Below are 111,933 nucleotides of genomic sequence, written 5' to 3'. Positions count from 1 at the left end.
GCGCCAGAAATTGCGCAGCCCCATGAGCATGGCAAAGATCGAGAACAAGAATACGGGGCCAAACAGCCCCACCATCGCGTTATGCGACATCAGCGCATAAAACCCCTCGGGCGAGGTATGGGCCGAAAACAGCGCGCCGGGCGCGTTCCACGCGATCATGCCTGCCAGAAAACCCGTGACCGACAAGGCCGCGATCACCGCGATGATCAAACCGTTGCGCGCAAAGACCGGGGCAAGCGCTGCGGGCCATGCGTAGTGGCCATAGCTTTCTTGCCGCACAGCCGCCAAAGTCTTGGGCAGGTTGATCGCAAACTCATGCGGCGGCGAGAATTGGCAGTCGTGATAGCACGCCCCGCAATCATGGCAGAGATTGGCGAAGTAATCGATGTCGCCCGCCGCGAAACTGCGCTGCATCTGAAGCGCGGGAAACACCGCGCAAATCCCCTCGCAATAGCGGCAGGCGTTGCAGATGGTGATCTGGCGCTCAGCCTCTTGTTGTAGTTCAGTTCCCAACATGGCGCGCCGCCCCCTCTCCTGCGAGGCGCCCGAAAACAGCGCCGATTGTCATGCCGATACCGGCCAGATAGCCGCGCCCCAGCACATTGCCCGCCATGATCTCGCCCGCAGCATAGATATTGGCGCTTGGCCGCCCGCCCTGCATCAAGACGCGCGCCTCGCGGTTCACCCGCGTGCCGAGATAGGTGAAGGTGATGCCGGGGCGCACCGGGTAGGCGTGGAAGGGCGCTTGATCGATGCGGCGCGCCCAATGCGATTTGGGCGGCGTGATGCCTTCGGTCCGGCAATCATCATGGATTTCGGTGTTGAATTCGCCATCGACCACAGCGGCGTTAAAGCGCCCGATCTCGGCGGCAAAGGCTGATGGATCAAGCCCCAGCTTCTCGGCCAGCTCTTCCAGCGAAGGCGCGGAAATCGCGGGATAGACCGAGGGCATGAAACGGCCCGCAGCCTTTTCGTCGAACACGATCCAGGCGATCTGGTCGGGCTGATCGGCGACCAAGCGGCCCCAGATCGCATAGCGCTTGGGCCAGAAATCCTCGCCCTCGTCATAAAACCGCTCGCAGCGGTTGTTCAGCACCACACCGAAGATGATGCAATCAAGCCGGGTGACGATGCCACCGTCGAACTGCGGCGAGCGCGCATCGATGGCCACCGCATGGCATTGGGTGGGGTCGCCCACAGGCTCCACCCCCGCATCAAGCAGCATGCGTAAAATCGTGCCGCGGTTGTTGGGCGTGCCGCGGATCAAGAAATTCTCGGCCCGCTCGCCCCAATATTCCTTGAGCCATTCGATATTCGCCTCGAACCCGCCTGCCGCCGTGACAAGCGCGCGGGCATGGACGGTTTGCTGCCCATCGGGGCCTTCGATCACGGCGGATTTGAAAAACCCATCCTCGATATCAAGCGCTGTGGCGCTGGTGTCATAGCGGATTTCCACGCCCATCTTTTCGGCGGTGTCGTAAAGCGCGTTCAGCATCGCCCGCCCGCCGCCAAGGAAAAAGGCGTTGGTCCGCCCAAGGTTCAGCGTGCCACCCAAGGGTTGCTGGAAGCGCACGCCCACGCCGTTCATCCAATCCCACAGATCCTTGGATTCCGCGATGGTCAGCCGCGCCAGTTCCGGGTCGGTCTCACCGCCTGTGACGCGCATGAGATCATCCCAAAACTCATCCTCGGGGTATGGGCCGGTCAAGATCTCGTTGCCCTCGTCATGGGCGCAGCGCAGGTTGCGGGTGTGGCGCGTATTGCCGCCGCGATAGAACTTGGGGGCGGCCTCGACCACCAAAACCGTGGCGCCTTGGCGGCGCGCCTCGATGGCGGCGCAAAGCGCGGCGTTGCCCCCCCCGATCACAAGGACATCGACACGCGGATCGGTTTGCACGGCTTGCGGTTGGGCGGTCATGGGCTTTGATCCTGACGTTGGGGGCGCGGCGTGGTCTGGATGCAAACTATCCGGCCCGGCCGCGTTTCACGCGAATGTTATACGGCTGTATACATGCGGATACGCGGTGGTCAAGCACCACCCCGGATCATGCCCAAGGGCAAACACGGCGCGCTCAACGCCGCGCGGCACATCCCATGCGCGGGCAAAGATGACACCCCGGCCCTGCGGCAATCGCGGGCGGTTGGTGATCTGTGGCCGGTGCCTCCGCGACAGGCGTCAGCAACATCACCGCCTGCATCACAGGCGCCTCGCCAAAGCCCATCGGGGCGGCGGGTTGGCTCACCGCCCAAGCGCGAAACCGCGCGCCTTGGGGCATTTCGATCAGCGACATCTCGGGTTGGCCGGGGCGACCCAGCGCGCGGTATAGCGGCCAAAGCGGGCAACCCGCGCCAAAACGTGGGATCGAAAAGGCCGCAAGACGGCGGCGAAAGATCAAGGCCCCCGAACCATCGCAGACCGCAAGGCCAAAGGGCGGCGCACCCGCTGCGGCCTCGGTCTGGCGCGGCAGGGTGGCAAGCCTGCGCAAAACCAGCGCCACATCGCCCTGCCCTAACCCCAAAAGCAGCGCCGGGTCATAGCCTGCCGCCTCGGCCGCGGGGCGCATCACCGGCAGGGGCAGCCGTGCGGCATCCATGGCATAGGCCAAAAGCCATCGCTCGCCCAAGGCGCGGGTGGCCAGATCTTCCATCCCTGCCGCGCGTGATAGCACCAGCGGGATCGCCGCGCGCCCATGGGTTTCGATCTCGGGGAAATGATGGCCTGCGGCCTCGAACATCGCCTCAACGGTTTCGGTGGGGGTGGAGGCGGCGCGCGCATCGGCCTTTGCCGCGTCCGGCTCGAAATGACGGATCAAGGCGGTGGCGCGTGTCGATAGGCGCTCGGCCTCTTCATGCAGGTTGCGGTGAAACCGCCCGCGCCAAACGGCGTCAATATCGGCCTCACGTACCAAGATATCGGCGGTGGAGCGGATAGCCGCGACACTCGACAAGACCTCGTGCATCGCCTCGGCCAAAAGCGGGTCATGCCCGATCCGGTCGCGCAACCCCTCGACCATGGCATCAAGGGCCGCGATGCGTTTTTGCTGGGCAGCGATCAGCGCCGCCCATCCGGGGAAGCGGCCCGCCATCTCGTCGATCCGCTCGGTCTCGGGCGGCGCGTCAAGGTTGCCCGCATGATCGCGCGCCACCGATTGCAGCGCGTCGTAAAGCGTCGCATCGGCCCCCTCGCTCAACTGCGCAGGCTCGACGGCCAGCACACGGGCCAGTGCGACCAACAGCTTACCGCCGATCCGTCGGCGGTTATGCTCGATCAGGTTGAGGTACGAGGCAGAAATACCCACCGCCTCGGCCAGATCGGCCTGTTTCATGCCCAGCACCAAACGGCGCTCGCGGATGCGATTGCCGGTCAATTGCGTGCGCCGCGCAAGGGGTAAGCTGGAAGCCATCAAATACCTGCGAATATTGCTGGCCACAGCTTAACAGAAAAGCATCCCTTTATGAATGGGTTATCGGTGGATTTACAAATCCGTTCCGTGATGTGACCCGCCGTGTCAAAGCCGCAGAATACGGTGGATTTTAGCGATCCTCTGGCGCAACCCCGGCCCATGATCCAAGATGGGCGCGGGCTGGGGGCTTTCGTTTGACGGAGGCCAAGACATGGTCTTGCCCATTCTTTCGCGATCACCCCCCCAATCCGGCGGCACATCCATCGCGCCGCGGTCCGATCCGCTGATCACCCGCCAAGATGTTGATACGACCGCCCCGCTTTTGGGGCAGCGAGCTGTGCAGCCCACCGATGCCACACAGACCACGCGCAATGATACATGGCCACAACTGCCGCCGGACCCCGCACCGATCAAGGGCTTGGGTATCCCGCCCCTGAACACGCGGCAGGTCGGTGATTTCGACCGGTTGGATGCCCCCGAGCCGCCCGCACCGCGCTATGAGATGGCCCCCATCCAAGGGAGGGCCGAACATCTGAACCGCAAGGCATGAAACGACAACAGCCCCGGATTGCGCCGGGGCTGTCGATCAGATCAAGCGTGGCGATCAGTTGGCCAGCGCCGCGTTGGTCACCGCATGGGTCCATGCGCCGGCGGGCTCGGCGGTGATGACGGCATCACCCCCTTCGAGCAGCGTGCGCACCGTGCGGGCATAGGATGCCTCGTCCAAGGTGCCATCGCCGCCGGCTACCAAAAGCGCGATCTCGCCCATCATCCGCTTTTGATGGGTTTCGGTCTGCGCGCCGGTCTCGTCGTAATCGAGCACGATCATCGCCGCATCATCGGGGTTTTCCGCCGCCCATGCCCAGCCCTTCATCGAGGCGCGCACAAAGCGGGTCATCTTGTCGAAGAAGGCAGGGTCGTTAAGGTTATCTTCAAGCACATAGATGCCATCTTCCAGCGTATCCATGCCGTAGTCAGAATAGCGGAAGGTCACCAACTCATCCGGGCTGACGCCCGCATCGATGATCTGCCAATATTCATTATAGGTCATGGTCGAGATGCAATCGGCCTGACGCTGCAACAGCGGATCGACGTTAAAGCCCGCCTGCAACAGCGTCACGCCATTCGCGGACCCATCGACCGGAATGCCCAGCTGGTTCATCCAGCCCATGAAAGGGTATTCATTGCCAAAGAACCAATGTGCCACGGTGTGGCCCGCCAGATCGGCAGGTTCAGCAATGCCGCTGTCTTTCCAGCAAGTGAGCTGGAGGCCCGAGCGCACGAAAGGCTGGGCAATATTGACCACCGGCAGGCCACGCTCGCGCGCCGCCAAGGCCGAGGGCATCCAGTTCAGCATGGCATCGGCACCACCACCGGCCAAGACCTGCGGGGGGGCGATATCCGGCCCGCCGGGCAGGATGGTGACATCAAGGCCCTCTTCTTCGTAATAGCCGTTCTCAAGCGCCACATAGTAGCCCGCGAACTGCGATTGGGTGACCCACTGCAATTGCAGCGACACCGCGTCTTGCGCCTGTGCCGCGCCTGCGGCCATGGTCAGGGCAAGTGTTGGGATCAGTAGCTTATTCATTCTCTTCCCTCCAGGTTGGACCCATCGTGATGGGTGTGTCAGCCCCGTCTTTGCGACGGGTGCCAAAATGTTGTTTTGCGCTCGATCAACGCCACAATTCCGTAAAACAGCGAACCGGCCAATGCGGCCACGGCAATCTCGGCCCAGACCATATCCATGGCCAGACGCCCCATCTCGATCTTGATGCGAAAGCCCATCCCAACCGTGGGTGAGCCGAAAAATTCAGCGACAATCGCCCCGATCAGCGCAAGAGTCGTGCAGATCTTCAACCCGTTAAAGATGAAGGGCAGCGCCGTGGGCAGGCGCAGCTTGATCAGGGTTTGGGGATAGCTTGCCGCATAGGTGCGCATCAAATCGCGCTGCATCGCGTCCGACGCCTTGAGCCCTTGGACGCAATTGACCAGCATCGGGAAAAACACCATCGCAACAACGACGGCTGATTTCGACTGCCAGCCAAAGCCGAACCACATCACAAAGATGGGGGCCGTGCCCACAATGGGCAGTGCGGCGATGAAATTGCCAATCGGCAACAGCCCGCGCTGCAAAAACGGCGAGCGGTCAACGGCAAGGGCCGCAAGAAAGGCCGCGCCGCAACCCATCGCATAGCCCGCCAGCGCACCCTTGAGGATGGTTTGCTGGAAATCGGCCCATAGCGTGGCGGTTTCCGTCACGATCCGCGCCCAGATCGCCGAGGGTGCAGGCAGAATGACGAAAGAGATATCGTAAAGCTGCACCGCCATTTCCCATAGCGCCAGAAGCGTCACGCCAAAGATCAGCGGCACAACCAGCCGCGCGCCGCGGCGATGCGCGCGGTCCGATAGCCAAGCATTCAGCGCCCAAGCCCCGAACCAGACGCCCAAGATCAGCGCAAGGCGCGTGTCGTTGAGGGCGGCCCAAACAATCAGCGCCACGCCCAGCACGGGCAAGCCCCAAGGCACAAGACCAACCGCCCTCATGGCCGCGCCCCCATGCGCTTGAGCACCACCCGTTCCAGCGCGCCCAAGATCATGACCAAAGCCGCCGCACAGATCGCTGCCATGAAGAGTGCCGACCAAATCTGGATCGTCTGGCCGTAATAGCTGCCGGTCAAAAGCCGCGCGCCAAGGCCGAAACGCGCACCCGTGGGCAGTTCGGCCACGATCGTGCCCACCAAAGCTGCGGCAATCGATACCTTGAGCGAGGTGAACAAGAACGGCACCGATGCGGGCAGGCGCAGCTTCCAAAAGGTTTGGGCAGGGCTGGCCGAATAGGTGCGCATCAGGTCAAGATCACTGGTCTGCGGGCTGCGCAGCCCCGCCACCATGCCGACCACGACGGGGAAAAAGCTCAAATAAGACGAAATCAGCGCCTTGGGTACCAACAGCTTGGTGTCATCGCTGATCCACCCTTGATCGACCGCAGCATTCAGCACAGGCAGGTTCGAGACCACCACCACGATGATCGGCGCGATGGCAAGGATCGGGATGGTCTGGCTGGCAATCGCCCATGGCATCACGCTCATATCCATCGCGCGGCTATGCACGATGCCCACGGCCAAAAGGATGCCCAAAAATCCGCCAATCCCAAAGCCAAGGATCGTGGGCCAAAGCGTATGATAGGCATGAAAGATCAAATTGCGCGGATTGCCCTGCATCTGGCCGCGGCGTTCGCGCATGATCGGCTCGCCCACCGTCGTGTTCCAGATCTCGGCTGCGACCTGATGGGGCGGCGGCAGCACGGGGCGTTCTTGCGTCATGGCGGCCGCAATGATCTCAAAGGGCGTCATCTCGATATTCTGGCGCTGCATCTGGTCAAGCGTCCAAGCGCGGTTCATCATCACGCTGGCGCCATACCAGATGGCAATGATCGCCATGAGCACGGTCATAACCGGCAGAACCCCTGCCGCCAGACCGCCCAGCGCCCAAGATGCGCGCGCGGGCCTCTGTGTCAGCGCAGCACTCATGCCCACCACCCTGACCAGCCGCGCGTAAGTCCGACCATGCGATCATGCTGGGCTGCGCGCTCAATCCTCATAGGCATGACCCGCCCGCAGCCCCTCGCGGACACGATGGGCGATGGCCAAAAATTCCGGCGTGTCGCGAATATCAAGCGGGCGCTCGCGCGGCAGGTCGCTGTCGATGATATCGGTGATCCGGCCCGGTCGCGGGCTCATTACGACGATCTTGGTCGAGAGATAGACCGCCTCGGGGATCGAATGGGTGACAAAGCCGATGGTTTTCTCGGTGCGTGCCCAAAGCGTCAAAAGCTGTTCGTTCAGATGGTCGCGCACGATCTCATCCAGCGCGCCGAAGGGTTCGTCCATCAGCAAGATATCGGCATCGAAGGCCAGCGCGCGGGCGATGCTTGCGCGTTGCTGCATGCCGCCTGACAACTGCCAAGGGAATTTCTTCCCAAACCCCTCTAGATCGACCAAGGCCAGCACATCGCGCACGCGCCTGTCTTGCTCGGCGCGGTCAAAGCCCATGATCTCGAGCGGTAGCTTGATGTTCTTCTCGATGCTCCGCCACGGGTAAAGGCCAGCGGCCTGAAACACATAGCCATAGGCACGGCGCATCCGCGCCTCATCAGGGGTCATGCCATTGACCGTGATCGTGCCGCCCGTCGGATGCTCCAGCGCCGCGATCACGCGCAAAAACGTGGTCTTGCCGCAACCCGAGGGGCCAATGAAGCTGACGAATTCGCCCTTATTGATGGTCAGGTTCACATCGCGCAGCGCATGGACCGGGCCATCATTGGTCTGAAAGGTCAGATCAAGGTTTTTGGCTGCGATAACTGGGCCGGTCGCATCAGGCGCAATCGCGGTGGTGGGTTGCACCATCACACCCCCGTCGCGGGAATGCCCGTGCGTTCCACTGGGCGTGGGGCTGTCAGCTCTTTCCATGTGCTAAGCGCGCGGTTGACCGTGCCATTGCCGGGGCGCTTGACGAATTGGCCATGCCCCTCTTGCGTGCGGATCTCGCCATCATGCACGGCCACATGCCCGCGCGTCAGCGTGAAACGCGGCAGACCCTTGACCTTGTGCCCCTCGAACACGTTGTAATCGATGGCCGATTGCTGGGCGCTGGCCATGATGGTCTTTTCCTTTGCGGGATCCCAGACCACGATATCGGCATCCGCCCCCACCAAGATCGCGCCCTTTTTCGGGTAGCAATTCAAGATCTTGGCGATATTGGTCGAGGTGATGGCCACAAACTCATTTGGCGTCAGCCGCCCCGTCGCCACACCATGCGTCCACAGCATCGGCATGCGGTCCTCAAGCCCGCCCGTGCCGTTGGGGATTTTCGAGAAATCGCCGACACCAAAGCGCTTTTGCGCGGTCGTAAAGGCGCAGTGATCCGTCGCCACGACCGACAGCGAGCCCGACATCAGGCCGGCCCACAGGCTGTCTTGATGTTTCTTGTTGCGGAAAGGGGGCGACATCACGCGGCGCGCGGCATGGTCCCAATCGGGGTGGAAATACTCGCTTTCATCCAGTGTCAAATGCTGGATCAAGGGCTCGCCCCAGACCCGCTTGCCAAGCGCGCGCGCGCGCCGGATCGCCTCATGCGCATCCTCGGACGAGACATGGACGACGTAAAGCGGCACACCCGCCATATCGGCGATCATGATGGCGCGGTTCGTGGCTTCCCCCTCGACCTGCGCGGGGCGGGAATAGGCGTGCGCCTCTGGGCCGGTATTGCCCTCAGCCAAAAGCTTCGCGGTCAACTCGGCCACCACATCGCCGTTCTCGGCATGGACCATCGCGATGCCGCCAAGCTCGGCCAGACGGTTGAAGGACGCAAAAAGCTCATCGTCATTGACCATGAGCGCGCCCTTGTAGGCCATGAAATGCTTGAAGGTGTTGATCCCGCGATCTTCGATCACGGTCTGCATCTCATTGAAAACCTGCTCACCCCACCATGTCACGGCCATGTGGTAAGAATAATCGCAATTGGCGCGACCGGCCTTGTTGTCCCACATCTGGAGCGCGTCGATCAGCCCTTGACCGGGCGAGGGCAGCGCGAAATCGACCACCATCGTGGTGCCACCCGACAGCGCGGCGCGCGTGCCGCTTTCAAAATCATCGGCCGAATAGGTGCCCATAAAGGGCATTTCCAAATGCGTATGCGGATCGATCCCGCCCGGCATGACGTAACAGCCCGTGGCATCAAGCACGCTGTCACCCTTGAGATCGGGGCCGATTTCGATGATCCGGCCTGCTTCGATCCGTAGATCGGCGGCATAGCTCAGATCGGCCGTCACGATGGTTCCGCCTTTGATCACAGTGCTCATCGCATCTTCCCCCGGTTGTGTTTCGATCAGCTCGCAGGCGCGCGCACGCAGATCATGCGGTCATCGCGCGTCAGAAGTGGCAGAAATGTCGTCTCGACCGGCCCCTCATAGCGGTACCAATAGCAGCCATCACTCTCGAGGCGGACTTGCATCAAATCTTGGCCCGGTGCCGCCAGTTCGCGCACCTGTTCGCTAACCTGTTCGGTTTCGCCCTCGGGCGTCGGGGTGACACAGGCCGAGAGGGCGAAAACCATGGCAAGGGTCAGGCCATAAACACATCTCATTCAACGATCTCCGCGGTCGCCACGACGGCATGAAACAACACATTGGTGCCCGCCGCCGCCCAAGCGGGGCTGATCTCTTCGGCCTCATTATGGCTCAGCCCGCCGACACAGGGGCACATCACCATCGCCGTGGGGGCCACATCGTTGATCCAGCACGCGTCATGGCCCGCGCCCGAGACGATATCCATATGGCTATAGCCCAGCCGGACGGCCGCATCGCGAATGGCACCGACGCAATCGGGGTCAAAGGCTGGCGGGTCGAACTGGCCAACGATCTGGGCCGAGAACCCGACACCGATCTCGGCACAGATTGCAGGCGCGCGCGCCATCAATTCATCCACCATGCCGTTGAGCTTTTCCAAGATATGGCTACGGAAATCCACGGTGCAGACGACCTTGCCCGGAATGATGTTGCGCGAGTTCGGATAGACATCGACATGCCCAATCGCGCCCACAGCGCCGGGCTGGTTCTTCATGGCGATCTCATGCACCAATTCGGTGATCAGCGCCAAACCCCGCCCCGCATTGCGCCGCATCGCCATGGGCGTCGATCCCGTGTGGCTTTCCACGCCCGTGATCGTGCATTCAACCCAGCGCAGCCCTTGGCCATGGGTGACAACGCCGATCTCGACCCCTTCGGCCTCAAGGATCGGGCCTTGCTCGATATGCAATTCGAAAAACGCCTTCATCGGGCGTTGGCCGACAGGTTCCGCGCCCTTCCAACCGATCCGCTCAAGCTCATCGCCAAAGCGCTTGCCCTGCGCATCGATACGGTCATAAGCCCAGTCTTGCGTGTGCCGCCCCGCAAAAACACCCGAGGCAAGCATGGCCGGGGCAAAGCGCGTCCCCTCCTCATTGGTCCAGTTCACCACGACGATGGGGTGGCGCGTCTTGATGTTCAGATCGTTGAGCGTGCGGATCACCTCCAGCCCGCCCAAAACGCCCAGCACCCCGTCATACTTGCCGCCCGTAGGCTGGGTGTCGAGATGGCTTCCGACATAGACCGGAAGGGCGTCAGGATCGGTGCCTTCACGACGGGCGAACATATTGCCCATCTGGTCCACCCCCATGCGCATACCCGCAGCCATGCACCAAGATTGAAACAGCGCGCGGCCTTCGGCATCCGCATCGGTCAGGGTTTGGCGGTTGTTGCCCCCCGCGATACCGGGGCCGATCTTGGCCATTTCCATCAGCGTATCCCATAGCCGCTCGCCATTGATCGTCATATTCTCGCCGGGCGCAGCCATGGGATTTGCCTTTCGCTTCGTTGCAGTCGGATCGGGTCAGTGCAGCCGCTTTAGAACGTCCGCCACGGTCCCGATCAGCGTGTCGATATGCGATTTCTCGATGATCAGGGGCGGCGACATGGCGATGATGTCGCCCGTGGTGCGGATCATCACATTGTTCTCATAAGCATCGAGGAAGGCCGCGAAGGCCCGCTTGGTCGGCTCGCCCGCGATGGGGTCCAACTCCACCCCGGCGATCAGGCCAAGGTTGCGGATGTCGATCACATGCGGCAGGCCTTTCAGGCTATGAACCGCATCCTCCCAATAGGGGGCGATCTCGGCGGCGCGCTCAAACAGCCCCTCTTCGCGATAGGTCTCCAGCGTGGCCAGACCGGCGGCCGAGGCGATAGGATTGCCCGAATAGGTGTAGCCGTGGAACAGCTCGATCACATGCTCGGGGCCATTCATGAAGGCATCATGGATCTCCTTGGTGGCCAGAACCGCCCCCATCGGGATCACGCCATTGGTCAGCCCCTTGGCGCAGGTGATCATGTCGGGCATGACATCGAAATAATCGGCGGCAAAAGGCGCGCCCAAACGGCCAAAGCCGGTGATGACCTCGTCGAAAATCAACAAGATGCCATGCTTGCGCGTCAACTCGCGCAGCCGCTTGAGATAGCCCTTGGGCGGGATCAACACGCCGGTGGACCCTGCCACGGGCTCAACGATCACGGCGGCGACCGTTTCCGGGCCATGCAGCGCCACGATCCGCTCCAGCTCATCGGCCAGATTGGCGCCATGCTCGGGCTCACCGCGACTAAAGGCGTTCAGCGCCGGCTGATGGGTATGGGGCAGATGATCAACGCCGTTCAGAAGCGTGCCAAAAAACTTGCGGTTGTTGACGATGCCACCGACCGAGATGCCGCCGAAATTGACCCCGTGATAGCCGCGCTCGCGCCCGATCAGGCGGGTGCGGGTGCCTTGGCCGATGGCGCGCTGATAGGCGATGGCGATTTTCAGCGCGGTCTCGACCGCCTCTGAGCCGGAATTGGTGAAAAACACATGCTCCATCGCGCTCGGCGCCATGTCGCGCAGCCGGTTGGCCAACTCGAACGCCTTAGGATGGCCCATCTGGAAGGCGGGCGCATAGTCCAACTCGCCTGCCTGTTGGCGGATCGCCTCAACGATCTTGGGGCGGTTGTGGCCCGCATTACAGCACCAAAGCCCCGCTACCCCGTCCAGCACCTCGCGCCCATCGGCGGTGCGGTAATGCATCCGGTCGGCCGAGACCAACATCCGCGGTGCCTTTTTGAACTGGCGGTTCGCAGTGAAGGGCATCCAGAACGCGGAAAGGTCATTCGGAACGGGGTTGGAACGGTCAAGCGCCATAGCGGCATTCCCTATTTTGCCGGTCCGGTCGCGCGCCGCCGAACCGCATGTTGGTTTTTGACCAAATGGTCAATCGGACGCTAGCAGAGACGCAGTGCCAGTCAACAACCCGACGCTAAATTTTGGGCGAGCGCGCGCATAAAGACAAGGCAAATGATGCGCGCGCAAGCATCCCCGCCCAAAGACAGGGCAGACCGTGAAACAGGGCTTGTGCCAAGAGGGGCCAAAGCCTCAGATACCGCCATGGCACAGCATAATCCACGCACCCGTATCCAAGCCAAGAACCGCGAAACCATCCTGGACGCGGCGCTCGAGGTGTTCTCCCTCCATGGCTTTCGCGGCGCGACCCTCGATATGATCGCGACCGAGGCCGGGTTGTCCAAGCCGAACCTGCTTTATTATTTCCCCTCCAAAGAGGCGATCCATGTCACGCTTCTCAGCCAGTTGATGGATACATGGCTCGATCCGCTGCGTGATCTTGATGCCGATGGCGACCCAATCGCCGAGCTGCGCGCCTATGTGCGCCGCAAGCTCGAACTTAGCCGGCACTATCCGCGCCAATCGCGCCTTTTCGCCAATGAAATCGTCCAAGGTGCGCCGCGCATGCAAGCGGCGCTGGCCAGCGATCTCAAGACCCTTGTCGATGAAAAATCCGCCGTGATTCAGGACTGGGCCAAAGCCGGACGTATCGCCGATGTTGATCCGCACCATTTGATCTTTTCGATCTGGGCGCTGACCCAACATTACGCCGATTTCGACGTTCAAATCCGCGCTGTGCTGGGTGATGCGCGCGATCCCTTGGCCGAGGCCGAAGGCTTCCTCGACACGCTCTTTACCCGCCTTCTGGCCCCCTGACCCTCTTTGCTTCAAAAATACTCTCGGGGGAGCGCGAGGGGGCAGAAAGCCCCCTCGCTTCTTCAATTGCGCGATCCAAGCGCGGGGGGGCAGAAAGCCCCCTCGATCGCCTCACTCCGCCGCCGGGCGCGCGGCGGGGTTGTTCGGGTGGGTCGTCCAATTGGCGTAATCATCCGAAACGGTTGCACCTGTGCGCGGATCGACGCTACCTGCGGGCATCCGCTCCATGGTGATGCAGTTCTCGACCGGGCAGACATTGACGCACAGGTTGCAGGCCACGCATTCATCATCCATCACCTCGAACACGCGCTCGGGCGACATGGAAATCGCTTGATGGCTGGTATCCTCACAGGCCGCATAGCAGCGCCCGCATTTGATGCAGGCATCTTGGTCGATCCGCGCCTTGGTGACGTAGTTAAGGTTGAGATACTGCCAATCCGTGACATTGGGCGTGGCCCGCCCGATCAAATCGGAGAGCGACATCTCCTTCTCATCCAGATACTGCGACAGCCCCGAGATCATCTCTTGCACGATCTTGAACCCATAGGTCATCGCCGCCGTGCAGACCTGCACATTGCCCGCACCAAGGGCCAAGAATTCCGCCGCATCGCGCCATGTGGTGACGCCCCCGATGCCCGAAATGGGCATGCCGCGGGTCTCGGCGTCGCGCGCAATCTCGGCCACCATATTGAGCGCGATGGGCTTCACCGCCGGGCCACAATAGCCGCCATGGCTGCCCTTGCCGTCGATCGAGGGCTCTGGGCTGAAGCTGTCGAGATTGACGGAAGTGATCGAGGACACGGTGTTGATCAGCGAAACGGCATCCGCCCCGCCCTTTTTGGCCGCGCGCGCCGGATAGCGGATATCGGTGATATTGGGTGTCAGCTTCACGATCACGGGCATGCGGGTGTTTTGCTTGCACCAGCGCGCAACCATCTCGATATATTCAGGCACTTGGCCAACGGCCGCGCCCATCCCGCGCTCGCTCATGCCGTGCGGGCAGCCAAAGTTCAGCTCGATCCCATCGGCACCCGTCTCTTCCACAAGCGGCAAGATCGCTTTCCACGCCTGTTCTTCGCAGGGCACCATAAGCGATACGATCATCGCGCGATCAGGCCAATCGCGCTTGACCTGCTTGATCTCGCGCAGGTTCACCTCAAGCGGGCGATCGGTGATCAATTCGATATTGTTAAGCCCCAAAAGCCGCCGGTCCGCGCCCCAGATCGCACCGTAGCGCGGCCCGTTGACATTGACGATGGGTGGGCCCGCCTCGCCCAAGGTTTTCCACACCACACCGCCCCAGCCCGCCTCGAAGGCGCGCACGACATTATAGGCCTTGTCGGTCGGCGGCGCGGAGGCCAGCCAAAACGGGTTGGGCGATTTGATGCCCAGAAAATCGCTGGAAAGGTCTGCCATGGTCCCGGTCTCCCCTTTTTGCGTTTTGGCCGAATTTTCGTACGAAAATTCGCATCTTGCGATTATTCGTACGAATAATCGCGCTACCCCATCAGGCTGTCATGAATATCTTCCGCCGCATCGCGCCCTTCGGCCACGGCGGTCACGGTCAAATCTTCGCCCCCCGCCGCGCAATCGCCACCAGCCCAAACACCTTTGCGCGTGGTGCGCCCCGGCCCCGTCACGGCGATCTTGCCCCCGGCAATGGTCAGCACATCGGGCGCATCCTCCAGCGTTTGACCAATCGCCTTGAGGACTTGATCGGCGGGCATATCAAAGGTCTCGCCTGTGCCGATCAATGATCTGCCCTCTGCGCGCGTGTATTCCACCCGCACGCCTGTGACCGCGCCATTGCCCAAGATCGCGACGGGCATGGCGTTGAAGACAAAGCGCACCCCTTTTGAGGCCGCCAAATCCTGCTCATAGCGGCTGGCGGGCATCGCCCCACGGTCGCGCCGATAAAGAACGGTCACATTCTCCGCCCCCAAAAGCTTGGATTGCACGGCTGCATCGATGGCTGTCATGCCGCCACCGATCACCACAACATTGCGCCCTACGGGCAGGCGGGCCAGATCATCGGCTTGGCGCAGGTCGGCGATGAAATCGACCGCGTCGCGCACGCCTGCGCGATCTTCGCCATCGGCGCGCAGCGCGTTCACGCCACCAAGCCCCATACCCAGAAATACCGCGTCATATTCGGCACAAAGCCCATCGAGCGTGACATCGCGCCCAAGTGCGCGGCCTGTATGCAGCGTGATCCCCCCGATCTGCATCAGCCAGTCAAGCTCCGCCCCCGCAAAACCATCGGTCGCCTTATAAGTGGCGATCCCGTATTCGTTCAGGCCGCCGCCTTTGGGCCGGGCATCGAAAAGATCAACATCATGGCCCTTCATCGCTAAGCGATGCGCGCAGGCCAGCCCCGCCGGCCCCGCGCCCACCACGGCCACGCGCTTGCCCGTCTGGGCCGCGCGGGCAAAGGGATGCAGACCCGACGCCATCAGCCTATCGGTGGCGTAGCGCTGCAATCGACCGATCTCGACCGGCTTGCCCTCGGCCGCCTCGCGCACACAGGCCTGTTCGCAAAGCGTTTCGGTGGGGCAAACACGGGCGCACATGCCGCCCAGAATATTCTGGTCGAAGATCGTCTTGGCCGCCGCCTCGGGCGTGCCCGTGGCGATCTGGCGAATGAACAGCGGGATGTCGATTGTCGTGGGACAGGCGGTGATGCATGGCGCATCATGGCAGAAATAGCAGCGATCAGCGGCAACCAGCGCCTCATGGGCATCGAGTGGCGCATGCAGATCGGAAAAATTTTCTTGCAATACCCGCCCATCGAGCCGCGCAGGCACGATCCCGGGGGTAAATGGGCTGTTCGTCATCGGGCATATCTCCCTGCGAGCGAATGGCGATCGGATGGATTCACGCTGGCATGGGATATTTTTTTTATCAAATGGTAAATTTATGGCGCATCACCCAAACGGCGGAATTCTTGCCTCCAACTGCGGCATTGCCGAAAAAATGGGCGGCGGATGTTTGAAACAAGCAATCAGCCGGAGCGCTCTTTGCTTACGCAACGGGTTTTCCCGGCGTAAAGCCTGCGCTATAGGCGGTGCGCAGGGGCCGATCAAACAGGACCCAGGGCGGAGGGTGCGATCTAAAAGTTGGATCGCCCCAGTTTGCGAGGACGAACATGAGCGACAAGACAGACGCGACACGCGCCAGTGACGTAGCCTTCATCGAGGCTTTGGCCGAGCTTTTGCGCAAGAACGAGCTGAGCGAAGTCGAGGTGAAGCGCGAGTATGGCGAGCATAACTGGCTCAATGTCCGCGTCGCGCGTCAGACAACAGTAGTAGCCGCCGCACCCGCGATTGTGCATGCGCCCCAGCCGGTCAGCGCGCCCGTGCCCAGCCCGGCAGCGGCCCCTGTCGCGATCGAAGATCCCGCGCAAGCGCCCGGCGCTGTGACTTCGCCCATGGTTGGCACCATCTATCTGGCACCCGAGCCCGACGCCAAACCCTTCGTGGCCGTAGGCGACCGGGTGAACGCCGGTCAGACCTTGCTCATCGTCGAGGCGATGAAGACCATGAACCAGATCCCCGCGCCGCGCGCAGGCGTTGTGAAGCGAATCCTCATCGAGGATGGCGCGCCCGTCGAATACGGCGCGCCGCTGATGATCATCGAGTAGACGGGGCGCCCCATGTTCAAAAAGATCCTCATCGCCAACCGGGGCGAAATCGCATTGCGCGTCGTCCGGGCAGCGCGCGAGATGGGGGTGGCCACCGTCGCGGTCCATTCCACGGCCGATAGTGACGCGATGCATGTGCGCATGGCGGATGAGGCGATCTGCATCGGCCCGCCGCCGTCGGGCCAATCCTATCTGTCGATGGCCGCGATCATCTCGGCCTGCGAGATTACCGGGGCCGAGGCGATCCACCCCGGCTATGGTTTTTTGTCCGAAAACGCCAGTTTCGTGCAGGCGGTCGAGGATCACGGGATCAAGTTCATCGGCCCATCGGCCGCCCATATCCGCCTGATGGGCGACAAGATCACCGCCAAGGACACGATGAAAAAGCTGGGCGTGCCTTGTGTGCCGGGCTCTGACGGCGGTGTGGCCACGCTCGATGCGGCCTATGCCGTGGGCGATGCGGCGGGCTATCCGGTGATCGTCAAGGCAACCGCAGGCGGCGGTGGGCGCGGCATGAAGCTTGCGCGCAGCAAAGACGAGATGGAAACCGCCTTTCGCACCGCGCGCGCCGAGGCCAAGGCCGCTTTCGGCAATGACGAGGTCTATATCGAGAAATATCTCGGACGGCCCCGCCATATCGAAGTGCAGATTTTCGGCGATGGGCGTGGGCGCGCGGTCCATCTGGGCGAGCGCGACTGTTCGCTGCAGCGGCGCCACCAAAAGGTGTTCGAGGAGGCCCCCGGCCCCGCCATTGATGCCGCCACCCGCGCACGCATCGGCGCGACCTGTGCCAAGGCCGTGGCCGATCTTGGCTATGAAGGCGCGGGCACCATCGAGTTCTTGTATGAGGATGGTGAGTTTTTCTTCATCGAGATGAACACCCGCCTGCAGGTTGAACACCCCGTCACCGAGGCGATCATGGGTGTCGATCTGGTGCGCGAACAGATCCGCGTCGCGGCTGGGTTGCCGATGTCTTTCCAACAAGAGGATCTGGCCGTCAACGGCCATGCCATCGAGGTGCGCATCAACGCCGAAAAGCTGCCCAATTTCGCGCCAAGCCCCGGAAAGATCACGCAATATCATGCACCCGGCGGCTTGGGTGTGCGCATGGATAGCGCGATCTATGATGGCTATCGCATCCCACCCTATTACGACAGTTTGATCGGCAAGCTGATCGTGCATGGCCGCGACCGCCCCGAGGCTTTGGCGCGGCTCAGCCGGGCCTTGGGCGAATTGATCATCGACGGCATCGACACGACCGTGCCGCTGTTTCACGCGCTGTTGAAAACACCCGAGGTGCAATCGGGCGATTACACGATCCAATGGCTTGAGGGTTGGCTTGCCGAAAACCTCGGCTGATCGGATACGCCCAGGTCAACCGATTGATCCGGGCGATATTCCGCCCCTGCCCTATGGCGGCGAAATGATCGCGTTGGGGCCAAAGCTGCCGCGCGCACGTATTTTTCAATTTCCGCAGGACTTTCCCGGGCCGCAGACTATGTCGCCTCTCATGGCGCATGATATGCTCAGCCCGGTTCGCCCGGCGCTGTCACCCGAACTGATGATCAGGGCTTACGCGGCAGGGATTTTTCCCATGTCCGATGGTGCAGATCATGCTGGCATTTTCTGGGTCGATCCGCAGCGGCGTGGCGTGTTTCCGCTTGACGCTTTTCATGTCTCGCGGTCGCTCAAGCGCCGCATCGCGCGCGGTGGCTTCACGGTCACGATAAACCGCGATTTCCCCGGCGTGATCGCGGCCTGCGCCGACCGGTCCGAGACATGGATCAACGCCGATATCAACGCGACCTATCTATCGCTGCATACCCAAGGCTTTGCCCATTCCGTCGAGGTGTGGATGGATGGCGTGCTGGCGGGCGGCATTTTTGGCGTGGTGCTCGGGGCGGCTTATTTCGGCGAATCGATGTTCTCGCGCCGCACGGATGGGTCCAAGATCGCGCTTGCGCATCTGGTCACACGGCTCAGGGCGGGCGGGTTTCAGCTTTTCGATACGCAATTCACCACCGAACATCTGGAAAGTCTTGGCGCGGTGGAAATTTCGCGCGCCGAATATCGCCGGCAACTGCAACTTGCCGTGACGAGCCCCGCGGATTTCTTCGCCATCGACCGCGCGCAGGGATTGGATACCCGCGCGCCATAGCCCGGCTCAATTCGCTGTGCAGCGCAGCACCCAGACATCATAGCGGGGATGTTCCAAGGCGCTCAGCGCCGGGGCCGAGGCGATCATCCAGCCCGCGAAAAGCGGCGCGCCTTGCTGGTCGAGGATCTCGATAAAGCCGAAAGCGTCCGAGGCGGGATCATCGGTCGGATAGCGGCATTCGCGCACATGGATGACGATGCGCCCATAGATCACCGTCTCGCCCACGCTCATCTCAATATCCGTGGGCTGGCCCAGCATCCGGTCCAGCGCCCGCAATGTCACCCGCTGTGCCTGTGCGGTCTGGGGTTGGCTGATCGAGGTGATCGCACCACCCACACCGGGAAAAATCTCGAGCGAGACGCCTGATTGGCCCTCGGTGATCTGCAAGCCAATCGCGGGGCCGCCAAGGCCAAGGGTGCCATTCTCGCCCAGAGAGGGAAGCGAGGGATCAAGCGATCCTTCCGGCAAGGGCGCGAAACCTTCAATCGGGCCATCGCCGAAGCTGTCGAATTGTTGCGCGGCCCCCGGCGACAGCCCAAGCGCAAGCACGAGCGCCGCGATCGCGACTGGCCGACGCATCACTGCGTTCCGTCCCCCGACACGAAGCGCATCAGCAAGGTGATCAAGCTGACGGCACCTTGGGTATCGGTGATCATATCGCCCGGGCCGTAGTTGAAGGGCGAGCCGCCGGGAATAATCTCGACGAAATTGCCACCCAATAGCCCTTCGGAGGCGATGGCAATGGCGCTGTCATCGGGCAGCACGATATCGTCGCGCAGGCTAAAAGTGGTCTCAGCGCGGAAACTCACCGGGTCAAGCGTCATGTCGGTCACGGTGCCGACGCGCACACCGGCCAAGCGCACCTCTGTGCCCACCGCGATCCCTTCGGCCGAACGGAAGGAGGCCGCCATTTCATATGTCTGCCCACCCGCGCCCGCACCCGTCGTGCCGGAGGCATAGAAGAAAAATCCAGTCGCCACGGCCAGCACGGCTGCGCCGACGAGAACTTCGGTGATGGTGTTATCTTGCGTCGCCATGCCAACCCCCCGTCATCCCACGCTTATGGCGCGAAGCGGGCTGTGATCCAAGGGGGGTTTGTTGCAAACCAGCGCATCGCCGCCACTTACTCGGGGCGCCACGCCTCGTAGTCGGCGCGCACCAAGGGCTCAGCGCGCCGGATCGATCCAGCAGGCACATGCGCGGCGGGCGTTCCGGTGAGGTTCGGCAGATGCGGCTTTTCCCATGCTTTATGCGCGACGGGCGTCTCGCTTGGGGGCGTATCCCATGTGTGGTGCAGCCAGCCATGCCATTCAGCATCAACGCGGCTTGCCTCAACCTCGCCGTTGAAGATCACCCAGCGCTTTTTGTCGTCCTTGGAGCGATAGAAAATATTGCCCTGCGCATCGCTGCCGACCTTTTCGCCGTAGCGGGCGGTAAAGATCTGGGTGCCGATGGTCTGGCCGTTCCACCATGTGACGAGGCGCTTGAGAAAGGTGATCATGGGCTGCCCTTTCGGGGTTGCAGGTCCGATGGCCGAGTTTTGCCCCAACTGGTGCGGCCCGTCCAGTGCCATGCGGTCGCGCTTTTTGGTTTGGATCGTCCCGCCCTTGGCGGGCCGATCCGCGCGGGGGGCTGTCTGCCCCCCGCGACCCCCCGAGAGTATTTGTGAAGCAAAGATGGAAAGGCGGGATCGAACGCTGCGCGATTGCCGCGTCGCGGGCTTTGGCCTATTGCTGCGTGAAATATCGTTTCTTGAGGGGAGATACCGATGACCGATGGTCCAAGCTATGGCTTCGATACGCTGCAAATCCATGCAGGCGCACGCCCTGACCCGGCGACGGGCGCACGCCAAGTGCCGATCTACCAGACCACGGCTTATGTGTTTCGCGATGCCGAGCATGCGGCGGCACTCTTCAACCTGCAAGAAGTGGGCTATATCTACTCGCGCCTGACCAACCCGACAGTCGCCGCCTTGCAAGAGCGCATCGCCACGCTGGAGGGCGGGGTGGGAGCCGTGTGCTGTTCATCGGGACATGCAGCACAGATCATGGCGCTGTTTCCCTTGATGGCACCGGGGCGCAATGTCGTGGCCTCCACCCGGCTATACGGCGGCACGGTCACGCAGTTTTCCCAGACGATCAAGCGCTTTGGCTGGTCCGCGAAATTCGTCGATTTCGACGATCTTGACGCGCTGAAAGCGGCGATTGACGATGATACCCGCGCCGTTTTCTGCGAGGCGATCGCCAATCCCGGCGGCTATATCACCGATCTGCGCGCCGTCGCCGATGTGGCCGATGCGGCCGGTGTGCCGCTGATCGTCGATAATACCACCGCCACACCCTATCTGTGTCGCCCTATTGCGCATGGCGCGACGTTGGTGGTGCATTCGACCACCAAGTATCTGACCGGCAACGGCACAGTGACGGGTGGTTGTGTGGTCGATAGCGGGACATTTGACTGGTCTGCCAGCGACAAGTTTCCCTCGCTTTCCGCGCCCGAGCCCGCCTATCACGGCTTGCGCTTTCACGAGACCTTTGGCCCCTTGGCCTATACTTTCCACGGCATTGCCATCGGCCTGCGCGATTTGGGCATGACGATGAACCCGCAAGCCGCCCATTACACGCTGATGGGGATCGAGACGCTCTCCTTGCGGATGGATCGCCATGTGGAGAATGCGGTCAAGATCGCCAAATGGCTCGAGGCCGATCCGCGCATTGACTTCGTCACCTATGCAGGGCTTGAAAGCTCGCCCTATTTCGACCGGGTCAAGACGGTCTGCCCCAAAGGGGCCGGGGCGCTTTTCACCTTTGCGGTCAAGGGTGGGTATGATGCCTGTATCAAGCTGGTCGATTCGCTGGAGATTTTCAGCCATGTAGCCAATCTGGGCGATACGCGGTCGCTGATCATCCATTCGGCCTCGACCACGCATCGCCAACTGACACCCGAACAGCAAAAGGCGGCTGGTGCCGCGCCCAATGTGGTGCGTGTCTCGATCGGGATCGAGGATGCCGATGATCTGATCGCCGATCTTGATCAGGCTTTGGCGCGGGCCACGCAGTAGGGCCAAGGGATTGGATCGCCAAGAGGGGCGCAATCCGCGCGCCTTTTGGCGGTATCTTCGCTTGCCCATGGGTTTTTTTCCGCCGAAGATCGCGGCGCGCCTTGGGCAAGTGTTTTCCCCGGCGCATTTGTGATGTAGAGCAAGGGCGGCGAAAGTTTGAGCTGAGCCACTTGGGGACGACGACTAGGATCGGATGTGACGGTGAATTTCGCGCTGTTCTTGTCGCCGGAAGGCATCGCGCTGGCCCATCGCCAGGACGCGGGCCATTGGGCGCTGATCGGCGAGGTGCCATTCGCGGTGGCGGATCTGGCCGCGCAGATGGCTGGACTAAAGGCAATGGTCGGCGCGCGCGGAGATGCTGAGGCGCAGGTTTTGCTGGTCTTGCCCGATGACCAGATCCTTTACACCTCGTTCACGGCACCCACCCATGACGCGGGCTTGGTCACGGACCGGATCATCGCGGGGTTGGATGGGCTGACACCTTACCCGGTGGCTGATCTTGTCTATGATTGGCGCGCGGTCGAGCAAGACCGTATCAAAGTGGCCGTTGTCGCCCGCGAGACGCTTGATGAAGCGAAAGAATTTGCGACCGCGCATGGGTTCGTCGCCGCCGGTTTTGCCGCGATGCCGCCGGTCGAGCGCTACCCCGGCATGCCGGTCTTTGGCGATGCCAATGCGGCGGTCGATGCGGCCACCACCGATCTACGCTTTGGCCCCGATCTTTGGGTCGCCCCAGAAATCATTCCTGAGATCGCGCTTGCAACAAGCCCTAAGGCCGAGACATCCGACGCGGCGGCCACTGGTGCAGACCCCGTCCCGCCCCAAGTGGCAGAGAGTGGCGATGCAACGGGCGATGCCGCAACAAAACCCGTCGAGCCCACGGCCAAGACGGCGCAAGATCCCGCTCCAAAACCGCCGAAAAAGCCGAAGGCAAACATTGATAAAGCCGCAACGCTTTCGCCTGTCGCTGAGCCAATGCCAGCGCCAACGCCAGAGTCTCGGCTAGTTGTGACAGATGGTGCGATACCGGCAGCGGCGGACGTTGCACCAGATCGCAGCGCGCCGGTCCCCACCGCCCCCGAGGCTGAACTTGTCGCGCCTATAGCCGATCAGATTGCACCTAAGCCCGAGCCCAAGACAAAATCGGCTGCGATGCCAGAACCAACGCCGCCCGCGCCAGAGGCGGTGATCGAGGCCGATCTGCCCGAACAGCCCAGCGCAAGCGCAGAGCCCGACCAAGCCAACGACCAGCCTTTGGACAGGGACATGAAGGCTGAGGCTGAGCCAGAAGAGGTGGTTGCGCTCGCGGACCTTCTCGATCCGATGTTTGACCGCATGATCACCCCTATCGGGGATGCGGCGGTCGCGGACGATGATCTTCTATCACAAGCACCAAATCGGGCCGCCTCCGTGGTGACGACCGAAGCCTCCACGGCGCAGCCAAGCGGTCCAGATGATGCACCGTCCGATCAGGCGACCGACAAGGCCACCGCCCCCACCCAGCCGATCTTTGGCTTCAGCGCCAAGCGCCGCCCGGGCGCCAAGCCCACCAAATCCACCGCAGCCGAGCTTGGTGCTGCGACGAGCAAACTGATGGCGGAGACGCGCAGCAGGTTGGGCTTTGGTGGCCCATCGGCAGAAGCAAGCAAACAGCGCCACCCTGATGTGACCCTTGCCCCGCCACGCCGCGTGGAACCCACCCCCGACCGCCCGGGAAGTGCTTTCGTGGCGCAACTCGCACGCGTGCGCGATGCCAGCAAATCACGCCCAAAACCGCAAGGCGAACCGCCCTCTCTTGCGCCACAGGCTGAGGCGTCAGCCGCAGCGCCCACCGAAGTGGCGCGCAAAAGCACAGGCGCGATTGCCGCTGGCATCAAGAACCTCAGTGCGGGGAAAACCACCGCGCCCGCTACCAGCAGGCCAGATGCAGCACTTGCAGCCGGGCTTTTGGCGCGCAAATCCAGCCAACCGCCCGGGCCATCGCTACGTACAGGTCTGGTGCTGACGCTGGCATTGCTGATCTTGCTGATCATCATTGCGGTCTGGTCAGTGCTGTTTTTGCCCGACAGCCCAATGGCGCGGCTATTTGGCGGCGGGAATACGACCCAGACAGCACAATCCGACATTGCCGATCCACCCCCGATGGCCAGCGTGCCGGCGATACCAAGTGGGGTCGCAGAACTAGCACCGACACTTGGCACGATCAGCCCGCCCGACGCCTTGGCAGATGCGCAAGCAAGCGAAGAGATCGCATTGACGCCCGTCGCGCCCCCAATCGCCCCGGCCCCTGCTCCAAGCCCGGTCGCCACACTTCCGGGCATTGATGCCGATCTTGACCTGGCACCCTTGCCGCCCATGCCCGACGCGCTTTTGCCAACCATCGCAGAGGCCGAGGCGCTTTATGCGTCCCAACAGATCTGGCCGCGCCCACCCGAGCGGCCTTTTTTCAGCCCCTTCACCCTGACCGATGACATCTACATCGCCTCCATCGACCCCGAGGTCTCGGCCTTCGATGCCGTGGCGCTTTCCGATCCGCAGATCGATCTGCGCGAGGTGCTACGCCGTGTCCCAGCCCCGCCAGCCTTCGGCGTCAGGATCGACCGCGATGCACGCGGCTTGGTGGCCCCGACGGCTGAGGGTGTGCTGACGCCGGAGGGGGCTTTCGTGATCTTGGGTCAGCCCGAGGTCGCGGCCATTCCGCGCCCGCGTGAGATCGCGCCAGCGCCGCCAACGCCGCCCGTAAGTTTGAATGTGCAAGATGCGATCTTGAGCACGATCCAGCCGCGCCCGCGCCCCATCAATCTGGATGAAACGCGTGAGCGGCAACTGCTGGGTGGTCTAAGCCGGACCGAGCTTGCCGCGATGCGCCCGACACTGCGCCCTGTATCAGCCCAAGAGAATGCAGCGCGCGCCTCGCTCTTTCCGCAAGCCGGCGAAACCGCCACTGATGCCACGACGCCGGTTGCACCCGTGACAGGCGGCACCGCGCGCGCGGTCACGACCTCACGCGTGCCAAGCGCGCGCCCCGCCGATTTCGCCACGACCGTTGCCGCCGCGACCAGCCGACCGACAGCCCCCGCCACGGTCAGCGCCGCTGCCTTTGCGCCTGCACCCGCCATCCCGTCCAATGCCGATGTGGCACGCGCCGCTACTAGTCGCAACGAGATCCGCCTGCGCGACATCAACCTCATCGGGATTACCGGCACATCGTCAAACCGGAGCGCGCTGGTGCGCCTGTCATCGGGCCGCTTCGTGCGGGTGGCGGTGGGCGACCGCCTTGATGGTGGGCGCGTCGCCGCCATTGGCACGACATCGCTGCAATACGTGGTCAATGGGCGCAATATCACCCTCGAAATTCCGGGCTAGACCGCACCCTACAGCAAGAACACCACTGCAAGCCCCAAAAAGGCAAGAAAACCCACCACATCGGTGACAGTGGTCACAAAAGCCCCCGAGGCCAAGGCCGGATCGATATTCAGCCGGTCCAGCAAAACCGGGATCAAGATACCCGCCAGCCCCGCCACCAACAAGTTGATCACCATCGCCGCAGCAATCACCCCGCCCAAGGCGAGGCTGCCGAACCAGATCAACCCCACAAGCCCCATCATGGCGGCAAAGACCATCCCGTTGATCAAACCAACAGCCGCCTCGCGCAGCACAACCCGCATCAGGTTTGACCTTGTCAGATCGCGCGTGGCAATCGCGCGCACCGCCACGGTCAGCGATTGTGTCCCCGCATTGCCCCCCATCGAGGCCACGATCGGCATCAAGACCGCCAAGGCCACGATCTGCGCGATTGCTGCCTCGAACTGCGCGATCACCAGCGAGGCAAGGATGGCCGTGATCAGGTTTACGAAAAGCCAAGGAAAGCGTTGCTTGGTCGTCTCGATCACCCGGTCCGACAGGCTTGATTCCTCACCCACACCGGCAAGCTTCAGAAAATCCTCCTGCGCGCCCTCATCAAGCACGATCATCGCGTCGTCGATGGTGATGACACCGACCAGCCGCCCATCCTCATCGACAACAGGCGCCGAAATCAGGTGGTATTGGTTAAAGGCATAAGCGACGTCATCCTCATGCTGGGTGGCGGGGATGGTGCGAAAACTATCCTCGGTCACATCCTTTAGTGCGGTATCGCGCGGCGATGACAAAAGCCGCCCCAGCGTGACATAGCCCATGGGCTTCATCCGCGGATCGGTCAGGACCACATGATAGAATTGCTCAGGCAGCTCCAGCTTGCGCGCGCGCAGATAATCGATCATCTCGCCCACGGTCCAATGCTCGGGCGCATGAACCACTTCGCGCTGCATCAAGCGGCCCGCCGATTCCTCGGGGTAAGCCAGCGCTTGTTCCACCGCGACACGGTCGGATGGTTCCAGCACATCAAGAATGGCCTCGATCTGGTCATCTTCCAGATCCTCGACCAGATCGACGACATCGTCGCTGTCGAGCTCGCGCACCGCATCGGCCAGCACATCTTGCGGCAACAGGCCGATGACCTCTTCGCGCAAGCCCAAATCAAGCTCGGAGAGCACCTCACCATCGATGCCGCGCGACCAAAGCGCCAGCCACGCGGCGCGCTCCGCGTCCGAGACCTGCTCCAAAAGATCGGCGATATCGGCCGCATGCAATGGCGCCATCAGCGCATCGATGGCCGCATCATCGCCTGCGGCGACCAGTTGCTTCAGCTGCCCGCGCAAGCTTTCGTCAAGCGCATAGGCATCGCGCATCTCGTCTTCGTCACGATGCAGGAGTTGCTCTTCTTGGCGCGCCATCTCAACCCCCTCACCATTGCTCGACACTCTTCGCTTTGCCCCTAACATAGGACGCAGCGTACGGCTATCACGGCAAATAAGGATTTTCATTGCAAAGGGACCGACATGTCAGACCGGTTAATCCTTGGCCAAACACTCACCTTCGCGGGCGACCCTGCCGCAGTTGGGCTGGGCGCGGCCCAGCATGAAGCCAATGGCGCGGTGCTGATCCGCGCGGGCCACATCGCCCAGATCGGCCCGGCACGCGCGCTGCGCGCCGCCTATCCCGACGCCGCAATCACCGATCATGGTGAGGGGCTCATCCTACCCGGTTTCGTCGATGCCCATGCCCATTACCCGCAGACAGCCATTATCGCCAGCTGGGGCAAACGCCTGATCGATTGGCTCAATACCTATACCTTCCCCGAAGAGGCCCGATTTGCCGATCCTGCCTATGCCGCCCTGATCGCCGCACGCTACCTTGATCTCCTGCTCAGCAATGGCACCACGACAGTGGCCAGCTATTGCACAATCCATCCGCAAAGCGTCGATGCCTTCTTCAGCGAAGCCCAAGCCCGTGGCATGCGGGTGCTTGCAGGCAAAACCTGCATGGATCGCGACACGGCACCCGCTTTCTTGCGCGACACGGCCCAATCGGCCTATGACGACAGCCGCGCGCTTTTGTCCCGATGGCATGGTGTTGATCGGCTCTCCTATATCATCACACCGCGTTTCTCGCCCACCTCGACACCGGCGCAGCTTTCGGCCCTTGGCGCGCTTTGGGCCGAACACCCCGATTGCCTGATGCAGACCCATCTGAGCGAACAAACAGACGAGATCGCTTGGGTGCAATCCCTCTACCCGCAAGCGCGCGACTATCTCGACACCTATGAGGCGCATGGGCTTTTGGGTCCGAACGGTCTTTACGGCCATGCCATCCATCTCGAGGCGCGCGAGATCGACCGTCTGGCCGAGGTTGGCGCGGCCCTTGTCCATTGCCCCACCTCCAATAGCTTTATCGGCTCTGGGCTTTTCGATATGGGCCTGCGTGACCGGCTTCGGGTGGGGCTTGCCACCGATACCGGCGGCGGGTCGTCCTTTTCGATGCTGCGCACCATGGCCGCCGCTTATGAGATCGCCCAGCTGCGCGGCACGGCGCTCCATCCGGCCGAACTGTTGTGGCTGGCCACGGGCGGCAGTGCAAAATCCCTGCGCCTTGAGACCAAGATCGGCCGCCTTGCCCCCGGCTATGAGGCCGATCTGGTCGTGCTCGACCTTGCCTCTACTTCCGCAATCGCACAGGCCAGCGCGCGCGCAGACGATATCTGGCAGGCCATCTTTCCCACCATCATGATGGGCGACGACCGCGCAATCGCACAGGTCTATGTCGCGGGCCACGCGCGCAAACCCTGACCCACCAGCGCCATCTTTGCTTTCCAAATACTCCGGGGGGCCGCCTGTGGCGGCGGGGGCAGAGCCCCCCGAATTTTCGTACGAAAATTCGCACCACCCCGCGCCGCTTAACTCTCGAGCGAATAGGCGGGCAAACCGTCAAAAGCGGCGCGCAAGGCCTCGCCCCAACCCGATGAGATCATCTCGTAAAAGGGATCATCGCGCGCGATCCGCCGCACTGCACCCGTGCAAAGGCTATCGGCTGCATACAGATGAAGATCGAGCGGTAAGCCTACGGAAAGATTTGCTTTAATCGTGCTGTCAAAGCTCAGCATCAACAGCTTCACCGCATCTTCAAAGCTCATCGCCGGATCATAGGCGCGCACCAAGATGGGCTTGCCGTATTTTGTCTCGCCGATCTGGAAGAACGGCGTGTCCTCGGCCGCTTCGACGAAGTTCCCCTCGGGGTAGATCATGAACAGGCGCGGCTCGCCCCCCTTGACCTGACCGCCAAGGATCATCGTGGCCGAAAACGGGCTATCGGCCTGTAGCCCTTCGCGGCGGGTTTGTTCCGCGATCACCTCGCGCAGGGTTTCACCGACCAGCTTGGCCACCTGAAACATCGAGGGCGCTTCAAAGATCGATGGGTGGCCGCGCTCCTCCGCCGGTTTCGCGCGCTCGTGCAAAAGCGACACCACCGCCTGCGTGGTCGCCAGATTGCCCGCCGTCATCAAGGTGATCGCCCGTTCACCGGGGCGTTCCCACAAAAACATCTTCTTGAAAACGCTGATATTATCGACACCCGCATTGGTGCGTGTGTCCGACATGAACACCACGCCACGGTTCAGCTTTAGCCCCACGCAATAGGTCATTTTCCCACCCCCAAGCCCCGTGCTTGTCCTACTGCTGCTGCACTTGGATGTCGATGGACATCGCCTCGCCCCCTGCGCCGAAACGCAGCCCGCTGATGGGTGCGGCCTCGCGGTAATCAAGGCCCGTGGCGACGCGCACATAGCGCGGATCGGGTGATATCCCGTTCGAGATGTCAAAGCCGACCCAGCCCAGCACATCCACATAGGCCTCTGCCCAGGCGTGGCTGGCATCTTGATGCACCCGGTCATCCATCATCAAATAGCCCGAGACATAGCGCGCCGGATATCCCATCGCCCGTGCAGCGGCGACAAAGACATGGGCATGATCTTGGCACACCCCGCCGCCATGCTCCAATGCTTCTTCGGCGGTCGTCTCGGCTTGGGTCAGCCCGATCTCATAGGGCATCGCGGCCCTGATACGCGCCGAAAGCGCATGCAGCCGTGGCAGGTCTTGGGGCTCTTCTTCCTTGAGCCCACGCAGCAAGGCGCGCAACCTTGCGCCGGGCCGGGTGAGATCGGTAATGCTTTCGAAGTACCATAAGGGCGCAAAGCCGCCATGCCGCCCAGTGATGCCCGCAGTATCGGTGGTGTCCACCTCGCCCTCGCAGCGAAGCACGATGGCCTTGGCGCGCGCGTCGAAAGAGACAAGCGTGACGCGGTTTTGGTGATGATCGGTAAACTCTGTCTCGACCTGCCCGCCGTCGATCTCCATCGTCCAGCGCAACACATTCTGCCCGGTCCGGCTTTGGGGCACCAAGCGCAGCTGTTGCAGCCCGTAGGCGACGGGGTTCTCGAAGTGATAGGTCGTGGTGTGCAGGATCTTCAGCTGCATCGCGGTCATCCTAAAAACCGGTAATCGGCTTCGACCTGCTGGCCAAGTTTTGCCACATCGGCCAGAAAATCGGTGATAAACTCATGCAAACCATCCTCGAAAACACGCTCGATCTTGCCGTGGCGTAGCCTTCCGGCCAGCCCGTCAATCGCTGCGTGGCAGGGGTGGCGCGTGCCGTAAGCTTGTTCCAGATAGGCGAGGTTCGTCGCGATCTTGCCCACCGAAAACGCAAGGCTGCGCGGCATGCGCGTGTCGAAAATCAAGAAATCCGCGATGCCGATGGGGCTGGTTTCGCCTTGGGTGATCCAGCGATAGGCGCGCATGCCCGCGACCGAGCGCAGGATGGTCTCCCATTGCACATTATCAAGGCTTGAGCCGATCTGGCTGATCGAGGGTAAAAGCACGTAATACTTCACATCCAAGATCCGCGCGGTGTTGTCCGCGCGTTCCAAGAATGTGCCTAAGCGGCAGAAATCGAAAATATCATTGCGCAGCATCGTGCCATGCATCGCACCGCGCACCAGTGCCGATTGCTGGCGGATCAGCGCCAAGACCTCGGGCAGATCGCGGGCAGAGACGGGGCGGGCAAGTGCTTGTTTCAGAACCATATAGGTGTCGTTCACCGCCTCCCACACCTCGCGCGTGATGGCGGTGCGCACAAGGCGGGCATTTTGGCGCGCCGCCGAGATGGCCGACAGGACCGAGGAGGGGTTCGCCATATCGCGCAGCATGAAATCGATGGCTTTGGCCGCCTCGATCTGGCCATGTTTTTCAAAATAAAGATGCGCCACGGACGCCGTCTGCAGCACGCTGGTCCATTCGTCGTCATCGCCATCGGCACGCGTCAGCGCGATACGAAACCCCGTCTCGATCAACCGCGCGGTGTTTTCCGACCGCTCGAGATAGCGAAACATCCAAAACAGGCCACCTGCGGTTTTGCCCAGCATTGCCCTATTCCTCCAGCACCCAAGTATCCTTGGTGCCCCCACCTTGGCTGGAGTTCACCACGAGGGAACCTTTTTTCAGCGCCACCCGCGTCAACCCGCCGGGCGTGATGGTGATCTTATCGGGGGCCACCAGCACGTAAGGGCGCAGATCGACATGGCGCGGGGCCAAGCCTGCTTGCGTCAAGATCGGCACGGTCGACAGCGCAAGCGTGGGCTGGGCGATGTAATTGGCGGGTTTCGCCGTCAGCTTGGCCCGAAACGCCGCCAGCTCTTTCTTTGACGCCGCAGGCCCGACCAGCATGCCATAGCCGCCCGAGCCATGCACCTCTTTGACCACCAACTCGCTCAGGTGATCGAGCACATAGGCCAGCGCATCTGCCTCGGAACAGCGCCAAGTGGGCACGTTTTGCAAAATCGCCTTTTCGCCGGTATAGAACTCAACAATATCAGGCATGTAGGAATAGATCGCCTTGTCATCCGCGATGCCCGTTCCCGGCGCATTGGCAATGGTGATGCCGCCCGCGCGGTAGACATCCATCACGCCCGGCACACCCAACAGGCTGTCAGGGCGGAAATTCAGCGGATCGAGGAAATCATCATCCACCCGGCGATAAAGCACATCGATGGGCTTATAGCCTTGGGTCGTGCGCATCTGCACCTTGCCACCCGTGATGCGGATATCATGCCCCTCGACCAGTTCGACACCCATTTGGTCGGCCAGAAATGCATGTTCGAAATAGGCGGAATTATGGATGCCCGGCGTCAACACCGCCACCGTGCAATCAGGCGAGCAATCGCGCGGCGCGGATGCGGCCAGCGAGCGGTGCAGATTGACCGGGTAATCTTGCACCGGCTGCACCTTGATGCGGGTGAAAAGCTCGGGAAACATCTGCAACATGGTTTCGCGGTTTTCGAGCATATAGGACACGCCCGATGGGGTGCGGGCGTTATCCTCCAGCACGAAGAACTCATCCTCGCCCGTGCGCACCAGATCGACGCCGACGATATGGGTATAAACACCACCCGGCGGTGCCATCCCGATCATCTGGGGCAGAAAGGCGGCGTTCTTGGCGATCAGGTCGACCGGCACGCGGCCTGCGCGCAAGATCTCTTGGCGGTGGTAGATGTCGTGCAAAAACGCGTTGATCGCGCGCACGCGCTGCTCAATCCCGCGGGTTAGCCGCGCCCATTCGCGCCCCGAGATGATACGCGGCACCAGATCAAAGGGGATCAGCCGTTCATCGGCCTCGGCCTGTCCATAGACGTTGAAGGTGATACCGGTGCGCCGAAAGAACCGCTCGGCATCGGCGGATTTCTTGCGCAGATCGCGCAAGTCTTCGCCCCGGAACCAGCCATCATAGCCCGCATAGGGCGCGCGGGGGGCGCCGCCCCCTTGGTACATCTCGTCGAAAAAGATTGGCGTGTCGCTCATTGCAACCATTGTGAAAAGCTTGGACCCATCGGTGCAGACCCCGAATGTAAGGGCCAGACAAAGGCATCTGCATCAGCCCATGAAGAGGTCATTATGCATATTATTTGGGCGAAGTGCTTAATTTTCTAGCCATATCGTGACGGGCCCATCATTGACAAGTTGCACGGCCATATCCGCACCGAATTGCCCGGTCTCTACCTTTGGGCCAAGTGCGGCCAGGGCGGTGGCAAAGCGCAGATACAACGCCTCGCCCTGATCCGGGGGGGCGGCGGTGGAAAAACCGGGGCGGTTGCCCGAGCGCGTGTCAGCGGCCAAGGTGAACTGGCTGACCACCAGTGCGCCGCCCCCGGTATCGAGAAGCGCGCGGTTCATCTTGCCCGCCGCGTCTTTGAAAATGCGCAGCTTGGCGATCTTGGCGGCCAGCGCGTCGGCTTGGTCTTGCGTGTCGCCCTGCATCGCGCAAACCAAGATCAACAGACCCGGCCCGGTCTGGCCGATCAACTGGCCCGCTACGCGCACCTGTGCCTCGGTCACGCGCTGTACCAATGCCCGCATGGTTTTGCCCCCATCATGCGGCGCTATCTGAATGCGCCGCCGTCTTCCATCACCCCATAAAGGTAGCCCGCCAGCGCGATGATCACCAGTGCGGCCAAAACCGCGAGCGTGATCTTGATCCACGACCAAGGCCGCTCACCCTGTACGCGGCCCGTCTGGCCATTGACGACAAAGCGGTAAGACTGGCCGCGATACTTGTAGGCCGCGACCCAGATGGGCAAGAGGATATGCTTGAAGGTGACATCATCAATGCGCAGCGTCATCTGGTCGATCCGCTGGGCGTCACCCCCGATATCGCGGCGGATATCCTCGCGAATTTGCGCCTCCATCACGGCCTTGGCCTCCTCAAAGCCTTCGTCAAGCGCGACTTGATAGCCTTCGGCGCGAAAACCCGACAGAAATTCGGGGCGATAGCCGCGCAAGCCCGTAAAATCCCAAGGCGCAAGCCTGTCGGTGAACCGCTTGGGCAGGGAGCGCGAGGCAAGGATCAAGATATCGTCAAAGGCGCGCGCAACCCGCCCCGAGGCGCGCCGCCAGCGGATGCGCCGCTCTTGGCGGGATTTGCCATCGGGGCCGCGCACGGTGACGTAATAGGCATCACCGCGCTGGCCGCGATATTGCGTCGCTGTTTCGGCGTCATAGGTCCAATAGGGGACATAAACGCCCTGCATCCGCCGCCCCTTGCGGGCATAGGCCTGTAGCCCGTTGGGCGCGAACCAGAGCCGCCCCAACCAATCATTCATCGCCTGATGCGCCTGCCGTTCGGTCAGTTGAAAGGGGATCACGCCCTTGGGCTTGATATGGCGATGGGTGCCGGTATCGGCCACGACCGGCGTGGCGCAAAAAGGACATTCCTTGGCATGGATATCGGGTTGAAACGCCACCTGCGCGCCACAGCCGGGGCAATCTGTGACGCGCGTCTCCTCCATCTCTTCGCGGGGCAGTTTGGCGGCAATCGCAGTCTCGTAATCCAGCTCGATCAGCGCGGGCGCTTCGCGCGCCCATGGGCCGTGGGTGCCTGTATCGATTGGCGCGGCATGGCCGCAATGATCGCAGATCAGCCGCCCCTCGCTTGGTGCAAAGCGCAGGTCCGAGCCGCATTTGGGGCAGGGAAAGCGCGCCTCCTCCAAAAGGGGTGTCTCACTCTTGGCCATTTCGCGCTGATCGATCATTGCCACTCGTCCCTGACCATCCGCGCGGGCGCGCCTGATGGAACCTTCATCTTTCCAAAAATACGCATGCGACCAAGCCGCAAAAACCCATGCTTCAGTTGGGGGGCGGCGGTGGCGGCAGCACGGTGAAAAGCTGGGCCAGCTCGGTTACATCGCCCGCGTGTTTCCAGCCATCTTGGCCTGCGGTCCAGACATGGCTTTGGCGGGTCAATTCACCATTGGCGGCCATGCGCCCCAGCGCTGCCTTGGAAAACGGCCCCCGCGTCTGGCCGTTCTCGGCGATATGCCAGACATGCTCGACCGGCGGCGGCGGGGGGGCAGCGGCCGGGGAGGGGGCCATGGATTGCGCCAGCCCTTGGGCCATCGCCATACCCATCCCCATGCCAAGACCCGCCCCCATGCCACCGTCGCCACCGGGGTTGGCGGCTGCCAGCCGCATCGCCTCGGCGGTTTGGAACTGGGTGTATTTCGACAAATCACCCACCACCCCCATGGAGGTGCGCCGATCAAGCGCCTCTTCCACGGCGGCAGGCAGCGAGATATTCTCGATATAAAGCTCGGGCAACTCCAGCCCATAGGCCGCAATCGTGCCCGCGATGCGGGCGGCCACCAGCTTGGCGAATTCGGCTGTATTGGCCGCCATATCCAGCACCGGAATACCCGCCGAGGCGACAGTCTGGCTGAATTGCTGGACAATGATATTGCGGATCTGGTCGCTGACCTCATCTGTTGTGAACTCGCCATCCGTGCCGACGATCTCGGTCATAAAACGGCCTGCATCGGCCACCTTGACGCTATAGGTGCCAAAGGCGCGCAGCCGCGTTGGCCCAAACTCGGGATCGCGCAGCATAATGGGGTTTTTCGTGCCCCATTTGAGATTGGTAAAGCGCGCGGTCGAAACGAAATAGATCTCGGATTTGAAGGGCGAGGCAAAGCCGTGATCCCAGTGCTGCAGGCTGGTCATGATCGGCATATTGTTGGTCTCGAGCATGTAGAGACCGGGGGTGAAGACATCGGCCAGCCGCCCCTCATGGACGAAAACGGCCATCTGGCCTTCGCGCACCGTCAGCTTGGCGCCGTATTTGATCTCATGGCCAAAACGCTCGAACCGCCAAACCATCGTGTCGCGGGTATCATCGGTCCATGCGATGACATCGATGAACTGGCCCTTGAGAAAATCCATGAATGGCACGGTCTGGCACTCCTTATTTCGGTCGTAATGCTACACGGGGCGATCAGCTTGATCCGCCCATCAATTCCTCGGCGATGATACGCACCATCGGGCGCGCGGCCTCGGGCGTCAGGCCCGGTGTTAGGCGCGGGTCATAAAGAATGCGCAACAGCGCCTCGTCATGGGGCGTCAGTAGCGAAAACTCTTCGTCGTCATTGAAGATCGAGGGGCGCGCGCGCGGACTGTCATTGGGCAGGCCCAGACCTTGGGCCACCTCTTCATGCACGCAAGAGCGGCGCAAAAGGCTGGGATGCTCGCTGCGAATGATCGCGATGGCCGTCCGATAGACGGGGCGCGCACCATGTTCTGAAAAGGCAAAGACCGCGCAAAAGGTCGATCGCGGCATATTCTGGATCTCGTTGATGGTTTCTTGCCCGATCCCCGGCAAAAGGCGGCGCAATAGATCACCCGCCGCGCGTTGCTCGTCGCGATCAAGGTAGAGGACATGGAAATTGCCCCCCTCCGGCACGGTGATCACGGGATGGCCGCTGGCCCGCGAGAGCCTGCGCGCATAGGTCGATAGGATCGATAAATCCTCGGCCTGTTGAAGCGCATCGACCGATGCACCGAAATGGGCCTGTAGCTGTACAGGCACCTCCCAGCGGCGGAGCTGGGCGGGTGTTTCGCGCTGGATAAAGCGCCCCCCCGACAGGATATACTCGTCGTAAAGCGCGATCCGCTCGAAATTCGCCGCCAGCGTCTCTGCGGTGTAGGGGGCATCCGTCACCCCACCATCGCTGCGCAGCAGCCCATCGGCCACCAGTCGCGCCTCGATCGTCGTGTAATAGCGCGCAAGTGCCGCGCTTTCGGGCGATTGGACATAGCCCGCCCCATCGCCCGGATCGGCGGTGGGCGGGGTTTGCGGCCCGGTCTGCACCATGCAGGCCGACAGCCCAAAGGCTGCGGCACAGATGATCAGAGAGCGGGCCGCTTGGCGCATGCTCGCTTAGCCCACCGGCGTGATGTCGGCAGCAGGCGGGGTGGCACGCGCCGAGGCGGCGCTGAGCGTGTCGCGCAATTCGGTTTCCATTTTCTTCATCTCCTCTTCGGCGGCGGCACGGCGGCGTTTGCCTTCATCGGCGATCTGCAAGGATTCCTCGATGGTGGCGATCAATTCCGCATTGGCGGTTTTGACCGCTTCAATGTCGAACACCCCGCGCTCCATCTCTTCGCGCACGATGCGGTTGCTGTCGCGCAGGTTTGCGGCATTGCGGGTCAACAGATCGTTGGTGAGATCGGAGGCCTCGCGCACCGCTTTTGCCGCTTCGGTCGAGCGTTGGATCGTGACCGCTTGGGCCAGCTGGGTTTCCCATAGCGGCACGGTGTTGACCAAGGTCGAGTTGATCTTGGTGACAAGCGATTTGTCGTTTTCCTGCACCAGCCGGATCGAGGGCAGCGATTGCATCGTCACCTGCCGCGTCAGCTTGAGGTCATGGACGCGGCGTTCCAGATCGTCGCGCGCGGCGCGCAGATCGCGTAATTCTTGCGCCTTGAGGATTTGGTCGGCCTCAGGTGCGGCATCAACCTCGGCCGCTTTGGTGGGGATTGCCTCTTCATCCAACTCGCGCAGCTTCTCTTCGCCCGCCGCGATGAAGAGCGCCAGCTCATGGTAGAAATCGAGCGTCTTTTCATAAAGCAGGTCGAGGGATTTGATGTCCTTCATCAGCGCATGCTCGTGGCGGAGCAGGTTCTCGGTGATGCGGTCGATCTGGTCTTGGACCTGTTCGTATTTGGCGATGAAATTATGGAGGGGTTTGGCGCGGCCAAAAAGGCGCTCCCACCAGCTTTGCTTGCGGTTTGGGTCAAGCTCATCGACCGAAAAGCCCCGGATGGTGCCCACGATCTCGCGTAGGCTATCGCCCGCCGGGCCCACATCCTTGTTCTTGACGCCTTGCAGCATGGCTTGGCTGATCTGTTGCAATTCGGCCTGTGCGGACGAGCCAAAGCTGACGATGGAGTTTGTATCGCCCATGTCGATTTGCGCCATGCGCGCGCGGATTTGTTCGGCGGTCGGCGCGTCGGCCTGTGGCAGCGGGATCAAATCAGCCGATGGATCGGGCAGCACCACGGCATTGATTTCGTCGATCATCTTTGCGGTTGCCTCGGCCTGTTGGCGAATTTCGGTGGTCATGGTCGGTCCTTATCCCTCGTTATGCAAGTTTTCACGGTTAAGACGGTCGCGCAGCACCTCGGTTTCGATGTCGAAATTGGTGCGGTCATCGCGCAAAAGCGCGGTGGTCCGGCTGGCGAAATTCGTGTCGAGATCATCGAGAAAGGCGATGTAATCGGCGCGCACCTCCGCGTCGCGGCTGCGGGCGTAGAGATCGGCAAATTGCATGGTCGCATCGCGCGCGCCTTGGAGATAGACGCCCAGATAACGCCGCGCGGCGGCCAGATCGCGCGGATCGGCCTCGACCTGACGGAAAAGGCCGCGCACGGTTTCGGAAAATCCCGCGACCCGGTCCTCAAGCTGGTTGTCGCGCGCGCGGCGGATGGCATCGCGCATCTGCGCAAGCAGCTTTTCGGCCTCGTCGATCTTGCGCGCGATCCGGTCGCTTTGCATGCGGTCGACACCCTCCATCCCCTTGTCGCGGAGGGGATCAAGCCCAAAAGCGCCCAGATGCAGCGCCCCTGCGATCAGCGCGCTGAGCAACGCGGGCAGCACGGCCCATTGCCCGCCGAACACCAATAGCCCGACACCCGCGGCCATGGAGACGGCACCGAAAATCTTGCGCGGGATGGCCGGGCGGCGCGCCACTTTGCGCTCTGCAAACGCATCCTCGGCCCGCACCCCGTCGCGGGTCAGCCATGCCGATAGCAACAGCGCGCCCATTCCCACCAGATCGGTGGCCATCGCGATGAGCGGCTGAAAGAAGACGCTCAACAAAGGCAAAAGCGCCAGCGCGAAAAGAAGGTTTAGCTTGGCACCGTGGCGCATCGGCTTGCGGCCACGAAAACTGACCGGTTCGGGGCGTGGTGAGCCGGCTTTTGCGCTGCGTGCCTCTGGGCTGAACTCTCCGCCAAACCGCTGTGCCATGTCAAAGCGTCCCAAAGCCGCCGAAGACGGCCATGACAACGACCACCATCAACGCGAAAAACGACACACCTTGAAGAAAACCAGAACGCATACTCACCCCATCCCCCGCATCATCGCGATCATCCTCAGGTTAGAAAACTTTCGCGCGGAAAAAAAGATGGCGCGCACCGCTTGGGTCAGATTGCCCTTATCGCAGATCGGGATCACCCGGCCCGATCACAAGGGCGAGAGGCCCCAGCGCGGGCGTTTTTCGTCCAGATGGCGCGTTTCTTGGGCAAGCGCATGATCAAGCCTGTCCAAGATATCAGCAGCGGTCGGGTCGAACACTGCACGGTAAAGCCGAAACAGCCCCGGTCGCAAATAGGTTGACCAATGACAGATCGGGCCTTGCGGTGGACGAATACGGATGCCCAAGCGCTGCAAGGCCGCCCGACTATGGGCGCGGTCGATGAAAAGATCGCTCCAGCCCGCTTGATCGGCCATGCCAGCCGAGAGCGCCCAATCCGTCACGCGTGGCGCGGGGACGGATAGGCGAAAAATCAGATCGAACAGCGCATTCTCACCGCTGGCGACGTTAAGCACCCGCGCGCTGCGCCCTGCGGGGCTGGCCATCGCTGCGCGCGCATGGCTGCAATATTCAGCCCCCGATAACAGGACGAGGCGTGCAACATCGCCGGCGCGCAGATTGTGCAGTGCGCACAGTGCTACCCGCGCGCCCAGCGAATGTGCAATCAGGTTGACGGCCAGATCGCGGCGATGGCTGCGGATATGGGCGATCAGATCGGCCAGAATCCGCCCCATCGCAAAAGCGCGTGCCGCGACCCGTCCCAAAGCGCCGCGTGCATTCCAGCCAAAGCCGATGCCCAGACCGGTTTTATCGCGGTGCAGATGCAGATGGCGCGGCCAGCTGATCGCCTTCCAACAGCCCGGATCGGGGGTATGCGACAAGATATGGCCATGCGGGTCATGGCCGCTGACGCCCGGTGCGAAACGGTAGCCATGCACCATGATCGTAACCGTGCCGCCCTTGGGCAGCGCGACCAATGCCGCCGTCAACCCGCCCTCATCGCGCCATCCGTTTTCGGATGCGGTGATGGAAATCAGCCCCATGCCCGTCGTCCTTGCCAGACCTTGCGGGCCAGATATGGCTGTGCCGCAACATTTGGATGAAGGCTGCGCGACATTTCCGTGACGGGTGCGCGCAATCAACCCCGCTTGACGCCGCCGTGGCCAAGGCGTAGCCACTCGCGCGTGGCGATTTGTGAACCGGATTGCGGGCCACGTTAAACATTCCGCTAAAGAGGTCGCGGATGTTCGGCTTGCCCGCACCACCCCGACCCTCAGCTTAACCGAGGTGTTGCGCCTCGAAACGATGCGAAAGGAAACGGGTATGACGCGCGTGAATAATCCCAATTGGAAACCCCGCACCCGCGCCGTGCATGGCGGCACCAAGCGCAGCCAATATGGCGAGGTGAGCGAGGCGATCTTTCTCACCCAAGGCTTTGTCTATGACACAGCCGAAGCCGCCGAGGCGCGCTTTGTTGCAACCGGCCCCGATGAATATATCTATGCCCGCTACGGCAATCCCACGGTCGCTATGTTCGAGGAACGCATCGCCGGGCTAGAAGGGGCCGAGGCCGCCTTTGCCACGGCAAGCGGCATGGCGGCGGTCAATGGCGCGCTTGTGTCGATGCTACGCGCGGGCGATCATGTCGTCTCGGCGCGCGCGCTCTTTGGCTCATGTCTTTATATCCTCGAAGAGGTGCTGACCCGCTACGGCGTCACCGTCAGCTTTGTTGATGGCACCGATCTGGCCGCCTGGCAGGCCGCAATCCGGCCCGACACGAAAGCGGTGTTTTTCGAGTCGATCTCGAACCCCACGCTCGAGGTCATCGATATCGCCGCCGTGTCAAAGCTTGCCCATGCGGTTGGTGCGCTGGTGATCGTGGACAATGTCTTTGCCACGCCCGTGTTCCAAGACACGCTGGGCTTGGGCGCGGATGTCGTGATCTATTCGGCCACCAAGCATATCGATGGCCAAGGGCGCTGTTTGGGTGGCGTGATCTTGGGCAGCCATGACTACATCAACAAAACCGTCATTCCCTATATGAAGCATACGGGCGGCGCGATGTCGCCCTTTACCGCTTGGGTCATGGTCAAGGCGCTTGAGACGATGGATTTGCGCTGTCGCGCACAGGCCGAAGGCGCGCTGCGCATTGCCACAGCGCTTGAGGGGCAGGCGGGGTTGACGCGGGTCATCTATCCCGGTCTGGCCAGCCATCCCCAGCATGGCCTTGCCATGTCGCAGATGGAAAAGGGCGGCACGATGATCGCGATGGAGATCGCAGGCGGGCAAGCGGCGGCGTTTCGGTGTCTCAACGCACTTGAGACGATCATCATCTCGAACAATCTGGGCGATGCGAAATCGATTATCACCCATCCTGCCACCACCACCCACCAGCGGTTGTCCGATGCGCAAAAGGCGACGCTTGGCATCACCCCCGGTTTGGTCCGCCTATCGGTCGGGTTGGAAGACCCCGATGATCTGATCGCCGATTTGCTGGCGGGTCTCGCCGCGGCGGCCCGTACATGAACGGGCTGACCTTTCGGCCCTGCCGCGTGACCGATGCGCCGGGGCTTGCCAAGATTTATCACCGCGCGGTCCATGAAGGGGCAGGGCGGCATTATTCGGCGGAACAATGCAACGCCTGGTCGCCTAGCCCCCCGATGGACGAAGGCTGGTGTCGCCGCTTGATCGAGGCGCAGACCATCGTGGCCGAACGCGGCGACGCACTTTTGGGCTTTATGACGCTTGATATCGCCACGGGTTGGGTGGATTTCGCCTATGTTGTCCCTGAGGTGATGGGCCAAGGCGTGGCCGATACGCTTTACGCCATGCTTGAAGGGCGTGCCCGTTCCGCTGGTCTGCGCGATCTGGAAACAGAGGCAAGCCTTTTGGGCGAACGCTTTTTTCGCAGGCAAGGCTGGCGCGTCATCACGCGCACCCAGATCACGCGGGACGGTGTCACCATGCCAAGCGCGCTGATGCGCAAGCCCTTGGCGCGCGCACGCTTCGCTGCGGCATGAGCGCGCCGCCGACCTGTGGTGTCGTGCAAAGGGGATGCAATTTGCACCGCGCGGCGTTACGTTACCCCAAGGATCATCCCGCGTGAAAGCCACGGACATGACGGCGCTGGCCAAGACTGATGATTGGATCGACCGTTTCGATGGCCTCAGCAGGCTTGAGCCAGCCCTGCGCAATGTGCTGACCACGCGCAGCCATGTTGTGCGCCTGCCCGCCGACAGCGTCATCTTTGGCCCCGGCAAATCGCCCGACAACCTGTTGTTGCTCTTGCAAGGCACGGTGCGCGTGCAGCAATTGGCCGAAAGCGGCCGCGAGGTCGTGCTTTACCGCGTCACCGCAGGCGAAAGCTGCGTGCTGACCACGGCCTGCATGCTGGCCTATGAGGATCACGCCGCCGAAGGCATCGCCGAGACCGAGATTGTCGCCGCCGCCATTCCGCGCGGCGTCTTTGACGAGCTTGTCGCCTCCTCCAAGGAATTTCGCAATTTCGTCTTCCGCGCCTATTCGCGGCGCATCACCGATCTGTTCCATGTGATCGAGGATATCGCCTTTCGGCGCATGGATATCCGGCTGGCGCAAAAGATCATTGAACGCGCCGATACCGGGGTGCTCAAGGCCACCCATGCGCAATTGGCCGCCGAACTTGGTACAGCGCGCGAGGTGATCTCGCGGCAATTGGCCGAGTTTCAGCGCCGTGGCTGGATCGCGCAATCGCGCGGCGTCATCGAGATTCGCGATTGCGATGGGTTGCGCGGCTTGGCCGAAACCTGACATCGACGGCCGGTCTGGAAAATCTCGAGATTTTCCGCGCGGAAAACCCGGGTTTTCCGCTCTGTTTCCACGCTCGAGAGGGGCTTGTGTGACTAGGTCACTGATCGCGCCCACACGAATCGCTATGCATGATCTTGCGAACAGGAAGGAGCCAGTCAAAATGACTGCAATGAACAAGCTATGCTTGCCCGTCACCCATGGGGTGCGCGCATGATCGAAACAGCATTCACACCACTCACCTCGGCCTTCGGCGGCGCCCTGATCGGGCTGTCTGCGGTTTTGCTGATGCTGACCATTGGTCGCGTCATGGGGGCCACGGGCGTTTTGGCGGGCATTTTCGCGCCCTCGTCTTGGCAAGATGCCAGCTGGCGTATCGCGCTCTTGCTGGGCATGGTCACCGGCCCCACGGTCTATTGGCTGGTTGCAGGCCAGATGCCCGAAATCACGGTCCCCGTCTCCACCCCCATGCTGCTGATTGGCGGCTTTATCGTGGGCATCGGCGTGACCTATGGGTCGGGCTGCACCTCGGGGCATGGCGTGTGCGGCATGGCGCGGCTTTCGCCCCGCTCGATCGCGGCCACGCTGACCTTCATGGCGACGACCGCCGTGACCGTCTATCTCGTCCGTCACGTTTTCGCAGGGTGATCTTGATGCAGCTGATTATCATTTATCTCGTCGGTGTGGTCTTTGGCACCGGTATCGTGGTCTCGGGCATGGCAAACCCTGCCAAGGTCATCAATTTCTTCGATATCGCGGGCACATGGGACCCCTCGCTTGCCTTTGTCATGGGCGGCGCGCTGATCGTGACCGCTGTGGGCTACCGCATGGTCTTTGGCCGCGCGCGTCCCTTGTTCGAGGGGCGCTTCGTGCTTCCCACCGCGCGCAATCTTGACGCGCGGCTGATCGGTGGCTCGGCGGTCTTTGGCGTGGGCTGGGGCATTGCGGGCTTTTGCCCCGGTGGTGCGCTGCCGGCGCTCGGCACGGGCCGGATCGAAGTGATCTTGTTTGTCGCAGCCCTTCTTGGCGGCATCTTTGCCGCGAAATTCTTGCAAAACCTGTCTCGGCCCAAAGCTGAGGCAACATCGTAAACCACCAAGCCGGAGGGCCTGATATGTCCGATTTTCCCGTGAACATGAATGTCCGTCCCGAGGTCGAGCCGTTTTTCGACCCCGCGACCAACACGATCTCTTATGTCGTGAAGGACCCAAACTCCAACAGCTGCGCTATTGTCGACAGCGTGATGGATATCGATTACGCGGCCGGTCGGATCACCTATGACAATGCCGATGAGATCATCGCCTATGTCGAGGAAAAGGGCCTGAAGGTCGAGTGGCTGATCGAGACCCATGTCCATGCCGATCACCTGTCGGCCGCGCCCTATATCCAAGCCAAGCTCGGCGGCAAGATCGGCATCGGGCGCAACATCACCGTGGTGCAAGATACCTTTGGCAAGGTCTTCAACGAAGGCACCGAGTTTCAGCGCGACGGCAGCCAATTCGACAAGCTGTTCGATGATGGCGACAGCTACGAGATCGGGGGCTTGCGCGCTTTTGCGATCTACACCCCCGGCCATACGCCCGCTTGCATGACCCATGTGATGGGCGATGCGGCTTTCGTGGGTGACACGCTGTTCATGCCCGATGGTGGATCGGCGCGCGCCGATTTCCCCGGCGGTGATGCAGGCACGCTTTATGACAGCATCCAAACGGTGCTGAGCCTGCCTGACGAGATGCGGCTGTTCATGTGCCACGACTACGGCCCCAATGGCCGTGATATTCAGTGGGAAACCACCGTGGGCGATGAAAAGGCGCATAACATCCATGTGGGCAGCGGCAAGACCAAGGATGACTTTGTCAAGTTCCGCACCGAACGCGACGCGCAGCTTGATATGCCCAAGCTGATCATCCCGTCTTTGCAGGTGAATATGCGCGCAGGCGACATTCCCAAGGACAAGGACGGCCGCCCCGTTCTCAAGGTTCCGCTGAACGCGCTCTGATCGGGCAGGGGCGGGGGCCATGCCCTCGCCCACCCATCCCTTACGGTTTTCTACTCAAAAGGAGGTGTTGTGATGGATATCCGCACCCTAACGGCTGATCTGTCCGTCACGGGCCAGATCACCCAAGACCAGCTTGCCCAGATCGCTGCCCAAGGCTTTCGCGCGATCATCTGCAACCGCCCTGATGGCGAAGAGCCGGGACAACCCAGCTTTGCCCAGATCGAAGAGGCGGCGCGCGCCGCAGGGATTGCAGCGCGTTACCTGCCGGTGACAGGTGCCGATCTGACCGATGACAAGGCCGCAGGTTTTGCCAGTCTGTTGAACACGCTGCCCGGCCCGGTGCTGGCCTATTGCCGCTCGGGCATGCGCTCATCCACGCTGTGGTCCTTGGCGCAGGCACGCCAGGATCATTCCGCGGCCTAGCCCCACCTCACGCCACCAAACCCCGGCGGCCTGACCCAGACCGCCCCAGATAAAAAGACCACCGGCCATGATCGAGACCTTGCGCAAATATGTTCCCGTCCTTGAATGGGGCCGCCATTACACGCGCGACGCGCTGCAAAATGACATGATGGCCGCCGTGATCGTGACGATCATGCTGATCCCGCAATCGCTGGCCTATGCGATGCTGGCCGGTCTGCCACCCGAGGCGGGGCTTTATGCCTCGATCCTGCCGATCATCCTTTATGCGATTTTCGGCACTTCGCGCGCGCTGGCCGTGGGGCCAGTTGCGGTGGTGTCGCTGATGACGGCGGCGGCGGTGGGGCAGGTGGCCGAACAGGGAACGGCGGGCTATGCCATAGCAGCTTTGACGCTTGCGGTGATGTCGGGCGCGATCTTGCTGGCGATGGGGCTGTTGAAGCTAGGCTTTTTGGCCAACTTCCTGAGCCATCCAGTGATTGCGGGTTTCATCACGGCGGCGGGTATCTTGATCGCGGCAAGCCAACTCAAGCATGTTCTGGGCGTGTCCGGCTCGGGCCACACGCTGCCCGAGATGCTGACGTCGCTCTTTGGCAATTTGGGTGAGGTGAACTGGATCACGCTGATCATTGGGGCCAGCGCGACGGGGGTTTTGTTCTGGGTGCGCAAGGGTCTGAAGCCCCTGCTTCTGCGTCGGGGGCTACGGCCGAAACTTGCCGATATCTTGCAAAAGGCGGGGCCTGTCGGTGTGGTGGTGGTCAGCACGCTGGCGGTCTGGGCCTTGGGCTTGGCAGATCGTGGCGTGTCGATCGTGGGCGATGTGCCGCAATCGCTGCCGCCGCTAACAATGCCCGGTTTCAATTTCGATCTGCTGGTCGCGCTGTTCGTGCCCGCGCTGCTCATTTCGGTGATCGGATTTGTCGAATCCGTCTCTGTCGCGCAAACGCTTGCCGCCAAGAAGCGCCAACGCATTGACCCCAATCAGGAGTTGATCGGGCTGGGGGCCGCCAATATCGGCGCGGGTTTTACCGGCGGCTATCCGGTGACGGGCGGGTTTGCACGGTCCGTGGTGAATTACGACGCGGGTGCCGAAACCCCGGCCGCCGGGGCCTATACGGCGGTGGGGCTGATGATTGCAGCTGTGGCGCTGACGCCCCTGATCTATTTCCTGCCGACCGCGACCCTCGCTGCCACGATCATCGTTGCGGTCTTGTCGCTGGTGGATTTCTCGATCCTGAAAACTGCTTGGGCTTACTCCAAGGCCGATTTTGCCGCGGTCGCCGCCACGATTTTGCTCACCTTGGGCTTTGGGGTGGAGACGGGTGTGTCAGCGGGGGTGATCTTGTCGATCCTGTTGCATCTGTACAAAACCTCCAAACCCCATGTGGCCGAGGTGGGGCTTGTGCCCGGCACCCAGCATTTCCGCAACATCCACCGCCACAAGGTCGAGACTGACCCGGCCATCCTGACCATCCGCATCGATGAAAGCCTGTATTTCCCCAATGCGCGGTTCTTGGAGGATTACGTGCTGGACCGCGTGGGCAAGGATGGGCCGATCCGGCATGTGGTGCTGATGTGTTCGGCGGTCAATGTGATCGATTTCTCAGCGCTCGAGGCGCTTGAGGCGTTGAACCACCGGCTGAAGGATATGGGCATTACCTTGCACATGTCCGAGGTGAAGGGGCCGGTCACGGATCGGTTGAAGAAAAGCCATTTCCTCGATGATCTGAGCGGGCGGGTGTTCCTGTCGCAATATGATGCATGGGTCGCACTGACCACGCCGCCGTCGAAAACGGCGGAGTAGGGGGCGAAAAACATGCGTTTTTCGCGCGGGAAAACTGGTGTTTTCCCGCCTTTACTCGACGACGCTCAGGGCTGGGGCATTGGCCCGCGCCAAGGTGCGCCCTGCGGCATCGAAAAACACCACCGCCTCGCCCTCGGCATCGAGGCAAAGCGTTTGGCCCAGTTTCAGGCGGCTGCCATGCCCATCGCGCAAGATCAGCCGTTCCGGACCTATGGCGCAATGGACCAGCGTTTCAGCCCCCAGCGCCTCGATCAAGATGACTTGGGCCGCGACCCCTTCGCGCGCGATGCGTAGCTGTTCGGGGCGCACGCCCACCGCCTGTGCGCCTTGCGGCGGCACTTTGGCCAAACCCGCGATGGCTTGCCCTGCGGCCGTGTCGAGGTCAAAGACATTCATCGGCGGCGCGCCGATGAATTCGGCCACAAAGCGGCTTGCGGGCTGCTCATAAAGCGCCATCGGCGTGCCGATCTGCTCGATCTTGCCTTGCGACATAATCACGATCCGGTCAGCCAAGCTCATCGCTTCAACCTGATCATGGGTCACAAAGACAAAGGTCGCGCCCAAGCGGCGGTGCAGGTCTTTCAACTCCGCGCGCAGCTGCGTGCGCAGTTTCGCGTCAAGGTTCGACAGCGGCTCGTCGAACAAGAAAACCGCCGGTTCGCGCACGATGGCGCGGCCCATGGCGACGCGCTGGCGCTGCCCGCCTGACAGCGCGCGCGGCTTGCGGTCGAGGTATTCGGTGATTTGCAGGGTGGCCGCCGCCGCCGTGATCCGGCGGTCGATTTCATCGCGCGGCGTGCCACGGTTGCGCAGCCCGTATTCCATGTTCCGGCGCACGCTCATATGCGGATAAAGCGCGTAGTTCTGAAACACCATCGCGATGTCACGCTCAGCCGGTTCGAGCTTGTTCACCACGCGGCCCGCGATCTCGACCTCGCCCGTGGTGATGGTCTCAAGCCCTGCGATCATCCGCAAGATCGTGGATTTGCCACAGCCCGAGGGGCCGACCAGCACGATAAATTCGCCATCCGCGATATCGACCGAGGCACCAGCGACCGCTTGGATGCCGCCGCCATAGCTTTTGCCCAGATTGCGCAGTTTCAGTTCAGCCATGGTTATTTCTCGCTATCCACAAGGCCTTTGACGAAAAGCCGCTGCATGAAGATCACCACCGCCACGGGCGGCAGCATGGCCAGCACCGTCACGGCCATGATGTAGTTCCACAAAGGTTCGCTATCGACGACATCAGCCATGCGCTTGATGCCCGCGACAATGGTGTAATAGCCGCTATCGGTCGTGATCAGCAGCGGCCAGAGATATTGGTTCCAGCCATAGATGAACAAGATCACGAAGAGCGCCGCGATATTGGTCTGCGACAAGGGCAGCAAGATATCGCGAAAGAACTTCATCGGCCCCGCCCCGTCGATGCGCGCGGCCTCCATCATCTCGTCTGGGATGGTCAAGAACACCTGTCGGAACAAAAACGTCGCCGTGGCCGAGGCCATCAGCGGCACGGTCAGCCCCGCATAGCTGTTGAGCATGCCCAGATCGGCGATCACCGCGAATGTCGGCACGATCCGCACCTCGACCGGCAGCATCAGGGTGATGAAGATGATCCAAAAGGCCAGCACCCGGAACGGAAAGCGGAAATAGACGATGGCAAAGGCCGAGATGATCGAGATCACGATTTTGCCCGTGGCGATCAAAAGGGCCATCACCATGGAGTTGAACAGCATCAAGCTGATCGGGACCGACATCTGTGCCGCCACACCCCCGGCTAGAACATCGCCATAGCTTGCCGGTGCATGGGTGCTGGGCAACAGCGGGATGGTGCCGGACATGAAAGCCGCAGGCGTATGGGTCGAGGCGATGACCGCGACATAGACCGGGAACGCCACGGTTGCCACGCCAAGGATCAAGATCACATGCGCGAAAATATCAAGCCAACGTTGGTTCTCGACCATGTCCTGTGCCCCCTTAGTAAGTGACCTTGCGTTCCACATAGCGGAACTGGATGAAGGTCAGCACCATCACGATCATCATCAAGATCACCGATTGCGCCGCTGATGAGCCGAGGTTCAGACCGACGAAACCATCGTCATAAACCTTGTAGACCAAGATATTGGTCGCCTGCGCTGGGCCGCCGCCGGTTGTGGCGTCGATGATGGCGAAGGTGTCAAACAGCGTGAACACGACATTGACCACCAAAAGGAAAAAGGTCGTGGGCGACAAGAGCGGCAAGGTGATTGTCCAAAAGCGCTTGAATGGCCCCGCGCCATCGATGGCGGCGGCCTCGCGCAGGCTGGTGGGGATGGATTGCAGCCCCGCCAAGAAGAACAAGAAATTATAGCTGATCTGCTTCCACACGGCAGCAATGATGACCAAGATCATCGCGTCGCGCCCGTTCAGGTTGTGGTTCCAATCATAGCCCATCGTCTGTTCCAGCACGAAGGGCAGGATGCCGATGGCGGGGTTGAAGATGAACCACCACAAGATGCCCGCCACAGCGGGTGCCACCGCATAGGGCCAGATCAACAGCGTGGTATAGGTGCCGGCGCTGCGCAGCATCCGGTCAACGGCCAGCGCCAGCACAAGCGCGATGCTAAGCGACAAAACGACCGTGGCAATCGAAAACACGACCGTCACCTGCAACGCGTCGAGATATTCGGGATTGTCAAACAGCGCGCGGTAGTTGCGCAGGCCCACGAAGGTCGTCGACAGGCCAAAGGCATCTTCGCGCAAAAAGGATTGGCGCACCGCTTGCCCTGCGGGCCAAAGAAAGAAGATCGCGGTAATGACAAGCTGGGGGGCCAGCAAAAGATAGGGCAGCCCTTTGTTGCCGAAAATCGTCCGTTTGGTCTGCATGCCGCCCCCGTGGCAAGAAAGGCCCGCGCCACCGTGAGGGCGGCGCGGGCCAAGATGTGTTACCGATCAGTTGGCTGCTTCGAATTCGCGGATCAGCGCGTTGCCGCGTGCCACGACCGCATCAAGCGCGCCTTGTGCATCGACGCTCCCTGCCAAAAGGCGCTGGAACTCTTCGTCGATCACACCACGGATCTGCACGTAGTTGCCAAAACGCAGACCCTTGGAGTTGGAGGTCGGCGCGTTCAGCGTCATTTGCATGATCGAGGTGTCGGCGCCGGGGTTGGCGGCATAATAGCCCTGCGCTTCGCTCAGCTCATAGGCGGCCTGCGTGATCGGCAGATAGCCGGTGTCCTGGTGCCACTGGGCCTGAACTTCGGGCGAGGAGAGGAAGTTGAAGAAGGCGGCCACGCCGCGCTGTTCTTCGGCACTGCCGCCAGCGAGAACCCACAAGGTCGCGCCACCGATGATCGAGTTCTGCGGTGCACCTGCAACATCATCGTAATAGGGCAGCATGCCGATGCCGACTTCGAAATCGGGGGTGTTGTTCAGAACGCCGGCGCGCGAGGCAGAGGAGTTCATATACATGCCGCACTTTTGCGAATAGAACATCGGGGGGGCATCAGCACCGCCGCCGGGGCCGCCATACTGGAACACGCCCTCTTGCTGCCAGCGGGCGAGGTTTTCCCAATGACGCACCTGCACCGGGCCGTTGAAGGTCAGCTCGGTCTCAAGACCGCCAAAGCCGTTCTCCAGCGTGCCGATCTGCTGATTGTGCCAAGCCGAGAAATTCTCGAGCTGCACCCAGCTCACCCAACCGGTGGTGAAGCCACATTCAGCCGCACCCGACGCCATGATCTGGCGCGAGAACGCTTCCACATCCGCCCAAGTGCGCGGTGCCTGCTCGGGGTCGAGGCCAGCGGCAGCAAAGACGTTCTTGTTGTAGTACATGATCGGCGTCGATGAGTTAAAGGGCATCGACAACATGTTGCCTTCGGGGTCGGTGTAGTAACCGACGACGGCGGGCAGGAAGGCCGAGGGGTCGAATTCCGCGCCGGCATCAGCCATCAGCTGGTAGACGGGAACGATGGCGCCTTCGGCGGCCATCATGGTGCCGGTGCCAACTTCAAACACCTGCACGATATCGGGCTGCTCGCCTGCGCGGAAGGCCGCGATCGCGCCGGTCATCGTCTCGGTGTAGGAGCCACGATAGCTGGGAACTACGACGAATTCGCTTTGGGCCGCGTTGAAGGCGGTGGCCAGCGCTTCGGTCTTTTCGCCAAGCTCGCCACCCATGGCGTGCCACCAATCGATCTGGGTCTGGGCCTGTGCGGCGCTGACCAAGGCGAGCAAGCTGACGGTGCCTGCTGCTGCAATCTTGCTGAATGTCATCTAAATCTCCTCCGCCCGGTCGCCCGGCGCGTGTATCGGTCAGGAAATGAAAAGCTGGCCCTCGCGACCAGCCCGTGGGTGGCAATTAACCCGCATATGTGACGGTGATGTTACGTGAGCAGGCCCGTTGCGGCGAGGTCAAAAAAATATTGGCGTCATCCGGCGTGATGCAATGCCCGCGCCGCAAGGTCGCGATGATGGGAAGGGGGCGAAATACTCTCGTTTTTCGCAGGGGAAAACACCAGTTTCCCCGAGGCGCGGCGTATGCTGTCGCAGAGCACACCGCCGCGCGACCAAAGCTGATTGCACGGACCGTTGATGGTTCAGGCGTCGAGCTCGATCCAGACGGGCACGTGATCGGAGGGTTTTTCGCCCGCACGCACGGCCTTGTCGATGCCGCAATCAATGAGCAAATCTGCGGCCTGTGGGCTGAGCAGCAGATGATCGATGCGGATGCCGTTGTTCTTTTCCCAAGCACCCGCCTGATAATCCCAAAAGCTGTAAAGCCCGGGCTGGGGCATGCGCGCGCGGATCGCATCGGTAAAGCCAAGGTTGAGCAACCGGCGAAAGGCCGCGCGGCTTTGCGGCAAGGCGAGTGCATCCTCGCGCCAAACCTCGGGGCGGGCGGCGTCGGCGTCTTGTGGGATAACATTGTAATCGCCCGCAAGGACTAAGGGCATCTCTTGCGCCAAAAGGCTGCGCGCATGCGCCTCCATCCGGGCCATCCATGCAAGCTTATAGTCGTATTTCGGCCCCGGCGCCGGGTTGCCATTGGGCAGGTAGAGGCCACAGATGCGCACCGCGCGCGCGCCAATCACGGTCGCTTCGATCCAGCGGGCCTGTTCGTCGCTTGCATCACCCGGCAGGCCGCGGGTCACATCCTCTAGGGGCAAGCGCGACAAGATCGCTACCCCGTTGAAGCCCTTTTGGCCGTGGGTTTCGACGCGGTAGCCCATATCCTCAAAATGTTCTCGGGGAAAACCCTCATCGACGGATTTGATTTCTTGCAAAAGCGCGACGTCAGGCTTGAATTCATCCAGCCATGCGCTGAGCGCTTCAAAGCGCGCCTTGATCCCGTTGATGTTGAAACTCGCGATCTTCATGGCATGCCCCGTCAGTTTCGTCTGTCGCGCCGGGTCTCCCATGCGGGCGCATGGGGTGCAAGCTTACATCGAAAACGATGTGCCACAGCCGCAAGACGAGGTGGCGTTGGGGTTGGCGATGGTGAAGCGCGCACCTATCAACTCTTCGGTGAAGTCGATCACGGCATCGGCCAGAAACGGCAGCGAAACGCTGTCGACCACCACCTTTTGGCCGTCACTTTCCAAAACCAAATCATCGGCTGACGGGTCGTCGAGGCGTATATCATATTGAAAACCCGAGCATCCCCCCCCATCGACCGCGATACGCAGCGCTTTGGCCGCGCCTGTCGTGGCGTTGATTTCAGCCAGCCGCGCGAAAGCGCGTGGCGTGACCTTGGGCGGAAGGGTCAGTGTCAGGGTCATGGGCGAAGTCCTTTGCGGCGCTGTCGCATTTCCGATGCTTAGCATATATGAAACAAGCCAAGGCCTACAAGAAGCGGAATATCCAGATGCGCGCGCCCTATGCCTGCGATCCAAGCCTGACCCGGGGTCGCCGGGTGGTGGAAGATGAAAGCACCTTTCGCTCACCCTTTCAGCGTGACCGCGACCGGATCATCCATGCCTCGGCCTTTCGCCGGCTCAAACACAAGACACAAGTTTTCGTGGAACATGAGGGCGATTATTTCCGCACGCGGCTGACCCATTCGATCGAGGTGGCGCAGGTGGCGCGCACCATCGCACGCGCCTTGGGGCTGGATGAGGATCTGACCGAGGCCGTGGCGCTGGCCCATGATCTGGGCCATCCGCCTTTCGGCCATACGGGCGAGGATGCCTTGCAAGATTTGATGGCGCCTTTCGGCGGCTTTGATCACAATGCGCAAGCGATCCGCATTGTGACCCATCTGGAGCGGCACTACGCCGATTTCGATGGCTTGAACCTGAGTTGGGAAACGCTTGAGGGGATTGCCAAACATAATGGCCCGGTGGGCGCGCCGATCCCTTGGGCGCTGGCTTCGGCCTGCGAACAGGTTGATCTGGAACTCTCTACCCATGCCAGCGCCGAGGCGCAGGTGGCCGCCATTGCCGATGATATCGCTTATAACCATCACGATCTGCATGATGGGCTGAGGGCCGAGCTCTTCTCGAGCGATGAATTGGCGCAGCTGCCCATTCTGGACCGCTGCTTTGCTGCCGTTGATGCGGCCTATCCCGATCTCAACTATTACCGCCGCCGCCACGAGGCGCTGCGCCGCTTCTTCGGTGTCTTGGTCGAGGATGTGATCGGCTATGCGCGGGCGGAACTGGCGGCGCTTGACCCCCATAGCCCCCATGATATCCGCGCCGCCGGTCGCCCGATCATCCGCTTTTCGCAAGGCGTGTTCACGGATCTGAAAGTCATCCGCGCCTTTTTGTTCGAGCGCATGTATCGCGCGCCATCGGTCGTGGTGATGCGCGCCGAGGTCACGGGCGTGGTGCGCGATCTGTTTCCCCATTTCATGGCCCATCCCGACCTGCTGCCCAAGCAGTGGCGCCATGATGTGGCGGCGATCATGGGCGATGAGACAGCGCTTGCGCGGATCGTGTGCGATTATATCGCGGGCATGACCGACCGTTTCGCGCTTTTGACCCATAGCCAGTTCTGCGGTGGCGCGGCCGTGGGGCAGGGCGGTTATGGCTGAGCAAGCGGGCTTTGCGGTCCACGCCTGATTGACCTTGGGCGTTGCCGTGATACTAGGCTGGCACACCACCCGAGGATGTAGAAATGACGATGTTTGCCGATATTCATGCCACGGTTCTCGCCGCGCTGAACGAGATGTGTGCCGAGGGCCGCTTGCCTGCGGGCCTTGATATGCGCGCGGTCGCGGTCGAGCCGCCGCGCGATGCGGCGCATGGCGATATGGCGACCAATGCGGCGATGGTGCTGGCCAAGCCCGCGGGCATGAACCCGCGCGAGATCGCCGTCGCACTCGCCGAGAAGCTGACGAAAGATGCGCGCATCGCCAGCGCCGAGGTGGCGGGGCCGGGTTTTCTGAACCTGCGGCTGACCGCCGCTGCATGGCGTGGCGTCGTGGCGACGATCTTGGCGCAATCGGCAAGCTATGGCCGCTCGGCGCTGGGCCAAGGGCGGCGGATCAATGTCGAGTATGTCTCGGCCAACCCGACGGGGCCGTTGCATGTGGGCCATACCCGCGGCGCGGTCTTTGGCGATGCGCTCGCGCGGCTTTTGGATTTCACCGGCCATGACGTCACGCGCGAATACTACATCAATGATGGCGGCGCGCAGGTCGATGTTTTGGCCCGCTCGGTCTATCTGCGCTATCTTGAGGCACATGGCCAAGAGGTGGCCTTTGCCGATGGCACCTATCCCGGCGATTACCTGATCGAGGTGGGCCAAGCGCTCAAGGACGAAGTTGGCGATGCCTATCTCGGCCAGGATGAAGCGGTCTGGCTGAGCGCGATCCGCGATTTCGCCACTGACCGGATGCTGGTCTTGATCCGCGAGGATCTGGCCACGCTCGGCGTCGAGATGGATGTCTTTTATTCCGAGAAATCGCTTTATGGCACAGGCCGGATCGAAGCAGCCCTTGCCGATTTGCGCGGTAAGGGCTTGATCTATGAAGGCGTGCTCGAGCCGCCCAAAGGCAAAACCCCCGAGGATTGGGAACCGCGCGAGCAGACGCTGTTCAAATCCAGCGAATTTGGTGATGATGTCGACCGCCCGGTGATGAAATCGGACGGATCATGGACCTATTTCGCCCCCGACATCGCCTATCACTACGACAAGATCACCCGTGGCTTTGACGAGTTGATCGATATTTTCGGGGCCGATCACGGCGGCTATGTCAAGCGGATGAAGGCGGCCGTTGCGGCTTTGTCGAACAACCGTGTGCCGCTTGACATCAAGCTGATGCAGCTTGTGCGCCTTAAGCGCGGCGATCAAGAGTTGAAAATGTCCAAGCGCGCGGGCACCTTCGTGACCTTGCGCGATGTGGTCGAGATGGTGGGCCCTGACGTCACGCGTTTTGTGATGCTCACCCGCAAGAACGACGCGCCCTTGGATTTCGACGTCGACAAGGTGCGCGAGCAATCCAAGGACAACCCGGTCTTTTATGTGCAATATGCCCATGCGCGCGTCCAATCGGTACTGCGCAAAGGGGCCGAGCTTGGGATTATGCCGGGCGGCGCTGATGATCTGGCCGCGATCAGCGATCCGGCGGAATTGGCGCTGGTGGCAAAACTCGCCCATTGGCCGCGTCTGGTCGAAAGTGCCGCCGAGGCGCATGAGCCGCACCGCATCGCCTTTTACCTTTATGAGCTGGCCAGCGATTTCCATGCGCTGTGGAACAAGGGCAATGGCGAGCCTGCGCTGCGCTTCTTGCAAGAGGATGATCTTGCCACAAGCCGTGGGAAATTTGCCATGATCCGTGCCGTGGCGATTGTTATTTCCAACGGTCTTGGTATCTTGGGCGTACAACCTGCCGATAAAATGTGAGGCGTTAGACCTCCTGTCGGCGGGACGGTACAGGCAAACCCCGGTGTCGCGAGGCACGCAAACGGGGAACAAGAGCAGGCGTAGCAGGATATGGCAAGCATCGGATCATTCGGTGATGATCGCGATTATGGGGTAACGCGCGAACATGGCGCGGGTATCCCTGTAATGGCGCAATTCGGACAGGTGGTGAATTGGGCCGGGGCGTTTGTATCGCTTGGCTTGGTTGTGGGCATGGCGGTTTGGGCCTTTCAATTGGCCGCGCGTGATGTCTCGGGTGTGCCGGTGATCCGCGCGCTTGAGGGGCCGATGCGCAGCGCGCCCGAAGATCCGGGCGGCATGCAGGCCGACAATCAAGGGCTTGCCGTCAACCGCTTGGCCGAAGGTGCGGAAGCAGCCGATGTGCCCGATACGCTTATTCTCGCCCCGCCACCTGTCGAGCTGACAGCGGTTGCGATGAGTTCCGCATCCCTTGCCAACGCGGCCGAGAATGTGCGCCCAACACCCCAAGATGCATCGCGCCAGACCCAAGCGCTGATTGCCGAGATGATGGCGCGCGCTGATGATGGGGATGTGGCCAGCACGGAAGTAGCCAGCCTGATCACCCCGCCGCTTTCCGCCTTGCCGCAAGTGACGCAAGAACCGATGCAAGCAATTGACGCCACGATCCCCGGTGTTCGCCTGTCGCTGCGCCCGCCGGTGCGGCCGGTGACGATCCTTGCCTCTGCCAGCAGCGCGGCGGCCACCGGGCCACTTGGCGCGGCTGTGGTGCGCGAATTGGATGGCGCGGCATTGGCCCAAGGTACAAGGCTTGTCCAACTGGGCGCATTCGATAGCCCCGAGATCGCGCAGGCCGAGTGGGACCGCCTGTTGACGCGCTTCCCCGATTACTTCGTGGGCCGCGCACGGGTTATTCAATCCGCAAGCTCGGGCGGGGCAACATTTTATCGTCTGCGCGCCCATGGGTTCGAGGATTTGGCCGCATCGCGCCGCTTTTGTGCAGCCTTGGTTGCGCGCAATGCGCCGTGTATCCCTGTGACGGTCAGGTAGGCGCATGTCCGGGCTTTCGGCCACGATCCTTGGTTGCGAAGGCCCGCGCCTTTCCCCGGACGAGGCGCGCTTTTTTGCCGAAGCCCAGCCTTGGGGCTTTATCCTCTTCGCCCGCAATATCGAAGATCCCACGCAGCTTTTGGGGCTGACCTCTGATCTGCGCGCGGCGGTGGGGCGTGATGCGCCGATCTTGATCGATCAAGAGGGTGGGCGCGTCCAGCGCATGCGCGCGCCCTATTGGCGGCAATGGCGACCAGCACTTGAGCAGATGGCGCAAGCAGGCCCCACACGCGCGGCCCGCGCTATGTATCTGCGCGCACGCCTGATCGCGCATGAACTGCGCGCGGTCGGCATTGATGTGAATTGCATGCCGCTGGCCGATGTTGCGCGCGAAACCACCCATCCCGTGCTGTTGAACCGGCTTTACGGCACCGAACCCGATACGGTGATCGGCGCGGGTCGCGCGGTGGCCCAAGGGCTTAGCGCCGGGGGTGTTTTGCCCGTGCTCAAACATCTGCCCGGCTATGGTCTGGGCGAGGTGGATAGCCACCTCAGCCTGCCGCGTGTGAGCGCGTCTTTGGACGAATTGATGCGGGTCGATTTCGCGGCCTTCAAACCCTTGGCCGATCTGCCCTTGGGCATGACCGCCCATATCGTTTATGAGGCGATTGACCCCGATTTGCCCGCCACCTTCTCGGGCGAATTGATTGGCATGATCCGCAGCGAGATCGGCTTTGATGGGGCGCTGATGACCGATGATCTGTCGATGGGCGCGCTGCCCGGTCCCATCGGTGAACGCGCCGCAAGGGCACGCGCGGCGGGCTGCGATCTGATCTTGCATTGCAATGGCGAACGGGCCGAGATGGCCTTGGTTCTGGCCGATGCAGGTGCTTTGACCGGGGCGGCCCTTGCGCGCTGCGACCGCGCGCTTGCCCAACGCAGCCATCCCGCGCCGCTTGACATCGCCGCCGCCGAGGCCGACCTTGCCGATCTTCTGGACGGAGAGGTTTATGGCTGACACACCCGTGCCTGCCAATGAGACGGACAGCCAATGGGATGCGGTCGCCTCGCGCCGTGCGGCCGAGGCGCTGATTGTTGATGTGGACGGGTTCGAGGGGCCGCTTGACTTGCTCTTGAGCCTGTCGCGCACGCAGAAAGTCGATCTGCGCAAGATCTCGATCCTGCAACTGACCGAGCAATATCTGACCTTCATCGACCAAGCGCGTGCGCTCAGGATCGAACTGGCGGCCGACTACCTTGTCATGGCGGCGTGGCTTGCTTTCCTAAAATCGCGCCTATTGTTGCCGCCCGACCCCAGCGAAGAGGGGCCATCAGGCGAGGAAATGGCCGCCTATTTGGCCTTTCAGCTTGAGCGCTTGGCCGCGATGCGCGATTGCGCGGCCAAGCTGATGGCGCGCGACCGCTTGGGCCAAGACCGGTTTGTGCGCGGCGAGGAGCAAGAGGTCGCGACCGCCCGGCGCATCACCTATACGGCTGGGCTCCTCGATCTGATGCAGGCCTATGCCCGCATCCGCACCCGTGACGAGTTCCGCCCCTTTGTCATGGATCGCGATAATGTTTTGACCATGGAACAAGCGCTTGACCGGATGCGCGGGCTGATCGGCTATGCCGGTGATTGGACCGATCTTGCAAGCTACTTGCCAGATGACTGGCGCGGCGATCCCAAGCGCCGCCGCTCGGCGATGGCGGCAAGTTTCGCGGCAGCGCTGGAACTGGGCAAGGCGGGCAAGGTGTTGATCCGGCAATCCGAGACCTTTTCGCCAATCGAATTGCGCCGGAGAGACGATTAGATGACAGACACGCCCAAACCCGCGCGCGAAGAAAGCCTGTTTCGCGCCCCCCCCTTGGCCGAGCAAGAGCGCATGGTCGAGGCGATGCTTTTTGCCGCCGCCCGCCCGCTGAGCCTATCGGAGATGGAAGCGCGCATGCCCCATGGCTGTGATGCCGCCGAGGCGGTGCAGCTATTGCGCAAGCGCTACGAGGGGCGGGGGGTTACGCTTGCGCGTGTTGGTGATGCTTGGGCGATCCGCACGGCGGCTGATCTGGGCTACTTGATGTCACGCGAAACGGTCGAGACGCGCAAATTGAGCCGTGCGGCGATCGAGACGCTGGCAATCATCGCCTATCACCAGCCCGTCACCCGCGCCGAGATCGAAGAAATTCGCGGCGTCTCTGCCTCCAAGGGGACGGTCGATCAATTGATCGAGTTGGAATGGGTCCGCTTTGGCCGCCGCCGCATGACGCCGGGCCGCCCCGTCACCTATGTCGTAACGCAAGGGTTCCTTGATCATTTCGGGCTGGAATCGGCGCGCGATCTGCCGGGGCTTAAGGAATTGCGCGAAGCGGGGCTTTTGGAAAGCCGCCCACCCGAGGGGGCCGAGGGCGAGATCGCGCGCGATGGCGATACCGGCGACATGTTCGAAGATGACGCGGAAATGGCCATGCGCGACGATCATGACGATGATCTGATCGATGACGCGGGTCAGTAACGCGTGACCTGACTTTGCCGCATTTTTGCGGTATCATCGTGGAATGTAAGCGTGAGCGATCCAATTCGGGTCTGCATGTGAGTAACGAGGTCAGTCGTATGGAACGTGTCATCAACATGGTGATCAGGCAGGTTATCCGCCAAGTGGTCAATCGTGGCATGAATGCCGGGATCGATAAGCTGACGCAGGGCCGGGCGGATGCGACCCCAGAACAACAAGCAAGGGCGCGCGAAAGCGGCAACCGCACCAAACAAGCGATGCGCCTGATCCGCCGTTTTGCGCGGTTTTAACGCTCGTCAGATTGACTGCTTCAGAAAGCAAAACGGGCGCCCAAGGGCGCCCGTTTGTTTGATGCGACTGCTGATTAGCAGCTGTAATACATCTTGTATTCGATCGGGTGGGGTGTGTGCTCGAAGGCGTAAACCTCCTGCCACTTGAGCGCGATATAGGCCTCGATCTGGTCCTTGTCGAAGACGCCGCCCTTGAGCAGGAAGTCGTGATTGGCTTCCAACTCTTCCAGCGCTTCGCGCAAGCTGGCGCAAACGGTGGGGATCGATGCCAGCTCTTCGGGGGGCAGATCATACAGATCCTTGTCCGAAGGGTCGCCGGGGTGGATCTTGTTCAAGATACCGTCAAGGCCAGCCATCAGCAGAGCCGAGAAAGCGAGGTAGGGGTTCGCCGACGGATCGGGGAAACGGGCCTCGACACGCTTTGCCTTGGGGCTTTCTGTCCACGGAATACGCACGCAGCCCGAGCGGTTGCGTGCCGAGTAGGCGCGCAGCACGGGTGCCTCAAAACCGGGGATCAGGCGCTTGTAGCTGTTGGTCGCCGGGTTGGTGAAGGCGTTGAGCGCCTTGGCATGCTTGAGGATACCGCCGATGAAATACAGCGCCTCGTTCGACAGGTCGGCATATTTGTCGCCTGCGAAAAGCGGCTTGCCGTCTTTCCAGATCGACATGTTCACATGCATGCCGGTGCCATTGTCGCCGGCCATGGGCTTGGGCATAAAGGTTGCCGACTTGCCATAGGCATGTGCCACGTTGTGGATGACATACTTGTACTTCTGGATATCATCGGCCTGCTTGGTGAGCGTGCCGAAAATCAGGCCAAGCTCGTGCTGGTTCGAAGCAACCTCATGGTGATGCTTATCGACCTTCATGCCGATGCGCTTCATCGTCGAGAGCATTTCCGAACGCAGATCTTGCGCCGGGTCAATCGGGTTGACCGGGAAATAGCCGCCCTTGATGCCGGGGCGGTGGCCGGTGTTGCCCATCTCGTATTCGGTGTCGCTGTTCCATGCGCCGTCAACGGCGTCGACCTCGAAGGAGACCTTGTTCATCGACACGGCGTAGCGGACATCGTCAAAGACGAAGAATTCAGCTTCGGGGCCGAAATAGGCGGTGTCACCCACGCCCGATGCTTTCAGATACGCTTCGGCCTTGAGCGCGATGCCGCGCGGGTCGCGATTATAGGCCTCGCCTGTGTCGGGCTCGACCACGTTGCAATGCACGCAAATGGTCTTTTCGGCGTAGAAGGGATCGACATAGGCGCTGTCGGTGTCGAGCATCAGCTTCATGTCAGAGGCTTCAATGCCCTTCCAACCCGCGATGGAGGAGCCGTCGAACATGAAGCCTTCTTCAATGAAGTCCTCATCGACGAGGTCGGACATGACCGTCACATGCTGCAGCTTGCCGCGCGGATCGGTGAAGCGGATGTCGACATATTCCGCCCCTTCTTCCTGGATCATCTTCAAAAGGTTGTCTTTGCTCATCGTGACCTTCCCCTGACGTATTGGTCGTGTATTTGCTGGGCCGCTCAGTGCATTGCCTGCCTGAGGGCCAGCGGCTTAAATTGCGTCGTCGCCGGTTTCGCCGGTACGAATACGGATCGCCTGCGAGATATCGGAGACGAAAATCTTGCCATCGCCGATCTTGTCGGTCTTGGCGGCGCTGATGATTGCCTCGATCGCGGCATCGACCATGTCATCGGTCAAGACAACCTCGATCTTCACCTTGGGCAGGAAATCAACAACATATTCGGCACCGCGGTAAAGTTCGGTATGGCCTTTCTGGCGGCCAAAACCCTTTACTTCGGTCACGCTGAGGCCCTGAATGCCGATCTCTTGCAGCGCTTCCTTCACCTCGTCGAGTTTGAAGGGTTTGATGATCGCTTCGATCTTTTTCATGCGGCTCAAGCCTCCTCATATGTGCGGCACCCTGACACCATTTTGCGCGGGGGGAATCCATGCGCTACGATCGAGAAGCGACGACTTGCCGAGGATTCTGTCGTATGATGATTAAAATTTAGGCGTTTTGCACAAAATGCGAGCGAAATGAAAACACCAATGCGCACCACGCTTGTCACTGCCGCCCAGATGCGGGCCATCGAACAGACCGCAATGGCGACTGGCCGTATCACAGGCGCTGATTTGATGGAGCGCGCAGGGCGGGGCGTGGTTGATGCGATCGTCTCCCATTGGCCCCAATTGGCGCAGGTGCCGGGCCGGGCCATCGTGCTGTGCGGCCCGGGCAATAATGGCGGCGATGGATTCGTGATTGCCCGGCTGTTGCATGGCTGGGGCTGGACGGTCGCGGCGCATTTTTATGGCGATCCCGCGCGCCTGCCGCATGAAGCGGCCACACACTATGCGCGCTGGGCAAGCATGGGCGCGATCCACCCCTTGCCGGTCGGCGCAGCGCCCGATGCGCATGGCGGGGTGATCGTGGATGCGCTTTTCGGCACGGGGCTGACACGGGCCTTGGTGCCCGATCTCGCGCAAGCGATCTTGTCGCTTGATGCGGCTGCATTTGCCAATTGGCACAGGGTTGCGGTCGATCTGCCATCAGGGCTTTGCGCTGACACAGGCCGCGTCTTGGTCGATGCGCACGGGCAGGGGGTGGCCTTTCGTGCTGATCTGACGGTGAGTTTTCATGCCCAAAAGCCGGGTCATATCCTTGATCGCGGGCCTGATTATTGCGGCGATGTCGTGGTGTGCGATATCGGCTTGGGCCGCGCAGAGGCGCGCGCGCAGGGGGAACTCGCGCTGGTCGATGCGCCCATGGCGCGTGATATCGCCAAGACAGCTGGGCATAAATTTGATCATGGCCATGCGCTGGTGCTGTCGGGTGGTCTGGGGCGTTCGGGTGCCGCACGGCTGGCCGCGCGGGGGGCATTGCGCATTGGCGCGGGGCTGGTGACGGTGGCGGCCCCGGCGGCGGCGATGGCGGAATGTGCCGCGCAGTTGACCGCGATCATGCTTCGCCCGCTTGATACGGCGGCAGAGTTTGGCGTGATGTTGGATGACCATCGGATCAATGCGCTTTGCCTTGGGCCGGGCCTTGGGCTGGCGCGCGCGCGCGATCTGGTGGCTGTTGCGCTGGCGGCCGGGCGCGGCGTGGTGCTGGATGCCGATGCGCTCAGCGCTTATGCAGGCGCGCCTGACGCGCTTTTTGCGATGCTGCATCCGGGCGCGGTATTGACGCCCCATGATGGTGAGTTTGCGCGCCTCTTTCCCGATTTGGCCGCGGCGCTTGGCGCGCCTGCCTTGCGGGGCCCGGCCTTTTCACGGATTTGCGCCGTGCGGACTGCCGCCAAGCGGGCGGGGTGTGTCGTCTTGCTCAAGGGGCGCGATACGGTCATCGCCGACCAGGCGGGCAATTGCGCGGTTCATGCCGCATTGGGGCCGCGCGCGGCCCCTTGGCTTGCCACGGCCGGTTCGGGCGATGTGCTGGCCGGGCTGATCACTGGCCTATTGGCGCGCGGCCTGCCACCGATGGCAGCTGCAAAAGCCGCTGCTTGGCTGCATGTCGAGGCCGCGCTGACCTTTGGCCCCGGGCTGATCGCCGAAGACCTGCCCGAGGTGTTGCCAGCGGTTTTACGCCGCTTAGGTGCCTAAAGCGTCGTTCTCAGGCCGCAACCATCAGCCCATCGGCCGAGGCCAGCTCCAGCCCATCGGCTTGGAACATCTCGGGCCTGCCAAAGTGCAAGGCGAACGCGGTCATCGCCTCGGTCAGCGTCTCGATGCGGATATATTCGCCATCGGCAAGCTGGCCCACGGGCACGCAGGCCTGTTTTTGGCCATAAAGCGCCTGTGCGCGCCAATCGCGGATCAAGATCCGCTGCGTGGCTGGCAACCAAAGATCGCGCTCGGGGCGGCCACCAAGGGCGTTTTTTGTCAAGCGCACGATCGCTGTCCCGACGGGCAGGACGATCTTGTCGATGGCCGTCAGGGCGCGCGCGCCGTGGCGGGTGATCAGCCGATCACCAACATAAAGATGCTCGACCGGCAAAGCGCCATCGAGGCTAAGAACGGCAGTACCCGGTGCAATCGCCATGAGGCTTGCCTGCCCCATAACGCTCACCAAATGCCCCGCCGCGATCGGGGTCAATTCGGTCATGTTGAAACCTGCTCGGTCATGGGCGTCTTTTGCGCCCTGTTTGTTATGTGCAAAGCCTATCCCGACATGCGCCGCCGAGGCGAGGGAAAATGACCGCCACATGAACGAACAGGACAAAGTGTTGCGCGAAAACAGAATGTATTTCCGGGGATATTCTGCGCCATGCGTTGAAATCGCGTTAAGTGCGGGTGTTTTCACCCTCGCGCACGGCGTTGAGCTCTGCTAAAGGCGCTGCCGATGCGGGTGTGGCGAAATTGGCAGACGCACCAGATTTAGGTTCTGGCGCCGCAAGGCGTGGGGGTTCAAGTCCCTCCACCCGCACCATCGAAACACTTTGGGATCAACGGGTTTCGACCGGATCGTGTCGCGATCTTACAGGCCACATTGGACCCAAGCGCATGGCAGGAGCAGCCCGATCATGACAATCACGCTTCTTGATGGCGGTATGGGCCAAGAATTGATCCATCGTGCGGGCGACAGGCCCACACCGCTATGGTCGACGCAAGTGATGATGGCCCATCCCGGTTTGGTCGAACAGGTCCACAGCGATTATTTCGCCGCCGGTGCGCAGATTGCCACGACCAATACCTATGCCATCCATCGCGACCGCTTGATCCATGAGGGGCTGGAGCATCTGTTTGCCGATCTCCATGCCGCCGCTATCGCCGAGGCGATGGCCGCGCGCCAAGCCCATGGTCAGGGGCGTATCGCGGGTTCGGTCGGCCCCTTGGTGGGCAGCTACCGCCCCGATCTGCACCCCAAACCCGAGATGGCCGTGCCGCTTTATGGCGAGATCGTCCAGATCCTCGCGCCGCAGGTTGACCTGATCTTGTTTGAAAGTGTCGCCTCGCTCATGCATGCCGAAACCGCGCTTGCGGCGGCGAAAGCGGCGGGCAAGCCGGTTTGGCTCTCGGTCACGCTGGATGATGCCGATGGGTCGCGCCTACGCTCGGGCGAGGCGGTGGCCGATCTGTTGCCGATCCTTAAGGCAGGCGGTGCTGTGGCGGCGCTCGCCAATTGCTCGATCCCCGAGGCGATGCCCGCAGGACTGGCCGCATTCGCCAAGGGCGATCTGCCCTTTGGTGCCTATGCCAATGGCTTCACCAAAATCAGCGAGGGCTTCTTGGCTGATCGCCCAACCGTCGATGCCCTGTCGGCGCGCACCGATTTAGGCCCGATGGTTTATGCCGACCACGTGATGGGCTGGATCGACCAAGGTGCCACCATCGTCGGCGGCTGCTGCGAAGTCGGCCCCGCCCATATCGCCGAGATCGCCCGGCGTTTGCGGGCCAAGGGGCTACTTGAATAGGGTAGAGACCGACCTGCCACCTGATTGATTGCATTTCGCTATTGAAATTTGCCGCAATGGTCGTGAACTATCAATCATGATCAACAAGCTCGAAATGTTCATCGCGGTGGCCAAGGAAGGGCATTTCGGGCGTGCGGCCGAAAGCCTTGGGGTCACGCAGCCGACGCTATCGACCGGCATCAAGCAGTTGGAAGAAAACCTTGGCGTGCAGCTGATCTTTCGCGGCTCGCGCTATGGCGGTTTAACACCCGAGGGCGCGCGCGCGCTGGTTTGGGCGCGCAGGCTGGTAGGTGACGCCCGCGCCTTTCGCGAAGAGATGCGCGTCAGCCGTCACGGTCTTTCTGGCCATCTGCGCCTTGCGGTCATTCCAACGGCGCTGACATGGGCGGCAAAACTCTCGGCCCGCTTTGCCGAGGCTCACCCCAAGGTGCGCTTTACTATTCTGTCGCGCAATTCATCCGACATATTGAAAATGCTCGAAAATCTCGAGGTGGATGCCGGGCTCTCTTATCTCGACAACGAGCCTTTGGGCCGGATGACGACCGCGCCGATCTATACCGAGCGCTATACGTTGGTGTGCCATGCGGACAATCCCTTGGCCTTGCAGTCACAAGTGACATGGGCCGATCTGGCGGGGGAGCGGCTGTGTTTGCTGACGCCCGATATGCAGAACCGGCGCATCATCAACCAATGCTTCATGGAGGCCGATGTCACCCCAGATGCCTTGGTCGAGGCAAACTCGACCCTTGTTCTGGCGGCCCATGTCGAACAGGGCGGTTGGGTGACGATCCTGCCCTCGGACATGGCGCGATTCTTGAGTGCTGGCAAACACTTGGCCATTGTGCCGATCATGGGCGCGCATGTGGAGCATATCGTGGGGCTAGTGGCGCCTTTCCGTGAACCACATACGCCGGTGCTTGACGCGCTTTTGACGCAAGCGGCGGGGTTGAACCGGGCATGAGCGTCGCAAATCGCGCGGCGATGGTCGTGCGGGCTTCATTGGGTTTCTCTATCGATCAACGGAATAGCGATATTGATTGTTGATCGCTGATCGTGACACTGGCCCTTGGATATCCGGAGCCAGACATGACCAGCCCATCCCATGCAGTGCGGCCCGACGGGCTTGCCGAGATCGACGCCATCATTGCCGCCCATCTGTGGCGGGAGGGGCCGCTGTTGCCGATCTTGCATGCGGTGCAGGCCGCCTTTGGGTTTATCCCGCAAGCAGCGCATGCGCCGATCTGTGCAGCCCTGAACATCACCAAGGCCGAGCTGCATGGCGTGATCAGTTTTTACCATGATTTCAGGGACAAGCCCGCCGGTGTTCATGTGCTGAAGATCTGCCGCGCCGAGGCCTGTCAGGCCATGGGCGGCGCGGCAATGTCCGCGGCGGTTCTGGCCAAGCTTGGCCTTGATTGGCACGAGACAAGCCGCGATGGGCGGGTAACGGTCGAGCCGGTTTATTGCCTTGGCCTATGCGCCTGCGCGCCTGCGGCGATGGTGGATGGCAAGCTTAAGGCGCGCGTGACGCCCGAGATCTTGCTGGCGGAGTTGGGCGCATGAAGATTTATGTTCCCCGTGATGCGGCGGCGCGTGCGCTTGGTGCCGATGCAGTCGCTGCAGCTTTTGCCGATTTGGGGCATCAGGTCATCCGCAATGGATCGCGCGGGATGATCTGGCTGGAACCCTTGGTCGAGATCGAAGAAAATGGCATGCGCCGCGCCTATGGACCGGTTGCGCCGGGCGATGTGGCGGGGATTTTGGCGGGCAGCGTTGAAAGCCTTGGGCCAGTTGAAAACATTCCGTTTTTCGCGCGTCAGACGCGGCTGACCTTTGCGCGCTGCGGGCTGATCGATCCGCTCAACCTTGCAGATTACGAGGCCCATGGTGGGCTGAAGGGGCTGCGCCGTGCGCTGGAGATGGGTAGCGATGGCATCATCGCGCAGATGAAGGAAAGTGGCCTGCGCGGGCGCGGCGGCGCGGGCTTTCCCACGGGCATCAAATGGGAGACCGTCGCGCGCGCGGCAGGTCCGCAGAAATACATCGTCTGCAATGCCGATGAGGGCGATAGCGGCACCTTTGCCGACCGGATGATCATGGAGGGCGACCCGTTTTCCGTGATCGAGGGCATGGTGATCGCGGGGCTCGCGGTGGGGGCCAGCAAGGGCTACATCTATATCCGCTCGGAATATCCAGATGCTATCGAGGTGATGTCGCGCGCTGTTCGTATTTGTCATGATAACAATATTTTGGGGCGTGTTCTTCACACAACGCATGAATTTGATATCGAGATCCGCGTGGGTGCCGGCGCCTATGTCTGCGGCGAGGAGACATCGCTGCTCAACTCGCTCGAGGGCAAGCGCGGGGTCGTGCGCGCCAAGCCGCCACTGCCTGCGCTCGAAGGGTTCATGGGGCGGCCGACAGTTGTGAACAACGTGATCTCGCTGGCCACTGTGCCAGTGATTTTCGAGAAGGGCGCGGATCACTACGCAAGCTTTGGGCTTGGTCGGTCCAAGGGCACCATGCCGATCCAGATCGCGGGCAATGTCGCGCGCGGCGGCCTGTTCGAGACGGGTTTTGGTATGCCCTTGGGCGCTTTGGTCAATGAGATTGCCGGTGGCACGGCGACGGGGCGACCCGTGAAGGCCGTGCAGGTGGGCGGGCCGTTGGGGGCGTATTTTGCGCCCGCCAAGTTCGACACGCCCTTTGCCTATGAGGAATTCGACGGCCAAGGCGGGTTGATCGGTCATGCGGGTGTGGTGGTCTTTGACGATGCCGCGGATATGCGCGCCATGGCGCGTTTCGCGATGGAATTTTGCGCGGTCGAGTCTTGTGGGAAATGCACGCCTTGCCGCATCGGCGCGGTGCGCGGCGTGGAGACGATTGACCGGATCGCGGCGGGTGACGCATCGGCGGTGCCGCTTTTGGTCGATTTGTGCGAGACGATGAAGCATGGCTCGCTCTGTGCGCTGGGGGGCTTTACGCCCTATCCGGTGATGAGTGCGCTGGAACAATTCCCCGAGGAATTCGCGGGCCGTCGGGAGGCAGCGGCGTGAGGGTGTTTCGCCGCCTTTGGCGTCGACCCGCGGGGGGCGCTGCCCCCCGAACCCCCCGGAGTATTTGGAAAGCAAAGATGGGCAGGGAGGCTATAGCGCCATGAAAGACTTCATCATTCCCTGGGGCGATGATCGCGATATGGGCACGCCTGCCAAACAGGGTGCGGCCGTCAGCTTGATGATCGATGGCTTTGAGGTCACCGTGCCCGAGGGCACATCGGTCATGCGGGCCGCGGCCATCGCGGGCATTGCCGTGCCAAAGCTTTGCGCCAGCGACAATCTGGAGGCGTTCGGCTCGTGCCGCTTATGCGTCGTTGAGATCGAGGGGCGGCGCGGCACGCCCGCCTCCTGCACCACGCCGGTGGCGGCGGGGATGGTGGTGAAAACCCAATCCGAGCAGGTCAAGCGTATCCGCAAGGGTGTGATGGAGCTTTATATTTCGGACCATCCGCTCGATTGCCTGACTTGCAGTGCAAATGGCGATTGCGAGTTGCAGGATATGGCGGGGGTGGTGGGCCTGCGCGATCAGCGCTTTGAGGCACCCGAGGGGGGCATGCGCACCCATTTCGCGGCGCGCGACACAAGTGGCATCGCCAATCCCGAATGGATCGCCAAGGACGACAGCAACCCCTATTTCACCTATGATCCGGCCAAATGCATCGTGTGCAACCGCTGTGTGCGGGCCTGCGAGGAGGTTCAGGGCACATTCGCGCTGACCATCGAGGGGCGCGGGTTTGAAAGCCGCGTGTCGGCGGGCGGTGTTGGCGACGATTTCATGGCATCTGATTGCGTGAGTTGCGGGGCTTGTGTGCAGGCCTGCCCGACCGCGACCTTGCAGGAGAAATCGGTCATCGCACTGGGCACGCCGACGCGCTCGGTCATCACCACTTGCGCCTATTGCGGGGTGGGCTGTTCATTCAAGGCAGAGCTGAACGGTGACGAATTGGTGCGCATGACGCCCTATAAGCATGGCGCGGCCAATCGCGGGCATAGCTGCGTCAAGGGGCGGTTTGCCTATGGTTATGCCACGCATAGTGATCGCATCCTCAAGCCCATGATCCGCGAGACTATCGACCAGCCGTGGCGCGAGGTGAGTTGGGAGGAGGCGCTGGGGTTTGCGAGCGCCAAGATGCGGGGCATTCAGGCTAAGTATGGGCGCAAATCGGTGGGGGTAATTACCTCGTCGCGCTGCACCAATGAAGAAACCTATCTGGTTCAAAAGCTGACGCGGGCGGTGTTTTTGAACAACAACACCGACACTTGCGCGCGGGTCTGCCATTCGCCGACGGGCTATGGTTTGGGCCAGACATTCGGCACGAGCGCCGGCACGCAGAATTTCGATTCTGTGGCCGAGGCCGATGTGGTCGTCGTGATCGGGGCCAACCCGACCGATGGGCACCCGGTCTTTGCTTCGCGCCTTAAGAAACGGCTGCGGGCTGGTGCCAAGCTGATCGTGATCGACCCGCGTCGGATCGATCTGGTGAAAACGCCCCATATCGAGGCCGCCCATCATTTGGCCCTGCGCCCCGGCACCAATGTGGCGGTCGTGACCGCCCTAGCGCATGTGATCGTGACCGAGGGGCTGTTTGACGAGGGCTTTATCCGCACCCGCTGCGATTGGGACGAGTTCCAAGAATACGTCGAGTTCATCAGCGATGTCCGCCATTCCCCCGAGATGACCGAGATCTTGACCGGCGTTGCGGCGGAGGAGTTGCGCGCGGCGGCCCGGCTTTACGCCAAGGGCGGCAATGGCGCGATCTACTATGGGCTGGGTGTGACCGAGCATTCCCAAGGCTCGACCACCGTGATGGCGATTGCCAATCTTGCGATGATGACCGGCAATATCGGGCGTGAGGGTGTGGGGGTGAACCCGCTCCGCGGTCAGAACAACGTGCAGGGTTCCTGCGACATGGGGTCGTTCCCGCATGAATTGCCGGGCTATCGCCATGTGAAAGGCGCCGAGGTGCGCGCGATTTTCGAGGGCGCTTGGGGGGTCACGATCGACCCAGAGCCGGGCTTGCGTATTCCCAACATGCTCGACGCCGCCGTGTCAGGTCAGTTCAAGGGGCTCTATTGTCAGGGTGAGGATATCTTGCAATCCGATCCCGACACACGCCATGTCGCGGCGGGGCTTGCGGCGATGGAATGCGTCATCGTCCATGATCTGTTCCTGAACGAGACGGCGAATTACGCCCATGTGTTCTTGCCCGGCTCCACCTTCCTTGAGAAAGACGGCACCTTCACCAATGCCGAACGCCGTATCAACCGCGTGCGCAAGGTGATGGCACCGCGCAATGGCTATGCCGATTGGGAGATTACCCAGATGCTGGCCAATGCGATGCTGGAAGCAGAAGGGCGGCCCTTGTGGCATTACACCCATCCGTCCCAGATCATGGAAGAGATCGCGGCCACCACCCCCGGTTTTGCCAATGTCGATTACGCGATGCTGGAGGAAAAGGGATCGGTGCAGTGGCCCTGTAATGATGCCAATCCTGAAGGCTCTCCCATCATGCATGTCGATGGCTTCGTGCGCGGCAAGGGGCGGTTCATCGTCACCGAATATATCGCGACCGAGGAACGGACCGGGCCGCGTTTCCCGCTGCTTTTGACGACGGGGCGTATTCTGAGCCAATACAATGTCGGCGCGCAAACGCGGCGGACGGAAAACACCATCTGGCATTCCGAGGATGTGTTGGAAATCCACCCCCATGATGCCGAAGTGCGCGGCGTGAAAGAGGGCGATTGGGTCAAGCTTGGCTCGCGCTCGGGCGAGACATCTTTGCGCGCGCATCTGACGGATCGGGTTAGCCCCGGCGTGGTTTACACGACCTTTCACCACCCCACGACACAGGCCAATGTGATCACCACCGATTTTTCCGATTGGGCGACGAATTGCCCGGAATACAAGGTGACGGCGGTGCAGGTGGGGCTGTCGAACGGGCCGACGGATTGGCAAGAAAGCTACGAGGAACAGGCACGCCTGTCGCGGCGCATCTTGCCGGCGGCGGAATGAGGGCCAGCCGCTCCATATCGGCGCGCGCCTTGGGGCCGGAGGGCGCGCGTGAGATTGCGCGCTCGCTTCCCGAAGAGGTGGCGGTGGCAGTGACCTGTAACGGCTCGACCCAAGCGGTGATGATGTGCAGCCCCACCGATCTGGAAGATTTCGCGCGCGGCTTTGCCTTTACCGAAGGCTATGCCAGCCCCGATCAGATCGCGCAGATCGAATTGGTCGAATTGCCCCAAGGGATCGAGGCGCGGCTTTGGATCGCGCAGGAGGCAGCCGATGCTTTGGGCGCAAGGCGGCGCATGATGATGGGGCCCGTGGGCTGTGGGCTCTGCGGGATCGACAGTCTGGAACAGGCGATGCGCGATCTGCCGCGATTGGATTGCGCGTTGCGGCTTGATTGGGCCGAAGCAGCAGAGGCGGTTGAGGGCTTGCGCGCCCATCAACCGTTGCACGATCTGACCCATGCGGTGCATGCGGCGGGGTTCTTGGTGCCGGGCCAAGGGATCATCTGCGCGCGCGAGGATGTGGGCCGTCACAACGCGCTCGACAAGCTGATCGGGGCCTTGCTTGCCGCCGACATCGACCCGGCCAGCGGTGCCATTGTTTTGACCAGCCGGGTATCGGTCGAACTGGTGCAAAAGGCGGTGATCGCGGGCTGTGGCGTGCTTTTGGCCGCCTCGGCACCCACGGCGCAGGCCTTGCGCTTGGCCGAGGATGCGGGGTTGAGCGTGGCTGGCTTCGCACGCGGCGGAAGGATCGAGATTTTTACCCATCCCGAACGGATCCTTGGAGGAAACGTCGATGTCGCATGACAAGCTTATTCGCATGGCCAACCAGATCGCGAGCTTTTTCAAGACCCAGCCCGGTCGCGATCAGGCCGAGCGTGTCGCGGCCCATCTCAAGGATTTTTGGGGGCCAGAGATGCGCGCGGCGCTCAAGGATCAGGCCAAGTCTCATGAGGCCGAGCTTGACGATCTGGTGCGCCGCGCGCTGCCGTTGATCTAGGGCAGGCGGGTTTTCGAAAACTCGCCCCAGACGCGGTTTTCTAGCCGCGTGGCCGCGCCCCTAGAGGTTACGCCGATCCACCACGGCCACACCGTCGCGTACGGCTGCGCCGGGGTGGGTGATGATGATCTCTCCTTCGCTGAGCCCCGCCAGCACTTGCGCCATGCGAGTGCCGCGTTGGCCGATGGCGATCGCCCTTTCACGCGCACGCCCATCTTCGACGATAAAGACCGCCCAGCCTTCCTCGCGGCGGAAAAGCGCGCCTAGCGGCACTTGCAGCGCGCTGTCGCTTTCCCAAGCGATGATGCGCAAGAAGACCGCGAAGCCATGCCCAAGGCCCGCCCGGGCGGCGGGCGATGTGGTGATCTGAAAGATGCCATCGACCCGTTGCTCTGAAATGCCCAGTGCCGAGACGCGGGTCTCAGCCAAGGGTTCGATCCGGTCCAGCACCGCCATGAGCGGGTCCGGTCCACCCCATCGCTCGACCAGCGCGGCCGTGCCTGGACGAAGGCCTACTGCATCAGCTGACAATAGATCGGCGACGATTTCGAGGTCGCTGGGATCGCCGATACTGACCAAGGGCGCGCCGAGCGGCGCAGGGTGTTCACTAATCGTGGCGATGGACAATACGACCCCATCGCTGGGCGCGGTCAGTTCGACACAGCAGCTTTCGGGGGCGTGGCCGGCGGTTGGCGCGAGAAGCGCGGCGCGCGCGCGGTCCAGATGGCCTTGCGCCATGGCGCTGCGCGCTTGCGCGGCTTGCAAGGCGGCCTCGGCCAGCGCGAGCTGTTGACTGACGGTTTCCATCTGGGTCAAGGCGGCCACCCCGCGTTCGAGCAATGCGCGGGTGCGATCGCGCTGTAGCGTGGCAAAGCGGGTATCTTCCTCGGCGCGGGCGAGTTCGGCGCGGGCCAAATCATAGGCCGCCATCGCTTCGGCGACGGCGGCTTCGGCCTCGGTTCGGCTGCGCCAATCCAAAAGTGCAGGCGCGGCTGGTTCGACCCGCGCCACGATGCTTTGCCCGGCTTGCACCCTGTCGCCCACCGCGACAGGCGCGCGGCGCGCGGTCCCCGCGATAGGGGCGGCCACCTCGAAGATTTCGCGGATGCGCGTCTGGCCATCGGCGTCGATGGTGATGCGCATCGGCGCTGCGGTGACGGTGAACAGGTCGACGGGCACCGGATCAGTGCGTAAGGCGACAAAGCCCAGCAACGCCAATAATCCCATCCCGGCCAGCCCAAGGCCAATCCCTCGATGTGTGAAGGTCATTGCGTCATTCCCTTGTTTTCATGACAGCGACCAGATCCATCCGGTCGATCCGTCGCCGCACGATCAGAACCGATGCTAGGCTTGCGCCAAGCACCACAAGGCTGGCGCGCGCGAAATCGGCAGGGGCCAGCACAAGCGGGATGGCGTAAATATCGGAGCTAAAGCCACGCGCCAAGGCCGCAGCGATCAGCGCGCCCATCAGCCAGCCCAAGGGTTGGGCGACGAGCGCGATCAACATCGTCTCGCCTATCAGCACAAGGCTGACCTCGGCGCGCGAGAAGCCGATGATGCGCAGGCTCGCCAATTCGCGCGCGCGCTCGGAAAGCTGGATGCGCGCCGCATTATAAGCCACGCCAATGGTGATCAGCACCGCGATCACCGCATAGACACCGTTTACCACCACCACATTCTCGCTGATGGTCTCTTGAAAGCTTTGGCGGTTCTCGGTCATCTCGATCACACCGCCAAGCAGGGGCGTCGCGTGCAATGCGCGCTGCAAATCAGGCAGCATGGCGGGATCATACAAGATATTGGCGACCGACATCTGTGGGCTGCGCCGAAACAACTGGTCGAGATGCCCCATCTCAACATAGGCCCCAAGGCCGAAATACTGTTCGATGAGGCCTGCAACGACCATTTCATGGGTTTCGCGCTGGCCTGTGTGAAAACTGACCCAAAGCCTGTCGCCCACCCCTGCCTCAAGCTGGGCTGCAAGCCGGTCAGAGAGCAAAATACCCCCCGGCGGTGGTTCGATGGCGGTGCCGTCAGCCCCGATCACGCGGCTGAGTTCGGCGCCATAGGGGCGCGCCTCGATCGAGACGCGTTTCTCGCGCGGCCCGCGGCGCAAGGTGGCGGGGTGAAATTGCTGCGCCTCGGCTTGCATGACACCGGGCAAGCGGCGGATATCGACCAAGGCACTGATGGGGAGCTCGGCGCTGAGCAAAATCGCAGCATCTTGGCGGTAGGTCTGGTTGAAGGCCAGATCGATGATCCGGTCAAGCGCGCCGAACATGAAGCCGGCCGCGATGACCGATGCGGTGGCAGCCCCCAGTCCCACAGCCGTCAGCGCGCTGCGCAGCGGCCAGCGGATCAAGCTGCGCAAAACCATTGTGGTGGTCTGGCGCAGCCGCAGCGCGGCCATGGCGCGGTCGATGCCTGTTTTGCGAAAGACCGGGGGCGCGGGTGGCTGCATCGCGATGGCGGGCGGCAAGCGGGCGGCGATCAGCGCCGCACGCAGCGCGCCCACCAGTGTACTGGCAAGCCCGGCCAAGGCCGACATCGCATAGACCCATCCCGGCACATGGAAGATCAGATAGGGGAAATCGAAGAACTGCGCGTATTGCCCCGCCATGGCACGGGCAAGGATGCTGCCCGCCACCCAGCCAAGTGCGACGCCAAGCCCTGCGATCATGCCAGCCAGTAACAGGTAATGCAGCGCGATCTGCCCATCGCCATAGCCCAAGGCCTTGAGCAGCCCGATCTCGGCACGCTCTAGCGTCACGATGCGGCTCATCACCATGCCGACCAGAAAGGCTGCGATCGCGAAAAACACCGGCGGCACCACCATGGCCATGGCGCGCAGTTGGTCGATCTCGGCCGCGACGAAGGCATCGCTGATCTGGCTGTCGCGCCCATAAGCGCCCCGCCCGCCGTAAGGATCGAGAAGCTGGTCAAGTGCCTCGATCACATCGGCTGGTACCGCATCGATGCCCAAGCGCAGGGCAAGGTGGTTAAACGCGCCGACCATGTCGAAGGCGCTTGCGATATCGGCCTGTGTCAGCCACAAAATGCCAAAGCCGGCATTGTCGGGCATCAGCGCGCCGGGCCCGATGGTATAGATAAACTCGGGGCTGACGGCGGTGCCCGTAATCGTCAGGTCGCGGGCTTTCCCATTGATATTGGCCGAAAACACATCGCCGGGGACAAAGCCGTTGGCCTTTGCGAAGGCATCGGAGATCATCACTTCGCCCGGGCGTTCAGGGGGGGTGCCGCTGCGCAAGATCGGCAGGTTCAAGAGCGGCGCGCCATCCTCGGGCCAGGCCAAAAGCCGGCCCATCGCCACCGCGTCGCGGTCCGGCAGGTCCAGCACGGCCATGCCCTGCACCCGGGCCTCAAGCATGCGCAGGCCGGGGATGGCGCGGATCTCTTCCAATAGGCTAAGCGGTGCGCGGCGCGCCTCGGCAAAGATATCGGCGAAACGGTTGCGCTCGTAATAGGCATCGCGTGTATCGACCAAGGCGCGGTGCATGCCAAAGGCCGTCAACAAGATCGCCACACCACAGGCCAGCACAACGTCAATCGCCACACCTTGCACCCAAAGCCGCTGAAAATCGCGCATGAGCTTGAGATCGAGCGCCTTCATCGCGTCTACCAGCTGATATCTTGCGGGGCGAGGCGCGTCTGGTTGACCGTGACATCAGCGATCTTGCCATCGGCAAAGCGGATCACGCGATGCGCCATGCCGCGGATCGCGGCGTTATGGGTGATCACCACGGTCGTCGTCCCCATCGTCTCGTTGATCTGTTTGAGCGCGTCGAGCACGGCTGTCCCGGTTTTGCTGTCGAGCGCGCCTGTGGGTTCGTCACACAACAGCACCTCAGGGCGTTTGGCGATAGCGCGTGCGATGGCGACGCGCTGCTGCTCGCCGCCCGAGAGTTCCGCCGGAAAGTGATCGGCCCGCGGGCTGAGGCCGACACGGTCCAATGCCTCGTCAGGGGCCATCGGATCGATAGCGACATCGGTGACCAGTTGCACATTCTCGCGCGCGCTGAGCGAGGCGACGAGATTGTAGAACTGAAACACAAAGCCCACATGGCCGCGCCGGTAGCGCGTCAGCGCGCGCTCGCTCAAACCGGTCAACTCCAGATCGCGAAACCACACCCGCCCTGCGCTGGCGTGATCAAGCCCGCCCAGAATATTGAGCAAGGTCGATTTGCCCGACCCTGAGGGGCCAAGCAGCACCGTGAACTCACCGCCGTAAAGCTGAAGATCGACACCCGCGAGGGCATGCACCTTGAGTGTGCCTGTCTCATAGACCTTGCTCAGGCCTTCGGTACGAAACACGATGGGGTGGGTGTTGGTCATGACCTTGCCAGATTGGCACAGGGTGCCACGGCTAGGCTTGACATGTCGCAAGCTGGGCGCTGGGCGGCCCCGTCGATTGACCCCCGTCAACCCGGGCGCGACGCGATGCCAATAAGCTTGGCAGCACATCGTTGCCTGCCAAGGAGATCATCCATGGATCAGACCGAACCAGCGCCGCAGCGGATGCAGGTGATCGACATCCCCGAGGCGGTAGCCATTTTCGACCGGCGCGACGACCTTCACGCGGCGATTTATGATCTGCGCACCTTGGGCTTTAGCCGGCATGATATCAGCCTTTTGGCCCGCCAAGATGTGCTGGAACAGAAGTTGGGCCGCGCGTATTGGCGGGCTGATGAGCTGGCCGATGATCCAAAGGCACCGCGCGCGGCCTTTGTCTCGGAGGATGCCATCGGTGCACTTGAGGGCAGTATCGCGGGCGGTTTCTTTTATATCGGATCAATGATCGCGATGGCGGCGATGCTGGGGCCGGCCAGTACCTTGGCGGCCTCTATCGCGGCCATTGCCATTGGCGGAACGCCTGCGGCGGTGTTGGGGGTCTTGCTGGCCCGGCGCGCGGCGCTGCCGCATCAGCGCAATTACGCATCCCAGCTCGAGCATGGGGGCATGTTGCTTTGGGTGCGGTTGCGTGACGCCGCGCATCGCGATCTGGCCGTCAAGATCTTACAAGGCCATTCAGGGCGCGAGGTGCATGTGCATGGCTGGAGCATGTGAACCCGACACGCCCGACGCATGAAAAAAGGGCACCGCTGGGCGCCCTTTTCCAATCGAAGCGATCCGAGATTACATCAGTTCGATGTTCACGGCGCTTTCGCGGCCATCACGGCCTTTTTCAAGGTCGAATTTGACCTTCTGGTTGTCGGCAAGACCCGTCAGGCCCGAGCGCTCGACGCCCGAGATATGGACGAATACGTCCTTCGCGCCGCCATCGGGAGCGATAAAGCCGTAGCCTTTGGTGGTGTTGAACCATTTCACGGTGCCAGTGGCCATAACCGTGTCTCCTGTCAGTTACACGCTGCCCGCACCATGCGGCAGCCCGGCGTCACCCATGCAAGATCGAGAGCACAAGCTTCGCATCGCGGCGAAAGACAGGGGTCGATAGAGTAGAGATAGCCCAGTTCTTATGCCCGTTTTCCAATCGAAAGTAAAGTATGATGGGGGCAGGGTGCCGCTAGGTGGCATGATCTGCATCAAGGCGATGCGGGCGGTCATCGCCCTAGATCTGCGCGACCCTGCCAAAGCTGAGGGACGCAGCATCAGCAGCCCCAACAGCACGGGACGCGTTACACATCGTCGCCTTGGCACCCCGGCGCATGGATCGCGGTTACGGGTGTCGCAACCGTATCCAAGCGCAACATCGCTGCGATGATCTGTCGTTGCCGGGGATTGGTGGTGCAATCGCGCCGCCATTTCGATGCGCTCATCGCAAGGGTCAAAGGTTTGGCCGCGCCGCCCGTCATCGTGATCTGCCTAGAAAGAGCCGATGCGATCGCGGACGACTTACAGACAGCCCTTCTGGGCGAGAGCGATTGGATTATCTTTACCGGTGGGAACCGGCAAATTGCGGCCCCCATCCGCGCCTTGGCGCTGGAAAAGCTGGCCTTTCTGGGGCTGCTGGTGGATGAAGGCGCGAATGCCGCGCATGCGCCCCGGATCAACAAGGGCAAGGTTGCGATCCTTGTCATGGCGACCGATGAGGAACAGATGATTGCACATGCGGTGCGACAGGCGCTTGCCGCGATACCAGATGAAAAGGGACCAATGTGATGATGCGGATGATCTTAATCGTGCCGATCCTCTTGGTATTGGCGGTTCTAGCCGCCGGTGTGTGGTTCCGCCTTGCGCCGATGAACCCTGTCCAATGGCATGTGGCGCCTGCGGATGTTATCCCGCCGTCCAGCCCCAATTTCGCTCTCCGGGTCGGCGTGGACGCGCCGGTTTTCGCGCAAAGCCCAGAGGTTGTTGCTGATCGGCTGGCTATCGTCGCGCAAGATGCCGGGGCCAAGATCATCGCGGGCAGCCCGCAAAGCGGGCATGTCAGCTATGTGGTGCGGTCGCGGATCATGGGGTTTCCTGATGCGATCTCGATCCGTCTTGTGCCGGAGGGGGCGGGGACGAAGCTCGAGATTTTCTCGCGCTCGCGCTATGGTTACAGCGATCTGGGCGTGAATGCTGCGCGCGTTGCGGCATGGATCGCGGCGCTGGGCGCGCAGACGGGGTCTTGACCGCGCGGCTGTGCAAGGTCACATCGCGCGGATGTTGCCGCATGATCGCCTGATCCAAATCTCTGAGCGTTTCGAGTTTCTCGAGGCGCGGCTCAATGCTGGGCCCGCGCCCGATGAGATTGCCACGATCAGCCGCGAATATGCCGATCTGAGGCCCGTTGTCGCCCAGATCGACGCATGGCGGCGGTTGCAATCGGAGATCGCCGAGGCTGAAGCCATGCTGCGCGACCCCGAGATGCGCGCGCTGGCCGAGGATGAGTTGCCACGGCTGCGTGCAAACCTGCCCATCGCCGAGCAGGCTTTGCAGCTTGCGCTTTTGCCCAAAGACGCCGCCGATGCGCGCCCCGCGATGATCGAGATCCGCCCCGGAACGGGTGGTGATGAGGCGGCCCTTTTTGCAAGTGATCTGCTGCGCATGTATACCCGCTACGCCGAGGCGCAGGGTTGGCAGATGGAGATTGTCGATCTGCAACAAACCGAGCTTGGCGGTATTCGCGAGGTGACGGTGCGCATCGCGGGCGAGGGGGTCTTTGCCCGTTTGAAATACGAAAGCGGCGTGCATCGGGTGCAGCGCGTGCCGGAAACAGAATCGGGCGGTCGCATCCACACTTCGGCGGCGACTGTCGCTGTGCTGCCCGAGGCCGAAGAGGTCGATATCACCATTCCCGCAAACGATATTCGGATCGACACGATGCGCTCTTCGGGTGCGGGTGGGCAGCATGTGAACACCACCGACTCGGCCGTGCGGATCACCCATTTGCCCACGGGGCTTGTCGTCACCAGCTCCGAGAAATCGCAGCATCGCAACCGCGAGATTGCCATGGGCGTGCTGCGCGCGCGCCTCTACGATATGGAGCGCCGCCGCGCCGCCGATGCAATGGCCGCCGACCGCCGTGCACAGGTAGGATCGGGCGACCGCTCGGAACGCATCCGCACTTATAATTTTCCGCAAGGGCGGATGACCGACCATCGGATTAACCTGACGCTCTACAAGCTTGATCAGGTGATGAATGGCGATCTTGATGAGGTGATCGAAGCGCTTTCCGCTGATGCGCAAGCCAAGCTTTTGGCGGAGATGTCGGGGTGAGCACCCAAACAATCGGCGCATGGCAACGCGCGGCCCTTGCCCGGCTTGCACCCGTCATTGGGCCGGATGAGGCCGCGCGTGATGTGCGGCTGATCTTGATGCGCGCGACGGGCTTGTCTGCGGCCCATCTGGGGGTGGGCGGCGGCGAGGTGCTGGCACCCACGGCACAGGCCCAAGCCGAAGCGATGCTGGCCGCGCGCCTGACCCACCAGCCCTTGGCGCAGATCTTGGGCGAATGGGCCTTTTATGGGCGCAGCTTTCATGTGAGCCAAGACACGCTTGTGCCGCGCCCCGATACCGAAACGCTCATCGATCTTGCCTTGGCCCAGCCGTTCTCGCGGCTGGTTGATCTTGGCACGGGTAGTGGCGCCATTGCCGTGACGCTTTTGGCTGAACGCGCCGAGGCGCATGGTCTGGCCAGCGATATTTCGCAAGCGGCCTTGGATATGGCCGCACGCAATGCCCAGCGCCATGGCGTGGCAGGGCGGCTTGATCTGCAATGCGCCGATTGGTGGGCCGGGATCGCGGGGCGTTTTGATCTGATCGTGTCAAACCCGCCCTATGTCAGCGCGGCCGATTATGCCGGATTGGCCCCAGAGATCACACAATGGGAGCCGCGCGGGGCGCTGACACCGGGCGGTGACGGGCTGTCGGCCTATCGGCAGATCTTGGGCGGTGTGACGCCTTTCCTTGCGCTGGGCGGCCGCTGTCTGGTCGAGATCGGGGCAGGGCAGGGGCGCGATGTCGCGGGTCTGTTTACGGCGGCGGGCCTTGTGGATGTGGCGGTGCACCCCGATATCAATGGCAAGGATCGGGTCGTCTCTGGGCGCTTGGCCGCCTGAACGCGGTTGCGCCGCGGGCGCAATCGGGCCAAAAATGGGCAGTTCTGCGCGAAAACCGCATCTTGGGCGCAGATTAGACTTGTCAGTCGCGCTGACCCGTGCTTACTCGGGTCCAGCAACGGGCGAGGCACAGCGCGCCTTCCCTTGCCGATCTACCGCACATTCCGCATCGTGACGCCTTGGGCAGCGCTGCGGGTGACGAGCGTCGCCAAGCCGCGCAGCTTGGACCGCTTCCCACCCAGGACAACTGGAACCGTAAACAGCACATGAGATCATCGAAGAACCGCTCGCGGTCCAAGGGGAACCGCAATCGCTCGGTCGGCAATATCGTCAACCGCGTATTCGACTCGTCCGGCCCCGAGGGCAAGGTCCGCGGCACACCGCAGCAGATCATCGAGAAATACAACCAACTCGCCCGCGATGCGCAGCTCAGCAATGACCGCGTCGCCGCCGAGAATTTTCAGCAGCATGCCGAGCATTACCTGCGCATGTTGGCCGAAGCCCAACGCGAGCAAGACGCGCGCCAGCAGTTCCAGCCCCAGCAGGGCGGGCGCGAGCGTGGCGAGGGCGAGGGCCAAAGCGACGGGCCGGCCTATACCTATGGCGATGTCCCGCAGCAGCCCGGGCAGGTCTATACCCGCCCCGAGGTCGAAGCCCCGCGCCAAGTCGATGCCCCGCGCCAAGCTGAAGCCCCGCGTCAGCCAGAGCCGCGCGGTGACTTCGACGCCGTCATTGATGCCGCCCCTGTCGAGGAAGCGGGATTGGTCGAAACCCCCGAAGGTGCGCCCAAAGCCAAGCGCAGCCGGACGCGCCGTCCCAAGAAACCGACCGATGCCGGTCAGGCTGATGGGGCTGGTGACACCGATGGTGACGATAGCCCGCAAGAAGCGGCGGAATGATCTGATGCGCGCCGCGTGTGAACGCGACGCGCAACCATCGCTCAGCCCGCCACCGCGCGGGCGAGCGCGCAAAACCCCTCGATCGAGATTTGTTCAGCGCGGTCCGTAGGCTTGAGCCCGGCGGCAAGGATGCGATCCTCGATATCGGGTGCCAGCCCCTTGAGCGCCGCGCGCAGCATCTTGCGCCGTTGATTGAAGGCCTTGGCCACGACACGTTCCAGCACCGCCTGATCGGCGGGATAGCGCGGCACAGGCCGGGCCGTGAAATGCACTACGGCGGAATGGACCTTGGGCGGGGGGGTAAACGCCTCGGGCGGCAGGGTCAGCGCGATGCGGGCATCACTGCGCCATTGGGCCAAAATCGCAAGCCGCCCATAGGCCTTGGAGCCGGGCGCAGCCACGATGCGGTCGGCCACTTCGCGTTGAAACATCAGCGTGAGCGATTGCCAGACCGGCGGCCATGCGGGCGGCGTCAACCAGCGGATCAACAGCTCGGTTCCGACATTATAGGGCAGGTTTGACACAACCTTGACGGGTGGGGTCAGATGCGCAGACCAATCCAGCGACAAGGCATCGGCATTGATCACCTCGAGCCGTCCGGGATAGGCGGCGGCGATTTCTTCCAGCGCGGGCAGGCAGCGGGCGTCTTTCTCGATGGCGAGCACACGGCGCGCACCCTCGGCCAAAAGCCCGCGTGTCAGCCCGCCGGGGCCGGGGCCAACCTCCAGCACATCACAGCCGCGCAGATCGCCCGCCGCCCGCGCGATCTTGGCTGTCAGGTTCAGATCGAGAAGAAAATTCTGGCCAAGCGACTTGCGCGCCGAAAGCCCATGGGTGGCGATCACGTCGCGCAAGGGTGGAAGGTCGTCGATCCCACTCATGCGCGCACACCTCGGGCGGATTGGCGAGGATTGTCAGCCAAGAAAGACCCCGATCATCACCGACATCAGCCCAAGGGCTGAGACCAAAAGTGCAACCATGTTGATCACGACCACGCGTTGCAGCTTGGCGCGCAACACCTCATCGGGCAGGCCCGCGCGCTTGGCCGCGATGGCGGCCCAGACGCAATAAAGCAGCACCAAGATCCCCACCAGCGCCAACCCGGTTCCAATATAGACGAGGGTGGCCATGCGCGATCCTTTCCATGTGGTCAGTGCCTTGACCTATGCCAGCCTCTTGGCGCTGGCAAGGGTTGTGGCGGGCGGGGCAGAGGGCTAGATCGGGCTTTGATTTTCCCTTTGCCGCGAGAGATCCGATGGATGTGATTGAAACCGAAACCGCCGACCGCCCCGACAGCTACCGCGTGACCGCCGATGAGCTGCGCCAGTTCATCGAGCGCTTCGAGCGGCTGGAGGCCGAGAAGAAAGACATCGCCGATCAGCAAAAAGAGGTCATGGCCGAAGCGAAATCGCGCGGCTACGACACCAAGGTGATGCGCAAGGTCATCGCGCTACGCCGCCGCGAGCCTGACGATATCGCCGAGGAAGAGGCGGTGCTTGAGATGTACAAAGAAGCCTTGGGCATGCGCTAAGCCACCCTGCGATCAGGGCGTCAGTAGCTTGACGCCCGGGATCGTGACGATCTCGGCCATGTCGTCCTCATAGCTTTGGGTTATTTGGTCGATCATGGCCGGTGTCCAACCGGGCAGGTCAAGTTCTTCCTCGATTTCCGCCTCAAGCGCATAGCGATCAAGAAAGGCACCAAGGATGCGGCGGCGCTGCATCTCGGTGTCGGGCGGATTGTCGGTCAAATACTGCTGCATGCGCGCAAAGCCGGTGCCATCCATGATGGTTTCAACCAAATCGTCGAGACCGCGCAGGGCGACGTTATGGGCGACATCAGTGATCTCGCGGATGATATCGGCCCATAGCAGCGGCGTATCCTCGTTGCACCAAACGGTGACAGGGGCGTCGGGCTGGGCCCGCCGCAGGCGGCGCAGCAGTTCTGACCATGTCGCGGCATGGGGCTGCATGCCGGTGGTGAACTCCGCGAAATCCTTGAAGCGCGATCCGGCAAAGAGCGCGGGGATCAGCGTCGCAGGGTTACGCATACCGATGAAAAACTCGACATGCGCCTGCGGAAAAAGTGCGCGCAACGCGGCTGCTTGGCGGTCAATCATTGGCCAGATCTGTGCGCCTTGCACCACCAGCCGGTTGATGCAGATCAGCCGCGGGTCCGAAAAGATCAACCGCTCGACGCGCGCCTCATCGACGATAGCCTCGAGTAAGGCTTGCTGCACCTCGTCGCTTGCCGGCCGCCCCGCCAAGGCGCGTGCCGTGTCGTGCAACACCGTGCGGTAGCGCATCAAGGGAGGCACGATCACCCCATCCTCGGCCAGCAACGCGCGGTTTTTCAGCAATGACCCCAGCAAGAGCCCATAATCCGTGCATGGCGCACCGAGGTGGAAGACGACCTGCATACTCTTGTTTACCCAAACCCTACATCAACCACGCCCAGACCCTATACCGGCCAAAGGCGCAATGCCAAGGTGGTGGACGCTTGCATGCGCTGAAAGCTTGGCGTATTTCACCTTCAACGCCCCTATAGCTCAGCTGGTAGAGCATCTGATTTGTAATCAGAGGGTCCGCGGTTCGAGTCCGTGTGGGGGCACCATAAAATCAAACAAAATCAGCAATTTAGATGAATTTTGACAGGCGAATCTTGTCGAATGAAAAGTTGTAAACAGTTATAAACTTCTTTGAAGCACGCAGGCGGCAATACCGATCAGCGCATCGAGAATCGCTTTGACAGGATCGCGGAAGCAGCGTCGATACGGGGGCTTGCATACCGCCAAAGCTTGTCGTTGCAACTTAGGATCAGGGCCAATTGATATGCTTAAGGCGGTCTGGCCTGCGCGATGTAAGCCCCTGAACTGACGGGGGTGAAGATGAGCAACCTTTACTCGCTGATCGAGAAGCAAATGGAGCGGCTGCGCCCGTTCTTTCCCAAGAGCCACGGCAAGGCGCGGGCCAAGTCAGCGACGACACCGGGGCTGCTGCACTTTTGGGGCGGCGGCGGCCGCCGAATGGCTGATCGTCGGTCGGGGCTACGCCGCCGACTGGTTCCGTGCAGCGTTGCAAGGCAAAGGGATACGCCGATGCATCCCGGATCGGAAGTCACGCTATAAGGCCATTCCTCACGAACAGCTGAGAAATCGGATCGAGATCATGTGCGGCAGGTTGAACGACTGGCGCCACATCGCCGCGCGCTAAAAGGTTTTCCTATTCACCGTCGCACGCGCCGCAATCGTCACCGTCTCGTGTTGATAATCAATGGATCTGGTGCCTCGGGGGTTTGAGATCACATCGGTCGGTCCGCTTTGCTCACCGCCTCAAATCCCGACACGACATCCAAAAGCTCGCGCGTGATCGTTTGCTGTCGGCGTTGGCGGTAAAGTTGTTTCAGCGCATCGCGCCGTTCTTCGATGTTGCGCTCTGCTGCGTGCATGGCGGCAAGCCGCGAGGCATGCTCGCTGGCAAACGCTTCGGCCAAGGCGCGGTAGATCACCACGAAAAGCCGTTGCTGCACCAGCCATGACATCAGCCGGTCGCAATCCATGCGGAACAGCGGCAAGGACCGGCCGGGCCAGTCGGCGTCCGACAACTTGCGCAGGTAGCTATTGGGAAGGGGCAGTAAGTGGTGCGCCCGTGGCTTTGCCGTGATGCGGCCGTCCCGGCGGTTGTGGAGCAGCCAGACCTGCCCGACACCTTGTCCTGCGGGGCTTTCGGCCCTGCGCGAGGTGCGCCGCTATACCGACGATCTCTTGCTGGTGAACGACGGGCATTGGGGCACGACTTGCGCGGCGGCGGGGTGCATGCCGTCCAAGGCGCTGATCGAGGCGGCGAATGCCTTGCACAGGCGGGGAAGCTTTGCGGAATTCGGCATCCAAGGCGCGGAGGGTTTGCGCGCTGATATTCCCACCGTTCTTGCCCGGGTGGATCGGATCTCTCTGATTGCAAGGCGATTGGGTATGATGCGCTCGACTAAGGTTTGATCCGGGTAAGTCCGCCAGACAGGCTTTCTGACGCATGGATGTATCGATCCAGCAGAAAATCTGCGCCTGCTCTTGAGAGAAAATAGCGATGGGCATGACGATGGATCAGTGAGGGTCTGTGTCACCAAGCGTGACATGCGGCGCTGGTTTATAGCGTGAAGTTTTCTGGGCTGACGCGCCGATATGTGCCGTCGACTTGCGCGCCGGCGGCAATCTCAAGGGTATCATAAGCAAAATTTGCCTTTACCCTTGCGCCATTGTTGATCCTGACGTTCAAGGCCGTGGCGGCACCCTGCAATTCACCTTCGATTGTTAGTTGCCGCGCTCGTACCCGACCGTGGACAAAGGCGGTTGCGGTCAAAATGATCGTGTCAGCGGTCAAATCGCCCATGATCCGCCCGCCAAACTCCACAAAGCCTTTGGAAATAATATTGCCTTCGATCAACATATCCTCGGCGATGCCAGAGCGGTTATGCGTGACGGCGGCTGACCCAATGGGCCTTGCGGGTGGTTTCGACGTAAACATTGAAGCAATCCTGTTGAAGCCACAGTTTAGCTAGGCCCTTGCCGGGCCAAAGGTCAAGCGTCATCGGTTCTGTATTTCACAAAACAGCGCGATCTAGGCGCGGCCCTCGTTAACACGGCATCGCAACTCTTTCGGCGTTTTTATTGACTTTCGCTGCAGAGATAAGGCGTGGACCTCATCATTCAACTCGCCTCATAAAGGCGCTGGGCTTTGTCTGTGCGCTGTTGACTGTCCCACGACCATCATCGCGGGCTGAATGTTTGGCTGCATGCACGCGAATTCTGCCGGATAATCGCCACATTGATGGGCTAGATGCTTTATCTTTTTTGTGGTTTCATCATTGCAACATCAGCATATGACGATGCTGTCGGATGGGGGATCTGACCCATCAGTAATGAGTGCCAATCATTCGCGCGCAACCGATCTTGATACAAAAACTGCGACGGCTTTGCGATGTCCACAGCGGGCCTTGAACGCAGTACAACAGTTTGCGGAGACCTGAGCCAATGACGACGATGCGCAATCAGGTCTACCAGATTCTTGATGGCGATCCTTTGACCGCGCCGCCACTTGCGAGACTTGTGAACACCGTCATCATCATCGCCATTATTCTTAGCGTGGCTATGGTGATCATTGAATCACACCGGCCAACTTACGCGGCGCATGAAGGCCTATTCATCACCTTCGAGAGAGTAAGCATTGCCTTTTTCACCGCTGAGTACTTGCTCAGGCTTTGGGCGCGTGGCGACGCCTACAAGGCAGATAATGGCGGGCCAAGGCGGGGCCGTTTGGAGTATGTCACGAGTTTTCATGGCGTGATTGATCTGATCTCCATCGCGCCATTCTATCTTCAGATGTTCTTTCCCGGCTTGGATCTGCGTATCCTCAGGCTGTTTCGGCTTTTGCGGCTACTCAAGATATCGCGCTACAATTCCGCCTTGGATGATCTTGCGCGCGCCATAAAGTCCGAGAGAAATTCGTTTATCGCGACCTTGTATATCATTTTCATTGTGACAATCTTGAGTTCAGCGCTGATGTATTATGCCGAAGGCGATGCGCAGCCAGAAAAGCTGGCGTCGATCCCGCATGCAATTTACTGGTCGCTGATCACGCTGACGACAGTGGGATATGGCGACATCTCGCCCGTCACACCCTTTGGCAGGATTATTTCATCGGTAACGGCACTGCTTGGTGTCGCGACTGTGGCCATGTTCACGGGTATTATTGCGTCAGCCTTCTCGAAACAGGTCGAGCGCAGGCGCATGATCTATCAACAAGAGCTTGAGAAAGCCTATGAGGATGGTGTTTTGTCGCGGGATGAGGACGCCTTGCTTGCAGAACTCAAAAAGCGGTTCGATCTTTCTGAGGAAGACGTCGAAAGCATCAAAAAGCGCGCCCTAAAATCGTAGTTATCACAGCCTCTGCGAAGGCGCGCTGTCACCGGCACGCTGCGTTGGATGTTTGAGGGGTTGCCAATTACAAATTTAAAGAATTCAGGCGTCTTCTGCTGTACTCGGAGATGTGCCCTTTGGGCGAGCCGCATCGCGCCGCCACGCGATCCAGCGCGCGATGAAAGCAAGGCTTCCGATCCCGACAATCGTGAGCGCCATATTCATCGGCGTAAGCACCGTCAGCGGTGTCGCCTTGTCACCCAGCAGTGGCATCGCAACGATTAGACAAATGGACACCGCCAGAAAAATCCGTGTCCGCACGCAGACTTGGCACGGCGCGGTCGGTTTGCTGAGGTCAGTGTTCTTTTGCATGATCTGGGCGCGATCTTGATCAGGGGTTTATCTGGGTTTTGTGATATCGGCGTCGGGCGTGCAACGTAACCTTACCGCGCTTTCGCGCCAACGCCATTTCTTTTTCGATACCAGAGACAAGGTCATTATTGTCGCGAACGGCTTCTCCGAGGGCGGCAATCAGGTCAGGTGACCGAGAGGTTGTGGATTGCGCGATGGTGTCGAGAAATTGACGCCTCTCTTCGATCAAGATGATCATCTGCTCAACCGCGCCTTGGTCGGTTGCATTTCGGATCTTGGCGTTGAATGCGCAGAGGCGTTTGGCGTCATCAAGCATGGTGATTGCGCCAGAACAGAGGGAAGGGGATAGAAACTGGTTGAAGAATTGCGAGATCCCTGATGTCGCAACTTGTCACTTTATCTTGTGTATCTCGAAATATGCATGTTTCACGCGAAAGTTTTTTACGACCGATTCTGCCGGATGCCGCCAGTTGCCCAAACTTTTTTTGAAGTGTTTTCAAGGTCGAGTACGTCAAGCTCACAGCTTTCATAAGCGCGCAGAAGCCAAGCTGCGCGTGAGAGGGTAACAAAATTTGGCCCCTTGGAGAATTATCGCCAAGCGTGCTATTGTTTAAAGGCATGCAATCCCTGTGTAGGGCCTGAGTTCTTGTTGGATCCGAACCTTCCATCGCCGATGACCAGTTATCGCCCCAGCACAAGCTTTCTGGGCGCGTCGCATAGTTCGTCGCATTCGGGTTATGCAAGTGCTGTGCCAGATATGCGTCAAACGCTTGAAGGTATTCCGCCGGCTCTAGCCCTTGATCGCGGCAAGCGGTCAGCGGGCCATCGCGCTGAAGTGACGATTTATCACCCGTCGCTTGGCCCATCCTCCATCAACACCGAGAATGCCTTGATGGCGCGCGCACTTTTGTCGCCCACATATATGCATGATAGCGCCGCCACGCGCATGGCGCGGGTGTCGACCATGATGAATACCGCCCTGCCGCGTTTCGGGCGAGCAATTGACGTTTGGGCTTAAAGCGGCTCAGAGGGCTGCGGCAATCAGCCTAGATCGTCGAAGCCATCGAGTAGGCTTACCTCAACCTCTGGTAAATCGACGATCCATTCGCCATGCTCAATCTGCTTCCATGACCATGATGGTGGTGCTGCCATGCTAGGCTTGGAACGTAGGTTGAAAAAGAATGGCCGAAAACTCTTGATCATCTGCTCAAGGTTGTATTCTGCTAGTTTGGTGCCATCCAATTCCGACGAGAACATCCCCTTGATCCGCCGCACCTCACCGTTGGGCTTAAAGGTGATACGGTTATAGGCGTAAGAGCGCAGGACAACATCAGCATCCTGTGCTTCAGCCTCGGACAATACCCGCAAGTACCCTTCAATGCTTTGTTCGATCAGGTCTGGTCCGACCTCTGCATAGCGTTCGGACAAGACCTTAGCGTATTTCTTTGCGAACAAATCAAGCGAAAGGGGTGACACAAGGTAACGTTCCGCTGCAACAGCAACTGTTGCTGACAAAAGCCATTCAGGACAGAATTTCTGCATCAAACCACCATTCTTGATCTCTTAGCGGGTAGGTTGCCCGCCCGGTCTTTTCTTGATCGCCTCCCATGATTGGATGATTTCGTCAAGCATTACAACGCAACTCTCAAGGCTGTTGTCTTGTTTGCTTGCAAATGCCTGCAACAGCTGGTGGCGGCAGTATTCGTAAAGCCGGAACAGGTTCTCAGCGATCTCGCCACCACGTTCGAAATCCAAGCTGGTTTCCAAGATGTAGATCGCTGTGAATGCCTTGGTAAAATGCTCGCGCAGGTCAAGCGAGCGGTTTGCCGGATCTGCAATCTTGCGCAGGTTCTTGTTCAATTCCTGCATCACGATCAAAATGGTCGCGTGCGGGTCAGCGATGTCGTTTACCTGAACCCGGTGATCGTGGATGTACTTCGAGCGTGCGAGGGCATAATTCATGGTCGATCATCACTTTTCTTGCGTGTTCAGTATCTTAAACGGCTTGGAAAAAGTTTTGTTTAGTTACCAAATTGCTCGCGCAGCGTACGGGTGATCGTGTTTTGACGTTCGTTTGACATGCAGTCGGCCACCAGTGAAACCGACCGGGCCGCCTTCTCGTCATAGCCTGCATAGGTGATTGCCGGATAGCTTGGATCGGTCATCAAGCGTAGGGGTTCGCCACGTTTGAGGCGCATATTGGCCACGCCATTGCTAAAACGTGCGGTGCGCCCGCTGTCTGGGGCATAGGCGATGAAATAGCTGTCCTCCACTGGGCAAGAGTTGCTCAAGGTGACTTGCACATCGATGAGCCCGTCGCTTCGACCACGGTCGAACAGACCCATCCACGCCAAGCCGACCCCGATGATACCAAGAATGGCAACAAGAATGATCGCGCCGAGCAGATTGGGGTTCATGGACCGCTCCTTTCGTGGGGTTTGGTAGTATCTTGCAAAACACATACCGAGACCGGTGGGTGCGGACGTGCAATTGGCATTTTGCAGTGTCAGGTCTTGGTTAGACCGCGCGGCGCGGGATCACAATCGCCCGCCAATTTTCTGACAGGCTGTGGATTGCGGTATTTCCTGATGCAATTTTCATCCGAATAAATCTTTAAGAATAAAATAAAAACAATCGTTTATGAGAAAGTGGAGAGATTCCCATGATCGGTTCTGCCCGCTTGGCCCGGTTCTTGCCTTCTCTTAGCGAGCCCGGGGCATTGGGTTCGAAAGGGGGCATGCGTGACCAGAATTATTTTGGACAGAACGGGCTTTGCGGGCGCAGAAAAGCTTGCAGAGCTGATCCGCAGACGCGGGATCGAGGTGCTGCCTGTCGATGGCTGGCCCACGGAGTCGACCGAAAAATCCCCGATCCTTGTCATCTCCGGTGCTGCAGAGGCCGCGATGGGCGGCACACAGAAATTGCTTGAACGTGCTCGTGCGCTTCGCCCCATGCGTGTTGCCGTAATCGATGAGGCCGCCCCAGCCTTTGCGATCCGCGCAGAGCTTGAGGGCAAGCTTCAGCGCCTTAGCCTTCGGGCCGAAGAGGCGCGCACGCCCTATGGTCAGGCCATCGTTGTTGACACCTTGTGCTTTGGCCTTTCCGCGATGATCTGCGCCGATGAGGCAAGCCGCCAGCTGATGGGCGTCGCAGACCGCGTTGCCCGTGCCGATGTGACGGTGCTGATCAACGGTCCAACGGGGACCGGGAAAGAGGTTTTGGCCCGCTTCATCCATGCACGCTCGCCGCGCGCGGATAAGCCTTTCGTCGCGATCAATTGTGCCGCAATCCCCGAGAACATGCTCGAAGCGATGATGTTCGGCCATGAAAAGGGTGCTTTTACCGGGGCATCGGTCGCGAATATCGGCATTTTCCGCGCCGCTGATGGCGGCACATTGTTGCTTGATGAAATCTCCGAAATGCCCATCGGGCTGCAATCAAAACTGCTGCGCGTGCTGCAAGAGCGCCGCGTGACACCGCTTGGGGTGCAAAAGGAAATCCCTGTCGATGTCCGGGTGATCGCCACGACGAACCGTGACATGGTCGCAGAGGTCCGCCGCAACAGTTTCCGCGAAGATCTGTTTTATCGGCTCAACGTCTTTCCGCTTGAGACATTGCCGCTTTGCGCGCGCCCCGATGATATCTTGCCGCTTGCGGTTGGGCTTTTGCGCCGCCATGCCGAAACGGGGGCGACGCTGCCTTGGATGACGGCGGACGCGGCCAATATCTTGGTGCGGCACGACTGGCCGGGCAATGTGCGTGAACTCGAGAACGTCATTCAGCGCGCCTTGGTGTTGCATGTGGATGGCTGCATCACCGCCGCTGATATCGTGCTGGATACGGGGCGTTCGGTGCAGATGCGCCCGGCTTGGCTTGATCAAGGTGCCATGCCGCTCGGCCTTCGGGAGGGTGCGGCATGAGCAGTATCGGCGGGCTCAAGTTTCAGGTCGATCAAACGCATCTGAAAGCTTTGGCCAAGGCGCATGAAGCGCTCGAGGCGAAACCCACACGCACGGATTTCTCGCAACGTCTGGCCGATGGGTTGAAAACCGTGGCCTCGGCGCAGAACGAGGCATCGGCCCTTGGCACCGCTTTTGAAGCCGGAACCGAGCAGAACCTCGCAAAAGTCATGGTTGCCCAGCAGGTTTCATCGCTGGGTTTCCAGCTGACGCTCAATGTCCGCAACAAGGCTTTGAGCGCTTACAAAGACATCATGAACATGCCCGTTTGACCCATAGCGGCAAAGGCGAATTAGAGGAACGGGATTGAGCATGGCAGAGACGACCCAACCCACACAGATGACACGCGGTGCCGTTGGCGCCGGGTCTGGCTTGGTGCCATCTGGTGGCAATATGCTGGCCAGCGTGCGCAACGTCACCTCGCAGCCGGGGTTCCAACGCGCCATGCCGACCATTGTCGCGGCACTGGCGGTCGTCATGGGGTTGGCGGCCTATCTCTACATGCTCGAACCCGCGCGCACGACGCTTTATGCCTCGCTTTCCGAAGCCGACAAGGCCGCTGTCGTCGACTCGCTGACCAATTCTGGCATTGAAGTCACCCTTGATCCTGTGACGGGTGATGTCTTGGTGCCTGTTGGCGATTATCATCGTTCGCGGATGAGCCTTGCGGCACAAGGTTTGCCGACATCTGCCCCCGAAGGTTACGCGGCGCTTGGCGATATTCCGATGGGCACCTCGCGTTCGGTCGAGACTGTCCGCCTCAAGCAAGCCCAAGAGATTGAACTTGCGCGCTCGATCAACGAGATTTCGGTGGTGCAAGCGGCGCGGGTGCATCTGGCGCTGCCTGAACGCTCAGCTTTCGTGCGCCATCAAGAGGCCCCAACAGCCTCGGTCTTTTTGCAGCTGGCCTCGGGCCGCAGGCTTGATGAGGGCCAGGTCGAGGCGATTGTGAACCTCGTGTCGACCTCGGTGACTGGCATGGCGCGCGAGAATGTCACGATCATCGATCAAACGGGGCGGCTTTTGTCGAAATCGCTCGATGATCCAGCCTCGATCTTGACGGATTCGCAGTTGCAATACCGCATGCGGCTGGAAGGCATCTATCGCTCGCGGATCGAGTCGCTTGTGACCCCGATTGTGGGGCCGGGCAACGTCAACGCACAGGTCAATATCGAGATCGACTTTACCCGCAACGAAGTGACCGAAGAGCGCGTTGACCCCGATGGGACCGCGCTGCGCAGCGAGCAAAACACGCTGGACGTCGCCGCCAATGCCGAGGCCCGCGGTGTGCCGGGTGCCACCGCGAACACGGCCCCGACCGAGGCCGAGATTGCCGATCGTCAGGCGGCCAATCCCGGCGGCGCAGGCCAGTCTGAGAACCGTTCAAGCAGTGAAGTGCGCAACTACGAGGTCAGCCGCAGGGTGTCGACGACGATGTCGCCCACAAATCGTATCGTCAAAATTGACGCGGCGCTGTTGCTGCGGACCCAAATGGTCACGGACCCAGAAACGGGTATCGCGCAGCCGCAGAATATGTCGCCCGAAACCTTGGCCGATATCGAACGGCTGGTCAGTAGCGCCATTGGCCTGAACCTGACGCGTGGCGATAACATCACCGTCACGGCACAACCTTTTATCTCGACACTTGAAGGTGTTTCCGTAGACTGGTTCCAGACTGATTGGGTTGAGAACCTCGCCAAACAGATCGTAACAGTGCTGTTGCTGGCCGTTATCACCCTTGGGGTTATCCGGCCGCTTCTGAACCGTGTGCTTGTACCCTCTGGTGGCGGGGCGATGGTAGGCGGCATGACCGAGCAAGAGGCTGACGCGCTTGAATCCGTTGAGGTCGCCGAAGGCGAGAGCCTTGAGGATATCAAGGCCAAGCTGAAGCCGAAGAAATCCAACATCTCGCTCGAGATGCTCGATACCGCCAACACCTATGACGACAAGGTCGCGATCATCCGCATGATTGTGGGCGATGAGGCCGGCCGCGTATCGAACGTGTTCAAGCAGATGATGAAAAAAGAGCTGGACCAGAAAGCCTGACCGCACGCGCCGACGCAAGCGCGCCGGTCCAATGACTTTGAAGGAAGAGATGCCATGCCAGACGCCGCCACAATCAGCAAGATCGAAGAGGATCGCCTTTTTGACACGCTCACCGGCACGCAGAAATCGGCCATCTTGATGATGCTGCTGGGCGAGGATGAAGCCGCCGAGATCCTCAAGAACCTCTCGCCGCGCGAGGTGCAGCATCTTGGGGCTGCGATGTACTCGGTGCAAGGTGTAGATCAGCAAACGGTCAACCTCGTGCTTGACGAGTTTTTGGCCATCATCAAGCAACAAACAAGCATTGGTCTTGGTGCAGGCAACTATATTCGCAACGTTCTGACCAAGGCGCTCGGCGGCGACAAGGCGCAGTCGGTTCTCAGCCGCATCACGCCTGCCTCGTCCGAGCGGCCGATTGATATTCTCGACTGGATGGATGCGCGCGCCATCGCCGAGTTGATCATCGACGAACATCCACAGATCGTCGCCCTGATTATCTCGTATCTCGACTATGGGCTTGCCGCTGATGTGTTGGGGCTTTTGCCGCATGATCTGCAACCCGAGGTTGTGGCCCGTATCGCCACGCTCGAAACCGTTCAGCCCGACGCGGTGCGCGAGCTTGAGCGTGTCATGCAGCTCAAGTTCAAGGCCAATACCACGCTGCGCGCGTCGCAGATTGGCGGGGTCAAGGCGGCGGCCAAGATCATGAACTTCACCAAGACCGCGATGGAACAGCGGATCATGAAGGACATCAAGAAGGCCGATAAAGACCTGATGACCGCGATCCAAGACAGCATGTTCGTCTTTGACAACCTTGTCATGTCCGATGAGCGGTCGCTGCAAACCCTCTTGCGCTCTGTCGATAGCGATGTGCTGGTGCTTGCCCTCAAAGGGGCCGACGAATTGCTGCGCGAAAAACTCTTTGCCTGCATGTCGACCCGGGCGGCCGCCAATATCAAGGACGAGATGGAGGCCTTGGGCCCGGTGCGCTTGACCGAAGTGCAAGAGGCACAAAAGCAAATCATCAATGTCGCGCGCAAAATGTCGGACGATGGGTCCATCGTTCTGGCCGGGCGCGGCGGCGACGAGATGGTCTAAGCCATGCAACCGAGCGCCCCCATCTCCGAGGCAAAGCAGCAAGACAAGGCACCGCTTGACGAGGGTGAAATCAATCGCCTGATCGCGGCGGCGCGCGCGGAAACCTATCGACCCTCGGATACGCCCCTTCACCCGACCGGCGATACGTTCCGCCCCAAAAGCCTGTTAGATCTCGCGCTTTTGCGGCGCGACGCTGAAAAGGCTGATGCGCTTGCCGCGGCTGCACAGAGCAGCGAGGCATCCCAAACGATCATCGGGCCGGGGCAGGGTCTTGGCGACGAAGATATCGCCTCAGCTGTCGCCGATACGCGTGGCTTTGGTATTGAGGATGCGGTTCTTGCCGAGGGACCGCCCCAAGACCAGCAGGATTTAGGCATAGACCACATCAGCACCGCCGAGGATCAAGCCACGCTCCAGCCTGCCAGCGACGCCGTGGTGACAGACCCAATTCCGGCTGAGGCACCACCCGCGACGCTGGACGGGTCGGAAATGCGCGACCAAATCCGCGCCGAGGCTTTCGCCGCCGGCCGTGCCGAGGCAGAAGCAGAGGCAGAGGCGCGTTTATCCACGGCGGTCGAGACCCTCGCGGCAGCCGCGCATGCGTTCCAACATCCGACCGCCGAGATGATGGCCAGCTTGCGCGCCGAGATTACCGAGGCTGTGCTCAAGCTTGCCTCTGATCGTGCAGGTCTTGAGATCGACACCATACCCGATGCTTTTGTCGAACGGATCGAAACGCTGGCCGACCGCATCCACGGTCAAGCGACCCAAGCGGTCTTGCGCCTTAACCCCGAGGATCATGAGGCCATTGCAGCGCTGATCGCGGGCTCCGATAGCCTTGCATCCATGCGCGTCGTGACCTCGGCTGAGCTTTCACGCGGTGATGTCGATCTCGTCGTCGATGGTTTGCGGATTTCCGACCGGATCCTGGGTCAACCGGCCCGCCGCAAAACCGCGCGCGCCGCTGCCAAGCCAGAGCAGGACAAGACATGAACGCCATTCTCGAAAGGGTTCGCGCTGATGTGGCCGCGCTGCCAAACCGGCGGCATCTGGTGACATCTGGCCGGGTGACCCGCTTTGATGGACAAATCCTTGAATGTGACGGCTTCCCGGTTCTGGTAGGTGCGATCTGTCAGGTCGAGACCGCCGGTCACGATCTGGCCCAAGCCGAGGTCATCGGCTTTCGTGATGGGCGCAACCTGTTGTTCCTTTATGATCTGGACGCCCGTGTCGAGATCGGTGCGCGCGTCTCGCCGATTGAGATCGATAACCGGATCAAGGTTGGGCCGAACCTGCTTGGGCGGGTGATCGACGCGCAGGGCAACCCGCTTGATACGATCGGTCCGCTCGAGCTTGACGAGAGCTGGCCGTTGATGGGCCGCCCCCTCAATCCGCTTGCCCGCAAGCCCGTTGCCAAGCCGCTCGATGTCGGGGTGCGGGTGGTCAATGCCTTGTTGACCGTGGGTCGTGGCCAGCGTGTGGGCATTATCGCAGGCTCGGGCGTTGGCAAGTCGGTGCTCCTTGCGATGATGACGCGGTTTTCCGAGGCTGATGTCATCGTCATGGCGTTGATTGGCGAGCGTGGCCGCGAAGTGGGGGCGATGGTCGAACAGGTGATGCAAGGGGACGCGCGCCGCAAGGTTGTTGTGGTTGCCGTGCCTGCCGACCGCTCGGCCTTGCTTCGCATCAGGGGCGCGCACCGCGCGACGGCCATCGCCGAATACTTCCGCGCTCAGGGCAAAGAGGTTTTGCTGATTATGGATAGCCTTACCCGCGTGGCCCATGCCCGCCGGGAGGTGGGTCTTGCGCTTGGTGAGCAGCCGACAGCCAAGGGTTACCCCCCTTCGGTCGTGTCGTTGATCCCCGCGCTTGTCGAGCGCTCTGGCACCGGGCTTGAGGGCGAGGGATCGATCACCGCCTTTTACACCGTGCTGGCTGACGGGGATGATACGACAAATGATCCAGTGGTCGATACCGCGCGCGCCATTCTTGATGGCCATATCGTGCTGTCGCGCCGCCAGACCCAGCTTGGGATTTACCCGGCGGTTGATATCTCGGCCTCGGTCAGCCGGGTGATGTCCGATATCACGCCGCCCAAGCAACAGGCGGCCGCGATGCGGTTCCGCAGACTTGTCTCGCTCTATCTTGAAAACCGCGACCTGATGCTGATGGGCGGCTATCAATCGGGGCAAGATCCCGACCTCGATCTTGCGGTCTCGCTTTGGTCGAACCTCACGGCCTTTATCAAGCAAGCGCCAAACGAACCGGCGAGTTTCGTCGATAGCCAAAAAGGCTTGATCGCGATGATGGGGGAGTGACAGCGCCATGTCGCGTTCCGAGCGCTTGATCGGTCTGATGCAATTGCGCGAAAAGATGCGCGCGCGCCGGCAAGCGCAGGCCGTTGGCGAATTATCGGGCGAGCTTGGGCGCGCCCAATCCATGCAAACCAAATTAGCCGGCCTGATCCAAGCCAATACGCCGCTTGATGAGCCGATGACGCCTTTTGCACTGCGCTCGCGGGCTTGGTACGGGCGTCAGATGCAAGAGCAATTCGAGTTGCTGGAAAACCGAAACGAGTTTTTGGCGGTTGAGATTGCCCAGGCGCGTGCAGCGCTAATGCACCACAAAAGCCGGGAAACAGTTCTGGAAGAGCGCCGTGTCGTGGCGCGGAAAACCGAGATCGAAACCCGCGAAAGCCTTGCCGAGGGCCAAATGCCGCCACGCGGCGCAAGGCCGAGAGACTAGCGCCAAACTGCTCAATCTTGGCATTTTTCTTGCATAAGACAGATTTGCTGTGTGCCTGTTCAACGTGTTTGACCAAACTGGGTGAGCCTGACGATGAAAGCGATAGTCAATACGATCGACTTGAAGGCCGTAGAGCCGGGCTTGCACGCGCGCAGCGCCAAGCCGGGCCTTGGTGCACTGTTCGATCCGCTTTTTTCCATGACAAACACAGCGCTGACCGACGCGGCAAACCCGGTTGATGAGGATGTTGCTTTGGCCTTGGCCGATGATCCGCAAGGAGCCGTTGGATCTTGGCCTCACGAGGGCGAGGCAGGCCGTACAAATCCCTTTGCCGGTATATTGGACGCGCAATTCGCGGATATCGCGGTGGTGGCAACGGAAACTGCGCCGTCCACCCTTATGGTGGCTGATCATGCGCTTATGACGGATCATTTGGTGGTCGAGACGCTGCCATTACCTGGGCAAATTGATCCACAGCAGATCGCTGTTCCCACTCTCATGGTGCCGGGGCAATTGACCGGTGAAGAGCAGTTGGCCGAGGCGCTTGCACAGTCGCAGAACTTAGTGGCGCAAATGCCGCAAATTGTTGATGCGCAGGTGGGCCAAGCGGGCACTGCCCACGCGGACCCCGCGCTTGCAACATCGGAACAAGCCGCTGCAGGTTTGGCGGTTGCCGTGCCGGGCTTGCCCATGGACGCAACGCTGCCGCCTGTCGAAGATGCAGCGCATGCCAATCTTTTGGCACCGCGCGCGAGGGGCGATCTTCCCGCGCCGATGCAGCAAGAGGCATTGCAAGCCGGCAAAGCGCGCGCCTTTACGGCACTGGGCAACGTCGCTGAGGCAGGCGAGGCAGCGATCGATCCGCTGCCCCCGGCACTTTTGCCCTTGGATACGGCCGAAACTTTGCCTTCAAAGGCCGAAGCTGCGGCCAAGATGGTTGACCGGGCATTGACGCCAAGCGAGGTGCCACCGCGCAACGCGACCCCTGATCTTGCCACGCCGCAAGATGCGCCCGTTGAGGCACAGGCAAAAACCCCGATCCTTGCCAGCCTGATCGCTGAGCAAAAAAAGCCCGCGGTCGAGCGGGGGGCCAAATCGCCGCTTGACCCGCTCATCATGATGAATGTGAACAACGATAGCCCATCAGAGCCTGCAGCCAATGCCGTTGCGGCGACCCGCCCAGACCCGATGATGATCTCTGTTGCGGGGCAACAGGCCAAGATCATCACCCGTGACCCCCGCCTGTCGGAAGCTGGCGGCGATAAATCTGTTGGTGAGATTTCCCGGCGCGTCGGGGCCACGATGTTGGATCTTGCCCATAGCGCGCCCGAGCGATCCGAGCCGGTCGCCGCCTCAAACGCTGCGGCGCGCCCCGCGAGTGTGACGCAGCCTGTTTTGCCGCCCGCGCCCGTGGCGATGGCACCAGCCGCGACGCTCAACTTGCGGCAAGCCGATTGGGGTAAGCAATTGGTCGGCCATATTGAGCGGATGGTGAGCAATGGATCGCAACGTATCGAGCTATCACTGCGGCCCAAGAACCTTGGCGAAATCCGCGTCATGCTTGATCTGCGCGGCGAGCAGACCTTGGTGCATATCGTCACCGAAACAACCGCCGCTGCGCGTCTGTTAAGCGGTGCCGAGGATCGGCTTGCGCAGGCGCTTGATCAATCGGGCTATCGTTTGTCGGGCTTTTCTGCGCAAGAACAAGGCGCGGGTGCGCAATCTGGTCAGCAAGGTCAGCATGCGCCAAGGCGCAATCGATCCGCCCTTGAAAACGCCAATCGTGAAGAACCTTCCGAAACTGCGACAGGTGGCGCATATAGTGCTGACCGGAAACAGTCGACCGGCATCAATATGCTTGCCTAACTGAGGATTTAAGAAATGTCGGACCAAAGTACGCCAGAGGGTAAATCCAAGGGGGGTCTTTTGAAGATCTTGATTTTCGTGATCGGAGGCTTGGTGCTTGTCGGTATTGGCCTTGGCGCGGGTTTTTTCCTCTTTGGGCAAACGACAAACCCATCCGAAGAAATCGATATGATTATCGAACGCAAACTTCAGGAATCGGGTCAATTGCCGCCCCCCGAGGAGGAAGGTGAGGAAGAAGGCGCAGGCCCCTCGCGTGTTGCAAAACCGGTCGCTGGTGTCGAGACCTTCATCACAAGCTATTATGAATTCCCGGGCAATTTCACGACAAACCTGCGCGCCTCGCGCAAGTTTCTGCAAGTGGCAATCGGCGTATCGACGCAATACGACGAGACCGTCGTGCGGAATGTCGAAACCCATCAACTTGCGCTGCGGTCCGAGGTTTTAGGCGTGATCAGCGAATTCACCGAAGAAGAAGTTGAGGGTAAGGTTGGGCGCGATGCAATGGCAGAGCGGATGCGTGATGCGATCAACGCCAAGCTCGCACAACTCGAAGGCTTTGGCGGCATAGAGGGCGTCCATTTCACCTCTTTCATTCTGCAGTGAAGGGGTAGGGGCAAGCCATGGTATCGTCGCGCAAACTGAGTAACGAAGAAGTCGAGGCGCTGATTGAGGGTCTAAGCAACTCTTCCGGCGCAGCCGACGGCGTCTTTATGGATGGGGACAATTCCGGTGTCAGGCCGTTTACCTTTGGCTCGGATGATCTGTCGCTTCTGGGGGATTACTATGCGCTCAGAATGATCAATGAGCGTTTTAGCCGATTTGCCCGGTCGGTCTTTTTGCCGATGCTGCGGGTGCAACCGCGGATCTCGTCGTTCCCGCCAGAGGTGAAAACCTTTGACGATTATAGTGCGTCATCCGAGAATTTCGTCAGCCTGACAAACAGCAGGATGGAAGAGTTGCGCGGCAATCAATTGATGGTCTTGCCGCCGAATTTCATCTCGCTCTTGACGAACTCCTACTATGGCGGCACGGCCGTGCGGCCGCTCAAGCGTGTCCAAGGTGAATTCACCGCGACCGAACAGCGCGTGATCGAGATTGTCACCGGTGGCTTGAATGAGGCCTTACAAATGGCTTGGCGCGATTTGACGCCTGTGACCTTTTCGATCCAAGGCCGAGAAGAGAACATGCAATTCGCCTCTTTCGTCGATGGCTCAGAGACGGTGATCATCTGTTCATTTGTCGTGCAGTTGCCCAAGACAGAACCCGCGACCTTTGACATTATTTATCCGCTGCAAACGCTCAAGCCGATTGCCTCGCAACTGCGCTCGCGGGTGCAGTCTGATTATGTGGATGATGATTTGTCATGGCGTCAGCGCCTTGAACGCGCGATCTTGAACATTCCGCTGACACTGACCGGGCGGCTCGCCGAGCCGACAACCGCCTTGCATAACCTGATCCATCTGCAATCGGGCGATACGTTTCCGATGCAATTGCATGATGGCGTGCAGGTCTTGGTCGAGGGGCGCGTGATGTTTAGCGGTGAAATGGGGCAGGTGGGGCCGCAAGCGGCGCTGCATTTGACGCGCCGTATTCATGAGACAGAAGATTAAAGCTGAGGGAAACGAGACATGGCCGATAACCAAGATACCAAGGCACCGCAAACCGAAGCCAAGGGCGAGCGCGCCAGCATCGAGAATTTGCGGGTGCTTGAGAATATCGAAGTGCGCATGACCGTCGAGGTTGGGCGCACCGAGATCACCATTCGCGATCTTTTGCGCCTGAACGAAGGGTCGGTTGTCGAACTTGATCGACTGGCGGGCGATCCGCTTGATATTCTGATCAACGGTACCATGATCGCGCGCGGCGAAGTGGTGATGGTTGGCGAACGCTTTGGCGTGCGCTTTGGCGAAATCGTCGATCTGGAAAAGCGGGTTCAGGGCCTTTGAGCTTGTCGAAGAATTGACGGGCCGCGCGCGGCCTGTTCGCAGCGTGAAATAAAATCATTACCCATCAATGCCTTAAAAACTCTTTATCCTGAGTTCGCGGGGATGGCATGGTGTTTGCCTTGTTCTTGCGAAAGCGGATGAGGGCGCGACATGGCAGAGGTAGGCTTGATGCAAGTGATCGTGGTCGTGGGGTTTCTCGCGGTCTTGATTGCGGTACAAATCGTGCTGCGCAGACATGCCACAGGCATCGGCAACCGGCTTGGACGCGGGCGCGAAATTCGGGTGGTCGAGGTCACGCCCATCGGCCAACATGAACGCCTGTGCCTGGTCGAGGCAGACGGACAGCGCATTCTGGTTCTGACCGGGCGGCAAGGGGCAGGGGCCTTTTTGCAGCTTGGCCAAGTGACGCCGCCAGCATCACAGGCCCAGCCATGACGCATCGGTTCTTCATCATCGCAGGCTTTCTTGCTGCGATTGCGCTGCCACAAATGGCGATGGCGCAAGATCCCCTGTCCATGACCGCCATTCGGGTTGGTCAAGACGAAGACGGTGCCACCACCTATTCGCTTTCGCTGCAAATTCTTGCTCTGATGACGGCCTTGACGGTATTGCCGTCAATTGTGCTTGGGATGACGGCATTTACCCGGATCATCATTGTTTTGTCGATCTTGCGTCAGGCATTGGGAACACAGCAGACCCCGCCGAACCAAGTATTGATCGCCATCGCCCTTTTCTTGACCTTTGCGATCATGACGCCGACCCTCACCGCGATCAACGACACCGCCTTGTCACCCTATTTGGCCGAAGAAATGACGGCTGATGCAGCACTCGCGCAGGGCAGCACCTTGATCAAGGATTTCATGGTTGCAAATACCCATACAGAGGCGCTGCTTTTGTTCTCTGATATGGCGGAAACGGGTGACTTTACCGATGTCTCGGAAATTCCGCTTTCTGTGGTGCTGCCTGCCTTTATCACCTCGGAGCTCAAAACCGCATTTCAGATCGGGTTCTTGATCTTCCTGCCATTCTTGGTGATCGACATGGTGATCGCGTCGATCTTGATGTCCTTGGGCATGATGATGCTCTCGCCCATGTTGATCTCGTTACCATTCAAACTGTTGTTGTTTGTTTTGGTGGATGGCTGGACCATGACGGTCGGCTCGCTGGCTGCGACTTTTGCAATGGGGACGGGCGGCTAAGATGGATTTTGACTCGAATATCGGTTATCTCAGGCTCGCCTTTTGGCACATCGTAATGACTGCTGGCCCGGTTCTTGGGGTGGCGCTGGCGGTGGGCCTGATCATCGGGATCATCCAAGCGGCCACCTCGATCAACGAGATGACCCTGTCGTTTGTGCCAAAGCTTGTCATTGTGCTTGGGGCGATGGCCCTGATGTCAGGCTTTATGCTGACCCAAATGACCGACTATTTCGCCTTTATCTTCGGCGAGATTGTCGCGATCAGATGACGGGGAAAGCGGCGATGGAATTTGGAGATCTGCCTGGCCTTTCGATCCAAGATGTGATGGATCAAGCGCTGATCTTCTTGATTGTGTCGCTGCGCTTTGGTGCCTTTCTTCTTGCGGCCCCGTTCTTCGGCTCGCGCATGGTTCCGCTGCCCATTCGCATCGTTTTCACCGCGACATTGGCGGCATTTTTGATGGGGCGGGTTGCGGTGCCGTCGATTGATGACCTGACCACATTCCGCGTTCTTCCGATCATTGCGCAAGAATTGGCCATTGGGCTGACCGCCGGTCTTTTGCTGACGATCTTGTTCTCGGCTGTTGCCTTGGCGGGCGAAAAGGTGGCGGCAACCGCAGGGCTTTCTTTTGCCTTTCAGATCGACCCCAATAGCGGGGGGCAGACACCGCTGATCAGCCAGATTTTTACGCTCTTCCTGACGGTCGTGTTCTTGTCGCTGAACGGCCATATCGTGGCCTTTGCGATCTTGATCGAAAGCTACACCTTCGCGCCAATCGGGGCCGGGATCAATTATCTTGCCCTGTTTCAGGTGGGCGAGGTCGCAGGTGCCACCATGTTCGCCACCGCGGCGCGCTTGATGCTTCCGGTTGTGACGGTGTTGTTCTTGGTGAATATCACCATTGGCCTTATCACCCGGTCTGCGCCGACACTTAATTTGTTCTCATTCGGGTTCCCGATCACCTTGCTCGCGGTTTTCCTGCTATTGTTCCTGTTTGCCGCGCCGCTTGGTTTTGCATTCCAAGATCTCGTCATCAGCGCCCTTGGCGATCTTGGCGATCTATTGCGGGGGGCTGCCCTTGGCCAGTGAAGACGACGCACAAGAAAAAACCGAAGAGCCAACACAGCGGCGGCTTGAGAAAGCGCGCGAAGATGGGCAGGTTCTGACGTCCAAGGAAATGTTCGTCTTTTCCACGACGGCGGCTGGCGTGATCATTCTGCTGGCCTTGGTTTATATCGTTTCCCAGTGGATTGGTCGCTGGGGCGGCTTTTTCCGCTTTGAGCAGGGCGACGCGCTATCCGGCCTTTTGATGGCGCGCTTGTCAGAGGCATATTTGGATTTTCTCATCGTCGCCCTGATCGTGGCGGTGCCAATTTTGGTCGTGGTCTTGGGCACCCAGATGTTGGTGGGCAAAGGACTTCATTTTGCCCCAACCTCAGCAAGTTTCAAAGGCAATCGGATCAATCCCTTGAATGGGCTCAAGCGCATGTTCTCGCTTCACAGCCTAGTTGAGCTCACGAAGTCGATCCTGAAAGTGGGGGCCATCGGCACAGCCGCCTATTTCATCATTCTCAATTACCTGCCGACGATGCTTACCTTGGCCTCGATGAGCATTGATCGTGCGATTGAGACGGGGTTCTACGCGCTGATGTTCCTGATGGGGATATCGGCGGCCATTTTGGGCGGCATTGGTGCGCTGGATTATGCGTGGTCGAATTACGAGCATATGAAAAAGCTGCGCATGAGCCGACAGGATCTGAAGGAAGAAAGCAAGCAAACCGATGGCTCGCCCGAGGTCAAATCGCGGATCCGGCGGATGCAGTATGAGGCCAGTCGCCGTGCCGCTGAACAAGCCGGATCGCTCGAGAATGTTGGCAACGCGACCGCCATCATTACCAACCCCACCCATTTCGCGGTTGCCTTGCGCTATGTTCCGGGTGAACAGAACGCACCGACGATTATCGCGATGGGCCGTGGTCGGATCGCTGAAGAGATTATCAAGCGCGGCACCGAGGCACGGATTACCGTCTTTCGAAGCCCGCTTTTGGCGCGGGCCTTGTTCTTTACCGGTGAGATCGGGCAAGAAATTTCCGATCTTCTCTTCACCCCGATTGCCGCGGTCTTGGCCTATATTTACCGTGTTGATCGTGGTGAAGACCCCGACGTCCCCGAGTTTGACATCCCGCCAGAGCTGCATTTCGACCAGAACGGTCGCCCGATCAATGATGAGGCTTCGTAATGCCCAAACGTGCCCGGACCAAGGATCAATACAGCCACACCACCCTTGGCGCGCTGATCTCGACAATCGTTTTTCTTGGCATGGCTGCATGGCTTTTTCTCGAAGCTCTCAGCCTGATCGGTCAAGCGCCTCCCTTGCAGGTCAACGGCCTTCTCTTCACCTCATTTCTAAGCTTGCTTGGTGCATTACGCTTCGTGATTGCAAGGGTTTGGGCCCGGTATCGTAAAGGCGGTGGGCGATGACACTCCCCGCTCGGCCGGTCTGTGGCAAATGCCAATATTTCTTTGTGACGCATGATCCGGCATTGCCTTGGGGGTGCCGCGCATTCGGGTTTCGTGCGGCGCAATTGCCTAATTTGCTGGTCTTTGCGTCAACTGGCACGAATTGTGCTCGGTTCGAAGAGAAACGCCCTGTCATGGCCCCCGCGACAAGACGAAACGTCAGGAAATCCGCATGAGCACGCAAACTGCCACCCCGACACTCGAAGACAGCATCAAGACCGCCCTTGATGCTGCTGACGCTGCTATCACCGTGAGCAGTGAGTTCGACCAAATCCGCAATGACTACGCAAAGACCCGTGTGGAAGTGAAAGCAATCAACCGTCAGGTGATGATTGTGTTCGTGTCCTCGCTTGTGGCCTCGGTGCTTGCGGTCGCGGCTGCTGGCCTGATCTATTTCCGCACGATGAGCGAAATGGAGACGACCAATGCCACATCGCTTGAAGCGCTGGTGATCTTTGCCGAGAACGTCGACCGCCTTGCCGCAGCAACGGCCGAGGCAAACGCCCAAGCCGCACAGATCGCGGGGCTGGTGGATGGCATCGCATCGCTTGAGGTCATGATGGGCGATTTGGCGACCCGTCTTGATGCGCAAGGCGAAACAACGCTGGGCGAGCTTACCAAGGCCAATACAGAGATCACGGGCATGGTCAGCCAGTCGACATCTGCCGTGGTCAGAGAAGTCAGCGCGGCCATCGAGGCGCAGCAAAGCGCGCTGATGGCAGAACTCGCAACTTTGCGCAGCAACGATGAAGCAGGCACCGAAGATGCCGGGCCATCGCGCTTTGACGAGATCGCGGCGACACTTGAAACCATGATGATGCTACAAAGAGAGATTTCGGCCAAGATCACCGTTGCCGCTACCCCACCGCGCGCACCGGCCCGCACGGCAACGCCGCCTGCGCCGCGCGCGGCACCTGTCGATAATGACATGATCAAGTTTCCATGATCGGAATGCGCCATGAATGATGCTGCAACCTCGGCCGATGCGCCGATTGCCGACCAAAACCTGCAGCCATTTCTCAAGCTTGAGACCCGTGGCCTTGGGTTTGCGGCGCGTGCGAAAAAGCTCAAGCCGGGGGATGTGCTGGTTGCCATCGATGGGGAGATATTCACCGGCGACGCCGAAATGCTGTCTGCGCGCATGGGTAAGCCTGTCGCCGATCACGACGACAACCCCGAGGTCGACGCATCCGAGCTTGGCTTCACGCCGCATTTGTTAACCTTTTGGCGCAGCGGCATTGTGTTTCACGTGATCTTGGAAACGCGCCTCAAGGCCAGTTTCGAAGTCACCGGCCCTGATGAAACACTCGAGATCTTACGCGCGGTGCAAACGCTGAAATTCGCACCGCTCGAGAGCTATCAGAACTTTGAAGTGTTTCGCGATATTCGCAAGAACGCGGCGATGCATGCCACCGACCTTGAAGAGATCGCCACAATCGCGCCTGTGTTGTGGATGCTGAACCATCGGCTGTACTACCCGATGGTGGCGGTTTTGATCGTTTATGGGATCACCTTCGTGGCGCATTGGTTTGTTTTCGTGATCAGCTATGTTCTGGTCTCGATCTACACCAAGCGCGCGCAGGTTGATTTGTTGCGGTCCTACAAGATGTTCGAGGACATGTTTTTCTGGATGGTGCTTGCCGAACCGGGCGAGGCAGAGGCGCGCGAGACATGCCGCCGCTTTATTCCCGATCTGCGCTTTAATTTTGAGCCCTTGCCCAAGGCAAAGCCGAAAACGCGCAATCCAAACCGTCTGCGTGTGACGTCGCAACAGCCGGGCTAGCGAAAGCGCTAAATCCCGCGCTGGGTTAAATGATCCCGCTGATGGGTCGTTATATGACCAGAGCGGAGATTTTCATGCGCAAGGACGACATCCTCGGTCTCAACTTCGATCTCTACCCGCGCCAAAGCTTTGGTGCGGGCGATATCGTGCTGGGCGAGGGGACCGAAACAGATCGGCTACTCGTGGTGCTTTCTGGGCGACTTGGCTTTGGCAGCGCCAGCAAACCGCTTGGCCCCGGCGATGTCGTCAAGCCGATCGAGTTCTTTGGGGCAAGCCACTATGCGGGCATGGTGCGCGGGCGTATCGCGGGCGAGGTTGCTGTCTTGCCGCGCGGTGCGGTGCGCGCCTGCCTGAATGCGCAAGGGCCGATGACCTGGAACCTTGCCTGCGCTTTGGCGATTGAGGCGCTTGCCGCCACCAAGGAGCATGCCTAATGCCCCCGCCACCGCGCCTGCGCGAGCTTTTGCACCAGCAGCGGCTTCACCTGCTTCATGGTGAGGTGGTGTTCATGCCAGAGGAACGGGTTGAGACCATCTATCTCGTCGAGCGCGGCGGCGTTGTGGTCTTTGCGCCCTCGGGCGAGGGGGTATTGACCGCCATTGGGCCGCTGCGCATCATCGGATTGCGCGACATGATGGCGGGCGGGGTTTGGCAAGGGGTCGGTCTTGCGCAGGGGCCGACCGTGCTCCGTGTCCTAGAGACAGCGCCAATTCTGCACTTGATCGACGCGGCACCCGATGCCCACCAACGCCTGTTGCGCGCGCTTGCCGCCGCCTGAGATGGTCGGCGGCCTCGCTACTTGGCGCAACGACACGCCCGGAAAACAGAAGTCCGTTAAATCCGCCCCGAAAGCACCGCCTCGCGTTTGCGTTGGAAGGAGGAGGCGATCCCCTCCATCTCGCGGTATTTGGCGACCGTGCGCCGGGCAAGGCGTATCCCATCCTTGGCCAAGATTTGCACGATGGCATCATCGCTCAACGGCTGAGAGGGGGTCTCGGCCGCGATCATCTTGCGCAATTTGAACTTGATGGCCGATGCGGCCTCGCCGTCGCTGTCGTCATCATGTGTGATGCTCGAGCTGAAAAACACCTTAAGCCGATAGGTGCCGCGCGGGGTTGCCATCATCAGGCTATTGGTCACGCGGCTCACCGTGCTTTCATGCATGCCAATCGCCTCGGCAATATCGCGCAACACCATCGGCTTGAGCGCGATGGGGCCATGTTCGAAAAACCCCATCTGCTGGCGCAAGATTTCAGCCCCGATCTTGAGCGAGGTCTCGTTGCGCTGCGCGATTGCGCGGTCAAGCCAGCGCGCCTCGGACACGCGTTCCGAGACAAAGCTGCGTAGCGCCTCGTCTTTTCTGCCAGCGACCATCTGCTTGGCGTAACCCGCCCGCACCTTGATCGCGGGCAGGGTGGAGCGGTTCAATTCAAGCGACCACCCATCAGAAACCCGGCGCACGATCAGGTCGGGTGGCAAGATCGGCTCGGCCTTGCCCGCAAACCTTGCCCCCGGCTTGGGGTCAAGACTGCGCAAAAGGCGCAGCATCTCGGCCATGCGCTCGGGCGTGGCTTTGCACAGGCGGGTCAGCCCTTTGACATTGCCCGCCCCAAGCATGGCGAGATTGTCCAAGAGCAGTTCGAAATCAGGGGTCAGCAAGTCGCGATCACGCGCCTGTAGCCGGAGGCAATCGCTCAGGTCGCGGGCAAATAGCCCGGCGGGTTCGATCTGTTGCAGCTGCGCAAGCACCGCCAAGACGCGGTCAAGATCGACCATGCTAAAAGCTGCAATCTCATCGACTGACTGGCCCAGCCACCCCGAGGGTTCCAGCGCATCGATCAGCGCAAGCGCGATCATCCGGTCGGTAGGTTCGGCAAAGATGCGTTCAGCCTCGGCGCAGGCATGGCCGTAAAGCGACATCCCCTCATCAGAGGCGATCAAGGACAGCGCGTCAAAATCGCTCTCGCCCGCCGGGGCCGTGGCACCGCTGCGCCCAAGGTCGATCTGGCCTGTTTCGAATTGGTTATCGAGTGCCGCATCGGGAATGGGCGCATCGCTGGTGATCGTGCCGTCGGAAAAATCGAGGTCCGCGCGATCAGGGCCAAGCTCGGGCGTGGGCAATGGCACGATATGGTCGTCTTCACCCGCGCCGTTTGTCACCTCGAGAAAGGGGTTTTCTTCGGATTGCTGATCTAAAAACCCCGCCAATTCGATGTTGGACATGGTCAAAAGGCGGATCGCTTGCTGCAGCTGGGTCGTGATGACCAGCGATTGCTTTCGCTGCATCTGCTGTGCTGGAAAGAACTGCATTTTCATCGCCCTTATGATCTTAAGCCCTGATTTTGCGTGTTTTTTTCCATTATAGAAGGGTGATTATTTGACGATGGCCGGGTCGGGAAATTGACGGGTTAACCATCTGTTAATTCACGCGAATTTCTACGCAACTTGGGCGCGATGATGGCTGTGTCAGGATAACGTCGCCTCAGCGCCAAGGCCCATGCCCCAAAGCAATCCATCCCCCCCAACTAAACAATTGTGAAATGCGTCGTTTATGTCCCTGAGCGCCTCGACACAGGCCTCAGGTTGAAAGTGCGAGTGACCAACGTTTCAGACGACCTGACCGGACCCTGATTTGCCGACATGGCGCAAGCGGGCTCAAACTTAGACAAGGAGAGACAACATGGCTCTGAATATCAACACCAACATCGGCGCGCTTGGTGCGGCTGCTGCGGCCACTAGCGTGAACAAGTCGATGGAAACCGCGATGGAGCGGCTTTCGACCGGATTGCGGATCAACACTGCATCCGATGACGCGGCTGGCTCTGCTATCGCCTCGCGCCTAACCGCGGAAATTCGTGGCACGAACATGGCGATCCGCAACGCGATGGACGCGCAGGCGATGATTGATACTGCTGAAGGTGCGCATATTGAAGTATCGAACATGTTGCAGCGCATGCGCGAACTTGCTGTGCAGTCTGCGAACGACACCAACAATGTTCAAGATCGCGCCAATCTCCAGCTAGAGATCACGCAGCTTTCTGATGAAATTGACCGCATTGCCCAAAGCACATCCTGGGCAGGCGTGAAGCTGCTGAACGGCACTGCTGGAGACAATGCACTAGCAGATGGCAGCAATAATCTTGCGTCATTTAATTTCCAAATCGGAGCGGGTACATCAGCGGGGCAGATGATCTCTACATCGATCACTGCGCTAACCTCTTCGGCACTGGGCGTGAATGGGGCTGCTCGCGCGCCTGCTGTTACTGCTGAGTTTGTTGGTGCAACCGGTGAAGGAAAGATGGTAACTGAGGGTAATAAAATTGCCTTCAGCGGCAAATTTAACGCCGGCGATGTTTATTCGCTGAAGATCGCTGATGAGACCATGTCGATCACTGCGACGACTGGTGATGGATACACGGATGACGCTGCTGGTTTGGCTGCGCAAATGGCCGATGCTATTCGTACGGTTCAGCGGGCAGCCACCGATATGGCAGATGGTCTTTCTGTCGTCGACAATGGCGACGGTACCCTTGAAATATTCGCGTCTCCTGTAATTTCTGATGTGCTCACCACAGAGACAGCCGGTGCAACGAAGGATGCGCAGACTTTCACCTACAATGCGGCTGACGGTACCTTTACCGTAGGTGGTACGCACGAAGATACCGATGTTTATTCGTTCAAGGTCAACGGAACAGCTGTATCTGTTGCAACACTCGCTGCTACAAATCTAGAGTATGAAACGTCAAAAGCTGGTGTTGTTGCCCAGATTGTGGATCAAATCAACAACACCTCTGCATTAACTGATGGTGGCATTAGAGCGATCGTTGATAGCGAAGACCCTACTGTGTTTCGGGTAGTTCAAGATGTAGTATTCTCTGCTGAAACTTACACTCCAAAAACTGCTTCTGTCTCTCCGACACTTACTGCGACTGAGGCATCGGGTTCCTCGACGCTTGCGTTCGCGAATACACCAGTTGATGGTGATAAGTTCACTTCAACCATCAACGGCGTTGAAGTGTCGATCGAAATGACTGCAAACGATGGGTACGATCGGACCGCGACTGGAGCTGCGCTAAAGTTTGCCGATGCCGTCCAACAAAAGATCGATAACGGTGATCTCGTTGGCGTGTCTGTTTCCGCTGCTGCCGGAACTGTTACCATCGCTCAAACTGCGGCAAAGACCAGTTTTGCTGACCTAACTGTTATCGACGTGGGCGTAACAAGCACGCTGGTAAGCTCTTACAATTCGGCAACTGGAGTATTGTCGATTGATAGCGGAGCCGTTGGTGATGGTGATGCGGGGAACCATGAAAACGGCGACACCATTAAATTCAATATCAATGGTGTTGACGTCCAGGTTGTTGTCGACACCAATGACGGTTGGCATGACACTTCTGACGGTATCTCGGAACAAATAGCATCTGCCATCAATGCGAATGCTGAACTGAAGGCAATGGGCATAACTGCAACGCAAACCAAAATGACTGCTACTTCTGCTGCAGCTACGGTCACCTTGGCCTTTACTCCACAGCTTAGCCAGACCGAAGTCATTCGTGCCGCAGACGTGAGCATTGCAACGTCTGATGATAACTTGTCCTCCACCTTGACGGTTAATCGCTCAAGTTTTGTAAATGGCGATAAGATTTCGCTTAACGTGGAAGGCACTGCGATTGATGTAACGATCAATGCGTCTGATAGCAGTGTGGATGATAAGGCGGGCGTTGCTACCCAAATTAAGGCTGCGATTGATGCGGCGGGGATTTCGGGTGTTACTGTTGATGATAATGGTGATGGCACACTTACCATCAATAAGCCATCGGCAGCCAATGTAACGACTGCGGCTTCGGCAACGGCGACGATTGACGTTATCGACAACGCGATTGAAACCCTCAATACCCAGCGCGCTGCTCTTGGTGCTGTTTCCAACCGCCTCGATAGCACGGTGTCGAACTTGACCAACATCTCGACGAACCTTGAAGCTGGCCGTTCGCGCATTCAAGACGCCGACTTCGCGGCGGAAAGCACCCAGCTTGCCAAGGCGCAAATCCTCCAGCAGGCCTCGATGGCGATGCTGGCACAGGCGAATGCCTCCAAGCAGGGTGTGTTGAGCCTGCTGCAAGGCTAAGGCGCACTGCCATAAATATAAGAGGCCCCCGTCATGGGGGCCTTTTTGTTTGGCCGCGCGCAGCAAGAGGCCTCGGAGACGCGCTTCTAGGCTGAGCATGGCCTTGCATCAGTGCGCTGATTTTGTGTCCCCAGTGTGTCCCCGCGTCATTTACCCCTCATCTGGGGACTCAGGGGGGACACAGAACTGCTATATATGTCTGTAAACGAACAAGAAATCTACGGTTCGAGGACCCCACCCGGGGGGAGGGGCCGAAATGGAGTAACTTTGTACGGTGTGACTTACATGGCATTTCGCTCGAACGATGGCGTGGTGCCGACCAAAACTGCGATAGCTCGATTGGAGCTAATTATCAGCCGATTCAGGGGCCATATTGCCTTCTGGGTAAGCAGCCTGCTCGAAACACGAGATGCCCGCTAAATCGAGCATTAATATCGCACTATGGGGGCCCCCCTGTTCTTCAGCTGGTACACCGCTCAGACCCCACCCGGGCGGTACCCCCCAAATTGGCCAGTAGCCCGCAGGTTCATCTTACATGGCATTCTGCTCATCCGGTGACCGCCAGCCGCACCGGCAGTCCTCGCTCAATGTAAATGAACGCT

The 111,933-nt window shown here is 60.7% G+C and carries 115 protein-coding genes, 2 tRNA genes, 1 pseudogene and 1 riboswitch (1 of these 119 only partly in view); of the genes and pseudogenes, 65 read left to right on the top strand and 53 right to left on the bottom strand.

Going from position 1 to position 111,933, the window contains the following annotated elements; translation table 11 throughout:
• The 3 genes from tcuB to KG698_RS08370 all read right to left on the bottom strand — a co-directional run.
• Positions 1–516 carry the 5' portion of a tricarballylate utilization 4Fe-4S protein TcuB gene (tcuB, locus tag KG698_RS08380; protein WP_213685120.1) on the bottom strand. 606 nt of this gene lie to the left of the window's left edge, so the window shows 516 of its 1,122 coding nt (coding positions 1–516); its start codon is at positions 514–516; the stop codon falls past the left edge of the window.
• On the bottom strand, positions 503–1,918 hold the full coding sequence (gene tcuA / locus KG698_RS08375; protein WP_213685119.1) for an FAD-dependent tricarballylate dehydrogenase TcuA: 1,416 nt from the start codon (positions 1,916–1,918) through the stop codon (positions 503–505). The genes tcuB and tcuA overlap by 14 nt, the downstream gene beginning before the upstream one ends.
• Before the next feature lie 154 nt (positions 1,919–2,072).
• Positions 2,073–3,368, bottom strand: a complete 1,296-nt coding sequence (locus tag KG698_RS08370) for a helix-turn-helix transcriptional regulator (protein ID WP_213685118.1) — start codon at positions 3,366–3,368, stop codon at positions 2,073–2,075.
• A 247-nt stretch (positions 3,369–3,615) separates the two neighbouring features.
• On the opposite strand from KG698_RS08370, the gene KG698_RS08365 reads away from it, so the two are divergent.
• Positions 3,616–3,954 (top strand): hypothetical protein, encoded by a 339-nt coding sequence (locus KG698_RS08365; protein ID WP_213685117.1) that lies wholly within the window; start codon positions 3,616–3,618, stop codon positions 3,952–3,954.
• Positions 3,955–4,008: 54 nt separating this feature from the next.
• Here the strand turns inward: KG698_RS08365 and KG698_RS08360 are convergent, their stop codons facing one another.
• The 8 genes from KG698_RS08360 to KG698_RS08325 all read right to left on the bottom strand — a co-directional run bounded on the left by KG698_RS08360 (position 4,009) and on the right by KG698_RS08325 (position 12,163).
• The gene (locus tag KG698_RS08360) at positions 4,009–4,992 is read right to left on the bottom strand and encodes an ABC transporter substrate-binding protein (protein WP_213685116.1); all 984 of its coding nucleotides are present in this window, start codon (positions 4,990–4,992) and stop codon (positions 4,009–4,011) included.
• A gap of 38 nt (positions 4,993–5,030) precedes the next feature.
• Positions 5,031–5,948 (bottom strand): ABC transporter permease, encoded by a 918-nt coding sequence (locus tag KG698_RS08355; protein WP_213685115.1) that lies wholly within the window; start codon positions 5,946–5,948, stop codon positions 5,031–5,033.
• On the bottom strand, positions 5,945–6,856 hold the full coding sequence (locus KG698_RS08350) for an ABC transporter permease (protein WP_300983427.1): 912 nt from the start codon (positions 6,854–6,856) through the stop codon (positions 5,945–5,947). Before KG698_RS08350 ends, KG698_RS08355 begins: the two co-directional genes overlap by 4 nt.
• A 138-nt stretch (positions 6,857–6,994) precedes the next feature.
• Positions 6,995–7,810: an ABC transporter ATP-binding protein gene (locus KG698_RS08345; protein WP_213685113.1), complete on the bottom strand. Its 816-nt coding sequence runs from the start codon at positions 7,808–7,810 to the stop codon at positions 6,995–6,997.
• Positions 7,810–9,264 (bottom strand): dihydropyrimidinase, encoded by a 1,455-nt coding sequence (hydA, locus tag KG698_RS08340; protein WP_213685112.1) that lies wholly within the window; start codon positions 9,262–9,264, stop codon positions 7,810–7,812. The genes KG698_RS08345 and hydA overlap by 1 nt, the downstream gene beginning before the upstream one ends.
• A gap of 26 nt (positions 9,265–9,290) precedes the next feature.
• A complete protein-coding gene (locus KG698_RS08335; RefSeq protein ID WP_300983315.1) occupies positions 9,291–9,548 on the bottom strand; it encodes a hypothetical protein in 258 nt (85 codons plus the stop codon).
• Positions 9,545–10,795 (bottom strand): Zn-dependent hydrolase, encoded by a 1,251-nt coding sequence (locus KG698_RS08330; RefSeq protein WP_213685111.1) that lies wholly within the window; start codon positions 10,793–10,795, stop codon positions 9,545–9,547. Before KG698_RS08330 ends, KG698_RS08335 begins: the two co-directional genes overlap by 4 nt.
• 36 nt (positions 10,796–10,831) lie before the next feature.
• The gene (locus KG698_RS08325; RefSeq protein ID WP_213685110.1) at positions 10,832–12,163 is read right to left on the bottom strand and encodes an aspartate aminotransferase family protein; all 1,332 of its coding nucleotides are present in this window, start codon (positions 12,161–12,163) and stop codon (positions 10,832–10,834) included.
• A gap of 243 nt (positions 12,164–12,406) precedes the next feature.
• Here KG698_RS08325 and KG698_RS08320 point away from each other — a divergent pair, with 243 nt between their 5' ends.
• Positions 12,407–13,018 (top strand): TetR family transcriptional regulator C-terminal domain-containing protein, encoded by a 612-nt coding sequence (locus KG698_RS08320; protein WP_213685109.1) that lies wholly within the window; start codon positions 12,407–12,409, stop codon positions 13,016–13,018.
• Positions 13,019–13,129: 111 nt separating this feature from the next.
• Here KG698_RS08320 and preA read toward each other — a convergent pair whose 3' ends face one another.
• A complete protein-coding gene (preA, locus tag KG698_RS08315) occupies positions 13,130–14,434 on the bottom strand; it encodes an NAD-dependent dihydropyrimidine dehydrogenase subunit PreA (RefSeq protein WP_213685108.1) in 1,305 nt (434 codons plus the stop codon).
• 83 nt (positions 14,435–14,517) lie between these two features.
• On the bottom strand, positions 14,518–15,852 hold the full coding sequence (locus tag KG698_RS08310) for an NAD(P)-dependent oxidoreductase (RefSeq protein WP_213685107.1): 1,335 nt from the start codon (positions 15,850–15,852) through the stop codon (positions 14,518–14,520).
• A 311-nt stretch (positions 15,853–16,163) separates the two neighbouring features.
• Here KG698_RS08310 and accB point away from each other — a divergent pair, with 311 nt between their 5' ends.
• The 3 genes from accB (at position 16,164) to aat (ending at position 18,816) form a co-directional block, all read left to right on the top strand.
• On the top strand, positions 16,164–16,658 hold the full coding sequence (gene accB, locus KG698_RS08305) for an acetyl-CoA carboxylase biotin carboxyl carrier protein (protein WP_213685106.1): 495 nt from the start codon (positions 16,164–16,166) through the stop codon (positions 16,656–16,658).
• 12 nt (positions 16,659–16,670) lie between these two features.
• Positions 16,671–18,017, top strand: a complete 1,347-nt coding sequence (gene accC, locus KG698_RS08300) for an acetyl-CoA carboxylase biotin carboxylase subunit (protein ID WP_213685105.1) — start codon at positions 16,671–16,673, stop codon at positions 18,015–18,017.
• A 151-nt stretch (positions 18,018–18,168) separates the two neighbouring features.
• The gene (gene aat / locus KG698_RS08295) at positions 18,169–18,816 is read left to right on the top strand and encodes a leucyl/phenylalanyl-tRNA--protein transferase (RefSeq protein ID WP_213685104.1); all 648 of its coding nucleotides are present in this window, start codon (positions 18,169–18,171) and stop codon (positions 18,814–18,816) included.
• A 6-nt stretch (positions 18,817–18,822) separates the two neighbouring features.
• On the opposite strand, the gene KG698_RS08290 is transcribed toward aat, so the two are convergent.
• The 3 genes from KG698_RS08290 to KG698_RS08280 form a co-directional block, all read right to left on the bottom strand.
• Positions 18,823–19,395 carry a DUF2155 domain-containing protein gene (locus KG698_RS08290; protein ID WP_213685103.1) on the bottom strand — a complete coding sequence of 191 codons (573 nt, stop codon included), beginning with the start codon at positions 19,393–19,395 and terminating at the stop codon, positions 18,823–18,825.
• Positions 19,395–19,853 (bottom strand): outer membrane lipid asymmetry maintenance protein MlaD, encoded by a 459-nt coding sequence (gene mlaD, locus KG698_RS08285; RefSeq protein ID WP_213685102.1) that lies wholly within the window; start codon positions 19,851–19,853, stop codon positions 19,395–19,397. The genes KG698_RS08290 and mlaD overlap by 1 nt, the downstream gene beginning before the upstream one ends.
• A gap of 86 nt (positions 19,854–19,939) precedes the next feature.
• A complete protein-coding gene (locus KG698_RS08280; protein ID WP_213685101.1) occupies positions 19,940–20,317 on the bottom strand; it encodes an NADH:ubiquinone oxidoreductase subunit NDUFA12 in 378 nt (125 codons plus the stop codon).
• A 267-nt stretch (positions 20,318–20,584) separates the two neighbouring features.
• Here KG698_RS08280 and KG698_RS08275 point away from each other — a divergent pair, with 267 nt between their 5' ends.
• Entirely contained in the window at positions 20,585–21,877 is a 1,293-nt protein-coding gene (locus KG698_RS08275) for an O-acetylhomoserine aminocarboxypropyltransferase/cysteine synthase family protein (protein WP_213685100.1), read from the top strand.
• A gap of 195 nt (positions 21,878–22,072) precedes the next feature.
• Positions 22,073–25,243, top strand: a complete 3,171-nt coding sequence (locus tag KG698_RS08270) for a hypothetical protein (protein WP_213685099.1) — start codon at positions 22,073–22,075, stop codon at positions 25,241–25,243.
• A gap of 8 nt (positions 25,244–25,251) precedes the next feature.
• On the opposite strand, the gene mgtE is transcribed toward KG698_RS08270, so the two are convergent.
• Positions 25,252–26,652, bottom strand: coding sequence for a magnesium transporter (gene mgtE, locus KG698_RS08265; RefSeq protein WP_213685098.1), 1,401 nt, complete (start codon positions 26,650–26,652; stop codon positions 25,252–25,254).
• Between the two features lie 105 nt (positions 26,653–26,757).
• Between mgtE and guaD the strand changes: the two genes are divergently transcribed.
• The gene (gene guaD / locus KG698_RS08260) at positions 26,758–28,044 is read left to right on the top strand and encodes a guanine deaminase (RefSeq protein WP_213685097.1); all 1,287 of its coding nucleotides are present in this window, start codon (positions 26,758–26,760) and stop codon (positions 28,042–28,044) included.
• Between the two features lie 107 nt (positions 28,045–28,151).
• On the opposite strand, the gene KG698_RS08255 is transcribed toward guaD, so the two are convergent.
• The 11 genes from KG698_RS08255 to KG698_RS08205 all read right to left on the bottom strand — a co-directional run bounded on the left by KG698_RS08255 (position 28,152) and on the right by KG698_RS08205 (position 39,211).
• Positions 28,152–28,895: a proteasome-type protease gene (locus tag KG698_RS08255; RefSeq protein WP_213685096.1), complete on the bottom strand. Its 744-nt coding sequence runs from the start codon at positions 28,893–28,895 to the stop codon at positions 28,152–28,154.
• A gap of 28 nt (positions 28,896–28,923) precedes the next feature.
• Positions 28,924–29,727 carry a transglutaminase family protein gene (locus KG698_RS08250; protein ID WP_213685095.1) on the bottom strand — a complete coding sequence of 268 codons (804 nt, stop codon included), beginning with the start codon at positions 29,725–29,727 and terminating at the stop codon, positions 28,924–28,926.
• Between the two features lie 5 nt (positions 29,728–29,732).
• A complete protein-coding gene (locus KG698_RS08245; protein WP_213685094.1) occupies positions 29,733–30,674 on the bottom strand; it encodes an alpha-E domain-containing protein in 942 nt (313 codons plus the stop codon).
• A gap of 4 nt (positions 30,675–30,678) precedes the next feature.
• Positions 30,679–32,106 (bottom strand): circularly permuted type 2 ATP-grasp protein, encoded by a 1,428-nt coding sequence (locus tag KG698_RS08240; RefSeq protein ID WP_213685093.1) that lies wholly within the window; start codon positions 32,104–32,106, stop codon positions 30,679–30,681.
• A 117-nt stretch (positions 32,107–32,223) separates the two neighbouring features.
• On the bottom strand, positions 32,224–32,661 hold the full coding sequence (gene dtd / locus KG698_RS08235; RefSeq protein WP_213685092.1) for a D-aminoacyl-tRNA deacylase: 438 nt from the start codon (positions 32,659–32,661) through the stop codon (positions 32,224–32,226).
• Between the two features lie 23 nt (positions 32,662–32,684).
• Positions 32,685–33,833 carry a TFIIB-type zinc finger domain-containing protein gene (locus tag KG698_RS08230; RefSeq protein WP_300983305.1) on the bottom strand — a complete coding sequence of 383 codons (1,149 nt, stop codon included), beginning with the start codon at positions 33,831–33,833 and terminating at the stop codon, positions 32,685–32,687.
• A 94-nt stretch (positions 33,834–33,927) separates the two neighbouring features.
• Positions 33,928–35,025: an SPFH domain-containing protein gene (locus tag KG698_RS08225; RefSeq protein WP_213685091.1), complete on the bottom strand. Its 1,098-nt coding sequence runs from the start codon at positions 35,023–35,025 to the stop codon at positions 33,928–33,930.
• Positions 35,026–35,068: 43 nt separating this feature from the next.
• Positions 35,069–36,004 carry a DUF2927 domain-containing protein gene (locus KG698_RS08220; protein ID WP_213685090.1) on the bottom strand — a complete coding sequence of 312 codons (936 nt, stop codon included), beginning with the start codon at positions 36,002–36,004 and terminating at the stop codon, positions 35,069–35,071.
• A 6-nt stretch (positions 36,005–36,010) separates the two neighbouring features.
• Positions 36,011–37,195 (bottom strand): toxic anion resistance protein, encoded by a 1,185-nt coding sequence (locus tag KG698_RS08215; RefSeq protein ID WP_213685089.1) that lies wholly within the window; start codon positions 37,193–37,195, stop codon positions 36,011–36,013.
• Between the two features lie 9 nt (positions 37,196–37,204).
• Positions 37,205–38,101, bottom strand: a complete 897-nt coding sequence (locus tag KG698_RS08210) for a 5-bromo-4-chloroindolyl phosphate hydrolysis family protein (protein WP_213685088.1) — start codon at positions 38,099–38,101, stop codon at positions 37,205–37,207.
• 216 nt (positions 38,102–38,317) lie between these two features.
• Complete coding sequence (locus KG698_RS08205) at positions 38,318–39,211, bottom strand: DUF726 domain-containing protein (RefSeq protein WP_213685087.1); 894 nt, start codon at positions 39,209–39,211, stop codon at positions 38,318–38,320.
• A 131-nt stretch (positions 39,212–39,342) separates the two neighbouring features.
• A riboswitch (SAM riboswitch) is annotated at positions 39,343–39,421 on the top strand.
• Between the two features lie 70 nt (positions 39,422–39,491).
• Between KG698_RS08205 and metZ the strand changes: the two genes are divergently transcribed.
• The 8 genes from metZ to KG698_RS08165 all read left to right on the top strand — a co-directional run bounded on the left by metZ (position 39,492) and on the right by KG698_RS08165 (position 46,177).
• Positions 39,492–40,694, top strand: coding sequence for an O-succinylhomoserine sulfhydrylase (metZ, locus tag KG698_RS08200; RefSeq protein WP_213685086.1), 1,203 nt, complete (start codon positions 39,492–39,494; stop codon positions 40,692–40,694).
• Positions 40,691–41,188, top strand: a complete 498-nt coding sequence (locus tag KG698_RS08195; RefSeq protein ID WP_213685085.1) for a GNAT family N-acetyltransferase — start codon at positions 40,691–40,693, stop codon at positions 41,186–41,188. Before metZ ends, KG698_RS08195 begins: the two co-directional genes overlap by 4 nt.
• A 97-nt stretch (positions 41,189–41,285) precedes the next feature.
• Positions 41,286–41,957, top strand: a complete 672-nt coding sequence (locus KG698_RS08190; protein WP_213685322.1) for a Crp/Fnr family transcriptional regulator — start codon at positions 41,286–41,288, stop codon at positions 41,955–41,957.
• Between the two features lie 210 nt (positions 41,958–42,167).
• Positions 42,168–42,602 carry a YeeE/YedE family protein gene (locus KG698_RS08185; RefSeq protein WP_213685084.1) on the top strand — a complete coding sequence of 145 codons (435 nt, stop codon included), beginning with the start codon at positions 42,168–42,170 and terminating at the stop codon, positions 42,600–42,602.
• A gap of 5 nt (positions 42,603–42,607) precedes the next feature.
• The gene (locus tag KG698_RS08180; protein WP_213685083.1) at positions 42,608–43,045 is read left to right on the top strand and encodes a DUF6691 family protein; all 438 of its coding nucleotides are present in this window, start codon (positions 42,608–42,610) and stop codon (positions 43,043–43,045) included.
• 23 nt (positions 43,046–43,068) lie between these two features.
• On the top strand, positions 43,069–43,953 hold the full coding sequence (locus tag KG698_RS08175) for an MBL fold metallo-hydrolase (RefSeq protein WP_213685082.1): 885 nt from the start codon (positions 43,069–43,071) through the stop codon (positions 43,951–43,953).
• 72 nt (positions 43,954–44,025) lie between these two features.
• The gene (locus tag KG698_RS08170) at positions 44,026–44,376 is read left to right on the top strand and encodes a TIGR01244 family sulfur transferase (protein WP_213685081.1); all 351 of its coding nucleotides are present in this window, start codon (positions 44,026–44,028) and stop codon (positions 44,374–44,376) included.
• A 67-nt stretch (positions 44,377–44,443) separates the two neighbouring features.
• Entirely contained in the window at positions 44,444–46,177 is a 1,734-nt protein-coding gene (locus KG698_RS08165) for a SulP family inorganic anion transporter (protein WP_213685080.1), read from the top strand.
• Positions 46,178–46,228: 51 nt separating this feature from the next.
• Here KG698_RS08165 and ugpC read toward each other — a convergent pair whose 3' ends face one another.
• From ugpC to KG698_RS08135, 6 genes are all read right to left on the bottom strand, one after another.
• Entirely contained in the window at positions 46,229–47,290 is a 1,062-nt protein-coding gene (ugpC, locus tag KG698_RS08160) for a sn-glycerol-3-phosphate ABC transporter ATP-binding protein UgpC (protein WP_213685079.1), read from the bottom strand.
• A gap of 2 nt (positions 47,291–47,292) precedes the next feature.
• The gene (ugpE, locus tag KG698_RS08155; RefSeq protein WP_213685078.1) at positions 47,293–48,141 is read right to left on the bottom strand and encodes a sn-glycerol-3-phosphate ABC transporter permease UgpE; all 849 of its coding nucleotides are present in this window, start codon (positions 48,139–48,141) and stop codon (positions 47,293–47,295) included.
• A gap of 13 nt (positions 48,142–48,154) precedes the next feature.
• Positions 48,155–49,042 carry a sn-glycerol-3-phosphate ABC transporter permease UgpA gene (gene ugpA / locus KG698_RS08150; protein ID WP_213685077.1) on the bottom strand — a complete coding sequence of 296 codons (888 nt, stop codon included), beginning with the start codon at positions 49,040–49,042 and terminating at the stop codon, positions 48,155–48,157.
• 66 nt (positions 49,043–49,108) lie between these two features.
• Positions 49,109–50,431, bottom strand: coding sequence for a sn-glycerol-3-phosphate ABC transporter substrate-binding protein UgpB (gene ugpB, locus KG698_RS08145; protein ID WP_213685076.1), 1,323 nt, complete (start codon positions 50,429–50,431; stop codon positions 49,109–49,111).
• A gap of 323 nt (positions 50,432–50,754) precedes the next feature.
• Positions 50,755–51,534 (bottom strand): exodeoxyribonuclease III, encoded by a 780-nt coding sequence (xth, locus tag KG698_RS08140; RefSeq protein ID WP_213685075.1) that lies wholly within the window; start codon positions 51,532–51,534, stop codon positions 50,755–50,757.
• A gap of 63 nt (positions 51,535–51,597) precedes the next feature.
• Positions 51,598–51,936, bottom strand: coding sequence for an iron-sulfur cluster assembly accessory protein (locus KG698_RS08135; RefSeq protein ID WP_300983297.1), 339 nt, complete (start codon positions 51,934–51,936; stop codon positions 51,598–51,600).
• 86 nt (positions 51,937–52,022) lie between these two features.
• Between KG698_RS08135 and KG698_RS08130 the strand changes: the two genes are divergently transcribed.
• From KG698_RS08130 to KG698_RS08100, 7 genes are all read left to right on the top strand, one after another.
• Positions 52,023–53,192: a deoxyguanosinetriphosphate triphosphohydrolase gene (locus KG698_RS08130; RefSeq protein WP_213685320.1), complete on the top strand. Its 1,170-nt coding sequence runs from the start codon at positions 52,023–52,025 to the stop codon at positions 53,190–53,192.
• Between the two features lie 83 nt (positions 53,193–53,275).
• Positions 53,276–55,006 (top strand): arginine--tRNA ligase, encoded by a 1,731-nt coding sequence (argS, locus tag KG698_RS08125; RefSeq protein WP_213685074.1) that lies wholly within the window; start codon positions 53,276–53,278, stop codon positions 55,004–55,006.
• Between the two features lie 90 nt (positions 55,007–55,096).
• Complete coding sequence (locus KG698_RS08120) at positions 55,097–56,053, top strand: SPOR domain-containing protein (RefSeq protein WP_300983294.1); 957 nt, start codon at positions 55,097–55,099, stop codon at positions 56,051–56,053.
• Positions 56,054–56,057: 4 nt separating this feature from the next.
• Complete coding sequence (locus tag KG698_RS08115) at positions 56,058–57,071, top strand: glycoside hydrolase family 3 N-terminal domain-containing protein (protein ID WP_213685073.1); 1,014 nt, start codon at positions 56,058–56,060, stop codon at positions 57,069–57,071.
• Positions 57,064–57,864 (top strand): ScpA family protein, encoded by an 801-nt coding sequence (locus KG698_RS08110; RefSeq protein ID WP_213685072.1) that lies wholly within the window; start codon positions 57,064–57,066, stop codon positions 57,862–57,864. Before KG698_RS08115 ends, KG698_RS08110 begins: the two co-directional genes overlap by 8 nt.
• Complete coding sequence (gene scpB / locus KG698_RS08105) at positions 57,865–58,563, top strand: SMC-Scp complex subunit ScpB (RefSeq protein WP_213685070.1); 699 nt, start codon at positions 57,865–57,867, stop codon at positions 58,561–58,563.
• Between the two features lie 98 nt (positions 58,564–58,661).
• The gene (locus tag KG698_RS08100; protein WP_213685069.1) at positions 58,662–58,853 is read left to right on the top strand and encodes a hypothetical protein; all 192 of its coding nucleotides are present in this window, start codon (positions 58,662–58,664) and stop codon (positions 58,851–58,853) included.
• Positions 58,854–58,927: 74 nt separating this feature from the next.
• On the opposite strand, the gene glnA is transcribed toward KG698_RS08100, so the two are convergent.
• Together glnA and KG698_RS08090 are read right to left on the bottom strand one after the other, a co-directional pair.
• Positions 58,928–60,334, bottom strand: coding sequence for a type I glutamate--ammonia ligase (gene glnA, locus KG698_RS08095; protein WP_213685068.1), 1,407 nt, complete (start codon positions 60,332–60,334; stop codon positions 58,928–58,930).
• Positions 60,335–60,409: 75 nt separating this feature from the next.
• Positions 60,410–60,748 carry a P-II family nitrogen regulator gene (locus tag KG698_RS08090; protein ID WP_213685067.1) on the bottom strand — a complete coding sequence of 113 codons (339 nt, stop codon included), beginning with the start codon at positions 60,746–60,748 and terminating at the stop codon, positions 60,410–60,412.
• 147 nt (positions 60,749–60,895) lie between these two features.
• Between KG698_RS08090 and KG698_RS08085 the strand changes: the two genes are divergently transcribed.
• Positions 60,896–62,458 (top strand): NAD(P)H-hydrate dehydratase, encoded by a 1,563-nt coding sequence (locus tag KG698_RS08085; protein WP_300983288.1) that lies wholly within the window; start codon positions 60,896–60,898, stop codon positions 62,456–62,458.
• A 10-nt stretch (positions 62,459–62,468) separates the two neighbouring features.
• On the opposite strand, the gene KG698_RS08080 is transcribed toward KG698_RS08085, so the two are convergent.
• Positions 62,469–62,960, bottom strand: a complete 492-nt coding sequence (locus KG698_RS08080) for a Hint domain-containing protein (protein WP_213685066.1) — start codon at positions 62,958–62,960, stop codon at positions 62,469–62,471.
• A gap of 239 nt (positions 62,961–63,199) precedes the next feature.
• Between KG698_RS08080 and KG698_RS08075 the strand changes: the two genes are divergently transcribed.
• The 8 genes from KG698_RS08075 (at position 63,200) to KG698_RS08040 (ending at position 71,337) form a co-directional block, all read left to right on the top strand.
• Positions 63,200–63,284: transfer RNA gene (locus tag KG698_RS08075), tRNA-Leu, on the top strand.
• Between the two features lie 91 nt (positions 63,285–63,375).
• Positions 63,376–64,269, top strand: coding sequence for a homocysteine S-methyltransferase family protein (locus KG698_RS08070; protein WP_213685317.1), 894 nt, complete (start codon positions 63,376–63,378; stop codon positions 64,267–64,269).
• A gap of 76 nt (positions 64,270–64,345) precedes the next feature.
• Positions 64,346–65,230 carry a LysR family transcriptional regulator gene (locus KG698_RS08065; protein ID WP_213685065.1) on the top strand — a complete coding sequence of 295 codons (885 nt, stop codon included), beginning with the start codon at positions 64,346–64,348 and terminating at the stop codon, positions 65,228–65,230.
• A 125-nt stretch (positions 65,231–65,355) separates the two neighbouring features.
• The gene (locus KG698_RS08060; protein WP_213685064.1) at positions 65,356–65,832 is read left to right on the top strand and encodes a formate dehydrogenase subunit gamma; all 477 of its coding nucleotides are present in this window, start codon (positions 65,356–65,358) and stop codon (positions 65,830–65,832) included.
• Positions 65,829–67,325, top strand: a complete 1,497-nt coding sequence (locus tag KG698_RS08055; protein WP_213685062.1) for an NADH-ubiquinone oxidoreductase-F iron-sulfur binding region domain-containing protein — start codon at positions 65,829–65,831, stop codon at positions 67,323–67,325. The genes KG698_RS08060 and KG698_RS08055 overlap by 4 nt, the downstream gene beginning before the upstream one ends.
• A 100-nt stretch (positions 67,326–67,425) precedes the next feature.
• On the top strand, positions 67,426–70,338 hold the full coding sequence (fdhF, locus tag KG698_RS08050) for a formate dehydrogenase subunit alpha (protein WP_213685061.1): 2,913 nt from the start codon (positions 67,426–67,428) through the stop codon (positions 70,336–70,338).
• Entirely contained in the window at positions 70,335–71,144 is an 810-nt protein-coding gene (gene fdhD / locus KG698_RS08045) for a formate dehydrogenase accessory sulfurtransferase FdhD (RefSeq protein WP_213685060.1), read from the top strand. The genes fdhF and fdhD overlap by 4 nt, the downstream gene beginning before the upstream one ends.
• Entirely contained in the window at positions 71,134–71,337 is a 204-nt protein-coding gene (locus tag KG698_RS08040) for a formate dehydrogenase subunit delta (protein WP_213685059.1), read from the top strand. The genes fdhD and KG698_RS08040 overlap by 11 nt, the downstream gene beginning before the upstream one ends.
• Positions 71,338–71,397: 60 nt before the next feature.
• Here KG698_RS08040 and KG698_RS08035 read toward each other — a convergent pair whose 3' ends face one another.
• From KG698_RS08035 to KG698_RS08025, 3 genes are read right to left on the bottom strand one after another with little or no spacing between them, the layout of a single operon-like run.
• The gene (locus KG698_RS08035; protein ID WP_213685058.1) at positions 71,398–72,606 is read right to left on the bottom strand and encodes an HlyD family efflux transporter periplasmic adaptor subunit; all 1,209 of its coding nucleotides are present in this window, start codon (positions 72,604–72,606) and stop codon (positions 71,398–71,400) included.
• Between the two features lie 4 nt (positions 72,607–72,610).
• Positions 72,611–74,968 (bottom strand): FtsX-like permease family protein, encoded by a 2,358-nt coding sequence (locus KG698_RS08030; protein WP_213685057.1) that lies wholly within the window; start codon positions 74,966–74,968, stop codon positions 72,611–72,613.
• A 5-nt stretch (positions 74,969–74,973) separates the two neighbouring features.
• Positions 74,974–75,690, bottom strand: coding sequence for an ABC transporter ATP-binding protein (locus KG698_RS08025; RefSeq protein WP_213685056.1), 717 nt, complete (start codon positions 75,688–75,690; stop codon positions 74,974–74,976).
• Positions 75,691–75,843: 153 nt separating this feature from the next.
• On the opposite strand from KG698_RS08025, the gene KG698_RS08020 reads away from it, so the two are divergent.
• Positions 75,844–76,422 (top strand): hypothetical protein, encoded by a 579-nt coding sequence (locus tag KG698_RS08020; protein ID WP_213685055.1) that lies wholly within the window; start codon positions 75,844–75,846, stop codon positions 76,420–76,422.
• 69 nt (positions 76,423–76,491) lie between these two features.
• Here the strand turns inward: KG698_RS08020 and KG698_RS08015 are convergent, their stop codons facing one another.
• Positions 76,492–76,698: a cold-shock protein gene (locus tag KG698_RS08015; RefSeq protein WP_213597737.1), complete on the bottom strand. Its 207-nt coding sequence runs from the start codon at positions 76,696–76,698 to the stop codon at positions 76,492–76,494.
• Between the two features lie 402 nt (positions 76,699–77,100).
• Between KG698_RS08015 and KG698_RS08010 the strand changes: the two genes are divergently transcribed.
• The 5 genes from KG698_RS08010 to KG698_RS07990 all read left to right on the top strand — a co-directional run bounded on the left by KG698_RS08010 (position 77,101) and on the right by KG698_RS07990 (position 80,761).
• Entirely contained in the window at positions 77,101–77,475 is a 375-nt protein-coding gene (locus KG698_RS08010; RefSeq protein ID WP_213685054.1) for a hypothetical protein, read from the top strand.
• Positions 77,475–77,933, top strand: a complete 459-nt coding sequence (locus KG698_RS08005; RefSeq protein ID WP_213685053.1) for a DUF1499 domain-containing protein — start codon at positions 77,475–77,477, stop codon at positions 77,931–77,933. Before KG698_RS08010 ends, KG698_RS08005 begins: the two co-directional genes overlap by 1 nt.
• A 31-nt stretch (positions 77,934–77,964) precedes the next feature.
• Entirely contained in the window at positions 77,965–79,020 is a 1,056-nt protein-coding gene (gene prfA, locus KG698_RS08000) for a peptide chain release factor 1 (RefSeq protein ID WP_213685052.1), read from the top strand.
• On the top strand, positions 79,017–79,862 hold the full coding sequence (gene prmC, locus KG698_RS07995) for a peptide chain release factor N(5)-glutamine methyltransferase (RefSeq protein WP_367114062.1): 846 nt from the start codon (positions 79,017–79,019) through the stop codon (positions 79,860–79,862). Before prfA ends, prmC begins: the two co-directional genes overlap by 4 nt.
• Positions 79,863–80,128: 266 nt before the next feature.
• A complete protein-coding gene (locus tag KG698_RS07990) occupies positions 80,129–80,761 on the top strand; it encodes a DUF4167 domain-containing protein (protein WP_213685051.1) in 633 nt (210 codons plus the stop codon).
• Between the two features lie 41 nt (positions 80,762–80,802).
• Here KG698_RS07990 and rsmA read toward each other — a convergent pair whose 3' ends face one another.
• Positions 80,803–81,642: a 16S rRNA (adenine(1518)-N(6)/adenine(1519)-N(6))-dimethyltransferase RsmA gene (gene rsmA, locus KG698_RS07985; RefSeq protein ID WP_213685050.1), complete on the bottom strand. Its 840-nt coding sequence runs from the start codon at positions 81,640–81,642 to the stop codon at positions 80,803–80,805.
• 33 nt (positions 81,643–81,675) lie between these two features.
• Positions 81,676–81,891: a hypothetical protein gene (locus KG698_RS07980; protein WP_213685049.1), complete on the bottom strand. Its 216-nt coding sequence runs from the start codon at positions 81,889–81,891 to the stop codon at positions 81,676–81,678.
• A 125-nt stretch (positions 81,892–82,016) separates the two neighbouring features.
• Between KG698_RS07980 and KG698_RS07975 the strand changes: the two genes are divergently transcribed.
• On the top strand, positions 82,017–82,292 hold the full coding sequence (locus tag KG698_RS07975) for a DUF2312 domain-containing protein (RefSeq protein WP_213685048.1): 276 nt from the start codon (positions 82,017–82,019) through the stop codon (positions 82,290–82,292).
• A 12-nt stretch (positions 82,293–82,304) separates the two neighbouring features.
• Here the strand turns inward: KG698_RS07975 and KG698_RS07970 are convergent, their stop codons facing one another.
• The gene (locus tag KG698_RS07970) at positions 82,305–83,180 is read right to left on the bottom strand and encodes a hypothetical protein (RefSeq protein WP_213685047.1); all 876 of its coding nucleotides are present in this window, start codon (positions 83,178–83,180) and stop codon (positions 82,305–82,307) included.
• Between the two features lie 118 nt (positions 83,181–83,298).
• Between KG698_RS07970 and KG698_RS07965 the strand changes: the two genes are divergently transcribed.
• Both KG698_RS07965 and KG698_RS07960 read left to right on the top strand, forming a co-directional pair.
• Positions 83,299–83,374 (top strand) — tRNA-Thr (locus tag KG698_RS07965).
• Positions 83,375–83,725: 351 nt separating this feature from the next.
• A pseudogene (locus KG698_RS07960) lies at positions 83,726–83,970 on the top strand (IS5/IS1182 family transposase); the annotation flags it as partial.
• A gap of 91 nt (positions 83,971–84,061) precedes the next feature.
• Here the strand turns inward: KG698_RS07960 and KG698_RS07955 are convergent.
• Complete coding sequence (locus KG698_RS07955; RefSeq protein WP_367114066.1) at positions 84,062–84,424, bottom strand: F0F1 ATP synthase subunit gamma; 363 nt, start codon at positions 84,422–84,424, stop codon at positions 84,062–84,064.
• On the opposite strand from KG698_RS07955, the gene KG698_RS07950 reads away from it, so the two are divergent.
• Positions 84,420–84,755 carry a hypothetical protein gene (locus KG698_RS07950; protein WP_213685045.1) on the top strand — a complete coding sequence of 112 codons (336 nt, stop codon included), beginning with the start codon at positions 84,420–84,422 and terminating at the stop codon, positions 84,753–84,755. The genes KG698_RS07955 and KG698_RS07950 overlap by 5 nt on opposite strands.
• A 148-nt stretch (positions 84,756–84,903) precedes the next feature.
• On the opposite strand, the gene KG698_RS07945 is transcribed toward KG698_RS07950, so the two are convergent.
• Entirely contained in the window at positions 84,904–85,203 is a 300-nt protein-coding gene (locus KG698_RS07945; RefSeq protein WP_213685044.1) for a polymer-forming cytoskeletal protein, read from the bottom strand.
• 584 nt (positions 85,204–85,787) lie between these two features.
• Here KG698_RS07945 and KG698_RS07940 point away from each other — a divergent pair.
• The gene (locus tag KG698_RS07940) at positions 85,788–86,690 is read left to right on the top strand and encodes an ion transporter (RefSeq protein ID WP_213685043.1); all 903 of its coding nucleotides are present in this window, start codon (positions 85,788–85,790) and stop codon (positions 86,688–86,690) included.
• An 84-nt stretch (positions 86,691–86,774) separates the two neighbouring features.
• Here the strand turns inward: KG698_RS07940 and KG698_RS07935 are convergent, their stop codons facing one another.
• From KG698_RS07935 to KG698_RS07910, 6 genes are all read right to left on the bottom strand, one after another.
• Positions 86,775–87,044, bottom strand: coding sequence for a hypothetical protein (locus tag KG698_RS07935; protein WP_213685042.1), 270 nt, complete (start codon positions 87,042–87,044; stop codon positions 86,775–86,777).
• 19 nt (positions 87,045–87,063) lie between these two features.
• Positions 87,064–87,360 carry a hypothetical protein gene (locus tag KG698_RS07930; protein WP_213685041.1) on the bottom strand — a complete coding sequence of 99 codons (297 nt, stop codon included), beginning with the start codon at positions 87,358–87,360 and terminating at the stop codon, positions 87,064–87,066.
• The gene (locus KG698_RS07925) at positions 87,353–87,910 is read right to left on the bottom strand and encodes a hypothetical protein (protein WP_213685040.1); all 558 of its coding nucleotides are present in this window, start codon (positions 87,908–87,910) and stop codon (positions 87,353–87,355) included. The genes KG698_RS07930 and KG698_RS07925 overlap by 8 nt, the downstream gene beginning before the upstream one ends.
• A gap of 175 nt (positions 87,911–88,085) precedes the next feature.
• Complete coding sequence (locus tag KG698_RS07920) at positions 88,086–88,586, bottom strand: hypothetical protein (protein WP_213685039.1); 501 nt, start codon at positions 88,584–88,586, stop codon at positions 88,086–88,088.
• A gap of 21 nt (positions 88,587–88,607) precedes the next feature.
• On the bottom strand, positions 88,608–89,006 hold the full coding sequence (gene fliS, locus KG698_RS07915) for a flagellar export chaperone FliS (RefSeq protein WP_213685038.1): 399 nt from the start codon (positions 89,004–89,006) through the stop codon (positions 88,608–88,610).
• A 59-nt stretch (positions 89,007–89,065) separates the two neighbouring features.
• Positions 89,066–89,461, bottom strand: coding sequence for a hypothetical protein (locus tag KG698_RS07910; protein ID WP_213685037.1), 396 nt, complete (start codon positions 89,459–89,461; stop codon positions 89,066–89,068).
• Positions 89,462–89,785: 324 nt separating this feature from the next.
• On the opposite strand from KG698_RS07910, the gene KG698_RS07905 reads away from it, so the two are divergent.
• From KG698_RS07905 to KG698_RS07805, 21 genes are all read left to right on the top strand, one after another.
• The gene (locus KG698_RS07905; protein WP_367114061.1) at positions 89,786–90,964 is read left to right on the top strand and encodes a sigma 54-interacting transcriptional regulator; all 1,179 of its coding nucleotides are present in this window, start codon (positions 89,786–89,788) and stop codon (positions 90,962–90,964) included.
• The gene (fliE, locus tag KG698_RS07900; RefSeq protein WP_213685036.1) at positions 90,961–91,275 is read left to right on the top strand and encodes a flagellar hook-basal body complex protein FliE; all 315 of its coding nucleotides are present in this window, start codon (positions 90,961–90,963) and stop codon (positions 91,273–91,275) included. Before KG698_RS07905 ends, fliE begins: the two co-directional genes overlap by 4 nt.
• A gap of 40 nt (positions 91,276–91,315) precedes the next feature.
• Positions 91,316–93,049 (top strand): flagellar basal-body MS-ring/collar protein FliF, encoded by a 1,734-nt coding sequence (gene fliF / locus KG698_RS07895; protein ID WP_300983268.1) that lies wholly within the window; start codon positions 91,316–91,318, stop codon positions 93,047–93,049.
• A gap of 54 nt (positions 93,050–93,103) precedes the next feature.
• Entirely contained in the window at positions 93,104–94,147 is a 1,044-nt protein-coding gene (gene fliG, locus KG698_RS07890; protein WP_213685035.1) for a flagellar motor switch protein FliG, read from the top strand.
• Positions 94,148–94,150: 3 nt separating this feature from the next.
• A complete protein-coding gene (locus tag KG698_RS07885; protein WP_213685034.1) occupies positions 94,151–95,140 on the top strand; it encodes a FliH/SctL family protein in 990 nt (329 codons plus the stop codon).
• A complete protein-coding gene (locus tag KG698_RS07880; protein WP_213685033.1) occupies positions 95,137–96,465 on the top strand; it encodes a FliI/YscN family ATPase in 1,329 nt (442 codons plus the stop codon). The genes KG698_RS07885 and KG698_RS07880 overlap by 4 nt, the downstream gene beginning before the upstream one ends.
• A 7-nt stretch (positions 96,466–96,472) precedes the next feature.
• A complete protein-coding gene (locus tag KG698_RS07875) occupies positions 96,473–96,892 on the top strand; it encodes a hypothetical protein (RefSeq protein ID WP_213685032.1) in 420 nt (139 codons plus the stop codon).
• Between the two features lie 93 nt (positions 96,893–96,985).
• Positions 96,986–98,758 (top strand): flagellar hook-length control protein FliK, encoded by a 1,773-nt coding sequence (locus tag KG698_RS07870; RefSeq protein WP_213685031.1) that lies wholly within the window; start codon positions 96,986–96,988, stop codon positions 98,756–98,758.
• 15 nt (positions 98,759–98,773) lie between these two features.
• A complete protein-coding gene (gene fliL, locus KG698_RS07865; protein WP_213685030.1) occupies positions 98,774–99,361 on the top strand; it encodes a flagellar basal body-associated protein FliL in 588 nt (195 codons plus the stop codon).
• A 17-nt stretch (positions 99,362–99,378) separates the two neighbouring features.
• On the top strand, positions 99,379–100,368 hold the full coding sequence (gene fliM / locus KG698_RS07860; protein ID WP_213685029.1) for a flagellar motor switch protein FliM: 990 nt from the start codon (positions 99,379–99,381) through the stop codon (positions 100,366–100,368).
• 18 nt (positions 100,369–100,386) lie between these two features.
• Complete coding sequence (fliN, locus tag KG698_RS07855) at positions 100,387–100,704, top strand: flagellar motor switch protein FliN (protein ID WP_213685028.1); 318 nt, start codon at positions 100,387–100,389, stop codon at positions 100,702–100,704.
• A gap of 150 nt (positions 100,705–100,854) precedes the next feature.
• Positions 100,855–101,139 carry a flagellar biosynthetic protein FliO gene (locus KG698_RS07850; RefSeq protein ID WP_213685027.1) on the top strand — a complete coding sequence of 95 codons (285 nt, stop codon included), beginning with the start codon at positions 100,855–100,857 and terminating at the stop codon, positions 101,137–101,139.
• A gap of 59 nt (positions 101,140–101,198) precedes the next feature.
• On the top strand, positions 101,199–101,903 hold the full coding sequence (gene fliP / locus KG698_RS07845; RefSeq protein WP_300983420.1) for a flagellar type III secretion system pore protein FliP: 705 nt from the start codon (positions 101,199–101,201) through the stop codon (positions 101,901–101,903).
• 1 nt (position 101,904) lies between these two features.
• Positions 101,905–102,171 carry a flagellar biosynthesis protein FliQ gene (gene fliQ / locus KG698_RS07840; RefSeq protein ID WP_213685025.1) on the top strand — a complete coding sequence of 89 codons (267 nt, stop codon included), beginning with the start codon at positions 101,905–101,907 and terminating at the stop codon, positions 102,169–102,171.
• A gap of 14 nt (positions 102,172–102,185) precedes the next feature.
• A complete protein-coding gene (gene fliR, locus KG698_RS07835; protein ID WP_213685024.1) occupies positions 102,186–102,992 on the top strand; it encodes a flagellar biosynthetic protein FliR in 807 nt (268 codons plus the stop codon).
• The gene (locus tag KG698_RS07830) at positions 102,916–104,142 is read left to right on the top strand and encodes an EscU/YscU/HrcU family type III secretion system export apparatus switch protein (protein WP_213685023.1); all 1,227 of its coding nucleotides are present in this window, start codon (positions 102,916–102,918) and stop codon (positions 104,140–104,142) included. Before fliR ends, KG698_RS07830 begins: the two co-directional genes overlap by 77 nt.
• Positions 104,142–104,384 (top strand): hypothetical protein, encoded by a 243-nt coding sequence (locus KG698_RS07825; RefSeq protein ID WP_213685022.1) that lies wholly within the window; start codon positions 104,142–104,144, stop codon positions 104,382–104,384. The genes KG698_RS07830 and KG698_RS07825 overlap by 1 nt, the downstream gene beginning before the upstream one ends.
• 211 nt (positions 104,385–104,595) lie before the next feature.
• Positions 104,596–105,369 (top strand): hypothetical protein, encoded by a 774-nt coding sequence (locus KG698_RS07820; RefSeq protein WP_213685021.1) that lies wholly within the window; start codon positions 104,596–104,598, stop codon positions 105,367–105,369.
• A 12-nt stretch (positions 105,370–105,381) separates the two neighbouring features.
• Positions 105,382–106,206 (top strand): PDZ domain-containing protein, encoded by an 825-nt coding sequence (locus KG698_RS07815; RefSeq protein ID WP_213685020.1) that lies wholly within the window; start codon positions 105,382–105,384, stop codon positions 106,204–106,206.
• 74 nt (positions 106,207–106,280) lie between these two features.
• Positions 106,281–106,640 (top strand): hypothetical protein, encoded by a 360-nt coding sequence (locus KG698_RS07810; RefSeq protein WP_213685019.1) that lies wholly within the window; start codon positions 106,281–106,283, stop codon positions 106,638–106,640.
• Positions 106,640–106,984 (top strand): hypothetical protein, encoded by a 345-nt coding sequence (locus tag KG698_RS07805; protein ID WP_213685018.1) that lies wholly within the window; start codon positions 106,640–106,642, stop codon positions 106,982–106,984. Before KG698_RS07810 ends, KG698_RS07805 begins: the two co-directional genes overlap by 1 nt.
• 56 nt (positions 106,985–107,040) lie before the next feature.
• Here the strand turns inward: KG698_RS07805 and rpoN are convergent, their stop codons facing one another.
• Complete coding sequence (gene rpoN, locus KG698_RS07800; protein WP_213685017.1) at positions 107,041–108,516, bottom strand: RNA polymerase factor sigma-54; 1,476 nt, start codon at positions 108,514–108,516, stop codon at positions 107,041–107,043.
• A 370-nt stretch (positions 108,517–108,886) separates the two neighbouring features.
• On the opposite strand from rpoN, the gene KG698_RS15565 reads away from it, so the two are divergent.
• The gene (locus KG698_RS15565; protein ID WP_300983255.1) at positions 108,887–111,331 is read left to right on the top strand and encodes a flagellin; all 2,445 of its coding nucleotides are present in this window, start codon (positions 108,887–108,889) and stop codon (positions 111,329–111,331) included.
• The last annotated feature ends 602 nt before the right edge of the window (positions 111,332–111,933 follow it).

Origin of the sequence: Roseicyclus sp. (assembly GCF_018402035.1) — a bacterium.
Taxonomy (GTDB): Bacteria; Pseudomonadota; Alphaproteobacteria; order Rhodobacterales; family Rhodobacteraceae; genus Roseicyclus.
The sequence above is the reverse complement of the archived record's forward strand: the minus strand, read 5'-3'. Positions and strand labels throughout refer to the sequence as shown.

What these genes read in the sequence shown, in the direction of transcription:
- ugpE (WP_213685078.1), bottom strand. Translation starts at nt 48,141, where the DNA reads ATGGTCGAGAACCAACGTTGGCTTGATATTTTCGCGCATGTGATCTTG.
- argS (WP_213685074.1), top strand. Translation starts at nt 53,276, where the DNA reads ATGACGATGTTTGCCGATATTCATGCCACGGTTCTCGCCGCGCTGAAC.
- KG698_RS07920 (WP_213685039.1), bottom strand. Translation starts at nt 88,586, where the DNA reads ATGCAGAAATTCTGTCCTGAATGGCTTTTGTCAGCAACAGTTGCTGTT.
- fliR (WP_213685024.1), top strand. Translation starts at nt 102,186, where the DNA reads ATGGAATTTGGAGATCTGCCTGGCCTTTCGATCCAAGATGTGATGGAT.
- KG698_RS08330 (WP_213685111.1), bottom strand. Translation starts at nt 10,795, where the DNA reads ATGGCTGCGCCCGGCGAGAATATGACGATCAATGGCGAGCGGCTATGG.
- KG698_RS08035 (WP_213685058.1), bottom strand. Translation starts at nt 72,606, where the DNA reads ATGACCTTCACACATCGAGGGATTGGCCTTGGGCTGGCCGGGATGGGA.
- ugpB (WP_213685076.1), bottom strand. Translation starts at nt 50,431, where the DNA reads ATGACATTCAGCAAGATTGCAGCAGCAGGCACCGTCAGCTTGCTCGCC.
- accB (WP_213685106.1), top strand. Translation starts at nt 16,164, where the DNA reads ATGAGCGACAAGACAGACGCGACACGCGCCAGTGACGTAGCCTTCATC.
- KG698_RS07805 (WP_213685018.1), top strand. Translation starts at nt 106,640, where the DNA reads ATGCCCCCGCCACCGCGCCTGCGCGAGCTTTTGCACCAGCAGCGGCTT.
- KG698_RS08170 (WP_213685081.1), top strand. Translation starts at nt 44,026, where the DNA reads ATGGATATCCGCACCCTAACGGCTGATCTGTCCGTCACGGGCCAGATC.
- KG698_RS08130 (WP_213685320.1), top strand. Translation starts at nt 52,023, where the DNA reads ATGCGCGCGCCCTATGCCTGCGATCCAAGCCTGACCCGGGGTCGCCGG.
- KG698_RS07880 (WP_213685033.1), top strand. Translation starts at nt 95,137, where the DNA reads ATGAACGCCATTCTCGAAAGGGTTCGCGCTGATGTGGCCGCGCTGCCA.
- KG698_RS08345 (WP_213685113.1), bottom strand. Translation starts at nt 7,810, where the DNA reads ATGGTGCAACCCACCACCGCGATTGCGCCTGATGCGACCGGCCCAGTT.
- KG698_RS08190 (WP_213685322.1), top strand. Translation starts at nt 41,286, where the DNA reads ATGACGGCGCTGGCCAAGACTGATGATTGGATCGACCGTTTCGATGGC.
- KG698_RS08195 (WP_213685085.1), top strand. Translation starts at nt 40,691, where the DNA reads ATGAACGGGCTGACCTTTCGGCCCTGCCGCGTGACCGATGCGCCGGGG.
- KG698_RS08175 (WP_213685082.1), top strand. Translation starts at nt 43,069, where the DNA reads ATGTCCGATTTTCCCGTGAACATGAATGTCCGTCCCGAGGTCGAGCCG.
- KG698_RS08085 (WP_300983288.1), top strand. Translation starts at nt 60,896, where the DNA reads ATGAAAACACCAATGCGCACCACGCTTGTCACTGCCGCCCAGATGCGG.
- KG698_RS08015 (WP_213597737.1), bottom strand. Translation starts at nt 76,698, where the DNA reads ATGGCCACTGGCACCGTGAAATGGTTCAACACCACCAAAGGCTACGGC.
- KG698_RS07825 (WP_213685022.1), top strand. Translation starts at nt 104,142, where the DNA reads ATGCCCAAACGTGCCCGGACCAAGGATCAATACAGCCACACCACCCTT.
- rsmA (WP_213685050.1), bottom strand. Translation starts at nt 81,642, where the DNA reads ATGAGTGGGATCGACGACCTTCCACCCTTGCGCGACGTGATCGCCACC.
- fdhD (WP_213685060.1), top strand. Translation starts at nt 70,335, where the DNA reads ATGAGGGCCAGCCGCTCCATATCGGCGCGCGCCTTGGGGCCGGAGGGC.
- KG698_RS08065 (WP_213685065.1), top strand. Translation starts at nt 64,346, where the DNA reads ATGATCAACAAGCTCGAAATGTTCATCGCGGTGGCCAAGGAAGGGCAT.
- KG698_RS08320 (WP_213685109.1), top strand. Translation starts at nt 12,407, where the DNA reads ATGGCACAGCATAATCCACGCACCCGTATCCAAGCCAAGAACCGCGAA.
- KG698_RS08180 (WP_213685083.1), top strand. Translation starts at nt 42,608, where the DNA reads ATGCAGCTGATTATCATTTATCTCGTCGGTGTGGTCTTTGGCACCGGT.
- glnA (WP_213685068.1), bottom strand. Translation starts at nt 60,334, where the DNA reads ATGAGCAAAGACAACCTTTTGAAGATGATCCAGGAAGAAGGGGCGGAA.
- KG698_RS07815 (WP_213685020.1), top strand. Translation starts at nt 105,382, where the DNA reads ATGAATGATGCTGCAACCTCGGCCGATGCGCCGATTGCCGACCAAAAC.
- KG698_RS07940 (WP_213685043.1), top strand. Translation starts at nt 85,788, where the DNA reads ATGACGACGATGCGCAATCAGGTCTACCAGATTCTTGATGGCGATCCT.
- fliQ (WP_213685025.1), top strand. Translation starts at nt 101,905, where the DNA reads ATGGATTTTGACTCGAATATCGGTTATCTCAGGCTCGCCTTTTGGCAC.
- KG698_RS08310 (WP_213685107.1), bottom strand. Translation starts at nt 15,852, where the DNA reads ATGACGAACAGCCCATTTACCCCCGGGATCGTGCCTGCGCGGCTCGAT.
- mlaD (WP_213685102.1), bottom strand. Translation starts at nt 19,853, where the DNA reads ATGGCGACGCAAGATAACACCATCACCGAAGTTCTCGTCGGCGCAGCC.
- KG698_RS08360 (WP_213685116.1), bottom strand. Translation starts at nt 4,992, where the DNA reads ATGAATAAGCTACTGATCCCAACACTTGCCCTGACCATGGCCGCAGGC.
- KG698_RS08275 (WP_213685100.1), top strand. Translation starts at nt 20,585, where the DNA reads ATGACCGATGGTCCAAGCTATGGCTTCGATACGCTGCAAATCCATGCA.
- KG698_RS08230 (WP_300983305.1), bottom strand. Translation starts at nt 33,833, where the DNA reads ATGATCGATCAGCGCGAAATGGCCAAGAGTGAGACACCCCTTTTGGAG.
- ugpC (WP_213685079.1), bottom strand. Translation starts at nt 47,290, where the DNA reads ATGGCTGAACTGAAACTGCGCAATCTGGGCAAAAGCTATGGCGGCGGC.
- KG698_RS08335 (WP_300983315.1), bottom strand. Translation starts at nt 9,548, where the DNA reads ATGAGATGTGTTTATGGCCTGACCCTTGCCATGGTTTTCGCCCTCTCG.
- KG698_RS08100 (WP_213685069.1), top strand. Translation starts at nt 58,662, where the DNA reads ATGGAACGTGTCATCAACATGGTGATCAGGCAGGTTATCCGCCAAGTG.
- guaD (WP_213685097.1), top strand. Translation starts at nt 26,758, where the DNA reads ATGTCAGACCGGTTAATCCTTGGCCAAACACTCACCTTCGCGGGCGAC.
- fliF (WP_300983268.1), top strand. Translation starts at nt 91,316, where the DNA reads ATGGCAGAGACGACCCAACCCACACAGATGACACGCGGTGCCGTTGGC.
- KG698_RS08060 (WP_213685064.1), top strand. Translation starts at nt 65,356, where the DNA reads ATGACCAGCCCATCCCATGCAGTGCGGCCCGACGGGCTTGCCGAGATC.
- aat (WP_213685104.1), top strand. Translation starts at nt 18,169, where the DNA reads ATGGCGCATGATATGCTCAGCCCGGTTCGCCCGGCGCTGTCACCCGAA.
- fliM (WP_213685029.1), top strand. Translation starts at nt 99,379, where the DNA reads ATGGTATCGTCGCGCAAACTGAGTAACGAAGAAGTCGAGGCGCTGATT.
- fliN (WP_213685028.1), top strand. Translation starts at nt 100,387, where the DNA reads ATGGCCGATAACCAAGATACCAAGGCACCGCAAACCGAAGCCAAGGGC.
- KG698_RS08040 (WP_213685059.1), top strand. Translation starts at nt 71,134, where the DNA reads ATGTCGCATGACAAGCTTATTCGCATGGCCAACCAGATCGCGAGCTTT.
- KG698_RS07910 (WP_213685037.1), bottom strand. Translation starts at nt 89,461, where the DNA reads ATGAACCCCAATCTGCTCGGCGCGATCATTCTTGTTGCCATTCTTGGT.
- KG698_RS07870 (WP_213685031.1), top strand. Translation starts at nt 96,986, where the DNA reads ATGAAAGCGATAGTCAATACGATCGACTTGAAGGCCGTAGAGCCGGGC.
- KG698_RS07990 (WP_213685051.1), top strand. Translation starts at nt 80,129, where the DNA reads ATGAGATCATCGAAGAACCGCTCGCGGTCCAAGGGGAACCGCAATCGC.
- KG698_RS08290 (WP_213685103.1), bottom strand. Translation starts at nt 19,395, where the DNA reads ATGCGTCGGCCAGTCGCGATCGCGGCGCTCGTGCTTGCGCTTGGGCTG.
- preA (WP_213685108.1), bottom strand. Translation starts at nt 14,434, where the DNA reads ATGGCAGACCTTTCCAGCGATTTTCTGGGCATCAAATCGCCCAACCCG.
- KG698_RS08120 (WP_300983294.1), top strand. Translation starts at nt 55,097, where the DNA reads ATGGCAAGCATCGGATCATTCGGTGATGATCGCGATTATGGGGTAACG.
- KG698_RS07820 (WP_213685021.1), top strand. Translation starts at nt 104,596, where the DNA reads ATGAGCACGCAAACTGCCACCCCGACACTCGAAGACAGCATCAAGACC.
- KG698_RS08115 (WP_213685073.1), top strand. Translation starts at nt 56,058, where the DNA reads ATGTCCGGGCTTTCGGCCACGATCCTTGGTTGCGAAGGCCCGCGCCTT.
- KG698_RS08245 (WP_213685094.1), bottom strand. Translation starts at nt 30,674, where the DNA reads ATGCTGGGCAAAACCGCAGGTGGCCTGTTTTGGATGTTTCGCTATCTC.
- KG698_RS07975 (WP_213685048.1), top strand. Translation starts at nt 82,017, where the DNA reads ATGGATGTGATTGAAACCGAAACCGCCGACCGCCCCGACAGCTACCGC.
- KG698_RS08350 (WP_300983427.1), bottom strand. Translation starts at nt 6,856, where the DNA reads ATGACCGTGCTCATGGCGATCATTGCCATCTGGTATGGCGCCAGCGTG.
- KG698_RS08025 (WP_213685056.1), bottom strand. Translation starts at nt 75,690, where the DNA reads ATGACCAACACCCACCCCATCGTGTTTCGTACCGAAGGCCTGAGCAAG.
- fliG (WP_213685035.1), top strand. Translation starts at nt 93,104, where the DNA reads ATGCCAGACGCCGCCACAATCAGCAAGATCGAAGAGGATCGCCTTTTT.
- KG698_RS07930 (WP_213685041.1), bottom strand. Translation starts at nt 87,360, where the DNA reads ATGCTTGATGACGCCAAACGCCTCTGCGCATTCAACGCCAAGATCCGA.
- KG698_RS08110 (WP_213685072.1), top strand. Translation starts at nt 57,064, where the DNA reads ATGGCTGACACACCCGTGCCTGCCAATGAGACGGACAGCCAATGGGAT.
- KG698_RS08135 (WP_300983297.1), bottom strand. Translation starts at nt 51,936, where the DNA reads ATGACCCTGACACTGACCCTTCCGCCCAAGGTCACGCCACGCGCTTTC.
- KG698_RS08325 (WP_213685110.1), bottom strand. Translation starts at nt 12,163, where the DNA reads ATGGCGCTTGACCGTTCCAACCCCGTTCCGAATGACCTTTCCGCGTTC.
- mgtE (WP_213685098.1), bottom strand. Translation starts at nt 26,652, where the DNA reads ATGGCGCGCCAAGAAGAGCAACTCCTGCATCGTGACGAAGACGAGATG.
- KG698_RS07970 (WP_213685047.1), bottom strand. Translation starts at nt 83,180, where the DNA reads ATGCAGGTCGTCTTCCACCTCGGTGCGCCATGCACGGATTATGGGCTC.
- metZ (WP_213685086.1), top strand. Translation starts at nt 39,492, where the DNA reads ATGACGCGCGTGAATAATCCCAATTGGAAACCCCGCACCCGCGCCGTG.
- accC (WP_213685105.1), top strand. Translation starts at nt 16,671, where the DNA reads ATGTTCAAAAAGATCCTCATCGCCAACCGGGGCGAAATCGCATTGCGC.
- KG698_RS08210 (WP_213685088.1), bottom strand. Translation starts at nt 38,101, where the DNA reads ATGGCACAGCGGTTTGGCGGAGAGTTCAGCCCAGAGGCACGCAGCGCA.
- ugpA (WP_213685077.1), bottom strand. Translation starts at nt 49,042, where the DNA reads ATGCAGACCAAACGGACGATTTTCGGCAACAAAGGGCTGCCCTATCTT.
- KG698_RS07980 (WP_213685049.1), bottom strand. Translation starts at nt 81,891, where the DNA reads ATGGCCACCCTCGTCTATATTGGAACCGGGTTGGCGCTGGTGGGGATC.
- KG698_RS08005 (WP_213685053.1), top strand. Translation starts at nt 77,475, where the DNA reads ATGATGCGGATGATCTTAATCGTGCCGATCCTCTTGGTATTGGCGGTT.
- KG698_RS08280 (WP_213685101.1), bottom strand. Translation starts at nt 20,317, where the DNA reads ATGATCACCTTTCTCAAGCGCCTCGTCACATGGTGGAACGGCCAGACC.
- fliS (WP_213685038.1), bottom strand. Translation starts at nt 89,006, where the DNA reads ATGAATTATGCCCTCGCACGCTCGAAGTACATCCACGATCACCGGGTT.
- KG698_RS07925 (WP_213685040.1), bottom strand. Translation starts at nt 87,910, where the DNA reads ATGGGCCAAGCGACGGGTGATAAATCGTCACTTCAGCGCGATGGCCCG.
- KG698_RS08020 (WP_213685055.1), top strand. Translation starts at nt 75,844, where the DNA reads ATGGATCAGACCGAACCAGCGCCGCAGCGGATGCAGGTGATCGACATC.
- KG698_RS07850 (WP_213685027.1), top strand. Translation starts at nt 100,855, where the DNA reads ATGGCAGAGGTAGGCTTGATGCAAGTGATCGTGGTCGTGGGGTTTCTC.
- KG698_RS08080 (WP_213685066.1), bottom strand. Translation starts at nt 62,960, where the DNA reads ATGACCGAATTGACCCCGATCGCGGCGGGGCATTTGGTGAGCGTTATG.
- KG698_RS08030 (WP_213685057.1), bottom strand. Translation starts at nt 74,968, where the DNA reads ATGAAGGCGCTCGATCTCAAGCTCATGCGCGATTTTCAGCGGCTTTGG.
- KG698_RS15565 (WP_300983255.1), top strand. Translation starts at nt 108,887, where the DNA reads ATGGCTCTGAATATCAACACCAACATCGGCGCGCTTGGTGCGGCTGCT.
- KG698_RS08185 (WP_213685084.1), top strand. Translation starts at nt 42,168, where the DNA reads ATGATCGAAACAGCATTCACACCACTCACCTCGGCCTTCGGCGGCGCC.
- prfA (WP_213685052.1), top strand. Translation starts at nt 77,965, where the DNA reads ATGTTGCCGCATGATCGCCTGATCCAAATCTCTGAGCGTTTCGAGTTT.
- KG698_RS08055 (WP_213685062.1), top strand. Translation starts at nt 65,829, where the DNA reads ATGAAGATTTATGTTCCCCGTGATGCGGCGGCGCGTGCGCTTGGTGCC.
- KG698_RS07885 (WP_213685034.1), top strand. Translation starts at nt 94,151, where the DNA reads ATGCAACCGAGCGCCCCCATCTCCGAGGCAAAGCAGCAAGACAAGGCA.
- fliL (WP_213685030.1), top strand. Translation starts at nt 98,774, where the DNA reads ATGTCGGACCAAAGTACGCCAGAGGGTAAATCCAAGGGGGGTCTTTTG.
- dtd (WP_213685092.1), bottom strand. Translation starts at nt 32,661, where the DNA reads ATGCGGGCATTGGTACAGCGCGTGACCGAGGCACAGGTGCGCGTAGCG.
- KG698_RS08240 (WP_213685093.1), bottom strand. Translation starts at nt 32,106, where the DNA reads ATGAGCGACACGCCAATCTTTTTCGACGAGATGTACCAAGGGGGCGGC.
- xth (WP_213685075.1), bottom strand. Translation starts at nt 51,534, where the DNA reads ATGAAGATCGCGAGTTTCAACATCAACGGGATCAAGGCGCGCTTTGAA.
- KG698_RS08355 (WP_213685115.1), bottom strand. Translation starts at nt 5,948, where the DNA reads ATGAGGGCGGTTGGTCTTGTGCCTTGGGGCTTGCCCGTGCTGGGCGTG.
- KG698_RS08255 (WP_213685096.1), bottom strand. Translation starts at nt 28,895, where the DNA reads ATGACCTATTGCGTGGGGCTAAAGCTGAACCGTGGCGTGGTGTTCATG.
- KG698_RS08215 (WP_213685089.1), bottom strand. Translation starts at nt 37,195, where the DNA reads ATGACCACCGAAATTCGCCAACAGGCCGAGGCAACCGCAAAGATGATC.
- fliE (WP_213685036.1), top strand. Translation starts at nt 90,961, where the DNA reads ATGAGCAGTATCGGCGGGCTCAAGTTTCAGGTCGATCAAACGCATCTG.
- tcuA (WP_213685119.1), bottom strand. Translation starts at nt 1,918, where the DNA reads ATGACCGCCCAACCGCAAGCCGTGCAAACCGATCCGCGTGTCGATGTC.
- KG698_RS08220 (WP_213685090.1), bottom strand. Translation starts at nt 36,004, where the DNA reads ATGCGCCAAGCGGCCCGCTCTCTGATCATCTGTGCCGCAGCCTTTGGG.
- KG698_RS07945 (WP_213685044.1), bottom strand. Translation starts at nt 85,203, where the DNA reads ATGTTGATCGAAGGCAATATTATTTCCAAAGGCTTTGTGGAGTTTGGC.
- KG698_RS07935 (WP_213685042.1), bottom strand. Translation starts at nt 87,044, where the DNA reads ATGCAAAAGAACACTGACCTCAGCAAACCGACCGCGCCGTGCCAAGTC.
- fliP (WP_300983420.1), top strand. Translation starts at nt 101,199, where the DNA reads ATGGCGCAAGATCCCCTGTCCATGACCGCCATTCGGGTTGGTCAAGAC.
- KG698_RS08090 (WP_213685067.1), bottom strand. Translation starts at nt 60,748, where the DNA reads ATGAAAAAGATCGAAGCGATCATCAAACCCTTCAAACTCGACGAGGTG.
- KG698_RS08205 (WP_213685087.1), bottom strand. Translation starts at nt 39,211, where the DNA reads ATGGGGCTGATTTCCATCACCGCATCCGAAAACGGATGGCGCGATGAG.
- KG698_RS08365 (WP_213685117.1), top strand. Translation starts at nt 3,616, where the DNA reads ATGGTCTTGCCCATTCTTTCGCGATCACCCCCCCAATCCGGCGGCACA.
- KG698_RS07875 (WP_213685032.1), top strand. Translation starts at nt 96,473, where the DNA reads ATGTCGCGTTCCGAGCGCTTGATCGGTCTGATGCAATTGCGCGAAAAG.
- KG698_RS07810 (WP_213685019.1), top strand. Translation starts at nt 106,281, where the DNA reads ATGCGCAAGGACGACATCCTCGGTCTCAACTTCGATCTCTACCCGCGC.
- rpoN (WP_213685017.1), bottom strand. Translation starts at nt 108,516, where the DNA reads ATGCAGTTCTTTCCAGCACAGCAGATGCAGCGAAAGCAATCGCTGGTC.
- KG698_RS08250 (WP_213685095.1), bottom strand. Translation starts at nt 29,727, where the DNA reads ATGCAGCTGAAGATCCTGCACACCACGACCTATCACTTCGAGAACCCC.
- KG698_RS08165 (WP_213685080.1), top strand. Translation starts at nt 44,444, where the DNA reads ATGATCGAGACCTTGCGCAAATATGTTCCCGTCCTTGAATGGGGCCGC.
- fdhF (WP_213685061.1), top strand. Translation starts at nt 67,426, where the DNA reads ATGAAAGACTTCATCATTCCCTGGGGCGATGATCGCGATATGGGCACG.
- scpB (WP_213685070.1), top strand. Translation starts at nt 57,865, where the DNA reads ATGACAGACACGCCCAAACCCGCGCGCGAAGAAAGCCTGTTTCGCGCC.
- hydA (WP_213685112.1), bottom strand. Translation starts at nt 9,264, where the DNA reads ATGAGCACTGTGATCAAAGGCGGAACCATCGTGACGGCCGATCTGAGC.